Annotated in this window: 112 protein-coding genes, 3 tRNA genes and 1 pseudogene (1 of these 116 running past the window's edge); 44 read left to right on the top strand and 72 right to left on the bottom strand. The window is 65.1% G+C overall.

Annotation, left to right across the window (positions count from 1 at the left end; genetic code table 11):
- Positions 1-76: 76 nt before the first annotated feature.
- From ACFC2Y_RS07200 to ACFC2Y_RS07125, 16 genes are all read right to left on the bottom strand, one after another.
- Positions 77-286: a hypothetical protein gene (locus tag ACFC2Y_RS07200; protein ID WP_375173931.1), complete on the bottom strand. Its 210-nt coding sequence runs from the start codon at positions 284-286 to the stop codon at positions 77-79.
- Positions 283-990, bottom strand: a complete 708-nt coding sequence (locus ACFC2Y_RS07195) for a hypothetical protein (protein WP_375173932.1) — start codon at positions 988-990, stop codon at positions 283-285. The genes ACFC2Y_RS07200 and ACFC2Y_RS07195 overlap by 4 nt, the downstream gene beginning before the upstream one ends.
- Positions 991-1,429: 439 nt before the next feature.
- Entirely contained in the window at positions 1,430-1,936 is a 507-nt protein-coding gene (locus ACFC2Y_RS07190) for a DUF3299 domain-containing protein (protein ID WP_375173933.1), read from the bottom strand.
- Positions 1,927-2,406 carry a DUF3299 domain-containing protein gene (locus tag ACFC2Y_RS07185; protein ID WP_375186119.1) on the bottom strand — a complete coding sequence of 160 codons (480 nt, stop codon included), beginning with the start codon at positions 2,404-2,406 and terminating at the stop codon, positions 1,927-1,929. The genes ACFC2Y_RS07190 and ACFC2Y_RS07185 overlap by 10 nt, the downstream gene beginning before the upstream one ends.
- 26 nt (positions 2,407-2,432) lie before the next feature.
- Positions 2,433-3,683, bottom strand: coding sequence for an ABC transporter permease (locus ACFC2Y_RS07180; RefSeq protein WP_375173935.1), 1,251 nt, complete (start codon positions 3,681-3,683; stop codon positions 2,433-2,435).
- A complete protein-coding gene (locus ACFC2Y_RS07175) occupies positions 3,680-4,372 on the bottom strand; it encodes an ABC transporter ATP-binding protein (RefSeq protein ID WP_375173936.1) in 693 nt (230 codons plus the stop codon). The genes ACFC2Y_RS07180 and ACFC2Y_RS07175 overlap by 4 nt, the downstream gene beginning before the upstream one ends.
- Before the next feature lie 7 nt (positions 4,373-4,379).
- Complete coding sequence (locus ACFC2Y_RS07170) at positions 4,380-5,006, bottom strand: DUF2796 domain-containing protein (protein ID WP_375173937.1); 627 nt, start codon at positions 5,004-5,006, stop codon at positions 4,380-4,382.
- Positions 5,007-5,047: 41 nt separating this feature from the next.
- A complete protein-coding gene (locus ACFC2Y_RS07165) occupies positions 5,048-6,490 on the bottom strand; it encodes an ABC transporter ATP-binding protein (RefSeq protein WP_375173938.1) in 1,443 nt (480 codons plus the stop codon).
- Positions 6,487-7,299, bottom strand: a complete 813-nt coding sequence (locus tag ACFC2Y_RS07160) for an ABC transporter permease subunit (RefSeq protein WP_375173939.1) — start codon at positions 7,297-7,299, stop codon at positions 6,487-6,489. Before ACFC2Y_RS07160 ends, ACFC2Y_RS07165 begins: the two co-directional genes overlap by 4 nt.
- Positions 7,296-8,225, bottom strand: a complete 930-nt coding sequence (locus ACFC2Y_RS07155) for an ABC transporter permease (RefSeq protein WP_375173940.1) — start codon at positions 8,223-8,225, stop codon at positions 7,296-7,298. The genes ACFC2Y_RS07160 and ACFC2Y_RS07155 overlap by 4 nt, the downstream gene beginning before the upstream one ends.
- Positions 8,222-9,721, bottom strand: coding sequence for an ABC transporter substrate-binding protein (locus ACFC2Y_RS07150; protein ID WP_375173941.1), 1,500 nt, complete (start codon positions 9,719-9,721; stop codon positions 8,222-8,224). The genes ACFC2Y_RS07155 and ACFC2Y_RS07150 overlap by 4 nt, the downstream gene beginning before the upstream one ends.
- Entirely contained in the window at positions 9,718-10,011 is a 294-nt protein-coding gene (locus tag ACFC2Y_RS07145) for a DUF6525 family protein (protein WP_375186418.1), read from the bottom strand. The genes ACFC2Y_RS07150 and ACFC2Y_RS07145 overlap by 4 nt, the downstream gene beginning before the upstream one ends.
- Positions 10,008-11,222: a GTP-binding protein gene (locus ACFC2Y_RS07140; protein WP_375173943.1), complete on the bottom strand. Its 1,215-nt coding sequence runs from the start codon at positions 11,220-11,222 to the stop codon at positions 10,008-10,010. The genes ACFC2Y_RS07145 and ACFC2Y_RS07140 overlap by 4 nt, the downstream gene beginning before the upstream one ends.
- A complete protein-coding gene (locus tag ACFC2Y_RS07135) occupies positions 11,219-12,136 on the bottom strand; it encodes an NAD(P)/FAD-dependent oxidoreductase (protein ID WP_375173944.1) in 918 nt (305 codons plus the stop codon). Before ACFC2Y_RS07135 ends, ACFC2Y_RS07140 begins: the two co-directional genes overlap by 4 nt.
- Positions 12,137-13,416: 1,280 nt before the next feature.
- Positions 13,417-15,834 carry a DNA topoisomerase (ATP-hydrolyzing) subunit B gene (gene gyrB / locus ACFC2Y_RS07130; protein WP_375173945.1) on the bottom strand — a complete coding sequence of 806 codons (2,418 nt, stop codon included), beginning with the start codon at positions 15,832-15,834 and terminating at the stop codon, positions 13,417-13,419.
- A 95-nt stretch (positions 15,835-15,929) separates the two neighbouring features.
- The gene (locus ACFC2Y_RS07125) at positions 15,930-16,517 is read right to left on the bottom strand and encodes an NAD(P)H-dependent oxidoreductase (RefSeq protein WP_375173946.1); all 588 of its coding nucleotides are present in this window, start codon (positions 16,515-16,517) and stop codon (positions 15,930-15,932) included.
- Positions 16,518-16,619: 102 nt separating this feature from the next.
- Here ACFC2Y_RS07125 and ACFC2Y_RS07120 point away from each other — a divergent pair, with 102 nt between their 5' ends.
- Positions 16,620-17,210: a TetR/AcrR family transcriptional regulator gene (locus ACFC2Y_RS07120; protein WP_375173947.1), complete on the top strand. Its 591-nt coding sequence runs from the start codon at positions 16,620-16,622 to the stop codon at positions 17,208-17,210.
- Here the strand turns inward: ACFC2Y_RS07120 and ACFC2Y_RS07115 are convergent.
- The 7 genes from ACFC2Y_RS07115 to ACFC2Y_RS07085 form a co-directional block, all read right to left on the bottom strand.
- On the bottom strand, positions 17,203-17,823 hold the full coding sequence (locus ACFC2Y_RS07115; protein ID WP_375173948.1) for a LysE family translocator: 621 nt from the start codon (positions 17,821-17,823) through the stop codon (positions 17,203-17,205). The genes ACFC2Y_RS07120 and ACFC2Y_RS07115 overlap by 8 nt on opposite strands.
- On the bottom strand, positions 17,820-18,251 hold the full coding sequence (locus ACFC2Y_RS07110) for a VOC family protein (RefSeq protein WP_375173949.1): 432 nt from the start codon (positions 18,249-18,251) through the stop codon (positions 17,820-17,822). The genes ACFC2Y_RS07115 and ACFC2Y_RS07110 overlap by 4 nt, the downstream gene beginning before the upstream one ends.
- Positions 18,248-19,357, bottom strand: a complete 1,110-nt coding sequence (gene recF, locus ACFC2Y_RS07105; protein WP_375173950.1) for a DNA replication/repair protein RecF — start codon at positions 19,355-19,357, stop codon at positions 18,248-18,250. The genes ACFC2Y_RS07110 and recF overlap by 4 nt, the downstream gene beginning before the upstream one ends.
- 67 nt (positions 19,358-19,424) lie before the next feature.
- The gene (dnaN, locus tag ACFC2Y_RS07100; protein ID WP_375173951.1) at positions 19,425-20,543 is read right to left on the bottom strand and encodes a DNA polymerase III subunit beta; all 1,119 of its coding nucleotides are present in this window, start codon (positions 20,541-20,543) and stop codon (positions 19,425-19,427) included.
- 186 nt (positions 20,544-20,729) lie between these two features.
- Complete coding sequence (dnaA, locus tag ACFC2Y_RS07095; RefSeq protein ID WP_375173952.1) at positions 20,730-22,148, bottom strand: chromosomal replication initiator protein DnaA; 1,419 nt, start codon at positions 22,146-22,148, stop codon at positions 20,730-20,732.
- Between the two features lie 488 nt (positions 22,149-22,636).
- A complete protein-coding gene (rpsT, locus tag ACFC2Y_RS07090; protein ID WP_375173953.1) occupies positions 22,637-22,900 on the bottom strand; it encodes a 30S ribosomal protein S20 in 264 nt (87 codons plus the stop codon).
- A 69-nt stretch (positions 22,901-22,969) separates the two neighbouring features.
- Entirely contained in the window at positions 22,970-23,575 is a 606-nt protein-coding gene (locus ACFC2Y_RS07085) for a helix-turn-helix domain-containing protein (protein WP_375173954.1), read from the bottom strand.
- A gap of 136 nt (positions 23,576-23,711) precedes the next feature.
- On the opposite strand from ACFC2Y_RS07085, the gene ACFC2Y_RS07080 reads away from it, so the two are divergent.
- Genes ACFC2Y_RS07080 through ACFC2Y_RS07060 form a run of 5 tightly spaced genes read left to right on the top strand, consistent with a single transcriptional unit; the run spans position 23,712 to position 29,511 of the window.
- Positions 23,712-24,878, top strand: a complete 1,167-nt coding sequence (locus ACFC2Y_RS07080; protein ID WP_375173955.1) for an NAD(P)/FAD-dependent oxidoreductase — start codon at positions 23,712-23,714, stop codon at positions 24,876-24,878.
- A gap of 15 nt (positions 24,879-24,893) precedes the next feature.
- Positions 24,894-25,832, top strand: a complete 939-nt coding sequence (locus ACFC2Y_RS07075; protein ID WP_375173956.1) for a tripartite tricarboxylate transporter substrate binding protein — start codon at positions 24,894-24,896, stop codon at positions 25,830-25,832.
- Positions 25,833-25,880: 48 nt separating this feature from the next.
- Positions 25,881-26,309, top strand: a complete 429-nt coding sequence (locus tag ACFC2Y_RS07070; protein WP_375173957.1) for a tripartite tricarboxylate transporter TctB family protein — start codon at positions 25,881-25,883, stop codon at positions 26,307-26,309.
- A gap of 7 nt (positions 26,310-26,316) precedes the next feature.
- Complete coding sequence (locus ACFC2Y_RS07065) at positions 26,317-27,846, top strand: tripartite tricarboxylate transporter permease (RefSeq protein ID WP_375173958.1); 1,530 nt, start codon at positions 26,317-26,319, stop codon at positions 27,844-27,846.
- A 21-nt stretch (positions 27,847-27,867) separates the two neighbouring features.
- Positions 27,868-29,511, top strand: a complete 1,644-nt coding sequence (locus ACFC2Y_RS07060) for an alkaline phosphatase family protein (RefSeq protein WP_375173959.1) — start codon at positions 27,868-27,870, stop codon at positions 29,509-29,511.
- A 120-nt stretch (positions 29,512-29,631) separates the two neighbouring features.
- Here ACFC2Y_RS07060 and ACFC2Y_RS07055 read toward each other — a convergent pair whose 3' ends face one another.
- A complete protein-coding gene (locus tag ACFC2Y_RS07055) occupies positions 29,632-30,417 on the bottom strand; it encodes an SDR family oxidoreductase (protein ID WP_375173960.1) in 786 nt (261 codons plus the stop codon).
- A gap of 90 nt (positions 30,418-30,507) precedes the next feature.
- Between ACFC2Y_RS07055 and ACFC2Y_RS07050 the strand changes: the two genes are divergently transcribed.
- Entirely contained in the window at positions 30,508-31,323 is an 816-nt protein-coding gene (locus tag ACFC2Y_RS07050; RefSeq protein ID WP_375173961.1) for an alpha/beta fold hydrolase, read from the top strand.
- A gap of 66 nt (positions 31,324-31,389) precedes the next feature.
- Here the strand turns inward: ACFC2Y_RS07050 and ACFC2Y_RS07045 are convergent, their stop codons facing one another.
- The 3 genes from ACFC2Y_RS07045 to ACFC2Y_RS07035 all read right to left on the bottom strand — a co-directional run bounded on the left by ACFC2Y_RS07045 (position 31,390) and on the right by ACFC2Y_RS07035 (position 33,589).
- Entirely contained in the window at positions 31,390-32,166 is a 777-nt protein-coding gene (locus tag ACFC2Y_RS07045) for an enoyl-CoA hydratase (protein WP_375173962.1), read from the bottom strand.
- Positions 32,167-32,232: 66 nt separating this feature from the next.
- Positions 32,233-33,084: a bifunctional DNA-formamidopyrimidine glycosylase/DNA-(apurinic or apyrimidinic site) lyase gene (gene mutM, locus ACFC2Y_RS07040; RefSeq protein WP_375173963.1), complete on the bottom strand. Its 852-nt coding sequence runs from the start codon at positions 33,082-33,084 to the stop codon at positions 32,233-32,235.
- Between the two features lie 7 nt (positions 33,085-33,091).
- Positions 33,092-33,589, bottom strand: coding sequence for a hypothetical protein (locus tag ACFC2Y_RS07035; protein ID WP_375173964.1), 498 nt, complete (start codon positions 33,587-33,589; stop codon positions 33,092-33,094).
- A 100-nt stretch (positions 33,590-33,689) separates the two neighbouring features.
- On the opposite strand from ACFC2Y_RS07035, the gene ubiE reads away from it, so the two are divergent.
- Together ubiE and ubiB are read left to right on the top strand one after the other, a co-directional pair.
- A complete protein-coding gene (gene ubiE, locus ACFC2Y_RS07030) occupies positions 33,690-34,433 on the top strand; it encodes a bifunctional demethylmenaquinone methyltransferase/2-methoxy-6-polyprenyl-1,4-benzoquinol methylase UbiE (RefSeq protein WP_375173965.1) in 744 nt (247 codons plus the stop codon).
- The gene (gene ubiB, locus ACFC2Y_RS07025) at positions 34,434-35,969 is read left to right on the top strand and encodes a 2-polyprenylphenol 6-hydroxylase (RefSeq protein WP_375173966.1); all 1,536 of its coding nucleotides are present in this window, start codon (positions 34,434-34,436) and stop codon (positions 35,967-35,969) included.
- Between the two features lie 12 nt (positions 35,970-35,981).
- Here ubiB and ACFC2Y_RS07020 read toward each other — a convergent pair whose 3' ends face one another.
- The 3 genes from ACFC2Y_RS07020 to ACFC2Y_RS07010 all read right to left on the bottom strand — a co-directional run bounded on the left by ACFC2Y_RS07020 (position 35,982) and on the right by ACFC2Y_RS07010 (position 38,099).
- Complete coding sequence (locus tag ACFC2Y_RS07020; RefSeq protein ID WP_375173967.1) at positions 35,982-36,872, bottom strand: phosphotransferase; 891 nt, start codon at positions 36,870-36,872, stop codon at positions 35,982-35,984.
- 81 nt (positions 36,873-36,953) lie between these two features.
- Complete coding sequence (locus tag ACFC2Y_RS07015) at positions 36,954-37,610, bottom strand: flagellar hook capping FlgD N-terminal domain-containing protein (protein ID WP_375173968.1); 657 nt, start codon at positions 37,608-37,610, stop codon at positions 36,954-36,956.
- A 3-nt stretch (positions 37,611-37,613) separates the two neighbouring features.
- A complete protein-coding gene (locus tag ACFC2Y_RS07010; protein ID WP_375173969.1) occupies positions 37,614-38,099 on the bottom strand; it encodes a flagellar hook-length control protein FliK in 486 nt (161 codons plus the stop codon).
- Positions 38,100-39,443: 1,344 nt separating this feature from the next.
- Between ACFC2Y_RS07010 and ACFC2Y_RS07005 the strand changes: the two genes are divergently transcribed.
- From ACFC2Y_RS07005 to ACFC2Y_RS06995, 3 genes are all read left to right on the top strand, one after another.
- The gene (locus tag ACFC2Y_RS07005; protein WP_375173970.1) at positions 39,444-39,734 is read left to right on the top strand and encodes a rod-binding protein; all 291 of its coding nucleotides are present in this window, start codon (positions 39,444-39,446) and stop codon (positions 39,732-39,734) included.
- The gene (locus ACFC2Y_RS07000; RefSeq protein ID WP_375173971.1) at positions 39,727-40,083 is read left to right on the top strand and encodes a flagellar biosynthesis protein FlgN; all 357 of its coding nucleotides are present in this window, start codon (positions 39,727-39,729) and stop codon (positions 40,081-40,083) included. Before ACFC2Y_RS07005 ends, ACFC2Y_RS07000 begins: the two co-directional genes overlap by 8 nt.
- Before the next feature lie 213 nt (positions 40,084-40,296).
- Entirely contained in the window at positions 40,297-40,461 is a 165-nt protein-coding gene (locus ACFC2Y_RS06995) for a hypothetical protein (RefSeq protein WP_375186417.1), read from the top strand.
- Here the strand turns inward: ACFC2Y_RS06995 and ACFC2Y_RS06990 are convergent.
- The 6 genes and pseudogenes from ACFC2Y_RS06990 to dgcN form a co-directional block, all read right to left on the bottom strand.
- Positions 40,398-41,690 (bottom strand): annotated as a pseudogene (locus ACFC2Y_RS06990) (flagellar hook protein FlgE); the annotation flags it as partial. The gene ACFC2Y_RS06995 and the pseudogene ACFC2Y_RS06990 overlap by 64 nt on opposite strands.
- Positions 41,691-41,789: 99 nt before the next feature.
- On the bottom strand, positions 41,790-42,638 hold the full coding sequence (locus ACFC2Y_RS06985; RefSeq protein ID WP_375173972.1) for a flagellar motor protein MotB: 849 nt from the start codon (positions 42,636-42,638) through the stop codon (positions 41,790-41,792).
- Positions 42,639-42,738: 100 nt separating this feature from the next.
- Positions 42,739-43,758, bottom strand: coding sequence for an amidohydrolase family protein (locus ACFC2Y_RS06980; RefSeq protein ID WP_375173973.1), 1,020 nt, complete (start codon positions 43,756-43,758; stop codon positions 42,739-42,741).
- Positions 43,759-43,886: 128 nt separating this feature from the next.
- Positions 43,887-44,747, bottom strand: a complete 861-nt coding sequence (locus ACFC2Y_RS06975) for a D-amino-acid transaminase (protein ID WP_375173974.1) — start codon at positions 44,745-44,747, stop codon at positions 43,887-43,889.
- Between the two features lie 21 nt (positions 44,748-44,768).
- Positions 44,769-45,749 carry an N-acetyl-D-Glu racemase DgcA gene (gene dgcA, locus ACFC2Y_RS06970; RefSeq protein WP_375173975.1) on the bottom strand — a complete coding sequence of 327 codons (981 nt, stop codon included), beginning with the start codon at positions 45,747-45,749 and terminating at the stop codon, positions 44,769-44,771.
- A gap of 53 nt (positions 45,750-45,802) precedes the next feature.
- On the bottom strand, positions 45,803-46,807 hold the full coding sequence (gene dgcN, locus ACFC2Y_RS06965; protein ID WP_375173976.1) for an N-acetyltransferase DgcN: 1,005 nt from the start codon (positions 46,805-46,807) through the stop codon (positions 45,803-45,805).
- 264 nt (positions 46,808-47,071) lie between these two features.
- On the opposite strand from dgcN, the gene ACFC2Y_RS06960 reads away from it, so the two are divergent.
- Together ACFC2Y_RS06960 and ACFC2Y_RS06955 are read left to right on the top strand one after the other, a co-directional pair.
- Complete coding sequence (locus tag ACFC2Y_RS06960; protein WP_375173977.1) at positions 47,072-48,034, top strand: L-malyl-CoA/beta-methylmalyl-CoA lyase; 963 nt, start codon at positions 47,072-47,074, stop codon at positions 48,032-48,034.
- Between the two features lie 161 nt (positions 48,035-48,195).
- The gene (locus tag ACFC2Y_RS06955; RefSeq protein WP_375173978.1) at positions 48,196-48,693 is read left to right on the top strand and encodes a hypothetical protein; all 498 of its coding nucleotides are present in this window, start codon (positions 48,196-48,198) and stop codon (positions 48,691-48,693) included.
- Here ACFC2Y_RS06955 and ACFC2Y_RS06950 read toward each other — a convergent pair whose 3' ends face one another.
- Entirely contained in the window at positions 48,694-49,146 is a 453-nt protein-coding gene (locus tag ACFC2Y_RS06950; RefSeq protein WP_375173979.1) for an Lrp/AsnC family transcriptional regulator, read from the bottom strand.
- A 91-nt stretch (positions 49,147-49,237) separates the two neighbouring features.
- On the opposite strand from ACFC2Y_RS06950, the gene ACFC2Y_RS06945 reads away from it, so the two are divergent.
- Positions 49,238-49,834 (top strand): LysE family translocator, encoded by a 597-nt coding sequence (locus ACFC2Y_RS06945; RefSeq protein ID WP_375173980.1) that lies wholly within the window; start codon positions 49,238-49,240, stop codon positions 49,832-49,834.
- 3 nt (positions 49,835-49,837) lie between these two features.
- Positions 49,838-50,446, top strand: coding sequence for a hypothetical protein (locus tag ACFC2Y_RS06940; RefSeq protein ID WP_375173981.1), 609 nt, complete (start codon positions 49,838-49,840; stop codon positions 50,444-50,446).
- On the opposite strand, the gene ACFC2Y_RS06935 is transcribed toward ACFC2Y_RS06940, so the two are convergent.
- On the bottom strand, positions 50,443-51,054 hold the full coding sequence (locus ACFC2Y_RS06935) for a GyrI-like domain-containing protein (protein ID WP_375173982.1): 612 nt from the start codon (positions 51,052-51,054) through the stop codon (positions 50,443-50,445). The genes ACFC2Y_RS06940 and ACFC2Y_RS06935 overlap by 4 nt on opposite strands.
- A 3-nt stretch (positions 51,055-51,057) precedes the next feature.
- A complete protein-coding gene (locus ACFC2Y_RS06930; RefSeq protein ID WP_375173983.1) occupies positions 51,058-51,891 on the bottom strand; it encodes a GyrI-like domain-containing protein in 834 nt (277 codons plus the stop codon).
- Positions 51,892-52,039: 148 nt separating this feature from the next.
- Here ACFC2Y_RS06930 and ACFC2Y_RS06925 point away from each other — a divergent pair, with 148 nt between their 5' ends.
- Positions 52,040-53,002 (top strand): acetyl-CoA carboxylase carboxyltransferase subunit alpha, encoded by a 963-nt coding sequence (locus ACFC2Y_RS06925; protein WP_375174416.1) that lies wholly within the window; start codon positions 52,040-52,042, stop codon positions 53,000-53,002.
- A 16-nt stretch (positions 53,003-53,018) separates the two neighbouring features.
- Here ACFC2Y_RS06925 and ACFC2Y_RS06920 read toward each other — a convergent pair whose 3' ends face one another.
- Genes ACFC2Y_RS06920 through ACFC2Y_RS06910 form a run of 3 tightly spaced genes read right to left on the bottom strand, consistent with a single transcriptional unit; the run spans position 53,019 to position 55,044 of the window.
- The gene (locus ACFC2Y_RS06920) at positions 53,019-53,648 is read right to left on the bottom strand and encodes a glutathione S-transferase family protein (protein WP_375173984.1); all 630 of its coding nucleotides are present in this window, start codon (positions 53,646-53,648) and stop codon (positions 53,019-53,021) included.
- Positions 53,645-54,292, bottom strand: coding sequence for a GntR family transcriptional regulator (locus ACFC2Y_RS06915; RefSeq protein ID WP_375173985.1), 648 nt, complete (start codon positions 54,290-54,292; stop codon positions 53,645-53,647). The genes ACFC2Y_RS06920 and ACFC2Y_RS06915 overlap by 4 nt, the downstream gene beginning before the upstream one ends.
- Before the next feature lie 53 nt (positions 54,293-54,345).
- Positions 54,346-55,044, bottom strand: a complete 699-nt coding sequence (locus tag ACFC2Y_RS06910) for a M48 family metallopeptidase (RefSeq protein ID WP_375173986.1) — start codon at positions 55,042-55,044, stop codon at positions 54,346-54,348.
- Positions 55,045-55,158: 114 nt separating this feature from the next.
- On the opposite strand from ACFC2Y_RS06910, the gene ACFC2Y_RS06905 reads away from it, so the two are divergent.
- The 3 genes from ACFC2Y_RS06905 (at position 55,159) to ACFC2Y_RS06895 (ending at position 56,116) form a co-directional block, all read left to right on the top strand.
- Positions 55,159-55,476 (top strand): TIGR02300 family protein, encoded by a 318-nt coding sequence (locus tag ACFC2Y_RS06905; protein WP_375173987.1) that lies wholly within the window; start codon positions 55,159-55,161, stop codon positions 55,474-55,476.
- A 93-nt stretch (positions 55,477-55,569) separates the two neighbouring features.
- A tRNA-Ala gene (locus ACFC2Y_RS06900) sits at positions 55,570-55,645 on the top strand.
- Between the two features lie 252 nt (positions 55,646-55,897).
- Entirely contained in the window at positions 55,898-56,116 is a 219-nt protein-coding gene (locus ACFC2Y_RS06895; RefSeq protein WP_375173988.1) for a 4-oxalocrotonate tautomerase family protein, read from the top strand.
- Between the two features lie 119 nt (positions 56,117-56,235).
- Here the strand turns inward: ACFC2Y_RS06895 and ACFC2Y_RS06890 are convergent, their stop codons facing one another.
- The 6 genes from ACFC2Y_RS06890 to ACFC2Y_RS06865 all read right to left on the bottom strand — a co-directional run bounded on the left by ACFC2Y_RS06890 (position 56,236) and on the right by ACFC2Y_RS06865 (position 63,733).
- Positions 56,236-57,015 carry an IclR family transcriptional regulator gene (locus tag ACFC2Y_RS06890; protein ID WP_375173989.1) on the bottom strand — a complete coding sequence of 260 codons (780 nt, stop codon included), beginning with the start codon at positions 57,013-57,015 and terminating at the stop codon, positions 56,236-56,238.
- A gap of 80 nt (positions 57,016-57,095) precedes the next feature.
- Positions 57,096-59,228 carry an acetate--CoA ligase family protein gene (locus ACFC2Y_RS06885; protein ID WP_375173990.1) on the bottom strand — a complete coding sequence of 711 codons (2,133 nt, stop codon included), beginning with the start codon at positions 59,226-59,228 and terminating at the stop codon, positions 57,096-57,098.
- 33 nt (positions 59,229-59,261) lie between these two features.
- Complete coding sequence (locus ACFC2Y_RS06880; RefSeq protein ID WP_375173991.1) at positions 59,262-60,872, bottom strand: AMP-binding protein; 1,611 nt, start codon at positions 60,870-60,872, stop codon at positions 59,262-59,264.
- Complete coding sequence (locus tag ACFC2Y_RS06875; RefSeq protein ID WP_375173992.1) at positions 60,869-61,663, bottom strand: enoyl-CoA hydratase/isomerase family protein; 795 nt, start codon at positions 61,661-61,663, stop codon at positions 60,869-60,871. Before ACFC2Y_RS06875 ends, ACFC2Y_RS06880 begins: the two co-directional genes overlap by 4 nt.
- Positions 61,663-62,580 (bottom strand): acyl-CoA dehydrogenase family protein, encoded by a 918-nt coding sequence (locus ACFC2Y_RS06870; protein ID WP_375173993.1) that lies wholly within the window; start codon positions 62,578-62,580, stop codon positions 61,663-61,665. Before ACFC2Y_RS06870 ends, ACFC2Y_RS06875 begins: the two co-directional genes overlap by 1 nt.
- Before the next feature lies 1 nt (position 62,581).
- Entirely contained in the window at positions 62,582-63,733 is a 1,152-nt protein-coding gene (locus tag ACFC2Y_RS06865; RefSeq protein ID WP_375173994.1) for an acyl-CoA dehydrogenase family protein, read from the bottom strand.
- Positions 63,734-63,956: 223 nt separating this feature from the next.
- On the opposite strand from ACFC2Y_RS06865, the gene ACFC2Y_RS06860 reads away from it, so the two are divergent.
- Genes ACFC2Y_RS06860 through ACFC2Y_RS06845 form a run of 4 tightly spaced genes read left to right on the top strand, consistent with a single transcriptional unit; the run spans position 63,957 to position 68,048 of the window.
- Positions 63,957-65,087, top strand: coding sequence for an acyl-CoA dehydrogenase family protein (locus ACFC2Y_RS06860; protein WP_375173995.1), 1,131 nt, complete (start codon positions 63,957-63,959; stop codon positions 65,085-65,087).
- Entirely contained in the window at positions 65,084-66,070 is a 987-nt protein-coding gene (locus ACFC2Y_RS06855) for an acyl-CoA dehydrogenase family protein (RefSeq protein WP_375173996.1), read from the top strand. Before ACFC2Y_RS06860 ends, ACFC2Y_RS06855 begins: the two co-directional genes overlap by 4 nt.
- On the top strand, positions 66,067-66,909 hold the full coding sequence (locus ACFC2Y_RS06850; RefSeq protein ID WP_375173997.1) for an SDR family NAD(P)-dependent oxidoreductase: 843 nt from the start codon (positions 66,067-66,069) through the stop codon (positions 66,907-66,909). The genes ACFC2Y_RS06855 and ACFC2Y_RS06850 overlap by 4 nt, the downstream gene beginning before the upstream one ends.
- Positions 66,910-66,935: 26 nt before the next feature.
- A complete protein-coding gene (locus ACFC2Y_RS06845; protein ID WP_375173998.1) occupies positions 66,936-68,048 on the top strand; it encodes a class I SAM-dependent RNA methyltransferase in 1,113 nt (370 codons plus the stop codon).
- A 10-nt stretch (positions 68,049-68,058) separates the two neighbouring features.
- On the opposite strand, the gene ACFC2Y_RS06840 is transcribed toward ACFC2Y_RS06845, so the two are convergent.
- Positions 68,059-69,612 (bottom strand): gamma-glutamyltransferase family protein, encoded by a 1,554-nt coding sequence (locus tag ACFC2Y_RS06840; protein ID WP_375173999.1) that lies wholly within the window; start codon positions 69,610-69,612, stop codon positions 68,059-68,061.
- Positions 69,612-71,024 carry an FAD-binding oxidoreductase gene (locus tag ACFC2Y_RS06835; RefSeq protein ID WP_375174000.1) on the bottom strand — a complete coding sequence of 471 codons (1,413 nt, stop codon included), beginning with the start codon at positions 71,022-71,024 and terminating at the stop codon, positions 69,612-69,614. The genes ACFC2Y_RS06840 and ACFC2Y_RS06835 overlap by 1 nt, the downstream gene beginning before the upstream one ends.
- A gap of 128 nt (positions 71,025-71,152) precedes the next feature.
- Here ACFC2Y_RS06835 and ACFC2Y_RS06830 point away from each other — a divergent pair.
- A tRNA-Met gene (locus ACFC2Y_RS06830) sits at positions 71,153-71,229 on the top strand.
- Between the two features lie 29 nt (positions 71,230-71,258).
- On the opposite strand, the gene pepT is transcribed toward ACFC2Y_RS06830, so the two are convergent.
- From pepT to ACFC2Y_RS06805, 5 genes are all read right to left on the bottom strand, one after another.
- Complete coding sequence (gene pepT / locus ACFC2Y_RS06825; protein WP_375174001.1) at positions 71,259-72,500, bottom strand: peptidase T; 1,242 nt, start codon at positions 72,498-72,500, stop codon at positions 71,259-71,261.
- Positions 72,501-72,509: 9 nt separating this feature from the next.
- Positions 72,510-73,988, bottom strand: coding sequence for an aldehyde dehydrogenase family protein (locus ACFC2Y_RS06820; RefSeq protein WP_375174417.1), 1,479 nt, complete (start codon positions 73,986-73,988; stop codon positions 72,510-72,512).
- 128 nt (positions 73,989-74,116) lie between these two features.
- Entirely contained in the window at positions 74,117-75,394 is a 1,278-nt protein-coding gene (locus ACFC2Y_RS06815) for an NAD(P)/FAD-dependent oxidoreductase (RefSeq protein ID WP_375174002.1), read from the bottom strand.
- An 89-nt stretch (positions 75,395-75,483) separates the two neighbouring features.
- Positions 75,484-75,651 (bottom strand): hemin uptake protein HemP, encoded by a 168-nt coding sequence (hemP, locus tag ACFC2Y_RS06810; protein WP_375174003.1) that lies wholly within the window; start codon positions 75,649-75,651, stop codon positions 75,484-75,486.
- Positions 75,639-75,923 (bottom strand): DUF2218 domain-containing protein, encoded by a 285-nt coding sequence (locus tag ACFC2Y_RS06805; RefSeq protein WP_375174004.1) that lies wholly within the window; start codon positions 75,921-75,923, stop codon positions 75,639-75,641. The genes hemP and ACFC2Y_RS06805 overlap by 13 nt, the downstream gene beginning before the upstream one ends.
- A gap of 126 nt (positions 75,924-76,049) precedes the next feature.
- Here ACFC2Y_RS06805 and ACFC2Y_RS06800 point away from each other — a divergent pair, with 126 nt between their 5' ends.
- From ACFC2Y_RS06800 to ACFC2Y_RS06780, 5 genes are all read left to right on the top strand, one after another.
- A complete protein-coding gene (locus ACFC2Y_RS06800) occupies positions 76,050-76,955 on the top strand; it encodes a siderophore ABC transporter substrate-binding protein (protein ID WP_375174005.1) in 906 nt (301 codons plus the stop codon).
- A 4-nt stretch (positions 76,956-76,959) separates the two neighbouring features.
- Positions 76,960-77,904, top strand: a complete 945-nt coding sequence (locus tag ACFC2Y_RS06795) for an iron chelate uptake ABC transporter family permease subunit (protein WP_375174006.1) — start codon at positions 76,960-76,962, stop codon at positions 77,902-77,904.
- Complete coding sequence (locus ACFC2Y_RS06790; protein ID WP_375174007.1) at positions 77,897-78,874, top strand: iron chelate uptake ABC transporter family permease subunit; 978 nt, start codon at positions 77,897-77,899, stop codon at positions 78,872-78,874. Before ACFC2Y_RS06795 ends, ACFC2Y_RS06790 begins: the two co-directional genes overlap by 8 nt.
- On the top strand, positions 78,871-79,623 hold the full coding sequence (locus tag ACFC2Y_RS06785; RefSeq protein WP_375174008.1) for an ABC transporter ATP-binding protein: 753 nt from the start codon (positions 78,871-78,873) through the stop codon (positions 79,621-79,623). The genes ACFC2Y_RS06790 and ACFC2Y_RS06785 overlap by 4 nt, the downstream gene beginning before the upstream one ends.
- 118 nt (positions 79,624-79,741) lie before the next feature.
- On the top strand, positions 79,742-81,715 hold the full coding sequence (locus tag ACFC2Y_RS06780; protein ID WP_375174009.1) for a TonB-dependent receptor domain-containing protein: 1,974 nt from the start codon (positions 79,742-79,744) through the stop codon (positions 81,713-81,715).
- A 118-nt stretch (positions 81,716-81,833) separates the two neighbouring features.
- On the opposite strand, the gene ACFC2Y_RS06775 is transcribed toward ACFC2Y_RS06780, so the two are convergent.
- The 5 genes from ACFC2Y_RS06775 to ACFC2Y_RS06755 are packed head-to-tail and all read right to left on the bottom strand — an operon-like array spanning position 81,834 to position 84,720.
- Positions 81,834-82,874: a TonB family protein gene (locus ACFC2Y_RS06775; protein WP_375174010.1), complete on the bottom strand. Its 1,041-nt coding sequence runs from the start codon at positions 82,872-82,874 to the stop codon at positions 81,834-81,836.
- A complete protein-coding gene (locus ACFC2Y_RS06770) occupies positions 82,871-83,263 on the bottom strand; it encodes an ExbD/TolR family protein (RefSeq protein WP_375174011.1) in 393 nt (130 codons plus the stop codon). The genes ACFC2Y_RS06775 and ACFC2Y_RS06770 overlap by 4 nt, the downstream gene beginning before the upstream one ends.
- Positions 83,260-83,613 (bottom strand): biopolymer transporter ExbD, encoded by a 354-nt coding sequence (locus ACFC2Y_RS06765; protein ID WP_375174418.1) that lies wholly within the window; start codon positions 83,611-83,613, stop codon positions 83,260-83,262. The genes ACFC2Y_RS06770 and ACFC2Y_RS06765 overlap by 4 nt, the downstream gene beginning before the upstream one ends.
- A gap of 25 nt (positions 83,614-83,638) precedes the next feature.
- The gene (locus tag ACFC2Y_RS06760) at positions 83,639-84,295 is read right to left on the bottom strand and encodes a MotA/TolQ/ExbB proton channel family protein (protein ID WP_375174012.1); all 657 of its coding nucleotides are present in this window, start codon (positions 84,293-84,295) and stop codon (positions 83,639-83,641) included.
- Positions 84,292-84,720: a hypothetical protein gene (locus ACFC2Y_RS06755; RefSeq protein WP_375174013.1), complete on the bottom strand. Its 429-nt coding sequence runs from the start codon at positions 84,718-84,720 to the stop codon at positions 84,292-84,294. The genes ACFC2Y_RS06760 and ACFC2Y_RS06755 overlap by 4 nt, the downstream gene beginning before the upstream one ends.
- A gap of 366 nt (positions 84,721-85,086) precedes the next feature.
- On the opposite strand from ACFC2Y_RS06755, the gene ACFC2Y_RS06750 reads away from it, so the two are divergent.
- On the top strand, positions 85,087-86,583 hold the full coding sequence (locus ACFC2Y_RS06750) for a calcium-binding protein (RefSeq protein ID WP_375174014.1): 1,497 nt from the start codon (positions 85,087-85,089) through the stop codon (positions 86,581-86,583).
- A 128-nt stretch (positions 86,584-86,711) separates the two neighbouring features.
- Here ACFC2Y_RS06750 and ACFC2Y_RS06745 read toward each other — a convergent pair whose 3' ends face one another.
- From ACFC2Y_RS06745 to ACFC2Y_RS06720, 6 genes are all read right to left on the bottom strand, one after another.
- Entirely contained in the window at positions 86,712-87,434 is a 723-nt protein-coding gene (locus tag ACFC2Y_RS06745) for a response regulator (protein WP_375174015.1), read from the bottom strand.
- Positions 87,434-90,061, bottom strand: coding sequence for a PAS-domain containing protein (locus ACFC2Y_RS06740; protein WP_375174016.1), 2,628 nt, complete (start codon positions 90,059-90,061; stop codon positions 87,434-87,436). Before ACFC2Y_RS06740 ends, ACFC2Y_RS06745 begins: the two co-directional genes overlap by 1 nt.
- 247 nt (positions 90,062-90,308) lie before the next feature.
- Positions 90,309-90,384: transfer RNA gene (locus ACFC2Y_RS06735), tRNA-Thr, on the bottom strand.
- A gap of 45 nt (positions 90,385-90,429) precedes the next feature.
- The gene (locus ACFC2Y_RS06730; protein ID WP_375174017.1) at positions 90,430-91,932 is read right to left on the bottom strand and encodes a heme biosynthesis protein HemY; all 1,503 of its coding nucleotides are present in this window, start codon (positions 91,930-91,932) and stop codon (positions 90,430-90,432) included.
- A gap of 12 nt (positions 91,933-91,944) precedes the next feature.
- Complete coding sequence (locus ACFC2Y_RS06725) at positions 91,945-93,228, bottom strand: mitofilin family membrane protein (protein WP_375174018.1); 1,284 nt, start codon at positions 93,226-93,228, stop codon at positions 91,945-91,947.
- A 48-nt stretch (positions 93,229-93,276) separates the two neighbouring features.
- Positions 93,277-93,993 (bottom strand): uroporphyrinogen-III synthase, encoded by a 717-nt coding sequence (locus ACFC2Y_RS06720; RefSeq protein ID WP_375174019.1) that lies wholly within the window; start codon positions 93,991-93,993, stop codon positions 93,277-93,279.
- A gap of 73 nt (positions 93,994-94,066) precedes the next feature.
- On the opposite strand from ACFC2Y_RS06720, the gene tsaD reads away from it, so the two are divergent.
- The 5 genes from tsaD (at position 94,067) to ACFC2Y_RS06695 (ending at position 97,282) form a co-directional block, all read left to right on the top strand.
- Positions 94,067-95,155, top strand: coding sequence for a tRNA (adenosine(37)-N6)-threonylcarbamoyltransferase complex transferase subunit TsaD (gene tsaD / locus ACFC2Y_RS06715; RefSeq protein WP_375174020.1), 1,089 nt, complete (start codon positions 94,067-94,069; stop codon positions 95,153-95,155).
- Positions 95,152-96,108: an NAD(P)H-dependent glycerol-3-phosphate dehydrogenase gene (locus ACFC2Y_RS06710; RefSeq protein WP_375174021.1), complete on the top strand. Its 957-nt coding sequence runs from the start codon at positions 95,152-95,154 to the stop codon at positions 96,106-96,108. The genes tsaD and ACFC2Y_RS06710 overlap by 4 nt, the downstream gene beginning before the upstream one ends.
- A gap of 2 nt (positions 96,109-96,110) precedes the next feature.
- Positions 96,111-96,383 (top strand): YciI family protein, encoded by a 273-nt coding sequence (locus tag ACFC2Y_RS06705; RefSeq protein WP_375174022.1) that lies wholly within the window; start codon positions 96,111-96,113, stop codon positions 96,381-96,383.
- The gene (locus tag ACFC2Y_RS06700; RefSeq protein ID WP_375174419.1) at positions 96,383-96,796 is read left to right on the top strand and encodes an EVE domain-containing protein; all 414 of its coding nucleotides are present in this window, start codon (positions 96,383-96,385) and stop codon (positions 96,794-96,796) included. Before ACFC2Y_RS06705 ends, ACFC2Y_RS06700 begins: the two co-directional genes overlap by 1 nt.
- A 90-nt stretch (positions 96,797-96,886) precedes the next feature.
- The gene (locus ACFC2Y_RS06695) at positions 96,887-97,282 is read left to right on the top strand and encodes a DUF1761 domain-containing protein (protein WP_375174023.1); all 396 of its coding nucleotides are present in this window, start codon (positions 96,887-96,889) and stop codon (positions 97,280-97,282) included.
- A gap of 136 nt (positions 97,283-97,418) precedes the next feature.
- Here ACFC2Y_RS06695 and ACFC2Y_RS06690 read toward each other — a convergent pair whose 3' ends face one another.
- From ACFC2Y_RS06690 to ahcY, 3 genes are all read right to left on the bottom strand, one after another.
- Positions 97,419-97,760, bottom strand: a complete 342-nt coding sequence (locus tag ACFC2Y_RS06690; protein ID WP_375174024.1) for a DUF2853 family protein — start codon at positions 97,758-97,760, stop codon at positions 97,419-97,421.
- Positions 97,761-97,894: 134 nt separating this feature from the next.
- Entirely contained in the window at positions 97,895-99,004 is a 1,110-nt protein-coding gene (locus tag ACFC2Y_RS06685) for an NADH:flavin oxidoreductase (protein WP_375174025.1), read from the bottom strand.
- A 159-nt stretch (positions 99,005-99,163) separates the two neighbouring features.
- On the bottom strand, positions 99,164-100,552 hold the full coding sequence (gene ahcY, locus ACFC2Y_RS06680; RefSeq protein ID WP_375174026.1) for an adenosylhomocysteinase: 1,389 nt from the start codon (positions 100,550-100,552) through the stop codon (positions 99,164-99,166).
- Between the two features lie 246 nt (positions 100,553-100,798).
- On the opposite strand from ahcY, the gene ACFC2Y_RS06675 reads away from it, so the two are divergent.
- Both ACFC2Y_RS06675 and ACFC2Y_RS06670 read left to right on the top strand, forming a co-directional pair.
- Positions 100,799-101,395 carry a hypothetical protein gene (locus ACFC2Y_RS06675; RefSeq protein ID WP_375174027.1) on the top strand — a complete coding sequence of 199 codons (597 nt, stop codon included), beginning with the start codon at positions 100,799-100,801 and terminating at the stop codon, positions 101,393-101,395.
- A complete protein-coding gene (locus tag ACFC2Y_RS06670; RefSeq protein WP_375174028.1) occupies positions 101,392-101,874 on the top strand; it encodes a GNAT family N-acetyltransferase in 483 nt (160 codons plus the stop codon). The genes ACFC2Y_RS06675 and ACFC2Y_RS06670 overlap by 4 nt, the downstream gene beginning before the upstream one ends.
- Positions 101,875-101,879: 5 nt before the next feature.
- On the opposite strand, the gene ACFC2Y_RS06665 is transcribed toward ACFC2Y_RS06670, so the two are convergent.
- From ACFC2Y_RS06665 to ACFC2Y_RS06655, 3 genes are all read right to left on the bottom strand, one after another.
- Positions 101,880-102,284: a hypothetical protein gene (locus tag ACFC2Y_RS06665; protein WP_375186121.1), complete on the bottom strand. Its 405-nt coding sequence runs from the start codon at positions 102,282-102,284 to the stop codon at positions 101,880-101,882.
- 119 nt (positions 102,285-102,403) lie between these two features.
- Positions 102,404-102,952, bottom strand: coding sequence for an ActR/PrrA/RegA family redox response regulator transcription factor (locus tag ACFC2Y_RS06660; protein ID WP_375174030.1), 549 nt, complete (start codon positions 102,950-102,952; stop codon positions 102,404-102,406).
- Positions 102,953-103,037: 85 nt separating this feature from the next.
- On the bottom strand, positions 103,038-103,667 hold the full coding sequence (locus tag ACFC2Y_RS06655) for an SCO family protein (protein ID WP_375174031.1): 630 nt from the start codon (positions 103,665-103,667) through the stop codon (positions 103,038-103,040).
- A gap of 131 nt (positions 103,668-103,798) precedes the next feature.
- Here ACFC2Y_RS06655 and regB point away from each other — a divergent pair, with 131 nt between their 5' ends.
- From regB to addB, 6 genes are all read left to right on the top strand, one after another.
- Positions 103,799-105,196 carry a sensor histidine kinase RegB gene (gene regB, locus ACFC2Y_RS06650; protein WP_375174032.1) on the top strand — a complete coding sequence of 466 codons (1,398 nt, stop codon included), beginning with the start codon at positions 103,799-103,801 and terminating at the stop codon, positions 105,194-105,196.
- 86 nt (positions 105,197-105,282) lie between these two features.
- Positions 105,283-106,809 carry a PAS-domain containing protein gene (locus ACFC2Y_RS06645; RefSeq protein ID WP_375174033.1) on the top strand — a complete coding sequence of 509 codons (1,527 nt, stop codon included), beginning with the start codon at positions 105,283-105,285 and terminating at the stop codon, positions 106,807-106,809.
- A 47-nt stretch (positions 106,810-106,856) separates the two neighbouring features.
- Complete coding sequence (gene tsaE / locus ACFC2Y_RS06640; RefSeq protein WP_375174034.1) at positions 106,857-107,339, top strand: tRNA (adenosine(37)-N6)-threonylcarbamoyltransferase complex ATPase subunit type 1 TsaE; 483 nt, start codon at positions 106,857-106,859, stop codon at positions 107,337-107,339.
- Positions 107,332-108,330: an aminoglycoside phosphotransferase family protein gene (locus tag ACFC2Y_RS06635; RefSeq protein WP_375174035.1), complete on the top strand. Its 999-nt coding sequence runs from the start codon at positions 107,332-107,334 to the stop codon at positions 108,328-108,330. The genes tsaE and ACFC2Y_RS06635 overlap by 8 nt, the downstream gene beginning before the upstream one ends.
- Positions 108,327-109,001: a nucleotidyltransferase family protein gene (locus ACFC2Y_RS06630; protein WP_375174036.1), complete on the top strand. Its 675-nt coding sequence runs from the start codon at positions 108,327-108,329 to the stop codon at positions 108,999-109,001. The genes ACFC2Y_RS06635 and ACFC2Y_RS06630 overlap by 4 nt, the downstream gene beginning before the upstream one ends.
- Positions 108,994-109,633, top strand: the start of a protein-coding gene (addB, locus tag ACFC2Y_RS06625) for a double-strand break repair protein AddB (protein ID WP_375174037.1). 2,303 nt of this gene lie beyond the right edge of the window; only the first 640 of its 2,943 coding nucleotides appear in the window; it begins with the start codon at positions 108,994-108,996; the stop codon falls past the right edge of the window. The genes ACFC2Y_RS06630 and addB overlap by 8 nt, the downstream gene beginning before the upstream one ends.

The following is a 109,633-nucleotide window of genomic DNA, read 5'->3' as shown; positions in this document are numbered from 1 at the left end:
ATGCGATGAAACCGCCAGTCCAAGGCCGGGTCCGTTGCGCGACTACGCGGGAGGAGCGGTTCGAGAAGCGGGAACTCTACCCCCAGCGCCACGGCCAGATTTTCTGCGTTCTCCACCAACGGCCGCCCGTATGGACAGCCTCGTGAAACTCCTCCAGGGTGATTTGGGACTGGACGCCATTGAGCTCGATGCGCACCGCAGACATGCCGGGCATCCGGCCAATCACCGTATAGACCTCGTCATCTTTACGAAGATGGCGGCCGTCAACCTTCTGAACAATCGTCACAGCGGAAGGACCTCAAGATAGGAGGTGTCGCCACCCGTCGGTGAAAGAACCGTCTGGTCGTTGAACGGAGCTCGCTCGAGAGGCGCACAGAGATAACCGTCACGAATGGCTGCGTGAACACTGTTGCGGTCAAAGCCAAGGCCTTCGATTTCCCGGAAGGTCAGACAAGATGGGCAATCGTCCAGGAGCCACGCGCGCTGGTCGTCGTTCAGATAACCCCTGGGGGCAGTCTTCAGGGTGCGCAGGTTGCGTTCGAACGCACGAGAGAAAAACCGCTCCGTCACGACTGTGTGCCGGTGTCCCAGTGCGACCATCGCAACCGGGACCTTTCTGAAGTCTGGATCCTTTTCGATGAGCCTCGTGTGCTTCCCCTCAACGAAGATCCTGGAGCCATCGACGAGCTCAAAAAGGAAGTCAGGCGTATATTTCCAAGGCTTGTAGTCCGAACCGCCTACGGCGTCATTCAAAGCCTTCTGCGTGGGAAAGGACTCGCCTGTATTCAGCTCAAATGTGCAGGGTTGTGGATACACCCGACACACTCGGGGATCGAGATCTGCTGCGATCAGGATAATCGACTCGAGCGCACTTTCCGTATCGACAAGCGCATTGGCCTTGAGGCTAAGCTGCCTGTTGACCTTTTTCTGATATCCTCGCCTATGGATTGTCCGAGATGGGCCGTGGGACATGTCATCGTCATCGAGCATCTTGCGCACTCCGTTTTCTGCTTTCCGTTGTTTTCGGAGACGAATGAGGCACTGGATTGACGAGCGTGAAAATCTGATGCTATTTGCTAAATATTATTTGCAATACGCTGTTATATATAGATTTTTTAACTCTTCTGGCGCTATTATCGGCCGCGAAGTATTTTTTGTTAAACTGAAATGTGGAAGAGCTGCCTTATTCACATAGACCTATAGGACTATCTTTTTGTCAGTCGGCGATCTCCCCACCCCAAGGTGATTCCAAGGAAGCCACTAAACACAACCTATGCGAGTGCTGTCATTGTCGGCTCTCGGGCACGATCGGGCTTACACTGCTGGCCGGACGCCCGCTGAGATGGTATTATGAACCCCCTCCGAAAAATGCGCCAACCCAACGTATTCAGCGCCTTTTCGCGCTTGAGCGAAGGTCCGGTATTGGCCGCTACGCGCGGTAAGGCCGGATCTCTTCAGCTGACAGCGCATATCCGATCTCAGCCAGTTGTGTCGATGTCGACGCAGTGCCGAACATCCCGGTCACGGTCACGGCTTCGAACATCCCGGAGCTTTCATAGGGCGTGCCCGTTGTTACAAAGACCAGCTGGTTCGCCGGCGGTGGCGGCACGTGCACGCAGGCGCCGACATAGGGCACAAGGATGAACGCCGTGACACCAGTTCCCTTGTGGTCGATCGGGACGATGAACCCGGAAAGCCGAACGATCTGACCGTTCCAGTCCATTCGGATACCGGTCGACATCGGCTGCTGCGCGGCCAGGTCGCTTTCATCATGCGGCACGATCCCGGCCAGGTTCCCGGGCAGAGAATGGTCGTCCTCAGGCAACAGGTCTCGCCATTCGAGGTCGACCACAGTCTCTGCGACAGCTCGGCCCGCGAGCCCCGCTGCCGCAAGGCCGAGCAACACGGCACGACGCGATGTGAAGGTCATTGCCATTCGTATACCTCGATCTTTTCGGCCGCGATCTGGTAGCCGACCTCGGCGATCTGGGTCGTCATCGCTTTGGCCGACAAGCGGCCAAAAACCCAGACCGGATCCCACATGGACTCGCTCGGCCAAGGTTTTTCGGTGGTCACGAAGACCAGCTGATTGGGGGGCGGTGGCGGCGTGTGGATGCAGGCTCCGACATACGGCACGAGCATGAAGCTGGTCACGCCGTCGGATGTCACATCGAAGGGGATGATGTAGCCCGGCAGTTTCACAGGTTTGCCGTCCAGCCCGGTATTAACCTTGCTGGCATTTTCATCGAACTGCGGCACCCAGGTATCGTTCACCGCGTCGATCTGACCGGGGCCGATGATCTCTCCATAGGGCACGCCCTTTGGGATCAGGTCCTCCCAGGTGATTTCGCGGAACGGACTGGCCATTGCGCGCCCCGGCAGAAGGGTCGCTGCGGCGAGGGCCATGAAGGCGCGTCTGGACGGATGCCTGCTCATATCCTCACCATCATGCCATCGGCGAGCGACAGGCGGTAGGCCCGGAGTGCGGGCAAAAGGCTCGCGAGTGCCGCCGCGGCGATCACACCTGCGAGAACGGAGATCTCCCGAGCTGTCGGCGGGTCGATCGGCAGCCAGAGGCCAAAGGCGCTGTCGACCAGCGGCTGTGCGATCGCCAGACCGGCATAGAGCAGCGCCAGCCCAAACACCGCGCCTATAGTCGCCATCAGCGCCGCTTCCAGAACCAGCAGGCCAAGGATCGTCGCGGGCCGCGCACCCATGGCGCGCCAGATCGCCATTTCCCGCCGCCGTTCGTTCAACGACGAGAAGATCATCGCCATCATCCCAAGAAGCGCTGTGACCACCACCATGGCGGAGACTCCGATCAGCGCGGTTTCGGCTACGCCGACGATCTGCCATAGTTCCTGAAGCGCGACGCCGGGCAGGATCGCCAGCAGCGGCTCCTCCGGGTATTCGTTGATCGCCCGTTGCAGGCCGAAGATCTGGAGACGCGATTTCACCCCGACCAGCGCCGCCGTGACCGCCGAGGGTGTCAGGTCCATTTGCCTGATACGGTCGACCGGCGTGGTCTGACCCGGGATCTGCGCGCCGGACCGCCAGTCGACATGGATCGCCTCGATTGCCTCAAGGCTGACGATTACTGTGCGGTCGACTGGTGTGCCGGTGCGCTCTATTATCCCGGCAACGCGGAAGGGCTGGTCGTCATGTTCGGTGAAGCTGGCCAGCCCATGGGACACGACGATCGGATCACCGACCTTATATCCGAGCGTCGCGGCAACCTCTGCCCCGATCACGGTATCATAGAGGTCTTCGAGTCCGTTGCCCTGTCCGACGACGAGCGACCGACCGCCGCGATACTTGTAGTGTTCAAAAAATGCCTGCGTCGTGCCCATCACCCGGAACTGCCGGTGGCTGTCCCCAAGCGAAATCGGGACAATCCAGTCGACCTCGGGCCGCGCCGCGATGTCCTGATAGCTCTCCCATGTCACGTTGTTCGTGGCATTGCCGATCCGGAAAACGGAATAGAGCAGGAGCTGAACTGAACCCGACCGCGCCCCGACGATCAGGTCGGTTCCCGAGATCGTGTCGGCAAAGCTGGCCCGCGCGCCTGTGCGCACCTTTTCCACGCCGAGGAACAGCGCGACGGACAGGGCGATGGCAAGGATCGTCATGCCCACGGTCAGGGCCCGCGCCAGCAGCGAGCGATAGGCAAGGCGCAGGATCATGCGGCCAGCCTTTCGGTCCGCGCGATCTCGGACAGGTGCACGACACGATCGAACCGCGCGCCCAGCCGTTCGTCATGGCTGACCATCATCAGCGATGATCCGGTCGCGGCGATCCGGTCGAAGAGCAGGCCGAGGAACGTGTCCTGCGTCGCCGCATCCAAGGCCGAGGTCGGCTCGTCCGCGACGATCAACGGTGGTTGTCCAATCAGGGCGCGGGCCACGGCGACCCGCTGCTGCTGACCGACCGACAGACGCCCGGCGGTGGTGCCGGTGATCCCCCCGGGCAGACCGAGTGCCGTGCACAGTGTTGCGGCCTCGTCAGGGGCCGCACGCTTGCGTCGTTCGGGCGCAAAGCGCAACGGCAGCAGGATGTTGTCCGACACGCTGGCGTAGGGCAGCAGATTGAACTGCTGGAAGATCACTCCGATCCGTTCCGCGCGAAACCGATCCCGCGCCCCGGCGCGCAGGGTCGACAGATCGGTGCCCCCGACCTCCACCCGACCGGTATCGGCGGTGACGATCCCGCAGATCAGCGACAACAGGGTCGACTTGCCCGACCCGCTTTCGCCCAGAAGCAGGACGCTCTCGCCCCGCTCGATTTGGAAGCCCGGCACCGAAAGCCCGAAGGACGCCCGCCCCGGCCAGCGGAAGCGGACATCGTTCAGAGTTAGAGCCGGGCTTACCGTCATGCCAGGATCATTCCAGCGTCAGTTCGGGCTCGTCACGGGTGATCTCGGCCTGACCGGCACCGGTTTCAGTGACGTATTGCGCCTCGATTTCTTGCGCGTTTGCGAACTGGGTAAAGAACGGGAAGCTGATCGTGGTCAGCGCGTCTTCATCTTCGCAGGCAAAGGCATAGCTGACGTGGAACTCGCTATGTCGAGCTTCGTCGCTGTGGTCATGATCGTCGGCCGCATGATCCTCGTGATCATGGTCATCGCCTTCAGCATGATCTTCGTGATCATGATCGCCATCCATATGCGCGTCGGAGTCATCGTGGTCACGATCGCCGCCATGCAAGTGCGCCAGCACTTCCGTCAGGCGACAGCCAGCGGCCTCAGGTAGGGCCACCACGTTTTCGGGCATCAGCATGGTGCGGATGGCGGCCTCGACGGCGTCCTTGTCCTCGGCCGATGTCGCTTCGTATTCGAAGCCGACGATGTCCATGCCGGGCGCGTGGATGTTGATCTCGACCTTGCCGTGTTCAACCGCGATCTCCGCAGTCGAGACACCGTGCACATGGGCGTCCATTTCACGGGTGTCCTGTGCGAACACCGGCGTGGCGAGGGTCGAGGCGGCAAGGGCCAGGTGGATCGGTTTCATGATGGGTCCTTTCGAGGTTGATTGATGAAGAGTTGAACCGGTCATTGCAACGCCCCCGCGACACGCGTCGGGGTCAAATCCACGTTTGCCGCATCCGGATCCAGCGACAGCACGTGGTCCGCCGTCCGCGCCACCAGCGCCGGGTCATGGCTGACCAGCATGATGGCGCAGCCCTCGGTCGCGGCCATTTCGCAGAGCAAATCAATGACTTGTTTCTGAGTGATCGGGTCGAGGCGAGAGGTCGGCTCATCGGCAAAGATGAGCTTCGGCCGGACCAGCAGCAGGCGCAGCAGGGCCAGTCGCTGGAGCTCTCCGCCCGATACGGCATCGGGCTTTCGCGTCAACAGCGCCGGGGCGAGGCCGAGGCGCGGCATCAGCGCGTCGATCCGCGCCTGCGATTGCCCATGGCGGCGAGCGACGTCGGCGAGCGTTTGCCCCAGGATACGACGGCGGGGAAAGGCCGCGACCGGATCCTGGTAGAGTTTCTGGAGCGCTGTGGCTGTCAGACCTGCGGCCTTCTCCACACGCCCTGTGGAGCAACGGACCAGCCCCAGCATCACGTCGCCAAGTGTGGACTTGCCACAGCCGGATGGCCCGGTCACACCAAGGATGCGGCCTTCGGTCAGGTCGAAGGACAGGTCCGAGAAGAGGCGCGTCCCGCCCCGCTCTGCCGCCAGCCCGGTCGCGGTCAGCACAGGTGCCCCCGCCGCCGCTGGTTTTCGCCGGGGCCAGTTTTCCGGATCGGCGGCGATCAGATCCCGCGTATAGGCCTGCGTCGGCGCGCCCATCACGGACGCGGTCGCGCCCGTCTCGACCACGCGGCCTTCGCACAGAACGATCATCCTCCCGCCAACACGTCGCGCCAGCGCCAGATCGTGGGTGATGACCAGCAGCCCGCCGCCGCGCGCCAGTTCGGCGAGCAGCAGGTCAGCCACCTCATCCCGACGCGCGGCGTCCAGACCCTTGGTCGGTTCATCCGCGATGACGATCCTTGCGCCCCCGGCCCGCGCGGCGGCAATGGCCACGCGCTGCGCCATGCCACCCGAGAGCTCGTGCGGATAGCGCTGCCCTGCCCCGCTCAGGCCAAGGTGGCTCAGGTCGCTGGCCGCCTGTGCCTGCGCGTAAGCCGCCCCCAGACCGCGCACCAGATGATGCGCCTCGGCAACCTGCCGTTCCGCACGCATCAGCGGATCGAGCGACAGCCAGGGCTCCTGCGGCAGCACTGCGATCTGACGCCCCCAGAGCGCCCGGAACCCATTGGGCCGTGCCGCATCCAACAGGTGATCGCCCAGGGCCACCCGGCCCCGCGCGGTCAGGTCCCGCGGCAGGGTGCCCATGATGGCCTGCGCCAACAGGGACTTGCCGGACCCGGTTTCGCCCAGAATAACCAGCGGCTCGCCTGGTTCCAGATGCAGCGATACGGGATGCAGGATCGGCGTGTCGCCCTGCGATACTGTGATGTCTTCAGCTTTCAGAAGGGTCATGTCTCGCGACTCCCCGCCAGTAGGGTAAGGCCCAGAAGCAGGGCGAAGGTGGCGATGACGGGCGACAGCAGCGCCATGGGGGCCTCGCGCCAGTAGGGCAGCAGTTCCACCATCATCAGGCCCAGTTCCGGTGTCGGAGCGCGCATGCCGACGTGCACGAAGCCCAGCGCGGCGATGGCCATGATCGCGGTTGCGGTGCCGAAGGCGGCTGCGGTCAGCATCATCGGCGCGATTTCCGGCCAGATGTGGGTGCGGAAAACGTAAGTTGGACCGAAGCCCAGCAGCCGCGTCGCCTGCACGGCGGGCGAGGCAAGCACCTCACGCGTTGCCGCACGGGTCAGGCGGAAGAACTCGACCCAGAGCACCAGCGACAGTCCGGCCCAGAAGCCAAGCGCCGTGCCGGGAACGATGGCCAGCACGATCAGGACCAGCAACAGCCCCGGCAGCGCCAGCAGTGCGTCAGCCAGAGTGGTCAGGATCCGGTCGGTCCAACCGCCACGCGCAGCCGCCAGCGTGCCAAGGGCCAGCCCCCCAAGCCCGGCGGTCAGCACAGCCGCGATGGCGATAGCGGGCGACAGGCGCAGGGCATGGGCCAGCCGGTGAAAAATCGACCGGCCAAGGTGGTCATAGCCAAGCGGTGCCCCGGGCTCCGGCCCAGACAGCGCCTTCATCAGCGACTGCGCGAAGGGATCGCCGGGGACGGCGAGCGGCCCGATCAGGGAAAAGATCAGCACGGCGGCGACCAGAACGGCCCCCGTCCAGCGTGTCGCATGGCCCACAGGGCGCGGGATCATCACGGCGTCGGTCATGCGGCTCTCCTCGGATCAATGCGCTGCGTGACAAGGTCGATGACGGCGTTGATGAGAACAAAGCTCAGCCCCAGGCACAGCGCCGTGCCCTGCACCATCGGCACATCGCGGGAAAAGATCGCGTGCACCAGCGCATGACCGATGCCGGGCCAGCCAAAGACCGCCTCGACCACCACGACGCCTTCGACGAGCGTCACGAACTGAAGCCCGAGATAGGTTAGCAGCGGGACCGAGACGTTGCGCAGCCCATGCCGCCAGAGCGTTTGACGCGGGCTCAGCCCCTTCCATTGGCCAAAGCTGTAGAAGGGCATTGCCGCGATCCGCGCCATGGCGTCCCGCGCGATCCGCGCATTGACGGCGGCCAGCCCGAGTGCCAGCGCCAGAGCGGGCAGAATGAAGTGCCGTGCCTCGCCATACCCGGCGGCGGGCAGCAGGCGGAACTGCACCGAAAGGATCAGGATGAGGATCAGGGCCATCAGGAACTGCGGCACGGCCTTCAGCCCCGTCGAGACGACCAGAAGCACGCGGTCGAGCGCGCCACCGGGCCGGAGCCCGGCAAGGATACCCAGGGGTGGCCCGAGGATCAGCGACAAGAGCACCGCGACCCCGGCCAGCGCCATCGACGCGCCCAGTTGATGCCCGATCTCTTCGATCACCGGCTGGCCGGTGACCAGCGACGTGCCAAAATCCAGCCGCAGCAGATCGCCCAACCAGTTGAGGAACGCGGGCAGCGCCGGACCGCCCAGCCCCAGTTCATCGCGCACCGCGTCGGCGGCAGCGGTATCGACATTGTCGTAGCCATAGCGCCCGGCGGCGATCCGATAGGCCGCATCACCCGGCAGGGCGCGCATCATGGCAAACGTGGCGGCCCCGATCAGGACCGCCACCATCAGGGCCTGGATGCCACGTGTGATCAACGTGTTCATTGCGTGAGCTTCAGATCTTGCAGGCCAAACGTCCGTTCCCACGGGTCGATCATCGTGCCTTCGACGCCCTTGGCCACGGCCAGCGTCTGGCGATACCAGGCGATTGGGATAATCGGCAGTTCGGTTTGCAGGATCTCGGCAATCCGCTTCCGCGCATCGTCACCGCCATCGCCGCGTCCGACGGCTCGTGCCAAGTCCACGATCTCGACGTTCTGCCAGCCCATGGCCCCCCAGTCGCCGGTCGGAGCGTAGTCGGACAGAACCGTGCCGACAGGGTTCGGGATCAGACCAAAGTTCCGCGCGATCAGGCCAAGGTCGAGCGAGCCGTCCTGATGGCCCGAGCTAATCTCGGACGAGTTGGTGGTATTGATCGTCAGCTCCACCCCGATGGCACGGAATTGTTGCTCCAGCACCGCCGCGACCAGAGGCAGCTCGGGCCGGTCTGGATAGGTCGTCAGGGTCAGGGCAAAGCGTTCTCCATCCCGGGTCAGAATGCCGTCGCTGCCAGCGGTCCAGCCCAGGCCAAGCAACAGTTCCTTTGATTCTTCCGGGTCGTAGGCCAGCGGTGCAAGGCTGTCGTCATGCCAGTCCCCAACCGACGGCGGAAACAGCTGTGTTGCCCCTTCGGGATAGCGCAGAGCGGCCTTGGCGATGCCCTCGCGGTCGATGGCAAGGGACAGAGCCTTGCGGGCCTCGGGCTCGGACAGGGCGGGATGGCTGGCGTTCACCTTCATGAGCAGCGTGCGCGGTATCGCGACGGAATGCACGGTGGCCGTATCCGACATAGCCAGTCGCGCGACCGAGGCCGGGTCGAGGCCAAAGACGAAGTCCGCGTCCCCGGATTCGGCCATCAGCGCACGGGTCTCCACCCGGCTGACGGCGGCGTAGCTGACGTTCGGCACATGCGGTGCGCTGCCCCAGTAGTCAGCGAAGGCTTCGGCCTTCAGGCTCAACGGCGGGGCAAGATCAGTCACCTTGTAGGGGCCGGTGCCAATGATCTCGATCCCCGCGCCATCCGCCCCGTAGGCGGCGGGTGCGAGGATCTGCGCGCTGTAGTGGGCGAGGTAAGCCGGGAGCGCAGCAAAGGGTTCGGACAGAGTGATAACGACGGCGCCGTCGCCCGCTTCGATCGCGGTCACAGGGGTCTTCGCCAGCGGACCGGGCTTGGCACGGGCGATGGTCAGAGCGTTCGCGACCGCATCCGCCGTCATCGCGGCGCCATCATGGAACAGCACCCCGTCTCGCAGGGTGAAGGTCCAGGTCTGGCCGTCCTCGGACGTCACCCATTCGGTCGCGAGACCGGGCGTCAACGCGCCCTCGGGATCGGCATTGGTCAGCGTTTCGGCCACGCCCATGCGGGTGAAGATATAGCCGGAGGTCGAGGGCTCGGGCGACTGGATTTCGAACTGCGCGACAACGTCCAGCGTGTCGTCGGCCAGGACGGGCGGCGCGAATGAGATCAAGGCGGCGGCAAGGACTGCCAAGGAATGCTTCATTGTCTTTGATCCTGTTGATCGGTGAGGGACGCGCGGCTCATGGCGGGTAGCGAGAACCGGTCGCGGGAAAGGGTCTTCTGTTCGGCCCGGTCGAGCCGGTCGAGGATGTCGTCAGGGCTTGCGCCCGCGGCCCGGGCTTTGGCCCAGATCCGACGGCAGCAGGCGGGCGACCACGGCAGCGCGGCCTTTGCCAACCAGGCGCGCAAGGGTCGCGGCAGGGCATCATAGGCCTGCATCGGATCGGCAGGTCTGCGGCGGCGACGGAGCGAGGTGGAGACGTTGCGCCTCATGCTGCTGCCCGCCGCCAAACCGGGAATGGATCCGGCAGGTCCGGCAGGGCATCCGGGCCGGGCGCGATGTGCGCTGGCACCAGCGCCGCATCAAGCCGGGCCTTCAGCGACGGCCAGTCAATCCCCGCCCCGATGAACACGATCTCCTGTCGCCGGTCGCCCCAGGGCTCCTGCCAATGCTGGGCGAGATAGGCCCGGGCGCCGTCGTGATCGGGGTGCCGGTCGCGTGGGATTGTGGCCCACCACTGACCAAGCGGCGCCACAGATGAAAGCGCTCCGGCCAGCGAAAACTCCGCCACCCAGTCAGGCCGGGTCGCGATCCAGAAATGCCCCTTGGCGCGGATCACACCGGGCAAGTCTCCGTTCAGGACCTCCATGACCTTGGATGGGTCGAACGGCTGACGCGCGCGATAGACGTAGGAGGTGACGCCGTATTCCTCGGTCTCGGGCACGTGGTCGGCGAAACCGTAGAGCTCCTTCGCCCACATCGGATGCTCATGTGCCTTTTCGAAATCGAAAAGACCGGTATTTAGGATCGCGCGCGGCTCAACGTTGGATTGGTCAGTTTCAATGATCCACGCGTCGGCATTGAGGCTGCGAATAATCTTGCGCGCCGCATCCACTTTCTGCGGCCCGGCGTCAGAGACCTTGTTCAGGATGACCACATCGGCGAACTCAATCTGATCGGTCAGCAGGTGGACCAGCGTGCGCTCGTCCTCCTCACCCAGTGTCTCGCCCCGGTCGCTCAGGAAATCGTGGCTGGCATAGTCGTTGAGCAGGTTCACCGCGTCGACAACGGTCACCATGGTATCAAGCCGCGCGACATCAGACAGGCTTTCGCCCAGCTCATCCCGGAAATCGAAGGTGGCTGCGACGGGCAGCGGCTCGGATATCCCGGTGGATTCGATCAGCAGGTAGTCGAACCGTCGTTCCCCGGCCAGCTTGCGGACCTCTTGCAACAGGTCATCGCGCAGGGTGCAGCAGATGCAGCCGTTCGACATCTCGACCAGTGTTTCGTCGGTGCGCGACAGTTCGGTATCTGCGCGGACGAGGTCGGCATCGATGTTCACCTCGGACATGTCATTGACGATGACGGCGACGCGGCGTCCGTCGCGATTGTTGAGAACACGGTTCAGCAGGGTTGTCTTGCCCGCGCCCAGAAAACCGGACAGGACGGTCACGGGAAGGCGGGGATCAGCGGCGGTCGTCATGCTGCCTCCTTTTCAAGAGCTGGAATGAAATCGGGGAAGAGAAGCGACTGGTGGCAGCCCGCACCGGCGCGAGCTCCGTCACCGACGGCGAAGTTGACGTTCCACATCGGTGTGGCGAGGTCGCCGGCGGCGAAGACACCTGGGATATCGGTCTGCTGCATCGGTCCGGTGCGGACGTAGGGGCCCATTGGACCATCGGACATTCCCACCCCCAGACGCACCGCCGGAGAACCTGCAAGGTCGACCTTCGGGGCGATGAAGATGGCCGCGAAATCAGCTGCCGGTCCGTCCTGAAAGGTGACCCGGATACCGTCGCCGGACTCGAGCCGCAGGAATGTTCGCGCGTCGACCCTGATGCGGGCCGCACTCAGTGCTTGTTGATCGAGGCCGTCGACACCATTCACCAGAACGGTGACATCCTCGCTCCAGTCGGCGCGGAGCATATGCGCCTGATGGGCGGCCATCGGGCCTGTCGCGAGCACAGCCAGCGGACGACCCTTCACCTCATAACCGTGGCAGTAGGGACAATGCAGGACGGTGAGCCCCCATGCATCGCCCACGCCCGGCAAGTCGGGCAGGATGTCCCGCACGCCATGCGTCAGGATGATCCGGCGTGCTCGGATGCACTCTCCACTCTGAGTAGTCACCTCGAAAGCATCGACAGCGCCCGAGATGTCGTCTGTCCTGTCGTTCAGAAAGCTGACGGTCGGATAACCCGCAAGATCTGCCCGAAACCGTATGAGGATCTCTGCTGGGGGCACACCGTCCCAGCCTGGCACGCCATGAGCAGCCGGAGACATGCGGTTTCGCGGATGGCCGTCATCCATGATCAGAACGGATCGGCTTGCCCGGGCAAGTTGGAGGGCGGCGCTAAGGCCCGCGAAGCTTCCTCCAACGATCACTACATCAAACATGGCATTAAATCTCCGGTCCCGGACACGTGCGCGCCGGGGTCATGGTTCTTGAGGATCGGAAGACGCGGTCGAGGGACGACCGTGAGCCCCAGTCAAGATATGTTATAACGTATCGAGATAGTTATCTTGTAACACGTGAGGTGTTCAAGCATGTTTTTGCCCCAAAGCAGGAGCTCGTATGCAGAGCAGCTAATGTCCCACTGGGCACGGTAGTTTTGCGTCACCTTGGCAACGAGAAACGCTCAGGTGAGCTTCTGACCCGCACCCATCCGACAGGCTGATGAAACCGTCGGGAAAGACCATAGCTCAGCCGGACACCCGATCCTCGGCTACGCAGCGACAGATCGAGACGGGAATAGCCATTATGTGAAACACAGCATTCCTGAGGTTTCGCACCATTCCCTATATGTGGTGTCCAAACGAAAGGTGATTCTCCGGTCGTCAATGAGAAATATGCCTGATGGTATTTTTTCGGGCGTATCGAACGACTAACCACAGTCTAAAGTGCTATGCCGAACCTTTCGCGCAGCGAAGTTAAATCATTAAAAGCATTGGACATTTTTCGACTCCCTCAGCATCTTTTGGAAGCTGATTCTGGGCAGAACCACGTCAAGCGAATTTAGTCTGAAAATGGCGTTGACGATTGCAACCCGGAAACCGGATTATAACCATAAGCAGGGTATGACCCGGGGTTCAACACCACATCTCGCCCCGGGCCATATGGTTCGAAGAAACGCGAAGCGTGTCCTCCTGCTGGGCAGCTTGCCCGCCAAAAAATCTGCGGTCAAGCACGCGCTTTGCGACAATCCGCCCCGAGGAGGGGCATCAGCTATGTCGCATATGGACGACCATAAGCACGAACAGCCACTTACACCGGAGATGGTTCCGGTCATCAAGCTCGCGCGTGAGCGCGGGTATCACTACGGTCCTATCGCTGCCTACTACAGGATAAATCAGGGTCGTATCGCAGACGTCATGAAAGGGCGCCGTTACCCGGAGATTCCGGCCGGCTCAGAACTCCCTACGGATTTCCCCATCCCCTAAAGAACTGCGAAACGCAAGCGGGGGGCGATCTTCGCCCCTCGCTGAATAAGATCAGGGAGCGAAAGGTCGGCCATCGTCATTCGCCAAATAGAGGTTTCAAACGCCACGGTCGCGTTCACCTCATTCTTCGGTGCAATGAAACTCAACCTAATCATGCAGCGCATAAACGCAAACCTTTGCGCCAATCGCGCAAACTTATGCTCACCGCGCACGATTATGCGCGATCCTACACCGCCTCAGATATCCAGGTTTTCCACGTTCAGCGCATTGGCCTGGATGAACTCCCGGCGCGGTTCGACGACGTCGCCCATCAGCTTGGTGAAGATGTCGTCGGCCTCGGCCATGTCATCGACCTTGACCTGCAGGAAGGTGCGGGCCTCCGGGTCCAGGGTGGTTTCCCAGAGCTGTTCGGGGTTCATCTCGCCCAGGCCCTTGTAGCGCTGCAGTTGCAACCCGCGTTCGCCCTCCTGCAGGATTGCCTCCAGCAGGTCGAGCGGGCCGTAGATCGGCTGGTTGCGGTCGCGGCGGACGAGGGTGGCGCGGGTGCCGTAGATTTCCTGCAGGTGCTGGGTCATCTGTCCCAGGCGGCGGGCCTCGCCAGAGCGGAGGGCGGCGCCGTCGAGGGTGCGGACCTCCTCCACCCCGCGCAGCACGCGGGAGAGGCGGATGCCCTTGTCCTGTGTCTGGCGGCCCGTCCAGCCGCGTTCGTATTCCACCGCGATCGCATCCAGGCGGGCGGCGACATTGTCGGCCACGCCCTGAAGGTCCGCGTCTACCTCGCCCGCCACAAAGGCGCCGGCGATCGCCGCCTGTTCGAGGATGTGGCGGGGGTAATGAGTCGGGAAACTGTCGAGGTAACGGCGGATGGTCCGCGCCTCCGTCACCACACGCACGAGATCGGGGCCGGCGATTTCGTCGCCACCGCCCAGGCGCAGCACGGCGCCCTCGGTACCCTGGTCGATCAGATAGTCCTCAAGCGCCGCCTGATCTTTCAGGTAAACCTCTGATTTACCGCGTGAAACCTTGTAGAGCGGTGGCTGCGCGATGTAGAGGTAGCCGCCCTCGATCAGCTCCGGCATCTGGCGGTAGAAGAAGGTCAGCAGCAGGGTCCGGATGTGCGCGCCGTCGACGTCGGCGTCGGTCATCAGGACGATCTTGTGATAGCGCAGCTTCTCGATGTTGAACTCGTCCCGGCCGATCCCGGTGCCGAGCGCCATGACGAGGTTGCCGATTTCCTGGCTCGACAGCATCCGGTCAAAGCGGGCGCGTTCGACGTTCAGGATCTTACCCTTCAACGGCAGGATCGCCTGCGTCCCCCGGTCCCGCCCGGTCTGGGCGGAACCGCCGGCCGAGTCACCCTCGACGATGAAAAGTTCGGTCTTGGAGGGGTCTTTTTCGGAGCAATCCTTGAGCTTCCCGGCCAGGTAGTTCACGTCCAGCGCGGTCTTGCGCCGGGTCAGTTCGCGGGCCTTGCGGGCGGCCTCGCGGGCCAGCGCCGCTTCGATGATCTTGCCGACGATCATCCGCGCCTCGTTCGGGTTTTCCTCGAACCATTCCGACAGCTTTTCGCCAACCAGGTTCTCGACCGCCGGGCGCACCTCGGACGAGACCAGCTTGTCCTTGGTCTGGGAGGAGAATTTCGGATCCGGCACCTTGACCGAGAGGACACAGGTCAGCCCCTCGCGCGCGTCGTCCCCGGTGAAGGAAACCTTCTCCTTCTTGGCGATGCCCGACTCCTGCGCGTATTTGGTCAGGGTGCGGGTCAGCGCGCCACGGAAACCCGCCAGGTGCGTGCCGCCGTCGCGCTGCGGGATGTTGTTGGTGAAGGGCAGAACCGTCTCGTGGTAGCTGTCGTTCCACCACATCGCGACCTCGACGCCGATGCCATCGCGTTCGCCGGTCACGAAGATCGGCTCCTCCATCATGCCCTGCTTGGACCGGTCGAGGTATTTGACGAATTCCTTCACCCCGCCTTCGTAGAACAGCTCTGTATGGATCGCCTCCGCCGGGCGCTCGTCCTCCAGCACGATGCGCACGCCGGAGTTCAGGAAGGCCAGCTCGCGCAGGCGCTTTTCCAGAGTGGCGTAATCGTAATCGAGGTTGGAGAAAGTGTTGGTGGAGGAGAGGAAGCGCACCTCCGTCCCCTTCTCGCCGTTCGAGTCGCCCACGACCTCCAGCGGCTTCACCGTCTCGGAATTCTCGAAACGGACGTAGTGTTCCTTGCCGTCGCGCCAGATGCGCAGTTCCAGCCAGTCGGACAGAGCGTTCACCACCGAAATCCCCACGCCGTGCAGACCGCCGGAGACCTTGTAGGAGTTCTGGTCGAACTTCCCGCCGGCGTGCAGCTGGGTCATGATAACCTCGGCGGCGGAGATGCCTTCTTCGGCATGCATGGAAACCGGAATACCCCGCCCGTTGTCGCGCACGGAGACCGAGTTGTCGGCGTGAATCTTCACCTTCACGAAGTCCGCGTGACCCGCCAGCGCCTCGTCGATGCCGTTGTCTACGGCCTCGTAGATCATGTGGTGCAGACCGGAGCCATCGTCCGTGTCGCCGATGTACATGCCCGGCCGCTTGCGAACGGCATCCAAGCCTTTGAGAACCTTAATAGAATCCGCGTCGTAGGATTGCTCGGTATTCTGGGCTTCAGCCATGCGGAAAACGCTCCTCGTAAGTTGTCCAGTTTATATCCCTGGCTGGGGGCAATGTCACGTCAAAGACACAAGATTTGGTGGTTTCGGACGCCCCGTCAGCGGCCCTCCGCGCCCAGGCTTCCGGCACGGGAAATCCAAGTGGCGATCCGGCGCTCATCGGCGTGTTCCACGGGCGAAAAATGGGTGAAGGATACAGGGTTGAGCCCCACAAAACCCAGGATCTGCCGCTTGAGTTGCACTTGCATCGCGCGCCGGTAGAGAAGCCGCAGCGCCCAGTCCGGAGTGTCGGAGGTCATGATCACCCGGGCCGTCCGCCCCTTGAGCAGCGACTTCGGCAGGCCGAGGCGCTTTTGACGCGGATCAAAGCTGTTGCCGGGCAGCAGGGCCCGGTCGAAGACGCCCTTCAACCGCGCGGGCAGGCCGCCCCACCATAGCGGTGTGACGAGGACGAAATGCTCCGCCCAGGTGAGGTTGTCCATGAAGCGCTCCAGATCCGGTTCCAGCGGCTTGGCGTTGCGGAGCCCCGCCTGGCCGAAATCGGCGTCAAACGTCATCTCGCGCAGGTTTATGCGGCGCAGGTCGTGACCGACGGCATTTGCCTTGGCCTCGTAGGCATCCGACAGCGCGTGGTTGAGCGAGGTTTCGGCGGGGTGACCGTTGAGCAGTAGTATCTTCCGCGGCATGTGGTTCTCCATATTTGACCGTGGTCATATTTGAATCCACAAAACCTGACCGTGGTCAATTACAGAATTTGACCACGGTCACTCCGACTGGCAGAAAGGGGCATGGCCCAGCCCGTGCAAACCCGATCCCGCAAGACCCGCGCCGCCCTTGTCGAGGCGGCCCAAAGCCTTGTGGCAAAGGGCGGCTATGAGGCGCTGCGGGTGGAGGAGGTCGTGGCGCGGGCCGGGGTCGCCAAGGGCACCTTCTTTGCCCATTTCACCGACAAGGACGGCATCCTGACCGAGTTGATGGGCGCGGAACTGAGCCAGCGGCTGGATCGGATGGCAGAGGCCCCCGCCCCGACCACCCCCCGCGAAATGGCGGAGCGTATGAGGCCCGCCATCGACTATCTGGCGCGCGAGCGGACGGTCTTTGACATCGTGATGCGCTATTCCGGCGGCATGGGGCCGACGGGCAACCCGGTGGTGGCCGATTGCATCACCCGGCAGATCACGATCCTTTCAGGCTGGATCGCAAGGGCCGGGGCTGCCGGGCAGATGCGGAATGATCAGGACCCGGCCCTGCTGGCCGAGGGGGTGCAGGCCTTCATCGCCCAGGTCGTGGCCCTGCATTTCTGTACCGAAGAGGGCACGCGCCCGCCCCCGACGGAGGCGCTGATCCCTTTCCTCAACGCCTGGCTCGGCGTCAGGTAAAGGGGATCACCAACCCGACCAGGATCATCAGACCGCCCGCCACGGTATTGGTCCGCCGGATCGCCCGGCCGGAGGCCAGCAGCCGCCGCACCCGGTCGATCATTACCGCAAAGACCAGGTTGCCGATGAACGGCACGATCATCGACACGCCCATGATCGCCGCGATATCAGCCACGGTTACCCGGGTCAGGTCGAAGAAGCCCGGCAGCACGCCCATGTAGAACAGGATCGCCTTGGGATTGCCGAGGATCACCACCAGCCCGGCAACAAAGCCCGCCCACATGCCGGGACGCGTCAGGCGGCTGTCGGCGGCGATGGTCTTGTCCGCATTGCGGATCAGCAGAAATCCCATGATCAGGAACATCGCCGCACCGACAAAGCGCAGGATGGTCATGAAGCCCTCGATCTGGGCGACGATCCAGCTGACCCCCAGAACCGCCAGCAGCGGCCAGAGCGCATCACCGATCACCACGCCCATGGCCAGCGGCCAGGCGGCATGGAACCCGCCGGAGAGGGCGCGCGCCGTCAGCGCCAGCCAGACCGGACCGGGAGTGAGGAAGAGGATGAAAAGAGCGCCGGCGTAAAAGGCCAGCTCGGTCAAGCCAAGGGTCATTCGGGATCCGGGATGGTCAGCGTGCCGTCGTCGTTGACGGTCCAGAAGGGGTTATGCGCCAGTTCCCAGACATGCCCGTCCGGATCGGCGTAGTAGCCGGAGTAACCACCCCAGAAGACCTCCTCAGGCCGCTTCAGCGCCGTCGCCCCAGCGGCCAGCGCGGCGGCATAGGCCGTGTCCACGCTCTCGCGATCCGGAAAGTTCTTCGCCAGCGTCATCGCCCCGGTGCCCAGCTCCGCCCCCGGACGCCCCTGATCCTCGGCCAGCGGCGCCTTGCCAAAGAGGCCAAGCGCCATGCCGTGCAGGCGGTAGAACACGACGCCCGGCTGTTCCTCCACCGGCTGCCAGCCGAGGGCGGCGTAGAACGCCTTGGCCCGGTCCAGATCCTCGACACCCAGGGTGATCAGGCTCACACGTTGCGGGGTCATATCGGCTCCTCCTCGATCCGGCTTTCGCCATTGTCGTCGGTCACGCGCAGATGCTGCGCCCGGTCCCCCAGTTCGGCAAACAATTCCGCCCCGGTGCCGGTCATCCAAGCCTGGGCCCCGAGGGCACAGACCTCGTCATAGAGGGCGGCACGGCGGTCGGCGTCAAGATGGGCGGCGACCTCATCCAGCAGCAAGACCGGGGGTGCACCAAAGTCCTCCGCCAGGGCGCGGGCATTGGCGAGGATGAGCGAGATCAGCAGCGCCTTCTGTTCGCCGGTCGAGGCCTCCCTGGCGGCGATCCCCTTGGCCGCCCAATGCGCGTCAAGGTCGATGCGGTGCGGGCCGATCAGGGTGCGGCCGGCCTGAAGGTCGCGACGGCGGCCGTCGGCCAGGGCCTGACGCAGGTCCTCGGCCTCTTCCGGCAGCTCACCCTCGGCATGGCGCAGCGCCAGGTCAGGGGCGGGGAAGGCCGTCGCGGCCCCCTCGGTCGCCTGCGCCAACTGCTGCAGTGCGGCACGGCGGTTCGCCATGATCAGCGCCCCGGCCTCGGCCATCTGCGCCTCGAGTGCGACATACCAGTGATCGTCGCGCACCATGTCCTTGAGCAGACGGTTGCGTTCGCGCATCGCTTTTTCATAGGCCAGCGCGGCATCCGCATGGCCGGGGGTAAAGCTCAGTGTCATGCGATCCAGGAACCGCCGCCGCCCCTCTGCCCCTTCGATCCAGAGCCGGTCCATCGAGGGCACCAGCCAGAGCACCCGCGCCACGCGGCCAAGCGCCGCCTGTGCCGCGACCTTTCCGTCGATACGCACCGTGCGGGTCACGCCCGGCTCTGCCATGGTGTCGAGCTCGTGCATCTGGTGCAGCGATTGCAGCAGCACGGTCAGCTTCCAGCCCAGGGCCTCGGGCCGCCGGATGAGATCCTCGGCCCCCGCCCGGCGCAGCCCGCGCCCCGGCGAAAACATCGACACAGCCTCCAGCAGAGAGGTCTTGCCCGCACCGTTCGGCCCGTGAATCGCAACGGGCCGTCCATCGGTTTCCACCACGCCCTGCCGGTAGGACCGGAAGTGCGACAGGGTCAGCCGGGTCAGACAAAGCCGTCCCATGCACCCCCCATTTTCTTTTTGCTAAAAATATCTCCGCCGGAGGCAAGGCCGCGCCAGCGGCCTCCCCTCACACGCGCATCGGCATGACGACGTAGACGGCAGAGGTATCGTTGCCCTCGCGCATCAGCGTCGGATCCCCGGCGGAGTTGAACAGGAACACGGCATTCTCGCGATCCACCTGGCTGGCGATCTCCAGCAGGTATTTCGCGTTGAAGCCGATCTCCAGCCGGTCGTCGCCATAGGCCACGGCCAGCTCTTCCTCGGCGGCGCCGCTGTCGGGGGCGTTGACCGACAGGACCAGCCGGTCCTCGTCCAGCGCCAGTTTCACCGCGCGGGAGCGTTCCGAGGACACGGTCGCAACCCGGTCCACCGCCTTGGCGAAGTCGGAGGCGTCCACTTCCATCTTCTTGGTGTTGCCCTGTGGGATGACGCGGGAATAATCCGGGAAGGTGCCGTCGATCACCTTGGAGGTCAGGGTGATGTCGGGGGTGGCGAAGCGCACCTTGGTCTCGCTGACGGAGACGGCGATCTTCATCTCGTCGTCTTCCAGCAGCTTGCGCAGCTCGCCCACGGTCTTGCGGGGGACGATCACGCCGGGCATGTCTTCGGCCCCCTCGGGCAGGTCGGCGTCGATGCGGGCCAGGCGGTGGCCGTCGGTGGCGACACAGCGCAGCACCCGGCCGCCCTCACCCTCGGCGATGTGCATGTAGACGCCGTTCAGGTAATAGCGCGTCTCTTCGGTCGAGATGGCGAATTTCGACTTGTCGAACAGCCGCCGCAGCACCGGGGCGGGGGCGGAGAAGTTCGAGTGATATTCCGACGAGGCCATGACCGGGAAGTCTTCTTTCGGCAGGGTCGCCAGGTTGAAGTTGGACCGGCCAGCAGCCACGGTCAGGCGTCCGGCGGCGCTGTCCTCGGACAGGGTGACCTGGGCGCCATCGGGCAGCTTGCGGACAATCTCATGCAGGGTCACGGCGCTGACGGTGGTGGCCCCGGCGCGTTCGACCATGGCTGGGGCCTTGTCGACCACCTCGATATCCAGGTCGGTGGCGCGGAACTGCACGTCGTTGCCTTCAGCCTCGATCAGGACGTTGGCGAGGATCGGGATCGTGTTGCGGCGTTCCACAACCGATTGCGCCTGGGCAACCGCCTTGAGCAGTGCCGCGCGTTCGATGCTGAATTTCATGAGCCCTCACTCCTGTCCCAGATTGGCCTGTACGATGCCGGGACCGGAAAGCTACCCGTTTCCGGCCCCCATACAAGTGGTTTCTTGGCTTTTTCGGATGGTTTCCGGGGGCCGTCAAGGCGCGGGGGGCCGTTTACACGGCCCCTTGGCGGTTGGAACGGGTGTGATTGGCGTGTCGCCCCCGGATCAGGCTTCGAGCGCGCGGCGCAGAAGTTCGATATCCTCGGCGATCTGGCTGTCCTGGACCTTTAGCTCCTCAACCCGGCGCACACCGTGAATCACGGTGGTGTGGTCGCGTCCGCCGAAGCGACGCCCAATCTCGGGCAGCGAGCGGGAGGTCAGGGTCTTGGCCAGATACATGGCGATCTGGCGCGGACGGGCGAAGGTACGCACGCGCTTGGGCCCGATCAGGTCGGACATGCGGATGTTGAAATGCTCCGCCACCTTGCGCTGGATTTCCTCCACCGTGATCTTCTTGTCGGAGGCGCGGAGGATATCGGCCAGGCACTCCTGCGTCAGATCCAGGGTGATTTCGCGCCCCACGAGCGAGGAGAAGGCGAAGAGCCGGGTCAGCGCGCCTTCCAGCACGCGGACGTTGGTGGAAATGCGGTGCGCGAGGAATTCCAGCACGCCGGGCGCCATTTTCAGATCGGGATACTGGGCGCGATGCGTGTCCAGCTTGCTTTGCAGGATGCCGAGGCGCAGTTCGTAATCGGTCGGGTGCAGGTCGACGATCAAGCCGCACTGCATACGGGAGCGGATGCGCTCCTCCATATCGGTCATCTCGCCCGGGGCGCGGTCGCCGGAGAGGATGATCTGCTTGTTCTGGTCGACCAGTGCGTTGAAGGTGTGGAAGAACTCTTCCTGCGTGCTGTCCTTGCCGGCGATGAACTGGATGTCGTCGACCATCAGCACGTCGACTGTGCGGAAGAGCGATTTGAAATCCATCGTGCGGCGTTCGCGGATCGCCTGGACGAAGCGGTACATGAACTGTTCGGCGGAGAGGTAGACGACCGTGAGCTCTGGGCGCTGCGTCTGCAGTTCCCAGGCGATGGCGTGCATCAGGTGCGTCTTACCCAGGCCGACGCCGCCATAGAGGAACAGCGGATTGAAGGTGACCGGCCCGCCCTCGGCAACACGGCGGGCTGCGGCATGGGCCAGTTCGTTCGGCTTGCCGACGACAAACCGGTCAAAGGTGAAGCGCGGGTCCAGCGGGGCCGGTTGCAGCATGGTGTCCAGCACGGTCCGGGCAGGTTTGGCAGCAGCAGGTTCAGCCTTGGCAGCAGGCTGAGCCTCTGGCGCGGAGGCGGGTTCGATTTCCATCGCGGCGGGGCGGGCGGGCTGACCGGCGTTCCTGTTGGCAGGCTTTTTCACGACGAATTCCACCCGACGCACCTTGGCATCAATCGCGGAGACCTCGCCCAGGATAAGATCGCCAAAGTTGCGGGCGACATAGGTCGCGGCATAGGTGTTCGGCGCCCCGATGATCGCCACGCCCTCTTCGAGGCGGTCGTGGATCAGCGGCTCTATCCAGTTGCGGTAGTTATTCTGCCCGACATTCTGCAGTAGTTTTTCTTTGACTGCGCCCCATTGTTCTTGCGTCATCTTTTGTCTGTTGCCCCCAGATTTTTTTGCACCGACTCGATCATACCGGCCCATTGGACCGACCACTCACGCTTCCTTCAGGCAACAGGGCACCCCCACGGTTCCCGCAGCGGGAACGCGTTTCCAGCATCCTGACTTTCCCGGAATTCGCAGCTAGCAGAGTAGTGTTTTGTCCCCGACCACTCAACCTATAGCTGCGAAATCCGCCTACACCATGTCTTTACCCGATACGAACCGAAACCAGCTGTCAGCCTTTGTATTTTGACTGTTCTGGCGGTTCATGCAGGCCCAGATTAACGGTGCCCCCCAAAAGGCGACGTGAATCGCATGAGTGAACCTAGCAACTGCGAGGCGAGACTGGCAACGGGAAGAAAAGCTTGACTCGCACTTGTCCGAAATCGAATCTGACAGTGGTGGCAGAAGCGCCACAACGAGAAAGGGCGCCGCTATTGCGACGCCCTTTGTTCTTCAATCACTTGGCTGTGAGGTCAGGCAATCGCCTTCACCCGGGCCGAGAGCCGCGACATTTTGCGAGCGGCCGTGTTTTTGTGCATGGTGCCCTTGGTCACGCCGCGCATCAGCTCGGGCTGTGCGGCCTGGAGGGCAGCGGATGCTGCAGTCTTGTCACCCGACGCGATCGCCTCTTCCACCTTGCGAAGGAAGGTGCGGATGCGCGAGCGGCGCGCCTTGTTGACCGTCGTGCGGGCAACCATCTGACGAGCGCGCTTCTTGGATTGAGGCGTATTGGCCATAGTGTTCCGTCCCGTGGTTAGGGTTCGTGTGTTCTGAAGCCGCGCTCTTAGGCCCGACTCGCAGCAAAGTCAACCGGGTTGCGCCCCTTGTTCGGGGAACTGTGTGCAAACGACGAGGATCCGCGCGTCCTCCACCCCTTCGGCCGCATAAAGATGGCCGCGGCCACTGTCGAAATAGATCGAGTGGCCGGTGGAGAGGGTCACGTCCTCCCGGCCTTCGAGCTGCACGACCACAGTGCCTTTCAACACCATCAGGAACTCTTCGCCCGGGTGGCTGACCATCCGGTCGAACTCCATCTTTTCCAGGGGTTTGAGCGTGCCCAGCATCGGCGTCATCGTCTTGCCGCGCACATCGGTGAACAGCATTTCATAGGTGTAATTCTCGGTTTCGAGATAGGCGAATTCATCCGACCGCGCGACATCGACCGTGCCGGCCTCGAACAGGTCGCCGCGGGCGGAGAACAGCTCCGAAACATCGACGCCGAGGCCTTTGGCAAGGCCGGAGAACCGGTCATAGGTCGGGGCCATGAGGCCGCGTTCGATCTTGGAGATCGTGGAGATGGCAAGGCCGCTGCGATCCGACAGGGCCTGCAGGGTAAGACCGCGCGACTCGCGCAGGGCCTTGACCCGTTGGCCCATTTCGGTGCGGCTCTGATCTGCGTCTGGACGGGTCATTCCGGTCTCCTGTCGCGTGGCGACGTGCTGCGGTTGGCCTTGATCCTGGAGTTTTTTCCGATTGGAAAAAATTAACTTCCCGGATCAGCCCCGGCCTGCTATCCTGTGGGCAGCATAGTTTAGACAGGTTAACAGCGTGACGCAAAGCGCAGCTTTCGACATTGCCGTCCTCGGGGCGGGCATGGCGGGCGTTTCCGCGGCAGCGGAGATGGCACCCTTTGCGCGGGTTCTGTTGATCGAAGGGGAGAGCCAGCCGGGCTATCATGCCACTGGCCGGTCCGCCGCCATCCTCGCCCAGACTTATGGAAATGACGTGGTGCGCGCGCTGACGCGGGCCTCCAGCCCCTTTCTGACCGCCCCGCCCGAGGGGTTCAGCGACGCCCCGCTGTTGACGCCGCGCGGGCTGATCCGCATAGCCCGGGCCGATCAGGTCGAGGCGCTGCGGGCCATGTTCGACGATCTGGAGGATACGGGGTTCCTCGAATGGGTCGATGCGGCGGATATCGAACGGCTCGTGCCTCTGCTGCGGCCCGGTTATGCGGCGGGCGGATTTCTGAACGCGGAGGCGCAGGATCTGGATGTCCATGCTCTGCTGCAGGGCTATCTGCGACGGTTCCGGGCGCGGGGTGGCACGCTGGTCTGCAATGCGCCGGTGCAGGGGTTAGAGCGCGACGGCGCGGGTTGGACAATCCGGGCCGGGGGCGAGACATATCTGGCGGGGCAGGTGGTGAATGCCACCGGGGCCTGGGCCGATCAGACGGCAGAGATGGCGGGCGGTGCCGGGATCGGGCTGCAGCCCCTGCGGCGCAGCGCGCTGACCTTCCGGCCGCCAAGCGATGTGGATGTGGCCGCCATGCCGATGGTCGTGGACGCGGCCGAAGAGTTCTACGTGAAGCCGGAGGCGGGCAAGCTGATGGCCTCTCCCGCCAACGAGACACCGTCCGACCCCTGCGACTCGCGCCCCGAGGAGATCGAGGTCGCCGTGGCCATCGACCGGGTGCTCAAGGCCTTTGCGCTGGATGTGAAGCGGATCGAGGCGCAGTGGTCCGGTCTGCGGACCTTTTCCCCCGACCGCGCGCCGATCTGCGGCCATGATGCGGAGCTTGACGGCTTCTTCTGGCTGGCGGCGCAGGGTGGCTACGGCATCCAGACGGCCCCGGCGCTGGCGCGGCTGACCGCGCATCTGGTGGCGGGCGCGCCGCTGGACGAGGAATTGACCAAGACCGGCCTCAGCCCTGACCGGCTGTCGCCGCAACGATTTCAAACAGGCAAGACAAACGAGGCAGTGAATACTGCACGATAAAACAGGGAGTCTGATATGAAACTCAAGAGTTTACTGGCGGCCGTGGCCGCAACGGCGATCTCTGCCAGCGCGGCGGTCGCAGACTGGGCCCCGTCGGGACCGATCAAGATGTGGATCGGGTTCGGCGCGGGGGGTGAGACCGACACCCTCGGTCGCCTGATCGCGAAGGAAGTGTCGGAGGCCACCGGCTGGAACCTGGTGGTGGAGAACAAGCCGGGCGGTGGTGGCATCGCCATGTTCACCCAGCTTGCCACCGTCCCCGCCGATGGCCAGACCATCGGCATGGGGGTGACGATGCCGGTGCTGGTGAACCTGACGATCCGGCCCGACGAAATCCCGTTCGACCTCGACAGCTTCGACTATCTGAACACGGTCGCGCTGGCGCAGCTGGCCATCGTCGCCAAGGCGGATGCGCCCTTTGACGATCTCGAAGGGTTCCTCGCCTACTCCAAGGAGCAGGGCGGCGCGCTCATGGCCTTTGACGCCAAGCCGCAGGAACTGCTCATGAATTTCGTGAACGGCAAATCCGATGCCGGGGTCAAGCTTGTCTCGACCAAGTCCTCCGCCGAGGCGCTGCAGCAGGTTCTGGGCGGCCATGTCGCGGCGGCGTTCAACGCCGGGGTGCATATCCCGTATCTGGAAAGCGGCGAGTTGAAGATGATCGCCTCCGCCAATGCCTCGCGCCACAGCTACGCGCAGGATGTCGCGACGGTGCAGGAACAGGGCTATGACATCTATGTCGACCCGTGGTTCTATATCGCAGCGCCCGCGGGCGTGCCGGACGACGCGAAGATGGCGCTGAGCAAGGCGATCTCGGATGCGCTGGCCTCGGACGCCGCGAAAGAGGCGATCATGAACGCCATGCATACCGAACCGTCGATGGCCGGACCGGATGAGACCAAGGCGATGCTGGAGGCGGGTTTGACAAACGTCGGCACGCTTTTCGGTAAGTAGGACAGGCGGGGCGTCGCAGGCGGCGCCCCTCTGACAAAGGGGACGAGATTGGGCGGCATTCAGGCGAACAGGGTGGCGGGACTGGCGGTCGCGCTGTTTGGCGTGGCGTTGCTGCTCTGGCTGATCCCGGCGCATACGGAAACCGTTGATTACGGCTGGATGCGGCCCGACACCCTGCCCCGGGCCTGCGCCTGGGGACTGCTGGTTCTGGGCCTGGTGCAGGCGGGGGTGCCCCGCGGCGCCGTGGCGCTGGATTCGGGCGAAGTGGCCCTGGTCGCCGTGCTTGTCGCGTTGTCGGGCGTCGCCATCTGGGCCATGGGCCGGGTCGGGTTTCTGATGGTCGCACCAGTCTTTGCCGCGCTGCTGGTCGCGCTGATCCGCGAACGGCGCTGGCCCTGGATTGCGGCGGCGGTGGCGGGGGCCCCGGCCCTCACCTGGATGGTGGTCAGCGTCCTGCTCAACCGCCCCCTGCCCTGAGGTCGCGATGCCGGAGCTTGCCATAATTCTTGCTGGGCTGGGGGATGCCTTCACCCTGGCAAACCTCGTTTTCGTGGCGCTTGGTGTGGCGGCGGGGCAAATGGTCGGGGCGATTCCGGGGATCGGACCGATCATGGCTATGGCCATCGCCATCCCCTTTACCTTCGCGCTCGATCCGTTGGTGGCGATTTCATTCCTCGTCGGCATCAACAAGGGCGGGCTTTTCGGCGGGGCGATCCCTGCGGTGCTGATCAACACGCCCGGCACGCCGGATGCCGCCGCCACAACGCTGGACGGATATCCGCTGGCGCGGTCCGGCAAGCCGGTGAAGGCGGCGCGCATGGCGCTCTATGCCTCGGTCACGGGCGATACGGTGTCGGATATCGTTCTGATAACATTGGCCGCCCCCCTGGCCGGGATGGCCCTGATGATGGGCCCGGTGGAGATCCTCGCGCTGATGATCTTTGCCTTTTCCATCATCGCGGGGCTGATCGGGGACAGCCTGGTAAAAGGGTTGATCGCGGCGGTGGCGGGGCTGCTGCTGGCGACCGTGGGGCTCGACCCGGAGCATGGGACGCCGCGCTTCTACTTCGGCTACTTCGAACTCTACGACGGGGCCTCTCTGGTGGCGGTGGCCATCGGAATGCTGGCGGTGGCGGAGATTTTCCGCCGGATCGTGGCAGCGCGGCGCGCCGGGCCGCAGCCGACCATTGCGCTGGAGGGTGACGGCGCGGCGCAACGGCTGCGGTTCGGGGAATACTGGGGATGCCGGGCAGCCATGGCGCGGGGGGCTGCGATCGGCACGCTTCTGGGGGCGATACCCGGGGTCGGGTCCACGGCGGCGGCCTTCATGTCCTATGCGGCGACCAAGAAGGCCGGGCGCGGTGACGGGCCGGACTTCGGCGCGGGCAACCTGCGTGGCATCGCGGCGACGGAATCCGCGAACAGCGCGGTGATGGGGGCCAACCTGATCCCGCTTCTGGGCATCGGGATACCGGGGTCGATCGGGGCGGCACTGCTGATCTCCGCCTTCATGATCCACGGGATACAACCGGGGCCGCTGCTGTTCCGGACGCAGGCGCAGCTGATCTACGGCCTCTTTGGCGCGATGCTGATGGCCAACCTGATGAACCTGCTAATCGGGCAGCTGTCCTTGCGGCTCTGGGTGCGGGTGATCCGGGCGCCGGAATCGGTGATCTTCCCCTCTGCGCTGCTGTTCTGTTTCGTCGGCGTCTACCTCTCGACCGGCGGGTTGTTCGGGGTGGCGCTGATGCTGATCGCGGCCTGTGTGGGCTATGTCATGACCGCGCTCGGCTATCCCGTGATCGTCTTCATCATCGCGTTCTTCCTGGGCGGCGGCTTTGAAAGCGCGCTGTCGCAATCGCTGGTGATCCTGGACGGAAATCCACTGGGCGTGGTGGGGCATCCCGTGGCGCTCGGCCTGCTGGCACTGGCCGGAGTGACGGTGATCTGGTTGGGACGCGGACAGCGGGACAAGGTGGATGACAAGACGGCCGGAGATGGCCAGAGTGACTGAGGGGCGCGCGGAGGAGGCCAAATGAACATCCTGTTCGTGATGTATGACCAGCTCAGGTTCGATTATCTGTCTTGCGCCGGGCACCCGACGCTGGAGACGCCGAATTTCGACCGCGTGGCCAAGATGGGCGTCCGATTTACCCAGGCGCATGTGCAGTCGCCCATCTGCGGGTCCTCGCGCATGTCTTTCTACACCGGGCGCTATGCCTCCTCCCATGGCGCGCAGTGGAACGGGTTTCCCCTGCGGGTTGGCGAGGTCACGCTCGGCGATCACCTGCGCAAGCTCGGCATGGGCTGCTACCTGATCGGCAAGACGCATATGGTGGCGGATGCAGAGGGCATGACGCGACTCGGCCTTGCGCCGGACACGGTGATCGGCGCAAGGCAATCGGAATGCGGTTTTGACGCCGTGGTGCGGGATGACGGGCTCTGGGGCGAGGGGCCGGACGGGTTCTATGACCGCAAGCGCAGCCCCTATAATGAATACCTGAAGTCAAAGGGATACGACTCCGAAAACCCCTGGGCCGACTTTGCCAACGCAGGTGTGTCGGGAGATGACATCGCCTCCGGCTGGTTCTTCCGCAACGCCGACAAACCCGCGAATATCCGGGAGGAGGACAGCGAGACGCCCTGGCTGACCGACCGGGCGTTGGAGTTTCTGGAGACGGCGGAGGGGCCGTGGTGCGCGCATGTCTCCTACATCAAGCCGCACTGGCCCTATATCGTGCCGGCCCCCTATCACGACATGTACGGCCCGGACGATGTGCCGGAGGCCGTGCGGAGCGAGCTGGAGCGGCAGGATCCGCATCCGGTCTACCGGGCTTTCATGTCCAACAACATCGGCAAGAGCTTTTCGCGCGACGAGGTGCGGGCAAAAGTCATCCCGGCCTATATGGGGCTGATCAAGCAGTGTGACGATCAGTTGGGCCGCCTGCTCGACCGGCTGGAGGAGACAGGGGAGATCGCAAATACGATGATCGTCCTGACCTCGGATCACGGGGATTACCTGGGCGATCACTGGCTGGGGGAGAAGGACCTTTTCCACCAGCAGTCGGTCAAGATCCCGCTGATCGTCTACGACCCCCGGGCAGAGGCGGAGGCGACGCGCGGCACCACCTGCGATGCGCTGGTCGAGGCGATCGACCTGGCGGCGACGTTCGTCGAAGTCGCGGGCGGCGAGGTGCAGGACCATATCATCGAGGGGCGATCCCTGATGCCGTTCCTGCGGGGCGAGGCGGTGGAAGATTGGCGGGAGGTGGTGATCTCTGAATACGATTATTCGGTTACGCCGATGCGGGCGGAGCTGGGGGTGAGCAGCCGGGACGCGCGGCTTTTCATGGTGTTCGACGGGCGGTGGAAGATGATCCACGCCGAGGGCGGCTTTCGCCCGATGCTGTTCGATCTGGAGACGGATCCGCAGGAGTTCCGTGATCTGGGCGGCGATTCTGAGTGTGCTGCCGAAGTGGCGCGGCTTTACGGGCATCTGCACGCCTGGGGGCTGCGGCTGTCGCAGCGCGTGACCCGGTCGGAGGCGGACCTGGAGGCGATGCGCGGGCGGGGCGCCAGGGTGGGGATCCTGCCCTTCCTCTACGACGGGTCGGAGGTGCCGGAGGCGCTGACCGAAAAGTACCGTGGGACGGTCAAGCGGGACTATACCAAGGGGTGAGTTGCGGCTGACCGTTCGTCGTCCTCGGACCTGATCCAGGGGCGGAGCGACTGCCCCCTCTCCCTAGCCCTCTCCCCCAAGGGGAGAGGGGACGGTTGTGCGGGATCCCAAGCCCTGGCCCTACTGCCGGAAGCTGCGCTGGAACTTGGCCATGCCGCCGATCCAGCGGCCGTAGTTGCCGACCTTGGCCTCCATGTAGCCCTGCACCTGCGGATGCGGCAGGATCAGGAACGCCTCGTTCCGGATGCCGTGGAGGGCGCAGTCGGCCACGGCCTCGGCAGTGAGGACACCGTCGCCGGACTGCGGGCCATCGCCGCCGATCTCCGACAGCATGGGCGTCGCGACCCCCTGCGGGCAGAGGATGGAGACGCGGATGCCCTCGTCCCGATGCGAGATCGCGAGGTTTTCGGCAAAACCGACGGCTGCATGCTTGGTCGTGGAATAGGTGGCGCTGCCGATCTGCGACAGCAGGCCCGCAGCGCTGACGCTGTGCAGGAAATAGCCGCCGCCCCGGACGATCATCCGCGGCACCAACACCCGGGCAGCGTGGACATGGGCCATGACGTTGACCTCCCAGGCGGCCTGCCAGTCGGCGTCGGAGGCCCCGGCGGCGTTGACCACCGCCGGGTCGAACCCGTTGGCGATCCCGGCGTTGGAGACCATGATGTCAACCGGCCCGACTTCGGCCTCCACCCGGTCGATCATCGCCTCGATCTGCGCGCGATCCCGCACGTCGACGGCCAGGCCGGTGCCGCCGACCTCCGCCGCGACCGCCCTGGCATTGTCGCCGTTCAGGTCGCAGACGCAGACATGTTTCGCCCCCGCCGCATGCAAAGAACGGGCCAGCGCCGCGCCGATCCCCTGCCCGCCCCCGGTGACGATTGCGACCTTGCCTGTGATCTCCATCGGTATCCTCTCGAAATGGTGTGACCAATCATTGCCATTGCCCGGACTGCCTTTTACAAGCACCGGGCTGCCATAACCGAAAGGCCTGACATGATCCCGACCCTGCCGCAATGGATCTCCGACCTCGATGCCCGCGCCACGCGCGTAAGCAGCGAAAAGGACGGGGTGCGGATGGCCTGGCGGATCTGGGGCGAGGGTGAGCCGCTGTTGCTGCTGCACGGCGGCAGCGGGTCCTGGATGCACTGGGCGCGGAATATCGACGCGCTGACAGAGCGGTACAGGATCATCGCGCCCGATCTGCCGGGCTATGGCGAGTCGGACCACTTTCAGACGATGAGCCTGGAAGAGTATTCTGGCATGATTGCCCATGGATTGCGCCAGATCGAAACCGGGCCGGTTCGGATCGCGGGGTTTTCCTTTGGCAGCGTCATCGGGCTGGGCCTGCGGGGGCATGGGATCATTGGGCCGGATTACGTGATGATCGGGTCACCCGGGCTGGGCCATGTCCACCCTGTCACGGATCAGCTGATGAAGTGGCGCGGGCTCGAGCCTGCCGCGCGCTTTGCCGCGCATCGCAACAATGTCGAGGTGCTGATGCTGGGCGATCCGGCCCATGTCACGGAGGAGGCGGCGGCGATCCAGATGGCCCACGCGGAACAGGCGACGGGGCGCTACCGGGGGATCTTCCACGGGCTACGCTGGCGTGACCTAGTGGAGCATGAAGACGGCAAGCTCACCGTGATGTATGGTGACCGGGATGCGCTGTGCTGGCGGTATATTCCGGACCGCGAGGCCTTTGTCGCGTCGCTGCGGCGGGAGGCGGAGTTCACGGTGATCCCCGGCATGGGCCATTGGCTGGCCTATGAGGCGGCGGAGGAGGTCAACGCGCGGCTTCTGGCGTTGTGAGGGGGCGGCGGGCCCGCGGCCCGCGCTACCCGGGTGATGCGGGGCGGGACAATGCCCGCCGCGGCCTCACTTGTCGCGGAACTGCGGCTGACGCTTTTCGAGGAAGGCGTTCATGCCCTCGGTCTGGTCGTCCGTCGCAAAGAGCGAGTTGAAGACCCGGCGTTCAAACAGAAGGCCCTCGGCCAGCGGGGTTTCGTAGGCGCGATTCACCGCCTCCTTCACCGCCATGACGGAAATCATCGACTTTTCAGCGATCTTGGAGGCCGCACCCATGGCTTCCTCCATCAGCTTCTTGGCGGGCACCACGCGGGACACGAGGCCCGCGCGCTCCGCCTCTTCGGCATCCATGAAGCGACCGGTCAGGTTCATGTCCATCGCCTTGGATTTGCCAATGAACCGGGTCAGGCGCTGTGTGCCGCCGATCCCGGCGATGACGCCGAGGTTGATTTCGGGCTGGCCGAACTTGGCATTGTCGGCGGCGATGATGAAATCACACATCATGGCCAGTTCGCAGCCGCCCCCCAGGGCATAGCCCGCGACGGCGGCGATGATCGGTTTGCGCACCCGCAGGATGGCACCGGTATCCTCGGTAAAGAGATCCCCGGCAAAGACATCGACGAAGCTTTTCTCGGCCATCATCTTGATGTCTGCCCCGGCGGCGAAGAACTTCTCCGACCCCGTCAGAACGATGCAGCGCACCTTTTCGTTTGCCTGTGCGGCGGTCAGCGCATCCGCCAATTCGCCAAGCAGATCGTTGTTCAGGGCGTTCATTGCGTCGGGGCGGTTCAGTTTGACTGTCGCCACGCCGTCTTCGATCTCGACGATAATCGTCTCGTAAGCCATGGGATCGGGGCCATCTGTTGTGAGTGTTAGGGGCGATTCACTAGCAGTTTACCCCTTGGGATCAAGTTATCTTTGGCATTGCGGACAGTAGAAGGACGACCTGCCGGACTGCACGACCCGCCGAATCGCCGTCGCGCAACCGGGGGTTCTGCAGGGCTCCCCCTCGCGGCCGTAGACGTCGAAATTGTGCTGGAAATACCCCAGTTCCCCGTCCGCTTGGCGGTAGTCTTTCAGCGAAGACCCCCCGGCCGCGATTGCCTCTGTCAGGACATCGCGGATGATCGGGACCAAAGCGGCGAGGCGCGGTGTCGAGATACGGTCGGCCCGGCGGGTCGGCGCGATGCCCGCGCGGAAAAGCGCCTCGCAGACGTAGATATTGCCCAGACCGGCGACCAGCTTCTGATCCAGCAACGCGGTCTTGATCGGTGTGCGGCGGGGTTTGACGGCAGCGAGGAAATACCCCTCGTTGAAGGCATTGCCTAGCGGCTCGGGGCCGATTGAGGCCAGCAGGGGGTGGCTGTCGGCCTCCAGCGTGGGCAGCAGGTCCATCGCGCCGAAGCGGCGGGGGTCGTTGAACGTCACCCGCGCGCCGTTTTCCATGTCGAACACCACGTGATCATGTTTCTCCGGCATCGGGTGGTCATGCACGAACCGGCCCAGGGGATCGCCGGAGACGGTCATCCGCCCCGACATACCAAGGTGGATCAGCAACGTCTCGCCCCGGTCGAGATCGGCCAGGATATACTTCGACCGCCGCCGCAGTCGGTCGATCCGCGCGCCGGTCAGCCGCTCTGCCATCCGTTCCGGGAAGGGCCAGCGCAGGTCGGGGCGGTTGACGGTCGCGCGGGCGATCACCTGCCCCTCCATCACGGGCGCAAGACCGGTGCGGACGGTTTCAACCTCGGGCAATTCGGGCATGGGCGGCCTAGTAGTGGGGCTGCGCCTCCGTCAGGGCCCGGCGCAGGGTGTTGCGACCACTGAGGTATTTCAGAAGCCAGCAACCTTCGCCACCCTGAAACCGCAGATGCCAGGTGACGATCAGGTCATCCTCCAGGCCGATGAGCCGGGTCAGATCGTGGGTCCGCTCGCGAAAACCCGGGGTCATCACGGTCAGGTCGGTGCCGCTGAGGGTGGCCTTGAACTGCCAGACATAGGCGTTGAGCCAGGCCAGCATGGGCACCAGCACCAGCCCCATTCCAAGGCTGAAGAGATCGGCCTGGGCGCGCTCGGCGGCGCGCAGCAGAATGGCAAGGGTGATGACCGACATGGCGACACGGACCGGAATGGCGACCTGGTGCACGGAATGACTGGTGTCGCCATCGGGATCGAACCCGATGTCGGCCAGGCGGCTGTGCATCCGCATCAATACCGCCAGAAGCGCGATGGCCAGAGCGAGCATCGCGAGGGAAAGGACCTGCTCCATACCGTTTCAGCCTCTCATGCGCCGATTTGACGGTTTGTGTCTTTTCCCCACATATGGCAGGGAACTGAGGCTTTTATTTGGCAGGGTTAACGCACCTCCGATGGACGAGAAAACCACGCATTTCGGGTTCGAAACGATCCCCGAAGATCAGAAGGCCGGGAAGGTTCAGGGGGTCTTCTCCTCTGTCGCGTCGCGCTATGACGTGATGAACGACGCGATGAGCCTGGGCATCCACCGTATCTGGAAGGATGCGATGATGGACTGGCTGGCGCCGCGTCCCGGGCAGCGCCTGCTGGATGTGGCCGGCGGGACGGGCGACATCTCCTTCCGGTTTCTCAAGCGTGCCGGATCGGGTCATGCCACCGTCTGCGACCTGACCGAACCGATGCTAGTCGAGGGCCGCAAGCGGGCGGAGGCATCGCGGATGGCCGAGAGCCTCGACTGGGTGGTGGGCGATGCCATGGCCCTGCCCTTCGCCGACAACAGCTTTGACGTCTATACGATCAGCTTTGGCATCCGGAACGTGACCCGGCCGCAGGAGGCGCTGGCGGAGGCTTATCGTGTGCTGAAACCGGGCGGGCGTCTGATGGTTCTGGAATTTTCGAAAATACCGACACCGGCGCTGCAATGGGCCTATGACCGCTATTCCTTCAACATGATCCCGGCCATGGGGCAAGTGATCGCCAACGACCGGGACAGCTATCAGTACCTCGTCGAATCCATCCGCCGCTTCCCGGATCAGGAGACTTTTCTGGGCATGGTCCGCACCGCCGGTTTCGAACAGGCCAAGTACCGCAACCTGACCCTGGGGATTGCGGCGCTACACTCGGGGTGGAAGATCTAAATGCGCGGGCCGCACAATATCTGGCGGCTGGTCCGCACCGGGGCCACGCTGGAGCGTACGGGCGCGATGAAGGTCATCCTGGATGCCTATGACGCGCCGCCGTTGCTCCGTTTCGCCGCGCGGGTTGCCGGCTGGCCGTTCCAATGGCTGGGCCACCGGGGCGATCCAGCCATGCCCGCCGCGACACGGGCGCTGACCGCGCTTGGCCCGGCCTATATCAAGTTTGGCCAGATCCTGTCGACGCGGCCGGACCTCGTGGGCGAGGACCTGGCACGGCACCTGCGGGTGCTGCAGGATCGGTTGCCGCCGTTTTCCCGCGACATCGCCAAGGCCACGGTCGAACATGAACTCGACAAGCCGATCGAGTCGATCTTTTCAGAATTTTCAGAACCGATTGCAGCGGCCTCCATCGCGCAGGTGCACAAGGCGCGTCTCGTTGAAACCGGCGAGGAGGTCGCGGTCAAGGTTCTGCGCCCGGGGATCGAGAAGGCCTTCCGCAAGGATGTGGACGCCTTCTACCTCGCCGCGACGATCATCGAATTCCTCTCGCCCGCCTCGCGCCGGTTGCGCCCCTCGGATGTCGTCGAACATTTCGACGGTGTCGTGCGTGGGGAGTTGGATTTGCGGCTGGAGGCGGCTTCGGCCTCGACCTTCGCGGCCAATACCGAAGGCGACGACGGCTTCCGCCTGCCCGCGGTGCGCTGGCAGGAAAGCGGCCGCCGGGTGATGACCATGACCTGGGCCGAGGGCGTATCGCTTGGCGATAATGACGCGCTGGATGCGGCGGGGCACGACCGCGTGAAGCTGGGCGAGGAGGTGCTGACCCTTTTCCTCAACCATGCGCTGCGGGACGGGTTCTTTCACGCAGACATGCATCAGGGCAACCTGAAAGTCGCTGCGGACGGGGCGATTATTGCCTATGATTTCGGGATCATGGGCCATATCGACGAATACACCCGCCGGGTCTATGCCGAGATCCTCTATGGCTTCATCAAGCGCGATTACATGCGCGTGGCTCTGGTACATTTCGAGGCAGGCTATGTGCCCGCCGACCAGGATGTGGACGAATTCGCCCGCGCCTTGCGCGCCGTGGGCGAGCCGATATTTGGCATGGACGCGACGCGGATCTCCATGGGGCGGTTGCTGTCCTATCTATTCGACGTGACTGAACGTTTCGGAATGGAGACGCGGACCGAACTGATCCTGCTGCAGCGGACCATGGTCGTGGTCGAGGGGGTCGCGCGGTCGCTTTCGCCACAGATCAATATCTGGGAAGTCGCCCGGCCCGTGGTGGAGGATTACATCCGCAACAGCCTGGGCCCCCGCGCCCTGGCCCGCGATCTTCGCAAGACGGCGGAGGTCCTGTCCCGCTTTGGCCCGCGCCTGCCGATGCTGGTTGAGCGTAGCCTGATGCAACAGATGACATCGCTGGACCCGAAACGCACGGCCCCTCGCGGACGACGGCTGCTGTGGCTGGGGTTGGGCGCGATCGGCGGGGCGGCCGTGGCCTCCGCCGCAGCTCTAATGCTGGGCTAGGCGAAGGATCCGTTAGGCGCCGTCCGTCAGCGCCTTGCGGGCCGCATCGAGATCTTCCTCGACCCCCTCGGCCCCTGTTGCGCGTCCGTTTTCCAGCGACCACTGGGCATAGGCTGCCATTCTGACGTGATAGAAGGGCGCCAGACGCTGATAGCGCCTGCAACTCTCCGCATCCGGGTAGGCGGACAAAAGCTCCGCCGCCTGCGCCGGGTCCAGCAGAGCGCCATAGGCGCGCTGCATGGAAGGGGACAGTATGATCGCCAGATCCTCGCAGGGGTCGCCAAGCGCGGGGCATTGCCAATCAATCAGCATCGGGCCCGGGTCAGTGGTGACGATATTGGCAGAGACGGGATCGGCGTGGATCAGCACACTCGGCCCCGGCGCGATCTCATCTCGAGTGTTCAGGCGCTTTCGCAGCTCTGCGAGGCCGGCGTGGGGCTTCGGCAGCAAGGTCATCAGCGCATCGGTCTGAGCCAGAATCTCCCGGGAGCCACCGGGCAGGCGCCGGAGGCCGGGCGGAGGCGGCGCGCTGTGAACCCGGTGCAGCATTCTCGCCAGGGCCGCCATGTCTCCGTGCCCTGTTGCGCCCTGAAGGTAGTGATAAATCAGCGCGACGCCGAACTCTCCGGTGATGCGCGCCACCGGCCGGGGCGCCAACCCTGCGTCGCAAAGCGTTGTCATCGCGGAAAACTCCGCGCCCGGATCATTGGGAAAGAGCGGCGTTTCCTGCGCCGGATCGTAGAGCTTCACCACCTTCTGGCCAACCTGCCAGAGCCGGTTCGTCCGCCCCCCGGTCAGGGGTTGCCAAAGGGGCCCGTCGTCTGGCTGCTCCTCTGCCAAATACGCCTCGGCCGCGCGGACGAGGTCGGCGGGCGGACGGGCGGAGGGCATGTCATGGCGCATCGGTCGGCCCCGGATCGGATCAACCGGGCTGGAATAGGGCAGCGCGGCAGATGGCGCAAGCGCGGGGCCAAGGTTGACAGGCTAGAGGCGCAGCCCGAGCACATCCGCCGATGCCACGGCGCCACCGCCGGAAAGGATCAGCATGGTTCCTTCACTGGACCACCGCGCCTCCACCACGCGGGCATAGCTGGCGACCGGCTCGGTCGACAGGGGCTCCCCCCCGGCGGAGGTTTCAAGCTCGAAACTGTAGGTCCCCACGGGGGCCGTTGCCCCAGTCATCATCCGCCCGTCCCAGTCATAGGCGCCTGTCGACAGGTCCGTATCCTCGCGATGCACGACCGTTCCGCTGTCGTCTCGCACGACCAATACCGCGCGATCCGCATTGGGCGGAGGATCGAGGTGGAGGCTGACGGGTGTACCGTCAAAGCGGGATCCGGCCGGAGTCAGCGCCTCCATCCCGACCCAATTGGCCAGATCGCTCATCCCGGATAGCTGGATCCGGTTGGTCAGCTCCGCCAGATGCGTATTGGTCAGCACCTGCTGTTCGACGGAGGAAAAGGTGGCGAGTTGCACGGCGTAATCCGCCGAATCGACCGGGTTGAGCGGGTCCTGGTTCTGCAACTGGGTCGACAACATCTTGAGGAACGTCTCGAAATCGGAGCTGAGCACCGCCTTGGTGTCCCGTTTGGCGGCGGCGGCCTGAGAAGGGGCCGTGGCAGTGGCTGACGGTGTTTCCATGCCTCAGATCCTGATGTCCAATCCGGTCGTCGTCACGGGCATCGCCGCAGCCGGTATCGCAATTAATTCCGCGACTTGCCCGCCGGTTTCTCCAACAGGTTGTGCGGAGCCCTGTTGCGGGTCCTCCTCCTGCTGCGGATGGCCCTGCTGGCCGAATGCAAACTCCAGCGAAGCATAGCCGAGGGCGCGATATTCCTGAGCCAGCGTATCGATGTGGCGCCGCATCAGCTCCAGCGTCTCGGAACGCTCGGCGGTGACGACCAGGGTCAGGCCCGCATCCCCGGGGGAGAGGTGCATGCGGACGCGCCCCAGCTCCTCGGGGTTAAGAGTGATATCGACGGGCCCGCCGGACAGCTGGCGTGCGGCCTGCGCCAGCTGATCCGCGACGCGCCCTGCGAGGTCGGAATGCGGAAGCGGGGTTGCGCGGGTCGGGGTCGCGGGCTGCGGCAGTGGCAGGTCCCGCATCTGATCGGCCCGGCTATCGGTCATCCCTGCAGGTTCGGCCGCCTGGGGCGCCGGCACGAGTCTGGACGGGTCGGTGCGGGTTGTCGCGGGTGCATCCGTGGCAGGGTCTGCAACGACCGTGTCAGCCGCCATTGTCGGCGAGGATGATCGAGGCGTTTCGGACTTTGTCGGGCCGCGACTACCGGCCGCGATCCGAATGTCCGAAGGCACCGAATGAGACTGAGAATACTCCTTCTTGGTCTGGATCGCCCTGATAGAGGACGGGGGGGCATCCGGACCACCTGCCACTTTACCGGAGGCATCGGACGCGGCCCCATTCTGGCCGATCCCAAGGCCATCCCGGGGCCGATCAGGGGTAAGTTTGCCTATGTTTTGGGGGGCATTCCGCGATGCGCCCATCTTACGATCCTCCTCGCCGCGACGGAACACGGCGCCGGCACCGGACGCCGAACTCTGCTCAGGCTTTCTGTCGAACGAATCCGCTTGGGTCGGTGTCTGGGTCGCCGAAGACCCCTTTTGTCGGCGCGTTTGCAGGTCGGCCTCTTGCACAGGGTTTGCCTGCTGCATTGAGAGAGGTCGGTCGACCTGGGTCTGCGACATGTCAGCTCGGCCTTGCTGCCGTCCCGGGCGTTGATCCGACACAGGATCGCCTTGCACCTCCGACATCAAGGAGGCCATGTTTTTGCCTGATGGCACGCCCTGCCTCAGGCTGGCCGCGGGTAATTCCCCACCCACACCCACAACTGCGGTTCGTGGAGAGCTTGTGTCGCCCGATCTTGCTGCGTTCATCTCCGCGCCAGGATGTCCATCGCGTCTCGAAACCGGGGCGGGCCCCTCGGTCTGTGGCTCAGCGAGCGCTATCGCTTCTGGCGAGACCCTTGCGTTGCGAGTCCCCACACCCCTGTCCGTCGGCTCGGCCGCCGACGCATCGCGCAAACCCACGGCCGGTTCGGCCGGTAATTCCGCCGCGAGGGGGCTCCCGGCCACACCCTCCTCTCGCGTTTTATCACCCTCCTTCCCCGATCCGGTGGCATCGCGGCGCTCTACCGACGCCTCCGCCCTGTCGTCGGTCCCACGGCTGTTTTCACCCCGCGCGGCTGCCTTGCCTTCACGCGCTTGCGCGTCCGAAAAGGCCCGTTCAAACCCCCTGTTTTCATACGACCGAGGGTCCCGGCCGCTGCACCCATCCGGCGGCGCGGCACCGGTCGTGCGCGGTCTGGCGGGCGGGGGCGCGGCAATAGGAAAGGGATGTAGCGTCATCTCAACCTCGGGAATTCTTCCGGTCAGGGACGTTATTGCAGAGGACGATTACCAATCCTTTACCGCTACGCGCCAAAATCCCGAAAGTGAGAAGAATTGGAGCTATCGATGTTGAATGGACCAATCGGCCCGCCGAACCCGGTCTTCCCGGGCGGACAATCCGCGCCGGAGGAGATGAAACTGCGCAAGGCGGCGGAGGAGCTGGAGGCCAGCTTCCTGTCGGAAATGCTCAAGGCGGCGGGTCTGGATGGCGCCCCGCCCTCCTTTGGCGGCGGCATGGGCGAGGCACAGTTCGCGTCATTCCTGCGCGACGAACAGGCCCGCCAGATGGTGCAGGCCGGGGGAATCGGCCTCTCGGAAACTCTTTTTCAAGCCTTGAAGGAACGGAATCATGACTGACGCCGACTCAGACCTCTTTGCCTCGCTCGACGACCTGCTGGACCGGGAACGCGCGGCGCTGGTCGCGGGCGATCTGAAACACTTGGCGGAACTTCTGACAGAAAAGGAACTGCTGCTGGAACGGATCGCGGACGTGGACGAACCGGGCCGCGCAAGGTTGGAAACCCTGCAGGGCAAGGCGATCCGAAACCAGGCGCTATTAGACAGCGCTTTGCGCGGAATTCGCAATGTTGCCAACCGCTTCGCCACGCTCAGGAGAATCCGCAAGACGCTGGAAACCTATGACGAGTTCGGTCAGAAATCCGTCCTGCCCGCTGTTCCGGACTCGAAGGTGGAAAGACGGGCATGATCGGGATTGATTCAAATCCACGGCAACTCCGACCGGCGGTTTAGGTTTCCGTTAGGGACTGACCGTCATGGTGCCCCTGCATCCGAACGGATGGCGCGGCACCGGGTCAGTCCCGGTTCCTGCACGAGTCAGAACGACAGTCTCAGCCGCCCTCATTGACCCGGGGGCGGGACGTGCAACGGGCGCAAAGCGTCCAAGACTCAAGGAACCAATATGTCCAGCATTCTCACGAACAACAGCGCCATGGTCGCGCTTCAGACGTTGAAGATGGTCAACAAGTCGATGACCGATACCCAGAGCCAGATTTCCACCGGCAAACGGGTCGCCAGCGCCAAGGACAACTCGACGGTCTGGAAAACCTTGGCGTTGCTGGAATAGGCCCGTTGCGTACGGATCATGTCGGTCAATTCCGCTGCCACATCGGTCGCCGATTCCTCCCGCGCGAAGGAGACGATATCGCCGGTCGGACCACTGCCGGCATCCCAGAGGAAGAAGGCGCCGCTTTCGGGGGTTGGCATGTAGGTCTGATAGTCCATCGCGACCATACCATTGGTATTGGGCATATCGGCCAGCGGGATCTGATAGATGGTCCGGGTGATGCCGGTATCGAAATAGGCGTGGACGAAACCGTTGGCGTCGACCTCCACCTCGGTCATGTTGCCCACGGCCGAGCCGTCCTTGGTGATGGCGAGCGGGGCAAAGACGTTGGACAACTGGCTCAGCCCGCCGGTGCCGCCGATCAGGCCCAGGTCAATCTCCATCGGGCCGCCGAGGACGTTGACGATCACCGTGCCGGTCGCGGGGTCATAGGCCCCGCCGGTGGTGTCAGACACGGAGGCCAGCGTCCCGCCCGCGACCCGGGCGTCCGAGAAGGTCAGGTCGTAATCCCCGATCACCGCCCCGGCGGCGGCGCTGTCGGTGATTATCATCTGCCAGGCGTTGGAGGAGCCGGTGGCGGGAACCGTCGGGATGAATTCCACTGTCAGGCTTTCCGATTTCCCGAGGTTGTCGAAATATTCGATGGAGAGCTGCTGACTGTCGCCGGCCGACCCGGCCTCGGTATCCGTGGCGGGCAGGTTGACGCCAAGCTGGATGTTGGTCGTCGGTTCGCCCTGAAACAGGTTCGGGTTGATCTGCACCGGTTCCAACCCTTCGGAGGTGTCGCGTGGAACGAGCGGGAACTGGCCCGTATCGGTGGCAGGCCAGCCAAGCAGCACGAGGCCTGCGTCGGAGCGTAGATACCCCTTGCTGTCAGAGCGGAAGGACCCGGTGGTGGTCAGCATCATGCTGTCGAAGGTGCCCGTGGCGTCGACTTCCGACCCCGCTGCGACGGGGATCATGCCGCGCCCCCGCACGGCCAGATCCGTGGCGTTGTTGGTCGACACCAGCGCACCGCGTTCGTCGATCATGCGCATGGTGGTCGCCCGGACCCCGCCGGCGGAGTAGGTTCCGGCGTTCGCCCCGATCACCATGGAGTGAAAGTCCGCCTCCACCCGTTTGTATCCGTAGGTGGCTGAATTCGCGATATTATCCGCAATCGTCCCCAGGCGGGTGGCATTGGTATGTAGCCCGTTGACGCCCGCATTGAGAGAGGAGGAAATGGTCATGGATACGCCTTTCTGCTGCACAGACTTTCCGTCCTGACCAGTCATAGGCGCCGGGGTTTAATATGCGGCTAATGGCTAAAATCTTCTGCTTATTCGCCGCTACCTCCGGTCCCGCAGAAGGATGACTTCCAGCCGATTGTTGCGCGCCGCCATGGGGTTGCGCACGACCGGTTCGCGGTCCGCATGGCCCGTCATCCGCGTAATCCGGGTGCGGGTCAGCCCCGCCTCCCCCAGCATCTTGCGGAAGGTATTCGCCCGGGCGGCGGAGGTTTCCCAGATCGCGCTGTTGGACAGAACCACCGGCTGTGCGGCGAGATGCCCCTCGATCGCGATGTCATTGCTGACGATGCCGGTCACGCGGGTGATGATGCTGGCGATTTCCTCTAGCAGAACCGTCGGTTCAGCGCCCGACCCGTCGAACAGCGGCTCGCCCGGCAGATCGAAGAGTTCGATCACCAGCCCCTCGTCTGTCACGCGGGTGACGATGTGTTTCATCACATCCGGGGCCACCTCGCTTTCGCCGGTCCGACCCTTCAGCATCTCCTCGATGCTTTCCAGACGCTGCTGCTCCGCCTCGGCGTCGGTGCCGCCCTCGGTCGACAGCCCGCTTTGTCCGCGCGACCGATCGCGTTCGGTCGCGGACATGGATGTCGCGCCGACACCGTTGCGGGTCAGGACCTCCTCGGAAAAGACGCTGTCCCCGCCAAAGGCGCCATCGCCCCCGCCCGAGACCCGGTTCACCGGAATCGTCGGAGAGAAGAAATCCGCAATCCCCTTGCGTTGCTTTTCTGTCGTCGCGTTCAGCAGCCACATCAGCAGGAAAAAGGCCATCATCGCCGTCACGAAGTCGGCATAGGCAACCTTCCATGCGCCGCCATGGTGTCCACCACCTGCGACGACCTTTTTCCGCTTGATGATGACTGGCGCCGCGTTAGGTCGCGCGCTCATCACTCACCTCGTTTCTCACCCGGGATCAGGGATAGGGCGGAGGCGTTATCGCGGTGTTAAATGCCGGATTTGAAAGACTGAAACTTTCCGAAAGACCGCATCAAAGTCGGTAGACCCGCTTGGCCGTGTCGTGGAAGAGTTTGGCCTTTTCCTCGTCACTGGCGCCCGCCGCGATCCGCTTGAAGGCGTTCCAGACAACGGGGTAGGAGACCGCGCCCTTGTCGACCGGGAAATTGCTTTCGAACATGCAGCGGTCCGGGCCGAAGAGTTCGATCGCCGTCTCGAAATAGGGCCGCCAAAGCCGGGCACATTCGCCGGAGGAGGGCGGCAGCGGTTCCTTGTGCAGATCGAAGCCGTTCACATCCATCGCAAGACCGCCCAGCTTGATATGCGCATTCTCGCATTTGGCCAGTTCGATCATGTAGCCCTTCCATTCGGCAAAGACCTCGTCCCCTTTGCCACGATAGGGCCCGATGCCGAGGGGGCCACCGAAGTGATCCAGCACCATGGTCGTCTCTGGGAAGGCGCGGGCGAGATCGGTGAAATCCGGGATCTGCGGATGATAGAGCCAGCCGTCATAGGTCAGGTCGTTCTCCGCGAGCTTGGCGAACCCGGCGCGGAAGTCCTCCTGATACATCACCCGCAGAGGAGAGTTCGGGACCGCGCCGGAAAAGGCATCGCCACCGGAGGCGGTGATATGCCGGATGCCGCGCAACCGGCCCTTGGCGGCCTCCTTCTGCGCGTCGAGCACCGGTTGAACATCCGCGCCCAGCAACAGGTTCGCATGGGCGACGATCCCGTTGCAGGCGCCGATGTCGGGGCGTTTCCGCGCGGCTTCTTCGGCGATGCCGACGACGAATTCTGTCTCGCCCACGGGCATCATCTCGGTCGGGCCATCGGTGCGATAGCCATAGCGGCACTGAATGAAGACCGACTGGCGGATGTTGTGGCCGGAGGTCAGGTCGGCCAGCAGTTCATCAGTGAAATAAGGGCCGAGACGATCCCAGAGGTGATGATGCGGGTCGATGATGGGGAGGTCGGGTTCGAGGATCTCCTCGGTCAGCTTGCCGAGCCAGTCTTCGTTCGTATGGATATGCGTGGTCTGTTCAAACTTGGTCATGGTATCCTCCCTTGTGCGGGAAGATACCGAAATGACCCGTCAGTGGAAGAGTATTCCTACATGCGGAAATCTACGAAACGGATATGCGGCTCGGATCGCAGACCCCGGTGTTGGGCCGGGGCCCTCGCTCAGATCGCCTTCTTGCGGGCTTCGTCGATGTAAATCTCGCGCAGACGCAGGGCGATGCGGCCCGGCTTGCCCTCGCCGACCTCGGCCTCGTCGATCCTGACCACGGGCTGAACAAAGGTGGTCGCCGAGGTGACAAAAGCCTCGTCCGACTCTTTCGCCTCTTCGATGGTGAAGCCGCGCTCCTCGACCTCCATCTGCGCTTCCTTGGCCAGGCGCAGCACGGCGGCGCGGGTGATCCCGTGCAGGATGTCGTTGGACAGCTGCCGGGTGATGATCTTGCCGCCCTTGACGATATAGGCGTTGTTGCTGGTGCCCTCAGTCACCAGGCCATCCTCGACCATCCAGGCATCGTCGGCCCCGGCCTTCTTGGCCATCATCTTGCCCATGGAGGGGTAGAGCAGCTGCACGGTCTTGATGTCGCGGCGGGCCCAGCGCAGGTCGTCGATTGAGATCACGCTGATGCCGGTTTGTGCGGCAGGCGCGTTGGCCAGGTTCTTCTCCTGCGTGAAAAGCACGATGGAGGAGGGCGTTTCAGCCGGATCGGGGAAGGCGAAATCGCGGTCTGCCGGGGCGCCGCGCGTGATCTGCAGATAGATGCCGCCCTCCTTGAGGTCGTTCTTCAGGATCAGCTCGCGATGGATCGCCAGCAGGTCGTCCATCGTCACGGGGTTGGCCATGTCGAGCTCGGTCAGCGAGCGGTCCAGACGTTTGGCATGGCCGTCAAAGTCCACCAGCTTGCCATCCAGGACGGAGGTCACCTCGTAGACGCCATCCGCCATGAGGAAGCCCCGGTCAAAGACCGAGATCTTGGCTTCGGCTTCCGGCAGATATTCCCCGTTCACGTAAACGATGCGGGACATGGTGAACTCCTTTTCGGCGGATCAGCCCCAGAGGGCCGGGTCAGACGGGTGCACGCCCTTGTCGTCAAAGCGCAGGGCGTGGTCGCGGTCTTGGGCCAGCAGGAGCGGCCCGTCAAGATCCGTGATCATCGCCCCCTGTGCCACCAGCACCGCCGGCGCCATGGCCAGCGAGGATCCCACCATGCAGCCGACCATGATGTCATAGCCCTCGGCCAGGGCGGCCTCGCGCAGGGCCAGCGCCTCGGTCAGGCCGCCGGTCTTGTCGAGCTTGATGTTCACCACATCGTATTTGCCCTTCAGCCCGGGCAGGCTCTCGCGGTCGTGGCAGCTTTCGTCGGCACAGACGGGCACCGGACGCTCCATCCCGATAAGGGCCTCGTCCTCACCGGCGGGCAGCGGCTGTTCCACCAGCGCCACGCCCAGGCGGACCAGATGCGGGGCGAGGTCGGCATAGACTTCCGCCGACCAGCCCTCGTTGGCATCGACGATGATCCGCGCCTCGGGGGCGCCGCGCCGCACGGCCTCCAGCCGGGGCATGTCATCCGGCGTCCCCAGCTTGATCTTGAGCAGCGGGCGATGTGCGTTCTTGCGGGCCGAGGCCTCCATGACCTCGGGATCGGCCAGCGACAGGGTGTAGGCGGTGATCTCCGGCCCCGGCGTGGGCACCCCCGCCAGTTCAAATGCCCGCCTGCCCGCGCGCTTCGCCTCCAGATCCCACAGGGCACAGTCGACGGCATTGCGCGCGGCCCCGGCGGGCAGGACCTCTTGCAGCACCGCGCGGTCCAGCGGCAGGGACAGACCCTCGATCTCGGCGGTCACGCTGTCCAGCGTCTCGCCGTAGCGCGCGTAGGGGACGCATTCGCCCCATCCCGTCCAGGTGCCATCCGTCACCTTGACGGTCAGCACATGTGCCTCCGTCCGGCTGCCGCGACTGATGGTAAAGACCTCTGCCAGCGGAAAGGTGTCCGCCGTCACCGAAAGTTGCACGCGCCGCTCCTTCATCTTGCCGAAAATATTCCCGCCGGAGGCATCCAACGGACGCCCCCGGAACAGGGTTACCCGAGCGCGATCAGCGCATCCACCAGCTTGTCGGCCCCGAACCTGTAGGGATCGGTGGCGGGCAGGCCCATGCGGTCTTCGAGCTCGGCGAGATAGGCTCTTGCCTCGTCCTCGCCCATGTTCTGCGTGTTGACGGAGATGCCGACAACCTCGCAGGCCGGGTTGGCGACCCGGGCCAGCGGCAGGGCGGTGTCGCGCAGGGCCTCCAGCGACGGCAGGGCGTAGCCGGGCAGGCCCCGCATATGCTCCCGCGTGGGTTCATGCGCCAGGATCAAGGCATCGGGCTGGCCGCCGTGGATCAGCGCCATGGTCACGCCGGAGTAGGAGACGTGGAACAGGCTTCCCTGCCCTTCGATGTGATCCCAGTGGTCGGCGTCATTGTCCGGTGTCAGCCATTCGACGGAGCCGGCCATGAAATCCGCGATCACCGCATCCAACGGCACACCTTCGCCGGTGATCAGGATGCCGGTCTGGCCGGTGGCCCGGAACGAGGACTTCAACCCCCGCGCTTTCATCTCGCGATCCATACAAAGGGCGGTGTACATCTTGCCGACCGAACAGTCGGTGCCCACGGCAAGGCAGCGTTTGCCGCGGCGCGGCTCGCCATTGGCGATCGGGTATTTCACCGTCGGAATGCGCACGTCGTGCAGCTGTTGGCCCGTCGCCTCGGCCACGGCCTTCAGGTCCGGTTCGTCGCGCAGCAGGTTGTGCAGGCCCGAAGCCAGGTCGAACCCCTCCTCAAGCGCCTGCACCAGAACCTTTTTCCAGGCGGCAGAGATCACGCCGCCCCGATTGGCGACGCCGATAACGAGGGTCTTGGCCCCGGCAGCACGGGCTTCGGCCAGGGTCATGTCGGGCAGGCCCATGTCGGCCTTGCAGCCCTCCATGCGGAATTGGCCGACGGCATTGTCGGGACGCCAGTCGCGAATACCCTGGGCCACCTTGGCGGCCAGTTTGTCAGGGGCGTCGCCCAGGAAGAGGAGATAGGGTGTTTCGATCATCGGGGCAGCTCCGTTGTTTCGCTCAGAGTGTACGATTCCCAGGGGGAGGTGGTTGCTTTTTCGCAGGTGCGAAACCGGATATTGGGACGATATCCCGATATTTTCCGAGAAACCGCTGAATTCTTGCGCAATGATCTCTCCAGCCGCTGCTTTCCACCTCACCATAGCAGTTTCGCCGCAGCGCAATATGCAGTTGCCCCCGGCAAAGTAATTTAATACCCATCTACCCAGCAAAAACGAAATATCCTTACCCAGGGAGCCGCCATGTCCTTCCGTCTTCAGCCGACCCCGCCCGCCCGTCCGAACCGTTGCCAGCTCTTCGGCCCCGGCTCCAACACCAAGCTGCCGCCGAAAATGGCGGCCTCGGCTGCGGATGTGATCAACCTCGATCTCGAAGATGCCGTGGCCCCCGATGACAAACCGCAGGCGCGCAAGCTGGTGATCGAGGCGATCGGCGATATCGACTGGGGCAACAAGACCCTCTCGGTGCGGATCAACGGTCTGGATACGCCTTACTGGTACCGCGACGTGGTGGACATCGTCGAACAGGCGGGCGAGCGGCTCGACATGATCATGATCCCCAAGGTGGGCTGCGCGGCCGATATTTACGCGGTGGATGCGCTGATTTCCTCGATTGAGGCCGCGAAGGGGCGGAAGAAGAAGCTGAAGCTCGAGGTCATCATCGAATCCGCAGCCGGGATCGCCCATGTCGAGGAAATCGCGGCGGCCTCGCCCCGGCTGGAGGCGATGAGCCTCGGCGCGGCGGATTTCGCGGCCTCCATGGGAATGCAGACCACCGGGATCGGTGGCACCCAGGAGGATTACTACATGCTGCGTGAGGGTCAGAAGTACTGGTCCGATCCCTGGCATTGGGCGCAGACCGCCATCGTCGCCGCCTGCCGCACCCATGGGGTGCTGCCGGTCGACGGGCCGTTTGGCGATTTCTCCGACCCCGACGGGTTCCGCGCGCAAGCGCTGCGCTCCGCCACGCTTGGCATGGTCGGAAAGTGGGCGATCCACCCGAACCAGATTGCCCTGGCGAACGAGGTCTTCACCCCGCCGGAGGCCAAGGTGACCGAGGCGAAGGAAATCCTCGCCGCCATGGAAGAGGCACAGCGCACAGGCGCCGGCGCCGTCGTCTACAACGGCCGCCTGGTCGATATCGCCTCGATCAAACAGGCCGAAGTGATCGTGAAACAGGCGGAGCTGATCGCCAGCATGGCCTGATTTTCCACCGGATCAAAACAAGGCCCGTCGCCCCCGCGGCGGGCCTTGTCATGTCCGCAGGATCCAACGGCTGTCACGGGATTCTGATCGCCTTTCGTCCCTGCCCCCTTGGCAGAACCGGGAGAGGTCCTAAAAAGAGACCAAGCCAACCGGAGTATCCCATGCGCAAGATTGCCCCCGTTCTTCTGACCTGCCTGGCCGCCCTGCCCCTGCGAGCCGAGGTGATCGAGAATGACGCAATGAAGGTCTTTGAGGGAAAATGGGTTCAGTCCAAGGATCCAAGCCAGAACGGCATCTTGATGTATCTGACGCAGGAACGGTCGGCGGTCGGCGAGTATTTCTCCATTCGCTGCGATGAGGGCGCCCCTTCGGTGCGGCTGGCCTATCCGCGCCGGATGTCCGCCAAGGATGTCGGGCTGACCGTGGACGGCACGCAACAGCGCGTCGCGTGGGAGTTCACCGGCAAGACCCGGGACCCGCATTTCGTCAAGGGCAACGTCTTTGGCTATGCACTCACCTTTGCGGATGAGGCCGAAAAAGAGGCCTTTCTGGCAAGACTGCAGGGGGGACGGATGCTGACCGTCGAGGGCCAGACCCTGCCGGTGGAGCTGAAGGGCTCCGGCCAGGCGATCCGGGAACAGGCCAGATACTGCAACTGATCAGGCGCGCTCGTCCTTGGGCGAGGCCATCACCACGTAGGAGGTGATCGCGCTGACCTGCGGCACGGTGCCCAGGACCTCGGTGTGAAAGGCCTTGTAGGCGGTCAGATCGGCCGCCTCGATCCGCAGCAGATACTCCCAGGCTCCGGTGATGTTGTGACATTCCCGAACCTCGGGCGCGTCGGCGATGGCGCGTTCAAAAGCCTCCTGCGCGGATTTGGTGTGGCTGTTCAGGCCCACAGTGACATAGGCAGTGAACCCCACGCCGGTCTTGATCGGATCCAGTACGGCACGATAGCCGCGGATCACCCCGCTGCGCTCCAGCTCCTGCACCCGGCGCAGACAGGCGGAGGGGGAGAGGCCGACACGGTCCGCCAGATCGAGGTTGGAGACGCGGCCGTCGCGGGACAGTTCGCGCAATATCTTTTGGTTGATCTGGTCCAGATTTGACATTTATTGCTCCTGCCGGGCTCCCACTGGCCAATTATGCAATTTCATACGGCAGATCGCCACCTATTGTTGCGCCAAACCAAGGATTGCCGTGATGAGCCCCGATCTGCTGTTCGCCCTGTTTGCCTTCTGCCTTGTCTCCACGGTCACGCCGGGGCCGAACAACCTGATGGTCATGGCCTCGGGAGCCAATTTCGGCTATCGGCGGACCCTGCCGCATATGCTGGGGATCGCCATCGGATTTGCGGTGATGACCCTGCTGGTCGGGGTCGGGCTGATCCAGGTATTTGACCGGTTTCCCGTTGTGCATCAGATCCTTACCGTGGTCAGCGTCGCCTATCTGCTGTTCCTGGCCTGGAAGATCGCCCATGCCGCCCCGCCCGATGGTGACGCCGCCGCGCGGGGTCGTCCGTTCAGCTTTCTGCAGGCAGCGGCGTTCCAATGGGTCAACCCCAAGGCCTGGACCATGGCGCTGACCGCGATCACCGTCTATGCGGCGGACCGCAGCGTTCTGGCGATCCTGCTGGTGGCGGTGATGTTCGCGGCGGTCTGCGTGCCCTGCCTGTCGGTCTGGACCCTCCTCGGGCAGGAAATGCGGCGGCTGCTGACCAATCCGGCGCGGCTGCGGGCATTCAACTGGACGATGGCCGCGCTTCTGGTCGCGTCGCTGGTGCCGGTGGTCTACCATTAGGGCATGGCCCTGACCCTCCTGCATACCGCCGCTGTCCATGTGGCGACCTTCGACCACCTGCGCGACCGGATCGCGCCGGGGGCGGAGCTGCGACATCTGGTGTGCGAAGACTGGCTGGCGGAGGCGCGGTCGGGCGGGGTCAGCGTGGATCTGGAGGCGCGGTTGGCCGATGTGATCGCGGATGCGGAGGGGCCGGTTCTGTGCAGTTGCACGACGCTTGGCCCTGCGGCGGCGCGATTGGGGGCTGTGCGGATCGACCAGCCCATGATGCAGGCGGCGGTGCGGATCGGTGGTGTCGCCGTCATGGCTTATGCGCTGGACAGCACTCGGGAGGCGAGCCGCGATCTGTTCCTGGCCGAGGGTGGAGAGGCCGGGGCGCTGCGCATGCTGGACCTGACCGGGCTGTGGCGGCTGTTTGAAACCGGTGAGGTCGGCGTGTTTCCCTGGGCGGTGGCGCGCGCGGTGCGCGATGACTGGATGGCCCATGGCGGAGATGTGGTGATCCTCGCGCAGGCCTCCATGGCCGGGGCGGCGGCGGGGTTGGCAGAACTGGCGGTGCCGGTGCTCAGCAGCCCGGAACTGGCCCTGCGGCACGCGCTGTCGCTAACTTAGCCAATGGGCACAACCGGCTGACGTAGCAGGGTGCGAAGTTTCTCCGGCGCGGTGCGGCGGGGGTCGCCCAGGTAGATCTCGTGGTGCGGCTGGCCGAAGGTGAGGCCCCTGGACGGCATAATCTCGTCGTGCAGGCGGGCAAGGACCGGGGCTTCGTCGGCATAGGGGCCGACATGCAGGCATTGCAGGCACAGCCCCTCGTCGATCTCCTCCAGTCGCACTTCAGGCGCGGCATCGCCCAGCTTCTTCGCCGCCTTGGCGCGGGCGGCGGACAGCATCGCCTCGGTCACCGGCACCGGCACCCGCACCATCGCCTTCCATTGCCATCGCGCACGATTCCCCGCAACGAAATCCGCCGGATCATCGGCCCACCACAGCGCCTCCAGCGGGGGGACGACATAGTCCTGACCGGCAGCCTTACTCTCGAATTTCAGGGGATAGGCATGGGAATAAAGCGCCTCCACCGCCGCGGCAAAGACCTCGCCCCCCGGATCGCCCTGTCCGGTGGCGGTCAGATAGGTCATTGGCGGCACGGTGATCTCCTCCCAGGTGCCGTTTCGACCCGAATACAGGGGTTTTTCGGTTTTTTTCACATCCAGCTTGGTCATCGGTCACTCCAGCGGCAGGTGGATTTCGGTCACGAGGTCCTCTGGCGCGGTGTCCATCGGCGTGTTGAGATAGCACTCGTAGGCCGGGGTTTCGCCCGGATCGCGGCCAGAGGCAGGCAGCCAGGTGCCGAAGAGGTACTCATAGGCGGCGGGCAGGTTCATATAGGGCCCGCGATAGGTGAGCACGGCCTGCGGACCGGCGGCGATGCTGCGTTCCTCCAGCGTCTCGGGACAGGTCAGATCGGAGCCGACCTCGAAGGCGGCGAAGCTTTGCAGATCCTCCTCCGGCACGAGGGAGATGTCGTTGTAGAAGACCGCAACCATGCCGCGCGTCTGCGGGAAAAGGCCCCTGGCGGCGATGATGACATCAAGGCGGGAAAAAGCCTCCGATATCCTGAAATAGGCGCCTTTGTGCGGCAGCCCGATCAGGCGGCGGGCGGGAAGATCGCGGATTTCGACGGGGAACACCTGGCCTGTCTCCTTTGTCTTGCGGATGAAGGGAAAGGGCACGCCACGCGACCGGAAGACGACCGGTGACATGCCATATTGCACCTGAAAAGCCCGGTCGAAACTGTCCCGGTCGGTATAGCCGACCTCCGCCGCGATGGATGCGACGGGGCGGTCACTGCGGGTCAACTCGCTTGCCGCCACATGCAGCCGGACCCGGCGCACCGTCTGGGCGCAGGTTTCGCCGGTCATGGCGTGATAGACACGGTGCCAGTGAAAGCGGCTCATCGCCGCGACATCGGCGAGGGCGTCGAGGGACAGATCGCCCGCCAGATTGGCAAAGATGTGGTCGATCACCCGCAGCAGCCGGGCCTCGTATCGGTTGGACATGCGTTTCCTCAGATTGCGACCCGGTCTTGCCACGACATGGTCCGGCAAATCTTGCGGAGTTGCAAAGCCCGGCGCCCATATGCATATACGCCCTTAGTCCGGAGGTACCTTGATGGCCGATACGAAGACCGACCGACCCGCGCATGAGCTGACCAGCTATCTCGATTTCGAGAAGCCCCTGGCCGAGATCGAAGGCAAGGCGCGCGAGTTGCGCGCCATGGCGCGGCAGAACGAGGGCATGGATATCGAAAACGAGGCCAAGGCGCTGGACGCCAAGGCCGAAACCATGATGCGCGATCTCTACAAGTCGCTGACACCATGGCGAAAATGTCAGGTCGCGCGGCACCCGGATCGGCCGCATTGCCGCGATTACATCGAAGAGCTGTTCCAGGAATACACGCCGCTGGCCGGCGACCGGAACTTTGCCGATGATCATGCGGTAATGGGCGGGCTGGCGCGGTTCAACGACCAGCCAGTGATGGTGATCGGCCATGAAAAGGGCAATGACACCAAAAGCCGGATCGAACGCAATTTCGGCATGGCCCGCCCCGAGGGTTACCGCAAGGCGATCCGGCTGATGGAGATGGCGGACAAGTTCAACCTGCCCGTCGTCTCGCTGGTCGATACCCCCGGCGCCTACCCCGGCAAAGGCGCGGAGGAGCGCGGCCAGTCCGAGGCGATTGCCCGGTCGACGGAAAAGTGTCTGCAGATCGGCGTGCCCTTCGTCTCTGTCGTCATCGGCGAAGGCGGGTCCGGCGGGGCGGTGGCCTTTGCCACGGCAAACCGCGTCGCGATGCTGGAACATTCGGTCTATTCGGTGATCACGCCGGAGGGCTGCGCCTCCATCCTGTGGAAGGACGCCGAAAAGATGCGCGAAGCGGCCGAGGCGATGCGCATCACTGCCCAGAACCTGCTGGAATTGGCCGTGATCGACCGGGTGATCCCCGAACCCCTGGGCGGCGCGCACCGCGACCGTGACGCGACGGTGCAGGCGGTCGGCAAAGCGATCGGTCAGATGCTGGGCGAGTTGAAGGGGCAGAGCCGCGACAAGCTGCTGAAGGACCGGCGGGCGAAATTCATGGCCATCGGGTCCAAGGGTCTGGCGGCCTGAGGCGTTTTCGCCCTGATCAGAGACTGTTTTCCGGCAGGCCCGGTTGCGTGTCCAGATAGCTGGGGCGCTGCCGGATTTGCGAAAACCATGCCGACAGACAGGGTCGTTCGCCCAGTAGCTCCGCCGCGGGTGGATGGGCGGCGAAATAGCCCACCATCGGGGCCAGGTGCAGATCGGCCCGGGTCAGGGCACCGTTAAGCACCACCCCTTCGGCCGCGATCTCCTCCAGTGCATCCAGAACGGGGAGGCTGTCGCGCAGGCCTCCGTCGATCCGTTCTTGATCGGGCGCGCGGCCGGTCGCCGGGGCAAAGACCGCCGGACCGAAGACATCCCGCACCATCGGCCAATAGCCGTAGCTGTCCACCATGCCGATCACCTGGGTGACCCGGGACCGGGAAAGCGGCGCGTCGGGCGTCCAACTGTCGCCCGGGAATGCTTCGTCGAGATAAGTGGTGATGGCGGCGGTTTCGAAGATCCGGGCGCCGTCGTGGTCGAGCAGGGGCACGCGACCGAAGGGATGGGGGTTCTCGGCCTCGGGATCAAAGGGGTTCACCTCGGACCAGTCGTAGGCCAGCCCCCGCTCCGCCAGCGCCATCCGGGCGATCCAGGTATAGACGCTGTAGCGGAAGCCCCAGAGGCGGATCACGTCTGCAGCATCCTCAGCCCCTGGGTCACATCCGACCGCACCGCCAGCCTCAGTCCCGGTTCATCCCCGGCCTTCAGCGCGGCGATGATGAGACGGTGGAAATGAGGCGATTCCTTGCGGTGCAGTCGCCCGTAAAGCTTGCGCATCGTCGGGCCGAGCTGGAGCCAGACGGTTTCCGCCATGGCCAGCATCGCGGGCGCCTGCGCGCGCAGATAGAGGGTGCGGTGAAACTCCAGGTTGGTCCGGATATAGCCCACGGCATCATGCCGGGCGACCACGTCGGAGATGGTCGAATTGATCGTCTGAAGCCGGTCAATCAGCGCGATATGGGCGCGCGGCAAAGCGCGGGAAGCCAGCTCGACCTCTAGCAGGGCGCGCAGGGCGGCCAGTTCCTCGATCCGTTCGTTGGTGATCTCGGGGGTGGAGACGCGCCCGGAGGAGGAGAGCGTCAACGCCCCCTCGGCCACCAGCCGCCGGATGGATTCCCGCGCCGGGGTCATCGACACGCCGAATTCCTTGCCGATGCCGCGCAGGGTGAGGGATTCGCCGGGCGGGATCTCTCCGTGCATGATGCGGGTACGCAGCCCGCGATACACGCGTTCATGGGCAGCAGGAGACGGGTCGGGGCGGGTTTGCATCAACATGACTGATTTGTGATCACAGGCGAACCGGAGGTCAAGAGCGGCCCGCCGGAATTTCAGACCGGACGGTCGAAACGGATGCGATGCAGGGCCGGGCCATCGGTGCGCAGCCAGCTGCGTTCGACCCGGTAGGGGCCGTGAATCGCCTCGACCTTGGCCCAGAAGCGGTCGGAATGGTTCATCTCCGCCAGATGCGCGACCTCATGCGCGGCGACGTAGGACAACACGGCGGGCGGGGCCATGATCAGCCGCCAGGAATAGCTTAGGGCTCCTTCCGCAGAGCAGGAGCCCCACCTCGACCTGGTATCCCGCAGGGTCAGGCGGGCGTAGCCCCGCCCCAGACGGGCGGCATAGTGATCGGAGGCGGCGGCCAGCCGGTCCCGCGCCAGGGTCTTGAGATAGCCGGAGAGCCGCGCGCCCAGACGGTCAGGATCATCCGGCACGATGATCCGGTCCCCCTCGATCCGCACCGACCGTCCGCTGCCCGGGATGACGGCCAGGTCGCGCCCCTCGACAGGCAGGGTCATGCCGAAGGCGACCTGCGTGACATCGCCATGGCGGGTGGCGTTCCGGCGCAGCCAGTCGGCCTTTTCCTCGGCGAAGGCAAGGCCCGCCTTTTCCGACACGCCGCGCGGCAGGGTCAGCGTCACGCGGCCGTCCAGCGCCGAAACACGCAGCGTCAGACGCCGCGCACGACCCGACCGTTTCAGGTTGATTTCCACCGGGGGGTTGCCCGGCAGCACATACTGACCCATATCTGCCCCGTTATTCGCCCGCCGCGTCATGCCGGAAAGCCTTTGACACCCAAAGTCGCTTATGGCAGTGGACGCGGATCGTCGGCAAGAGATGTCATCTGAAAGGGAACACATATGCCCAAGGAAGAATGGGGTACGAAACGCCTTTGCCCCACCACCGGCAAGCGGTTCTACGACCTGAACAAGTCCCCGATCGTCAGCCCCTACACGGGTGAAGTCGTCGAATTCGACGAGACGAAGAACCGCATGATCGCCGCCGATGCAGAGGATGCGGCGACCAAGAAGGCCAAAGAGGCCGAAGACGAGGATGTCGTCCTGGACGACGATGATGTCGATGTCGATATCGACGACGATCTGCTGGACGACGATGACGATGACGACAACGTCTCTCTCGACGAACTGGCGGATGTTCCGGACGACAGCGACGACTGATTTCCGGCGGCGCGGGGCGGGCGGATTTTTCGCTTGATCAGCCCCACGCCTTCCCATAGAGAACGCCGCACGGGTGAACACACCCGTGCAAATGGGGCCTTAGCTCAGCTGGGAGAGCGCTTGCATGGCATGCAAGAGGTCAGGGGTTCGATCCCCCTAGGCTCCACCAAACTTCCCTTCTGGATTGCTCTACGTAGGTCTGCCCCTTCGGGCAGGCGCGGTTGTTTTGACCGTACAAATCGAGCGGTTGCGGCAGCGCTCAAGACATCACCAGCGTTAACCAGTATTGAGCCTATGATCGCCTCATCCTTGCAGAATTGAACCGTACGACCTGCAACGTCTTTCAAAGGCGCGGCGGCTATGACTGCGATCCTGGTGTTTTCTGGTAAGCTGCTGGCATTTCGAATCTTCAGGAGATGGCATGCCCCTTATTGATATTCACGTCCTGGAAGGTGTTTTCTCGGACGAAGAAAAAGCGCAAATGATTTCGGAGACAGCACGAGCCTTTGGAAAGGTGGCTGGCAAATCGATGCAGGATGCGACCTCGGTGCGCGTTCATGAGGTCCGGAGTGGTTCCTGGGGCGGTGCAGACAGCGTCTGGACAACTGAACGAGCACTGGACCTGAAGCGCGGGGAGTAGTGACTTTCTGTCTCCGGCCGCGTTCCAGCGACAAAGCCTTCAGAGCAGCGTGCGACACCAGAGGTGCCCCATGCCAAAAGTCCGATCCAAATACCGAAACTAAGACGGCCCCTACCCCATCACTGCGCCGCCGCCCGCGCCTTGATCGCGGCGTGAGTCGCGGCGATTTCCTCGTCGATGATGGATTTCCATTCGGCGATGCGGGCCTTGTCGACCTCTGGCGCGTGGGCGGCGATGGAGATGGCGATGTCGGGCTCTTCGGAATGGGCCTTCACCCCGATCCCCAGCCCGTAGATGGAACTGTAGGCGCGGCCCTCGCTTTCGGCATAGCCGGTGCGGCGGGCCTGGGCGACGGCGTCGCGGATGCGCTCGGGAGTGAGATCGGCGAAGGCGTCGAGGTCGGGGGCGACGGCGGCGATCACCCGGTTCACCGTCTCGTCCGGCAGCCCGGCCAGAAGGGCAGTGGCCCCGGCGCCGACGCCAAGGTAGCGGCGCTGTCCGACCTCCACGGGGATCACGCGGATCACGGTCCGCCCCTCGGCCTTGTGGACGCAGACAGCCTCCATCCCCGAGCGGCGCATCAGGTAGGTCGTGACATTGGCCCTGGCGGCAACACGGTCGACAGCGGTGGTCCAGGGCACTAGCTGCAGCACGCGGTCGGTCACGGCGAGGCCTAATTCATAGCTGAGCATGCCGATTTCATAGCGCCGCGATTTGGGATCGTAATGGGCCAGCCCCTCGTCGGTGAGGCATTTCAGGATGCGATGCACGGTCGACCGCGGCAGATCGACCGCCTGGGAGATGCCGCGCAGGGTCGGCGGCTCCTGTTCGGTGACATGGGCGATGCGTTGCAGGATGGCGGCGGCCCGCCGTATTGCCTGTGTTCCGTCCTGGCTCACCCTTCACCTCCACTTGCGCTCTTGACCTGTAACATATTGAGAATTGGCGGGGATCACATCCCCAATCGCAGCCCCTGCACCTATCCGCCAGAAAGAATCGCCAGCCCGTCCACCGCGACGCAGCGGTCGGGCAGGCAAATGAGCGGGTTGATATCGAACTCTGCCAGCCGGTCGGGAAAGTCCGTGGCGAGGCGTGACAGGGCAGCGATGGCCTCTGCCACGGCGGGAAGATCGGCGGGGGCCGCCCCTCGGTACCCGTCGAAAAGCGCCGCGCCACGCAACCCGCGCAGCATATCCAGCGCCTCGTCCCCGGTGACCGGGGCCAGGGTGGTGACCGTGTCCGACAGCAGCTCCGTCAACAGGCCACCCATACCGACGGTCAGGACGGGGCCGAAGCCTTCGGCATTGCGGAACCCGGCGATGACCTCCAGACCCCGGGGGATCATCTCCTGCACCAGAGCACCGTCGATGCGGGCCTCTGGATGGGCCCTGCGGCAGGCCGTCATGATATCGTCGAAGGCCGCGGCGGCCGCAGCTGACCCGCGGATGTTCAGCGCCACGCCCCCAACATCGCTCTTGTGCAGGATATCGGGGCTGTCGACCTTCATCGCCAGATCCACCCGCATCTCCTGCGCCACCTCGGCGGCCATGGCGCGATCGGTCACCAGGCGTTCGGCCGGGATGGCGATCCCGTAGGCCGAGAGTATCGCTTTCGACGCGCTTTCCCCGAGCGCCCGACCGGAGGCGGTGGCGATCAGCGCGCTGGCGCGTTCCCGGGCCTCGGCGGTGGAGGACAGAACGGGGGATGCAGGGCGGTTGCGGCGCGCCTCCCGCTCCGTCCAGGCCTTCATGACGGTGAAAGCCCGTCGCATGGAGCTGAAGACCACGACATTGGGGTCCTGCTCGACCTCGCGGCGGCCCTCGCCCTCCATCAGCTGTGTCATCCAGACATAGACGATCGGCTTGCCGTGTTTGGCGGCCAGGGCACTGAGCCGGGGCTGGCGGGCGGTGGCGATCGGATAGGCGTAGGTATAGCCGAAGACCAGCGCGCCATAGGCCGGATCGCCCAACAGGGCATCTGCGCAGGCCATCAGGGTATCGGGGTCGTTGATGACCCCGGCGGTGACATCGCAGGGATTGCGGGCGGGCACGAAGGAGGGCAGTAGATCCTTCAGGCGGGCCAGCACCTCTGGCTGGGGCTGCGGCATGGGCACATCGGCGATTTCGGCAAAGTCCGACGACATGATCGCCGCCCCGCCAGAGCCCGACAGCATCGCCGCGCCGTCGGCCTTTGGCGCGGGGGCCTTGGCAAAGAACCATGCGGTTTCGACCAGCGCGTCAAAGTCATGAACCGCAATCGCCCCGCCCTTGTCGAACAGCGCCTCCCACAGCTCCGCCGATCCGGCGAGCGAGGCGGTGTGCGACATGGCCGCCGCCGCCCCCTCTTCTCCCACGGCCATCTTGTAGACCACCAATGGCTTGTTCCGGTCCCAGGCGATCTGCGCGGCGCGCAGGAATTTCTGCGGGTCGGCCAGCCCTTCGAAGGCGCAGGCGATGGCGGTGCAGGTCGGCTCGTCGGCCAGGGCGGCGACCCAGTCCGCCACGTCCACATCCGAGGAATTGCCGCAGCTGGCGACATGGCTGATGCCGACGCCGCGATCCATCGCCTGGGCCAGGGCAAAGCCTAGCGCGCCGGACTGGCAGACGACGCCGATGGCGGGCCCGCCCGCCTGTCGGCCCTGCGGGCAGCCGGCAAAGCTGACCCGCGCACCGGAGGTGTAGTTCAGCATGCCGACGCAATTCGGGCCAAGCAGGCGAACCCCGGCCTCTGCCGCGCGGGCGGCGATGCGGGTCTGGGTCGCGCGGGCCTCCTCCGTCCCGATTTCGGAAAAGCCGGAGGCATAGACCATGACGGCGGGTACACCGGCGGCAATGCAATCCTCCAGCAGCCCTTCGACAGAGGCGGCGGGGGTGGTCAGCACCGCCAGGTCCGGCACCTCTGGCAGGGCGGCGAGGCTGGGGTAGCAGCGGACACCGGCGATTTCGTCGTATTTTTCGTTGACCGGATAGAGCGCGCCGTCATAGCCCACCAGGTTTTCCACCGTGCGACCCCCGAAGGACCCCGGGCGGGTGGATGCGCCGATGACCGCGATGCTTTTGGGATCATAGAGGGGCAGAAGCTCTGCCCGCGAATATGGCTCTGTCCGGGTCATCTGGGTTCGGTCCTCAGTTCGGGGCGGCGCGGGTCATGATGTATTCGGCCCCATATCCTGTGCGACCAGCCTGGCCGCGATCTGGCGCAATTCGGGTTTCTGGACCTTGCCGACGGTATTCATCGGCAGGGCCTCCACGATTTCCAGCCGCTCGGGGAACTTCTGCCGGGCGAAGCCGCAGCCGGACAGATGCGCCGTCATCTCCGCCATGCCGAAGGTAGCACCCGGCGCAGGGACGAGGAAGGCGACGACCATTTCGCCCCGTTCCGGCTCCGGCGCGCCGACAAGGGCGACGGCCGCGACATCGGGGTGGGACATCAGGGCGTTCTCGATCTCCAGCGGGCTGATGTTTTCGCCCTTGCGGATGATGATGTCCTTCTTGCGGCCGGTGATGGTGATGAACCGATCGTCGATCACCCGCCCCATGTCCCCCATCAGGAAGAAGCCGTCGGGGGTGAAATTGCCCGCGTCGTGCTCGGGGTCAAGGTAGCCGATGAACATGTTCGGCCCGCGAAAGGCGATCTCGCCTTCGCCGCCCGTTTCCTCCAGCAACCGGACCTCGACCTCCACTTCGCCGTCGGTGTCCGTGCGGGCCATGGCGCTGGCCCGGTCGCGAATACCCGGGCAGGCCAGCGGCACCTCGGTCGAGCCATAGGCGCGGGAAACGACGGCATTGGGAAACCGCTCCAACGCCTGCTGCACCAGATCGGGCGGCACGCTGGCGCCGCCGCAGATGAACCGACGCAGACCGGTCAGGCGCGTTCCGGCTTGTGCGGAGGCCGCCAGCAACCCCTTGAGGAAGGGCGTGGCGCCGGCCATGAAAGTGACCCCTTCGGCGTCGATCCGGGCGACCGCGCGGTCCGGGTCCCAGTGATCTTCGAGGATCGTTCGGCAGCCGGAAATCCACGGAAACTCAAAGGCGTATATCGACCCGCCGATATGGCTGATCGGCGAGGGGACATACATGACATCGCTACTGTCCAGATCCCAGAAAGCCGCCGTATCCCGCACCACAGCATCCAGCGAGGCATGGGTGTGGATCACCCCCTTGGGCCGCCCGGTGCTGCCGGAGGTGAAGATGATCATCTTGGCATCCTCGGGCGCGGGCAGGCGCGGCGCGGCAGGATCATGGGCCAGCAGCGGGTCAAAGGCCGGGCCGTCCGATCCGTCGCCCCGCACGGTAAAGACATGCTCCGGCGCGCCGTCTATGCCGGAGATCAGGGCGCGGTAATCCACCCGCTTGTCCGCCGGGGGGACAAAGACCGCCCTGACACCACATTCGGGCAGGATCACCCCCAGTTCGGCGGCGCGGTAGATCGGCAGCAGCGGCAGGATGCGATAGCCGAAAAGCGCCGCTGTCATGTTGATGACGCAGGCTTCCCACCAGTTGGGCAGTTGAAAGGCGATAACGGCGCCGGGGGCGATCCCCCGGTCCAGCAGGGCGCCGCCCAGACGGCGGGCCATGTCGACCATCTGCGCCCGGGTCACGTCGCGTCTGGCGTCGCTGATGACGATGCGCTGCGGGTCCTCTTCGGCCAGGTGCAGCGCGATCTCCCCCAGGCCGGGGCGCGCGGGGGCGCGGTGGCGGCCCGCCTCTTTCAGCGTGGCGAGCCGGGTCTGCAGCCGATCCTGCGCGGCGGTCATGACTTGTCCTTGTCGCCGATTTTCCGGGTCAGCTCCTCGACCAGGCGTCGGTGATCGTCGCTGCGCACTGACAGCGCCTCATAGGCGATGCCGGGGTCCAGCAGGGCGTGGGCGATGCGTTTCAGTTCCAGATTCATCGTGACCTTGGTCCAGCGGATGGCCTTGGTCGCCCCGGCGATGAGTTTGTCGCACAGCGCATCCACCGCCGCGTCCAGCTCTGCCTCGGGCAGGACGTGGTTCACCAGCCCGATCTCGGCGGCCTTCTGTGCGGTCAGGATCTCGCCAGTCAGCAGGAATTCCTTCGCCCGGTGCATCCCGACCAGCTGCGGCCAGATCACCGCGCCGCCGTCCCCGGCCACCAGACCGATGGCGACATGCGGATCGCCGATCTTGGCGCGGTCGGAGGCAAAGGTGATGTCGCAGAACAGCGCAATCGTCGCGCCAAGGCCGACGGCGGGGCCGTTGATCCGGGCGATGACGGGTTTCTCGATCTCCAGCAGGGTGAAGATCAACCTCTTGGCATTTACCGCCTCGCGATCAAAGAGGTCGGGGTTGTCCATCACCTGCCGCATCTCGCCCAGGTCTCCCCCGGCGGAGAAGGCGCGCCCTGCGCCGGTGATGACGATGACGTCGGAGTCAGGGTCACTGGCAGCAAAGCTCAGCGCCTCGATAATCTCGCCGTGCATGGGACCACCGACTGCGTTCAGGGCGTCGGGCCTGTTCATGGTAATGGTCAGCCGCCGTCCGTCGCGAACCAGCAGAATCGTCTCTAAATCAGGCAAATCACGCATCAATCCCCCCATCTTTCGCGGGCATAGTCGAGGTAGGCCGCAGAGGATCCCCCCATCTCCGCCCGCAGCAGACGGGCGCGATAGGTCCAGCGATGCAACGGATGCTCCAGCGTCAGACCCATGGCGCCCATGAACTGATGCAGATCATAGCCGATACGGGTCGCCATGCCTTGCGCAAATCCCAGGGCGCAGGCGGCATCGCGGGCCGAGCGGCTGTGCGTGGCGCGCAGCATCTGCCATTTGGCCCCCTCGATCTCCACCGCGGCGCCCGCCAGCCGGTGCTGGACCCCCTGAAAGGCACCCAGGGGCTGGCCGAACTGCTTGCGCTCCGACACGTACTGGATGACGGCATCCATCCCGGCCTTGAGCACGCCGGTCAGCTCTGCTGCGGTGGCGATCTGCCACAACACGCGCATCTCGCCGGGGTCACAGTCCAGGCTCTCCCACGTCAGCGCGTCATGATCGACGGTGCCCATGGGATAGGCGTAGAGGCTTTCGACCGTCTGCGCCGCGCCCTGCGGGACGGCGGCATAGGAGACGCCCGCGCCGCTGATCGACACAAGGCCGCGGGCATTGGGCAGATACCGCACCGGGCCGGGGGCGTCGTCGACGACAACCGCCAGCGGGCGCGGCACCTCACGGCTGAGAAAGGGGCGGATCAGCGCGGAGGCACCGCATTCCAGGCAGACGGGGGCCTGAGCGGTTTCATAGACCATGAGCGCGGCGGCGACGGTGCCCAGGTCCGGCTCGCGGGCGGCCTCGAAAAACCCGTTTTCCTCCAGCTGCGCATCGAGGGCTGTGCCGTAATCGTAACGGCCCCAGCCCTCCACGGTGCGGAACTCCGCCTCGGGCGCGCTGAGCATCTGTTCCAGCACGGTGGTGAAGGTTGCCTGATCCTCGTTCAGATCGAACCGCATCTCAGGCCCCCTTTGGAAGGTTCAGGTGACGGCGCGCCACCAGGTTCAGCTGGATTTCCGTCGCGCCGGCGGCGATCCCGGTGACGATGGCCCGTTCGTGATGCGACAGCATCGGCATGTGACTTAGCCCGGAGAAGCAATCGGGCAGGAAATCCATCCCAAAATCCGTCACCTTGTGTTCGGCGGTCACCACGGCGACCCGGGCGAGGTTGGATTCATTGCCAGGCGGCTCGCCCCGCGAGCGGCCATCGACGACCCGGTAGACCTGCAGGCGCGCGGCTTCGCAGGCGGCGGCGGCCTCGGCAGCGCGTGTGCGGACCACGCTGTCGCTGAACTGGCTTCGACGCTTCAGCTCCTCGACCATGGCGTCCAGCTCGGCGGCGCCCATTTCATAGCGCGGAATACCGACCCGTTCGTTGGCCAGCGCGTAGGAGATGATCGACCACCCCTCGCCCTCCTCGCCCAGACGGGCGGCGGCCGGGACGCGGACATCGGTGAAGAAGACCTCGTGAATGTCGCCGTGTCCGATCAGGCTGGGGATCGCGCGCACCTCGATCCCCGGGGTGTCCATCGGCACCAGGAAGATCGCGATGCCGGAACGCCCGCCCTCTGCCCCGCCGGTCTGCGCCAGAAGGAAACAGGTGGAGGCAAGCCCGGCATAGGAGGTCCAGATCTTCTGCCCGTTGATCACATAGTCGTCGCCCTCACGCACCGCCCGGGTGCGCAGCGAGGCGAGGTCGGAGCCGGCATTGGGTTCGGAAAAGCCCTGACACCAGATCGCCTGCCCGGAAGCCATTTGCGGAATGTACTGGGCCTTCTGCGCGTCGGAGCCGTATTTCATCAGGACCGGGCCGATCCAGTTGACGTTCATGTACTGCGCGCCTCGCGGCTCGCCCGCGCGCCACATCTCCTCGCCCAGGATGAAGTGCTCCCACGGCGGACGCGCGGCGCCGCCCCATTCCTCGGGCCAATGCGGAATCAGCAGGCCCTCGGCGGCCAGCTTGGGACAGAAGTCGAGGCTGAAATCCGTCTGCTCCTTCGATCCCGGCCCGTGGCGTGCAATTTCATCCCAGTTGTCGGGAAGCTCACGCTCGAGAAAGGCACGGATACGGGCCCGGTAGGCCGCATCTTCTTCTGTCCAGTTGAAATCCACTCGCCTGATCTCCCATTATATGGGACAATTGTCCTCCTCAAGGCAGACCCGACCATGACGATACGTCCCGGAACTGTCAACCTTCGGACGCTTGACCTTATGGTTTTTTCACGGATACCCTTGTTTTGACAGAGCGGCATCTCGAAAGGGGGATGTTCGGCACACTACCCGGTTTGTCCCATCTTGCGGAACAAACGACGGTCCGACATCAGGGAACGACAGCATGAAGCTCGACGAAACGGAAGAGATGCGCGACTTTCGGATGACCGCGCGCACCTGGCTGGACACCCACGTCCCGGAGGAAAGACCTCCGGCGGAGGGCGCGGCGTCGAGAGAGTTCGCGACGGCCTGGCTGGGCGCGCTGCACGAGGGCGGCTGGGCCGGGCTGGCCTGGCCGGAAGATTACGGCGGCAAGGGGCTTTCGCCCGAGACGCTGCTGATCTGGTACGAGGAATATGTACGCGCGCGGGCACCGTCGACGCTGGACTGCACCTTTGTTGCGCTGAACCACGCGGGGCCGACGCTGATCGCCTGCGGCAGCGACGCGCAGAAGGCCTTTCACCTGCCCCGCATCCTCGATGGCCGGGCGATCTGGTGCCAGGGCTTTTCCGAACCGGGCAGCGGCTCCGACCTCGCCTCGCTCAAGACCACCGGACGGGTGGAGGGCGACCACCTTGTGGTGAACGGTCAGAAGATCTGGTCCAGCTTTGCAGATATCGCGCAGTACCAGGAGCTGCTGATAAGGACGGAGCCAGGCTCCAAACGCCACAAGGGGCTCAGCTGGGTGATTTGCGACATGAGCCTGCCGGGCATCACCGTGCGGCCGATCAAGAATATGGCCGGGGTCAGCCATTTTGCCGAGGTCTTCTATGACGATGTGCGCATTCCCCTGACCGAAGTCGTGGGCGGGCTGCACAATGGCTGGGCTACGGCGATGACCACGCTTGGCTTTGAGCGGCGCACGGCGGCGATGGCGCTACAGCTGGAACTGTCGGTGAAGATCGAAGAGCTGATCGAGATGGCCGGGGCAGCGCCGAGGTCGGCCGTATCAGAGACCCTGTGCGATCTGAGGGCAGAGGCCGCCGCGATCCGCGCCATGACCTATCGCACCGTTCTGCGCGAACCGGAGACGCCCTTTGACGGGTCGCTCGTCCGCCTGGCCTTTGCCGAACTGGCACAGCGCATCCACCGGGCTGCCGCGGATATCCTGGGGCCCGAGGCGCTGACCGACGGGCCGTGGACGCATGATTATCTGGAGAGCTATTCCGAAACCATCGCCGGGGGCACGGCGGAGATCCAGCGCAACATCATCGGGGAACGCATCCTCGGTCTGCCGCGGGAGGCACGGGCATGAGCTTTGACCTGACACCGGGCGAGGACCAGCGCCAGATCCTGGACGCCGCGCAATCCATGCTGGAGATGCACTACCCCGTGGCGCGGCTGCGCGAGGCGGGGCATCAGGAGGATCTGGGCGCGATTGCGGAGTTCGGGACCTATCTGCTGTCCCTGCCCGAAGAGGCGGGCGGCGCGGGGTTTACCTTCGTCGAGGAAGCGCAGCTCCATGCGCTACTGGGGCAACACTTGGTGTCACCGGGGAGCATTGCCGCGGCGGTGGCCGTCCGTATCGCCCTGGCCTCCGGGGACAATGATCTGGCAGAGGCCATGGTTGGCGGGGCACAGACCGTCTGCGCCGGGGTGGCGCGGCCGGACGATCTGCTGTTGATCGAGCCATTTCAGGCGGTACAGGGTCTGATTCTGGCGGGCGACACCCTGCATCTCGTCCCTTTGGCCGGGGTTGATCTGGTCGCGGTCCCGTCCCTCGGACATGGGCGGCCCATGGCGCGCGCCGCGCTGACTCTCGATGGCAGCAATGCGGCGCGGGCCGATGCCGCGACCCGTCATTACCACGCCCTGCTGACCTCCGCCCGGTTGCTCGGCGTGGCGACCTTGGCGCGGGATCTGGCGGTGGACTATGCCAAGACGCGCGAACAGTTCGGCCAGCCGATCGGAGCATTTCAGGCGGTCAAGCATCACTGCGCCAACATGGCCATCGGGGTGGAGATGCTGTCGGCGCAGCTCGACATGGCCGCCATCGCCCTGCGCGACGGGCGGGAGGATGCGGCGTTTCAGGTCGCCGCGATGGCCCGACTGGCCCCGCGCATCGCGCTGGAGAATGCCCGAACCGGCATCCAGGTGCATGGTGGCATCGGGTTTTCGGCCGAGGCGGATGCGCAACTTTGCCTGAAACAGGCTCACATTCTGCGGCAATTCCTTGGCGCGCCGGACCTCATGTCCGAAGATGCGCCCATGGCCCCCCTGCGAAAGGCGAACCCATGACAGACAGCACGCAAACTGTCGCCCTCATCACCGGTGCCTCCAGCGGCATCGGGCTGGTGACGGCACAGACCTTTCTGAAAAACGGTATCGCGGTGGTCGGTGTCGGGCGCGACGAGGGCAAGCTGGCGGAGGCGGCGGAGGCCTGCGCGGGGCTGGCTGCGTTCTTCTCTCCCGTCGCGGTGGATATCACCGCCGATGACGGTCCTGCCCGCGCGGTGGCCCATGCGGTGGCGACATTCGGGCGGCTCGACCATCTGGTAAACAACGCAGGCGCGGGCAGTCCGGAGCCGGTGCATACGACCGACGACGACACCCTCGACGCCTTCCTCGGGTTAATGCTGCGCGCGCCCTTCCGCCTGGCGCGGGAGGCGCTGACGGCCTTTGGAGACACCGCGACCATCGTCAACGTTTCCTCCACCTATGCCATTCTCGGCGGGCTGCGCGGCGGCGCCTATTCCGCCGCCAAGGCCGGGCTGCACGGGCTGACGCAGCATATGGCGGCGCAGTATGGCTCCGCCGGGATCCGCTCCAATGCGGTGGCCCCGGGCGTGATCCCCACGCCCATGACCTTTCACCGGCTGGAGGTCGAGGCCTTTCGCCGGATGAACTACGACATGACCCCGGCGGCCAGGTGGGGTCGGCCGGAGGATGTGGCCGAGGCGATCTGGTTCCTCTCCTCCCCCGCCTCGGGCTGGATCAACGGGCAGGTGCTGGCCGTCGATGGCGGCTGGACCACGACCAAGTACCTCTCCGAGGCCGCGCTGGATGCGGAGCGGGAGCTGAAGCCGACAGACTGGAGCCATTCGGGCCGTCCGCCGGTGATCCTCGGCAAGGGCTAGGCGGGTCCCGCATTTGCCGCTAGTGAATGCGGATGACCGACAGTTTCGACCTTTTCTTCGTCTGCAATCCGGGGCTGGAGCCTGTCCTTTGCGAGGAGGCGCGCGCGGCCGGGTTTGCCGGGACGCGCGTTGTGCCCGGGGGCGTCGAGGCGACGGGCGGCTGGTCAGAGATCTGGCGCGCCAATCTGGAGCTGCGCGGTGCGACGCGAGTACTGGTGCGGGTTGGCGAATTCCGTGCCTTTCATCTGGCACAGCTGGACAAACGCTCGCGCAAGTTCCCCTGGGGCGAGGTGCTGCGCCCGGATGTGCCGGTGAGCGTGGAGGCCACCTGCAAGGCGTCGAAGATCTATCATGACCGCGCGGCGGCACAGCGGGTCGCAAAGGCAATCACCGAAGAGCTGGGCGCGCCGGTGACCAAGGACGCCCCCGTCCGCGTGATGGTACGGATCGAGGACAACCTCGTCACGATCAGCCTCGATACCACGGGGGAGTCCTTGCACAAGCGGGGCCACAAAGCGGCCGTTGGCAAGGCGCCTATGCGCGAAACCCTGGCCGCGCTCTTCCTGCGGCGCTGTGGATATAGCGGGACGGAGACTGTGGTGGACCCGATGTGCGGGTCGGGCACCTTTGTCATTGAGGCGGCGGAGATTGCCCTGGGGATGCAGCCGGGTCGAACGCGCAGCTTTGCCTTCGAACAACTGGCGAACTTTGACGAGGCGGCGGTCGGTACCCTGCGACGGGAGGGGAAAACAGAGACTAACTTGCGCTTTTTCGGCTCTGACAGGGATGCGGGCGCGGTCAAGAATGCGCAGGCCAATGCGGAGCGGGCGGGCGTTTCGGAGGTCACGCAATTTCGCCAGGCCCCGATCAGCGATCTCACCCCGCCCGAGGGCAAACCGGGCCTCGTCATGATCAACCCGCCCTATGGCGGGCGGATCGGCAATCGCAAGATGCTCTTCTCGCTCTATGGTTCCATGGGCGAGGTGCTGAAGACCCGGTTTCGCGGCTGGCGCGTCGGGATTATCACCGACGATGGCGGGCTGGCCAAAGCGACCGACCTGCCCTTCCTGCCCGTGGATCGCGCGGTGGATCATGGCGGGCTGAAGGTGAAGCTCTACCGTACGGATCCCCTGCCCTGATACTCAGAACCTAGACGTCATCTTCGCTCAGCGCGTCGGCCCAGGGGGACATGACCTCTGTGCAGCCGGAATTTGTCGTGCCGGACCGGCGCACCGCCGAGGGACAGGCCCAGGCGAAGGGGTAGACCGCATCGGGCCGGACGCTGATGTCGCGGCCCTTGCGGAGCGTCTCCAGCGTCGCATCTGGCAGGGCCGCATTCGCCAGAAGCGTCTCGCCGGAAATGTCGATTCGAGGATGATGGAAGGCCTGTTCCAGCGTCATGCCCGCGTCGGTCATCAGGGTCGACAGCTGCGCAACAGCGCCCAGGATCTTGCGCCCGCCGGACGCGCCGATGGCAAAACCGCCGGTTTCGTCCCGCACAATGGCTGGGCAGATGTTCATCAGGCAGGGCTGGCCGGGGGCAAGGGAGTTCGGTTTCCCCGGCTCCGGATCGAACCACATGATGCCATTGTTCATCGGGATGCCGGTGGATTGCGACAGGACCCGGGACCCGAAGATCGACAGCAGTGTCTGGGTCACGGCGACCATGTTGCCCTCCCGGTCGACGACGGAGAAATGGCTGGTGCATCCCGGGCTGTCATGGGTTTCGCCGTCGTGGCCCATGGTCGCAAGGCGGTGGTCATAGGCGGCCTTGAGCGCGTCGGCCATGGCAGGCACATCCGGGGTCGCGTTTTCAGGCAGGCGGCGGAAGTAATCGGCCAGGTTCGGACCGGCGGTGAGGCCGGGCATGGCGTGGACCGTGGCCCCGCCGCGCGCAAAACTGAGCGGTTCGTGGAAGGTCGCGCGGTAATCGAGGAGATCCTGCATCGACAGGCTGCCGCCCTTGCCCTGCACATCGGCGACCATGGCGCGCCCGATGTCGCCCTCGTAGAAATCCCGCGCCCCGGCTTCGGCCAGACGCTCCAGCGTGACGGCCATGCCGGAAAAGTCGAGATGCTCCTGCCCCGTGGCGGTCCAGCCGCCGATGCGCGGCCATGTGCCGTCTTCGAGGAAGATCGCGGCAAGGTCCGGGTCCTTGGCGATCAGCCGGGCGGAGGAGGTGGTGAGCAGGGCGGAATACCAGTCGGCCAGCGGGCCTTCCTTTGCGATTGCGGTCGCGGGGGACAGCAGATCGGCCCAGGGCATGGTGGCAAAGCGGCCATGCGCCGCCTCCATCCCTGCGACCATTCCGGGGACGGCGATGGCTGTCGCGCCATGGACGTTGCGATCGTCCTTGACCGCGGGCCAGGGGAAGAGGTCGGAGACACGGCCCTGCCCTGTCAGCGGATAGTCCGCGACATCCAGCGCGGCGGGCGAGCGCATACCGAAGTTCAGCGCATAGGCGCGCTGTTCCTTTTCCCGCCAGATCACCATGGCCCCGCCGCCGCCCGGCCCGCTCATCCACGGCTCCACCACGCCCAGGACGAACCCGGTGGCGATGGCCGCGTCGATCGCGTCGCCTCCCGCGCTCAGCACCTCTGCCCCCGCCCGGGCGGCGCGGGTGTGCTGCGAGGCGACGACACCGGATTCAGTCTCAATTACGGCCTTTTTCACACTTTGCGTGATGGAGAAGTTGGACAGCATCAGTTCGCTCCTTCCGGCGGCAGCAGCTTGCCGGGGTTCATGATGTTCATCGGGTCCAGCGCCGCCTTGATCGCCCTCATGGCGGCCAGGGCGGCCTTGTCCTTGCGCCGCGCCATCGACGACAGTTTGGCAGTGCCGATCCCGTGTTCCGCGCTGAAGGAGCCGCCGAGGTCGAGCACGATATCCTCGACCCGCTCCATGATCTCTTCCTTGCGCGCGGCATCGTCCGAACTGGGCCAGACGGTGTAATGCACATTGCCGTCGCCCAAGTGCGCCACCACGGTGGTCTCGGCACCGGGATCGACATCCTGCAACACGGCATCGGCGCGGCTCAGGAAGACCTCCACCTTGTCGAGCGGCACGGCCACGTCGTTGGTCAGCCGGTTCGGACGCAGCGAGGCGACCTCTGCCGCGGCCTCGCGCCGGGCCCAGAGCTCCTGCCGCTGCGCCTCGTTCCTTGCGACCACGGCGTCGTCGATGCGGCCTTCCTCCAGGTAGCGGGCCAGGATCTCCTCCAGATAACCGACCACGGGGATTTCGCCGGTGTCATCCGGCGTGCAGTCGCGCGGGGTGAGGGCGCCGATCTCCATCAGGATGTTCACCGGATGCGGCTGGTCAAAGGGCAGCCGATGCGCCGGGTTCAGCTTCACATAGTCCTCGACATAGCTGTGCGGCATGTACTCAAAGGCCTCGACCAACCCGCCGGTTTCCTTCTGCACCTCGTTCAGCAAGGGCAGCGCGGCGGAAAGCTCCTTCATGCCGATCATCGCGGTGGCATAAGCGCGGGGCTTCGGTTTCAGCTTCAGCGTCGCGGCGGTGATGACGCCAAGCGTGCCTTCGGCCCCGATCAGCAGGTGGCGGAGGTCATAGCCGGAGTTGTTCTTGTGCAGCCCGCTCATCAGGTCGACGATCTCTCCGGTCGGCAGTACCGCTTCGATCCCCAGGACCAGATCGCGGGTATTGCCATAGCGCAGCACGTTGGACCCGCCAGCATTGGTGCCCAGGAACCCGCCGACACGGGCGGATCCCTTGGCTCCGAAGGTCAGCGGAAAGACCAAGTCCTGCGCCTCGGCCGCGGCGTGGATGTCCGACAGGATCGCGCCCGCTTCCACCACGGCCAGCTGAGCCTCGGGCCGGATTTCGCGGATCGCGGCCATGCGTTCGAAGGAGAGGATCACCGCCTCGCCAATGCCGCCACCGCAGAGGCCGGAGCGCCCCCCGACGGGAATCACCGGGAAGGGGGTCGCATTGGCCAGCTTGACGACAGCCGCGACCTCCTGTGTCGTGGCGGGGCGGACGACGGCCAGCGGCTCCGCATGACGCATGGCCGAAATATCGGTGGCATAGGGCGCCGCATCGGCCCCGGTCAGCACGTTTTTTGCGCCGACAATGGCGGCGAGGTCTTCGATCATCAGGCTCTCCTCCCAAGCCGTGCGATGATGCGCCGGAGGCGGGAGAGTGACAAGGGTATGCCCACGCCGCAAAACCGGGGTTTTCCCGCTTGACCTGTCTGCGGCCTTGGCCTAAACGGCCCCGGTCTGGCGGAGTAGCTCAGTTGGTTAGAGCAGCGGAATCATAATCCGCGTGTCGGGGGTTCAAGTCCCTCCTCCGCTACCATCACCCCCTCAATGCATGCACGACAGCGGTCAGCCCCTGGCCTGTTCACTTGCCCTTTGCAGCAAAGTGAGGCCCAGCTCGGTCGCCTTGGCCATGTCCTGCACCGAGACCCATTCCAGCGGGCCGTGAATCATCTGCATGCCGGTAAAGAGGTTCGGCGTGGGCACGCCCATTTCCGTAAGGCGGGAGCCGTCGGTGCCGCCGCGGATCGGGACGGAGACCGGATCAAGCCCGATTGCGGCGGCGGCGTCGCGCGCCAGGTCGACCGGGGTCATGTCCTTTTCCAGCCAGTAGCGCATGTTGCGATACTGGGGAGCGATGGTGCAGGTGATCTCCGCCCGCGGTTCCGTCGCCTGGACGGCGTCGCAGACCTTGCGCAGGATCTCTCCCTTCTCGGCCAGACCGTCGAGTTCGAAATCGCGCAGGATCAGCTTGATCCGCATCTCGGACGATCCGCCCTCCATGTCGGTGACATGGATGAAGCCCTCGCGGCCCTCGGTCAGTTCCGGGACCATGGTGGATTGCGGCAGCATGGAGACGATGCGCGCGGCCAGATGCGCGGCGTTCACCATCTTGTCCTTGGCATAGCCGGGGTGGATGGAGACGCCTTTTACGATGACTTCCGCCCCGTCGGCGGAGAAGCTTTCATATTCGATCTCGCCCACGCGGCCGCCATCGAAGGTATAGGCAAAATCGGCGCCGAGGTCCTTTGGCAGCTCCGGCCCGACACCGCGGCCGATTTCCTCGTCCGGGGTGAAGGCGACGCGCACCGGGCCATGGGGAATGTCCGGATTCTGCAGCAGATGGTTCATCGCGGTCATGATGATCGCCACGCCCGCCTTGTCGTCGGCGCCAAGCAGGGTCAGACCTGAGGCGGTGACGATGTCATGGCCCTGTTTCGAGCCTAAATAAGGCGAATTACCGGGGGAGAGCACTAGATCGGGATTGTCGGGATAGGTGATGTCGCCGCCGTTGTAGCCCCGGATCACCCGCGGTTTGACACCGGTTGCGTTGAACTGCGGGGCCGTGTCGACATGGGCCAGCAGCCCGATGGTCGGCCCCGGGGCGGTGCCGGGAATGGTGGCCAGAACCACGCCGTAGTCGGTGAGGGTCACATCCTGTGCGCCGATCTCCGTAAGTTCGGCCTGCAGCGTCCGCAGCAGGTCATACTGGATCACCGTGGAGGGTGCGGTCGGGCTGTCGTCGTCTGACTGGGTGTCGACGGCGCAGTAGCGGACCAGCCGCTCCTCGAGTTCGCGATCAAAGCTCATTGTCGTGCCTCAGATGTCAAAGACCACGCCCTGCGCCAGCGGCAGTTCGGTGGAATAGTTGATCGTATTGGTCGCCCGCCGCATATAGGCCCGCCAGGCGTCGGAGCCGCTTTCACGGCCGCCACCGGTTTCCTTTTCGCCGCCGAAAGCGCCCCCGATTTCCGCGCCGGAGGTGCCGATATTGACATTGGCGATGCCACAGTCGGAGCCGCGGGCAGAGAGGAAGGTCTCCATCTCGCGCAGGTCGGTGGTGAAAATCGACGAGGACAACCCGCCGCCGACCGCGTTGTGATCGTCCAGCACCGCGTCGAAATCGGTGTATTTCATCACATAGAGGATCGGCGCGAAGGTTTCGCGCAGGACCGGACCGTCGTGCACCGGCATTTCCACGATGGCGGGGTAGACGTAATACCCGTCCCCCACCACATCGGCCCGGGCGCCGCCCTGCACCGTGCCACCCATGGCCTGCGCTTCTTCCAGCGCCGCGCCCATGCTGTCATAGGCCGCCTTGTCGATCAGCGGGCCGACCAGGGCGTCGGTTTCCAGCGGGTTGCCGACGGTGACGCTGGCATAGGCCTTTTTCAGCGCGGGGACGATCTGGTCATAGATGTCCGCGTGCACGAACAGCCGCCGCATCGTGGTGCAGCGCTGCCCGGCCGTGCCCATGGCGCCAAAGGCGATGGCCCGCAGCGCCATGTCCAGATCGGCGGAGGGGCAGACGATGCCCGCGTTGTTGCCGCCCAGCTCGAGGATGCATTTGCCAAAACGTGCGGCGACCTTGGGCCCGACGATGCGGCCCATGCGGGTCGACCCGGTGGCGGAGACGAGGGCGACTTTTTCGTTCTCGACTAGGGCGTTGCCAACCTCCGGCCCGCCGATCAGGACCTGGCTCAATCCCTCCGGCGCGTCGCTGCCGAACCGGGCCAGGGCCCGGTCCAGCACCGCCTGACAGGCCAGCGCGGTCAGGGGCGTCTTTTCCGACGGTTTCCACAGCACCGGGTCGCCACAGACCAGCGCCAGGGCCGAATTCCAGCACCAGGGGGCGCAGGGGAAGTTGAAGGCGGTGATGATACCGACGACGCCCAGGGGGTGCCAGGTCTCCATCATGCGGTGGCCGGGGCGTTCGGTGGCGATGGTCAGCCCGTAGAGCTGGCGGGAGAGGCCGACGGCGAAATCGCAGATGTCGATCATCTCCTGCACCTCGCCCAGCCCTTCGGAGGGGCTCTTGCCCGCCTCGATCGAAACCATCCGGCCCAGATCCTCCTTGGACCTGCGCAACTCCTCCGCAAAGAGGCGGACCAGTTCGCCGCGGCGCGGGGCGGGCACCATGCGCCAGGTCTTGAAGGCTGCATGTGCGCGGTCGACGGCGGCTTCGGTTGCGGCGACGTCATCTTCGGCCAGGGTCGCCACGACCTCCCCGGTGACGGGGGAGGTGACGGGCATACCGCCGGAATGGGACAGATCCACCGTGGCGCCGCAGGCGGTCATCGTGTCGCGCGTGATCTCGGGAAGGCTCTTGGCGGTCATGGTCGCTCCGTCTGCTGTCAGGTTTGGCGGGTGAATTTGGCGGAACCCTAGCGCCCGGGCCGGGGGAAGGTCTAGCCGGGCGCGGGGCCTTACCGGATTGACCCGAGGGCATGGGCCGCCAAAGCGCCGGTTTCGTACCAAACGCCACGTAGCGCCCTGAACCTTTCTGCATGGTGATCGACCGGGGTCAGCGGCAGATCCCCTTCTTCCCCGGTCAGGGCGGCCTGCGCCAGGGCACGGCCGAACAGCGTACCGGGGCCGATGCCGCGCCCGGAATAGCCGAAGGCGGCGTAACCCCGGGGGCCAAGGCGCTGGATCCGGGGCAGGTGATCGGCGGTGGTGGCGATGCGACCGAACCATTCATGGGTAAAGGGCAGACCGGCAAGCTGGGGGAACAGGCGGCGGAGTTTGCGGCCTGCCCAAAGGCGGTGGACGCCCGACAGCGGATGCCCGAGGCTGCCGATCCCGCCCAGAATGATCCGCCCCGCCGCGTCCCGACGGAAGGAGGACATGACCAGCGCGGTATCCCAGCACCCCTCGCCGCCCGGGAGGATCGTTTCGCCCTGTTCGGGCGGCAGCGGGTCCGTGGCGACCTGAAAGAAGGACAGGGGGGCGAACCTGTTGCGGGCCATGCCATAGGCGTTCGTTGCCTCGATCACCGCATCGGCGCAGATTTCATTGTCGCCGCAGGTGATCCGCCATCCGCCCGGCCCGTGACGGATGGTGTCGGCTCTCATGCCCTCGACAATCTGCGCTCCGGCGGCCCGGGCGGCCCGGGCCAGCCCCCGGGCATAGGCCAGCGGGTTGATCGTCCCCGCGCGCGGGTCAAAGAGCGCGCCATGGACCTGATCGGTACCAACACGCCGACGCGCCTCCTCGGCCGGTAACAGCTGCACCGGCGCGCCGGTGTCGATCAGTTGGCGGTAGCGCCGCTCCAGCTCTGCCATGCCCGACGGCGCATGGGCGCAATGGAGCGTGCCACTGGTGACGGCCTCGCAGTCGATCTGCAGTGTGGAGATCAGATCAAACACCAGCGCCGGACCGGTGGCGAGGACAGAGGTCAGGCGATGCGCGGCCTCCGGCCCCAGTTTCCGGGCCACATCGCCGGGGGGCAGCCACAGCCCTGCGTTGACGAGGCCGACGTTGCGGCCCGATCCGCCGTGGCCAATCTCCCTCGCCTCGAGCAGCAGGGTACTGGCCCCGGTGCGCGCGGCATGCAGCGCGGCGGAGAGGCCGGTGAAACCGCCGCCGATGATGACGAGATCATAGTGGGAGGTGTCAGACAGACCGCCGCCGCCAAACAGCGGAGGGGCGGTGTCGTGCCAGAGGGTTCCGGGCGGAGGAGGTGTGGCAGAGGGATGTGTCATCCCTCTGACCCTAGGCTCTATTCCAGCGAAAAACACCGAAATCCGACATGGGCGTCCGGGCCTTTCGGCGGGGACACCCCGCGCGGGGATTACTTCGTCAGGATCAGTTTGCCCGCCCGCGTGATGCGCAGCGAATAGACCTGGCCGTTCAGTTCGATCTCGGCCCGTGTTCCGTCGCCGGTCAGATCCTGCGCGCGGAATTGCGGCACCCGGTCGGCGACGTGATCGCGTTTGACCTCCCGGACTACTCTTTCCATGTCAGGGCCTCCGGCTCTTCGCGGAAGGCGAAGCGTTTCAGGTGATCCTCGACGATGTACTGCGCCACCTTCAGCCCCTGATCGTCCTCGGCCGTCACCTCGATATCGAGGCCTGATTCGTCGGCTTTCATCTTGGCCGGACCCGGAGGCAGATCGGCGCGCCCTGCCGTGGCGTCGTAGTCCACGGACACCTTGTGGGCAAAGTGTTTGCACAGGGCCTGGAGGTACTTTGAAGCGTTCGGTGTTTCGAACCGCGTCGTGGAGATCAACATGCGGCGTCCCTTTCTGATTCTTTTAGTAAGGTATTTAGTTGACCCATCTTTGGCAAGCCGATAAGCCCTGTGACACCAGCCAGCGTGACATGCGCGAGCCAGAAACATCTTGAGCCGAGGCCTGCCATGTCTCTCTTTCCACGTATTTTTTCCGCTGCAGTTCTGTTTTTTGGCCTGACGGCCGCGGCCCTTGCGCAGCCTGTCACCTTCGACACGGCCCAGGGCAAGATGACGCTGGAGGCCCGGCCGGAAAAGATCGTCGCGCTGGATGTCGCCGCCATTGATACGATCACCGCGCTTGGTGTTCTACCCGCCGGGGTCGTCGCGCCGCTCTATGTCGATTACCTGACCAGTGATCTGGACGCCGCCGCGCCGGTCGGGTCCTTTTTCGAGCCGGACATGGAGGCGATCGCCGCCCTTGCCCCGGACCTGATCGTGGTCGGCCCCCGGTCGGTCGCCATGGCCGATGCCCTGTCGAGGATCGCGCCGGTCGCGGATATGAGCGTCGGCACCGATGCCTTCAAGGACGGCAAGGCACGGCTGATCGCCTTTAGCGAGATGCTGGGCCGCGAGGACGAGGCCAAAGCGCTGGCAGAGGCGCTGGATGCAAAGCTGGCCAGCCTGCGTGCCACGGTCGAGGCCGAGGGCGGGCGCGCGCTGATCCTGATGACTAACGGGCCGAAACTGTCGGTCTTCGGTCCGGACAGCCGCTTTGGCTGGCTGCATACCGAGGTGGGCTTTGCCCCCGCCGTGCCGGACATCGCCGAGAACCGGCATGGCGAGGCCGTGTCCTTTGAATATGTTGCCGAGGCCGATCCCGACACGCTGCTGGTTGTCGACCGGGGCGCCGCCGTCGGAGGCGGGGCAGACGCCGCGCGGGCCACGCTCGACACGCCGCTGATCGCAGGCACCCGGGCGGCGCAATCCGGGCGCGTGATCTATCTGTCACCGGCAGAGTTGTATATCGCGACGGGGGGGATCCTCTCGCTCAACCGCACGATTGACGAGGTCGCGGCAGGGCTGGGAGGTTAGGGCGATGCGCCTGTTCGGCGCGACGCTTCTCTGTGGTCTGATCCTGCTGTCGCTGGCGCTTGGCGCCTCCGACCTGTCATTGCGCGATCTGATCCTGACGCCCGAGGGGCGGGCCATGGCGCTGGAAAGCAGGGTGCCCCGGACCTTGGCCGCACTGCTGGCCGGGGCCGGTCTGGCGATGTCGGGTCAGGTCATGCAGGTGCTGGCCCGCAACCGTTTCATCGAACCCATGACCGCCGGGGCAGGGCAAAGCGCGGCCCTGGGCGTGCTGTTGTGCACCCTGGTCCTGCCGGGCGCGGCCATCGGGGTGAAGATGGGCGCGGCATCCCTGGCCGCGCTGGCGGGCAGCCTGGGGCTGATGGCCCTGATCCGCCCCCTGCCCCCGACACAGCCGCTGCTGGTGCCGCTGGTCGCGCTGGTCTACGGCGGGGTGATCGGCGCGGTGGTCAGCTTTGTCGCCTATCAGGGCGACATGATGCAATTCCTGGGCACCTGGCTGACCGGTGAATTGTCGGGCGTTCTGCGCGGACGGTACGAATTGCTGTGGATCGCCGGACTGGCTTCTGCCGCGACCTATCTGATTGCCGACCGGCTCAGCCTGCTGACCCTGGGCGAAGACAGCGCGCGCGCCCTCGGTCTGAATGTCGGCCTGGTGACTGCGGCGGCGGTTGCGGCGGTGTCGGTGGTCACGGCGATGGTGGTGGTCACGCTCGGCGCCATCCCCTTTGTCGGGCTGGTCGTGCCCAACCTGACCACGCGGCTGACGGGTGACAACCTGCGCCGCGCGCTGCCGCTGACCGCGCTTGGCGGGGCCGTGCTGGTGCTGGCGGCGGATATCCTGGGGCGGGTCATCCGTCAGCCCTACGAAGTGCCGGTGGCGACGACGATTGCGGTGATCGGGGCCGTGGCCTTTGTCATCCTGCTGAACCGCGAGCGGCACCATGTCTGATCCGATGATCCGGCGGCTGGTCGCGCTGTCCGTTGTGTTGGCACTGTCGGCCCTGGCATATGTCTTCGTCGATGCGGCGGGCCCCTGGGATTTCATCCTGCCCTATCGGCTGACCAAGCTGGGAGCGCTGCTGCTGGTCGGCGTGGCCTTGTCGGTGGCGACCGTGCTGTTCCAGACGATCACGGCGAACCGCATCCTCACCCCCTCGCTGATGGGGTTTGACGCGCTCTATGTGCTGATCCTGACCGGGCTGGTCCACTCCATCGGCACGGCGGGTTATGCCGGGCTGTCGCCTGCCCTGCTCTTTGCGCTGAACCTGTCGGCAATGACCGGGCTTGGCCTGCTGCTGTTCGCGGCGCTGATGCGGTTGGCGCGGGGGGATATGGTGCGGCTGGTGCTGACGGGGGTGGTGATCGGCCTGCTGATCCGCGCCCTGACCGAGTTCCTGCAACGGCTGATCGACCCGAGCGAGTTTCAGACCGTGCAATCCATGTCCTACGCGCGGTTCACCCAGATCGACGGGGTCTTGCTGACGGTTTCCTCCGGCACGGTGCTGGTTGGGCTGATCCTGGCCTGGAGAATGCGGTACCGGCTGGATGTGTTGTCCCTGGGCGAGGCCACCGCGACCGGGCTGGGCGAACCCCCGGCGCGGCTGCATCGGCTGGCCCTGCTGACGATCTGCCTGTTGGTGGCCTCGGCGACCGCGCTGGCGGGGCCGCTGGCCTCCGGCAACAGCGGGCCGTCCAGTTTCTTCGGGCTGATCGTGACGGCCTTTGCCCATATCGCCACGCCCACACACAGGCACGCGGTGCTGCTGCCCGCCGCGGCGCTGACCGGCGGGATCATCCTGGTCGGGGGGCAAATGCTGATGGAACGGGTGTTCCATCTGGCCACGCCGCTGACCGTGGTGATCGAATTGATCGGCGGGGCGACCTTCCTTTACCTGCTATTGAAGAGGCGTGCGGCATGATCCGGATTGACGGTGTCGAGCATTCGATCAACGGAACCCCGATCCTGAAAGGGATCGACCTGGAGATCCCGCAGGGCGGGGTCACCGCACTGATCGGGCCGAACGGGGCAGGGAAATCCACCCTGCTGTCGCTGATCGCGCGATTGCAGAAGCTGACCACCGGCCGGATCGAGATCGGCGGGCAGAGGGTCGGGGAGGTCAGCGACCGCGACCTGGCCCGGACCCTGGCCGTGATGGCGCAATCCACCCATGTCAGCGCGCGGTTGAGCGTGGCGGATCTGGTCAGCTTTGGCCGCTATCCCTGGCATCGTGGACGGCCCGGCGCGGCGGATCATGACCATGTCGCAAGGGCGCTGGCGCGGTTCGATCTGACGGGGTTGCAGCACCGGTTCCTCGACGAAATCTCGGGCGGTCAGCGGCAGCGGGCCTTTGTCGCCATGGCCTATGCGCAGGATACGGCTTACCTGCTGCTGGACGAGCCGCTCAACAACCTCGACATCGCGGCGGCGCGCGATCTGATGCGGCTGGTGCGGGAGATGGCGGATCAGGACGGACGCACCGTGGTGATCGTGCTGCATGACATCAACTACGCCACCGCCTTTGCCGACCATTTGGTGGTGATGAAGGAGGGGCGCATCGCCGCCGAAGGCCCCCCGCGGGAGATCGTAACAGAGATGCTGCTGGAGCAGGTCTTCGGCACCCGCGCCACAGTGGAGATCCTAGAGGGACGTCCCGTCGTCCTCGTGTGACGTCATAGTTGACAAAATTACTATGACATCCTAACGCACTCGTGATAGCCAGCCAGACGCCTAACCCTCGTGCGTTCCGCAAGCCTCGAAATTTACATCCTTTTTGGGGAATAGGGTCATGACACGCACCACCCGGGCGATGCTGCTCGCCAGTGTTGCGCTTGTTGCACCACAGGTGCAGGCGCAGGACGTTGTAGAACTGAACACAATCCGCGTCGAAAGCGACGCCGCCCAGGATCTGCTGGGCAACACCGTCGTTTCCGAAGACGAGATCGAGGAGCGCAACGCCGCGTCCACGGACGAGCTCTTCGCCGGGCAGTCCGAGATCATCGCGACAGGCGGGGCGGTTGTCGCCCAGAAGGTGCTGGTGCACGGGATCGAGGAGAGCAACCTTGCCGTGACCATCGACGGCGCGCGTCAGAACAAGGGCGCCTTTCACCACACCGGCAACGTGCCGATCGACCCCTATCTGCTGAAGCGGGTCGAGGTCAGCTCCGGTCTGGCGCCTGCGGATGCGGGGCCCGGGGCCCTGGCCGGGGTGATCGCATACGAGACAAAGGGCGCGCGTGATCTGCTGGACGTGGGCAAGAGTTTTGGCGGCATCACCTCGCTGTCGTTCAATTCCAACGGCAACGGGTTCCGCCGCAACCTGGCGGTCTACGGCATGCAGGGCGGGTTCGAATATCTGCTGGGCTACTCTCGCCAGACCGGCAACGACTACAAGGACGGCAGCGGCGCGGTCATCGGCGGGACCGAGCCGGAGCTGACGGACTACTTCGGCAAGTTCGCCTTCACCTCCGAGTCCGGCAAGCGGGTGGAATTTTCGGCCGAGCATATCTCCGACCGGGGTCTTCGGCCGTTCCAGCTGGGCTATGCGCGGCCGGACTTTGCCAATGTGCCCGGGCGGTCGACGGTCTATGAGGTCGCCACGACCGAGCGGACCAGCTATGTGCTGACCTACACCGATGAAAACCCCGACGGGGCGATCGCGCCGACGATCCAGCTGGCCTACAACCGGCAATATGTCGACCCGGGCCTCGCCAAGGGCGAAAACACCAGCCTCTCCGGCAAGGTCGAGAATGACTTCCTGCTTGGCAATGGCGTGCTGACCGCAGGTGTCGATTTCTTCATCGACGAGGCCACGCCGATCGGGCCGCTTGGGGCCGTGGACGGGACCTATGCCTCGCTCAACAGCGAAAAGGTCGAAAGCATCGGGGTCTATGCCCAGATGCGTCAGGACGTGGGCGACCGGCTGTCCCTGTCCTACGGGATCCGCGCCGATGCGCAGCGGTTCACCGGGGCCAACGGGCAAACCTGGACCGACAGCGGGCTCAGCGCCAATGCCTCTGCCGATGTGATCCTGAACGATGCGCTGACGCTGAACATCGGCGCGGCCTCCGTCTGGGGCGGGTACGAGCTGAACGAAGCAGCGCTGATCAACTTCCAGCAGTTGCGGGGCGGCGTTCTGACCAATGCCTTCGCCACCTATGGCCAGCCCAGCACCAGCCGCGCCACCAACGCGCGGATCGGTCTGCGCTATGAACAGGGGCCGCTGTCGCTGGCCGGTGCGATCTTCCATACGGAGATCAAGGGCGCTGACGATCCCTTCACCGCCGCGACCAGCACCAATGACATCAAGTCCCAGGGGATCGACCTTTCGGCCCGCTATACCGGCGGCCGGGGCTACTTCGAGGCCAACTGGACCTACGCGGATGTGACCACCAACGGCAATACGACCGCCTCCACCGACTATTACATCGGGCGGCCGGTCGGGCATGTCATCGGGCTGTCCGGTGCCTTTGACGTGACGGACGAGATCCGCATCGGCGGCACGGCGGAAATTGCCCTGCGCAATGACGATCCGGCGTCGCTTGGCGCGCTCTATTCCGCGCTGCCGGGCTATGAGGTCGTCAACCTCTGGGCCACCTACAAGCCCCGGTCGATCAAGAACCTCGAGGTCCGTTTCGACGTGAAAAACCTGTTTGACGAGACCTATTCCGGGCGCGGCAACGACGGCGTGGGCTTTTCCCGCGTGACGCCGCTGACCGATCCGGGCCGGTCCTTCGGCGTCACGGCGACCGTCCGGTTCTGACCGGGCTGGCGGTCGGCCCCGACGGGTCGATCGCCCCTCGCGACAAGGCAAAACCGCGTCCCCCGGGGGGCGCGGTTTTCATTTGCGGGTCTGAGGCTGAGGCCGAAGGGTCCGCTGCTTACCGGAACTGGATCGGAACCGAGAAATTGCGCTGCGCCCCTGCGGGCGGGCGCGGGAAGGGCGCGGCGCGGCGCACCATGGACAGGGCCGCCTTGTCGATCTGCGGCGATCCGGACGAGCGGGCCAAGGATACGGAGCCGAGACCGCCGGACGGCGTGACGGAAAAGGCGACATAGGCGGTGCCACGACGCCCGACCGAGGGCTTGCGCACCCGTGCCAGTTTGCGGCTGACCAGACCGGGGTAGTTGCTGGCGGCGGCATTTCCGGCCTCTGTCCCGCGGGCATTGTCGACGCCCTGGCTTTTGGCCCGGGCGTTTTCGGAGCCGGAGACAGAGCCCGCCTTCGCCGTCTGCTCCGCATTGCCCTGAGGCGCCTGTTTCGGCTTGGGCTTGGGTTTAGGCTTGGGCTTCTCCGCGCGTTTGATCGGCGTTTCCATGGCCGGGTCGCGCATCACCGGGCGCTTCGACATCTCGGTGATCGGGCCATCGGTCTGGGCGGTGATGGTTTCCGCCGGCTCCGGGACGGGGGCGGTTTCGACGGGTTCGGGCTTTGCGGCCTGCAGCGCCTCCGGTTCCGCCGGGATCGGGTCCGGCTGTTCGGGGACGGCGGCCAGGGTGCCCTCCGGCGTGACCGGGACAAGGGCCGCCATCTGCTCCGCCTGCGGGGTCTCTACCGGTTCGGCATGTTCGGTATTCTCCACCGGCTCCGCCTGTTCGGCCGTCTCCACCGCTTCGGCTTCAGTCTCGACAGGTTCGGCGGTCTCGACTTCGGTGATTTCCGTTTCCGGCTCGATTTCTTCGGCCTCGGGGGTCTCCACCGGGTCGGGATCGACCTCTTCGGTGATGTCCTCGGCCGGTTCAGGTGACATCGTCCCGGCGCTCATGTCGGTGAAGCTCGACCCGATCTGGGCGGTCTGCCCGCCTGCGGCCCCTTCGACCAGGATCGGCTCGTCGCGGTAAAGGGCCAGGGCCACAGCCGCATGAAGAGCCCCCGCCGTCGCCAGGGCCAGCAGTTTGCCAGTGCGGGATCCGGCGATCATTCGAGCCCCCGTTCCGTCACGATGATGACCCCCGTCGCGCCTGCCTGACGCAGATCCCGGGCCAGCGCGACCAGTTGATCGGCAGGCAGATTGCGATCGGGGACCAGACGCACGGGGCCCGCCTCCGCCACCTCGGCCCGTTGCGCAGTGACATAGCCCGCCGCATCCGCCACATCCTCGCCGCGATAGCTGAGCCGCCCGTCCGGGTGCACGACCAGCGCGTCGGGCGGCGAAACACCGTCGAGGTCCTTGGTGTCCACCAACTGCAGATCCTTGTCGAGCGGCGCGGCCAACGTGCCCGCGACCATGAAGAAGACCAGCATCAGAAAGACGATGTTGATCAGCGCGATGGTCGGTTCGCGGCGTTGCCTGCGGCGCGCGGGTTTCATGATCCGCTCCCCAGAACCGTGGCGGAGACCCCGCTGATCCCCCGCAGGCTCACCATCAGGTCGGTCAGGCGCTGCGCCGTGACCTCCGGCGCCAGGGCGACGATCAGCTGGCGCGGGGTTTCGCTGTCCGCTTCGGGCGCCAGGGCCTCCGACAGGCCGTCCAGCGCCAGGGTTTTGCCATTCAGGCTGAGCGTTTCGGGCGCAAGTCGCAGAAAGAGTGGCGGTCTGGCGGCCACCCCGCCCGCAGAGGCGCCGGCGGCGGTCAGTTCGACCTCCGCGAATTTCGAGAAGGTCGAGGTGAGCATGAAGAAGAGCAGCAGCAGAAAGATCACGTCGATCAGAGACGTCATCGACATGCGCGTTGCCCGGCGCGCCTTACGCATGGGCGAGCGCGCCCTCGGCCTCTTGGCTGGTCGTGTGGCCAAGCGGGGAGAGGATCGTCTGGATCGCGCGGCCCGCGATCACCCGTTCCGCATCCATCCGCCCCTCCAGCCAGCTGAGCACGACCGCCGTCGGCATGGCGACGACAAGGCCGACCGCCGTTGTCAGCAGCGCGACCCAGATCCCGCCCGCCAGGATCGAGGGATCGACCTGCGAGCCCGCATCCTGAAGCGCCTGAAACGCCTCGATCATCCCCAGAACCGTGCCGAACAGACCTAGAAGCGGGGCCAGTTGCGCCACGCTGTCCAGATACCGCAACCCGCGTTCCAGCCCGGCAAAGCGGATCTCCGCCTCGGCCTCCAGCCGTTCGGAGGTGCCGGAGCCGACACCGGCGGTAAAGGCCATGTCGACCACCGGGGCCAGGTAGCTGGTGGATTTGCCGAGCGCCTCCCGCGCGGCGGCGCGATCCCCCCGGTCCCAGGCGTTCACCGCCTGTGTCAGCGCCTTGTGCCGCCCGACACCCGCGGCGGCAAACTGCCAGATCTTGTAAAGGACCACGGCCAGCGTCACCACGGAAACGGCGATCAGGATCATCACGACCGGACCGCCGATATCGGCGATGCGGGCCAGGGCGTTCAGCAGATCGGTCATCCCACGACCTCGATCTCGGTTCGGCTGGTCAGTCCGAGGTCGCGCGTGCAGGCATCGGGGCCGAGCCCGCCAGACTCGCAGGTCTGCGCCCCGTTGAAGAGGATCTGCCCGATCGCATCACAGGGGGTTCCCGGGATCACGAACTGACGTACCCGCGGACGGCCCTGGGGCAGCACCCCGAAATCGAACAGGGTCAGCCGGTTCACCTGGCCGGATGCGTCGAAGATCACGGTTTCGAAGACGGCCTTGCCGATATCCTCGTCATGGGAATTGACCACCACGAAGGACAGTTTGCAGGCCTCCTCCTGCGGTTGGGCGGCGTTCAGCTCCACCGACAGGCGGTGTGTCGTGTCCTGCGCCAATGACCCTGTCGCCGCCGCCGCCACGACCAGTCCCGTGCAAAGTGCCCTTGTCAGAATTGTCATCTCAACCGCCTTTCGTTCCATTTTTCCATGGCGGGAGGCCCACCCCGTCATGCCCGTTTTCGATTACTTGACTAAAAAGGTCAATAGTTCGGTCCCCCCGTTTGTGACCGATACCGGCACCCGGGCGGACGCGGGGCCACTTGTCAGCCCCGGCCCTTTCGTACCGAGATTGTCTCGGTCTGTTTCAATTGTGTCCGGTCGCGAACTCCAACGCCTCCGCCCGCTACAAAACTTACAAAAAGGCCGCGCCCAGACGTCAGACGGATACATCGCAGGTCCATTACCCGACCCAGACCCAAGACGCTTTGCCCGCTTCCGAATGCCGTGGCGAAGGTCTTGGGCAGTCATTTGTAAAGGACCAGAGACATGGCATCCAAACTGTTCAAGTCATTCTACACCACCACCGCGTGGAAACCCAAAGCCGACAAGACCCGGATCGACGAGACGGGCGAAGAGGACAGCCTTCCGCCGCTGACCACGGCGACCCGCCTGCCCACGGTGAACCCTGTCGATCCGGTGGACGACCCCCGGGACCACGACGGCGGCCGCCCCCCGTCGGACGACCAGGACCCTGCCCGCGAAGGCCTGGCGAAAGGACCTTTCCTGTCCGAGACCGCCAACATCTTTGCCCGTTTCCAGACGAAAATCATCGAACCCGGCTTCCTGGCCCAGACATTCGCCAACGGGTTGATTGTCACACCAGGCAATAACTGGGTCGACTGGGCCGGAACGGATGAGTTTCAGGGCTCCAACACCGTCGACAAGGCCTGGGGCCTGTGGGGGGATGACGATATCTTCCTCTACGATGGCAATGACGTCGCCTATGGCGGCGCGGGTAACGACCTGCTCCACGGCGGCCGTGGCGACGACGACCTGTACGGCGGTATCGGCAACGATGTCATCGCAGGCGACACCGGCAACGATATGCTCGACGGCGGAGACGGCAATGATGTCCTGGAGGCCGGTCGCGGCGACGACTTCGTTTACGGCGGTGCAGGCAATGACGACATCGAATGTGGCGACGGTCGCGATGTCGTGCTCGCGGGTGACGGCGACGACTGGATCGAAGGGCAGGACGGCAAGGATCTGATCTGGGGCGAAGACGGCAACGATACGATCCTCGGCGGCGACGGTGACGACAAGACCTTTGGCGGCCTTGGCAACGACCTGCTGCAGGGCGGCCTGGGCGATGACCACATGGAAGGCGGCGGCGGCAATGACGTGTTGGTCGGCGATCTGGGCAACGACCGTATGAACGGCGGCGCCGGCAACGACATGATGAACGGAGACGCCGGCAACGACCAGATGGAGGGATACGACGGTGACGATATCATGTCCGGCGGCCTAGGTAACGACGAGATGTATGGCGGCAACGGCAACGACCAGTTGGAAGGTGGCGCGGGCGATGACACGCTTCTTGGCGACAGCGGGGCCGATGTGATCTACGGCAACGCCGGAAACGACTACATCAATGGCGGCGCCGGCAATGACGTCATCCATGGCGGCACGAACAGCGCAGGCGACATCGGGGACTACCTGAACGGCGCGTCCGGGTATGATGTCTTCCACTTCAATATCGGCGACAGCGGCGGCGCGACGGACCCGATGGATGTGGTCGGCGATTTCGTCTCGGACGGTGACCTGCTGCTCTTCGAGGGGTTCGGCGTGACCTCCTACCTTGGCGAGCAGAACGGTTTCTCCGGCGCGCCGGGGGCCGAGGCCTATTTCGAACACACGCAGAGCGATATCTACGGCGATGTCACGAATGTCTATCTGCGTGACGCAAACGGGCTGGAGGCGGATCTGTCCCTTTGTCTGCTCGGCCATATCGATCTGACGGCAAACGATCTGTTCATCGTCTAAGAGGTTGAGGCGGGGGCCCTGCGGCCCCTGTCACCGCGCCAGGGCGTGGCAAGGATGCGCGGGGGGGGATCCCCGCGCATTTTTCATGGCATATCTGGGGGTCTGGCCGCCCGTGGCTGCATGGCGCGTCAGTCGAAGATATAGCCGATCCCCCGGACGGTCCGGATCGCTTCGGGTTTTGTCGGGTGTTTCTCGATCTTGCGGCGCAGGCGCGAGATCCTCAGGTCGATGGACCGGTCGTAGTGTTCCCACCCCCTGTCGTGCGCCTGCTCCAGCAGCTGGTCGCGGTTCAGGACACGCCCCCGATTGCGGGCAAAGACGCGGAGCAGCTGAAACTCCATCGCGGTGATCATGATCTCTTCGCCATCCGGGCCGAAGAGCTTCGCACCGTCGAGATCAAGCTTGCAGCATCCGAAAGGCACCGTCCCGGCAGCCGGTTTTTCGACCGATGTGTCCGCGGGAGGGTCAAGGAAGTCCTGCCTGCGCAGGGCGGCCTTGACCCGAGCCTCGAGCTCCCGCAGGTCCACCGGCTTCGTGACGTAGTCGTCGGCGCCCATTTCCAGCCCGATAATGCGGTCGACCACGTCCGCAGCAGCAGACAGCATGATCACCGGGACCCTGGAGGTGACGCGCAGATTGCGCAGCGCCGTCAGGCCATCCGTGCCCGGCATGTTGATGTCGAGGATGATCGCATCGGGCGGCTCCTGCTCCAGAAGCGCGGCGAGTTCATCTGCGTTCGCCGCTTCGATTACGCCGTACCCGCGTTCGCCGAAATATTCGGAGAGCATCTCCCGCAGGTGAGCTTCGTCATCGCAGACGAGGATCGTCTTCTTGCCCTGCTCTGTCGTCACTACCTCTGTCCTTTCCCAAGAAGCCGGTCCAGCAAGGCCGCCAGATCATCCTGCGCGATCGGCTTTTCCAGGTACGGCCGGTCCGTTTCGGACAGGAACTGCTGCACCTTCTCGCCCATGGTATCGCCGGTGATGAAGGCGACCCGCGTGGCATAGTCCGGCATGTCCCGCCGAAGCGTTTCATAGAATTCGTCGCCCCGCATGCCCGCCATCGTGAAATCGCTCAGCACGACATCGAAGGGCTCGCGCTCCAGCAGGCGGAGCGCCTCGCGGGCATCCTCCACCAGGACCGGCTCGCAGCGGAGTTCTTCGAGCATGTCGCAAATCAGCTCTCCGACGGTGAGTTCGTCGTCCAGGACAAGGACTTTGGTGCCCGCGATCTCGATGGTGTCGGCGGTTTGATCGGGACCTGACGTCGCCGGGCGGTCATGCACATCGAGCCGGACGAAAAAGCTGGTGCAGTCCCCCTCGCGGGACGTGACCTCCAGTTTGCCGCCGTGGGCATCCACCACCCGATGACTGAAGGCGAGCCCGATTCCGGTTCCGTCCCCGACGCCCTTGGTCGTGAAGAAGGGCTCGAAGATCCGCGCCAGGATGTCCTCGGGGATGCCGGGCCCGTTGTCCCTGACCTCCACCACACAATGCTGATTGGCCTCGTCCAGGAAGGACCGGATGAGCAGATGCGCCTGATTGCCGATCGGGGCGAGCGCATGTTCCGAATTCACGATCAGGTTGGAAAAGACCTGCACCAACTGATCGGCGTCGCCAAGGACCGGCGGCAGGGCGGGGTCCAGCTCGGTCTCGATGCAGGCGCCGTTGGCGCGCAAGCCGTAGCCTGCCACCTCCAGCGCCGTCGTCGCAATCTCGTTCAGCGAACAGGGTTCGAGCTTGGCGGGCCGCTGCCGCGCCATGGCCAGGAAGGCCCGGACGATCCGCGCGCTGCGGTTGGCCGCCTCGGCGATCCGGTCCACCCGTTTGGACAGGACCGGATCAGCGATCTGGCCCTCCAGCATCTGGGCATATCCGACGATGATCGAGAGCGGATTGTTAAGCTCGTGCGCGACACCGGCCAGCAATTCCCCCAAGGCCGAGAGCTTCTCCGCCTGATGGGCCATGTCGCGCTGCCGCTGCAGTTCTTCCTGCATGGCCAGCAACTCGGAAATGTCGCGGGTCGAGGAGACGATGACCTGTTCGCCTTTGTACTCCGTCACCCGCGCCGCGGTCAGACCCTGCATGATCGACCCGTCGCCGCGACGGAACTGGACCCGGTAATCATCGAGCGAGCCGGTCGGCAGAAGCGCGTCGAGATAGTGCTGCCGGTCCTGCGGATTGAGGAAAAAGCTCAGCGTCGAGTCGATATCGCCAAAACGCTCCCGCGAGGGTGGCGGGCAGTAGATGACCTTGCCGTCGTCAATTCTGGACACCAGGAAATTCGCCGGACAGGCCTCGACGATCTTGCGCAGCAACAGATCCGCCTCGCGCTGCTCCTCCTCCGCCCGGCGCTGCTCCGTCACGTCCATGAAGGAAATCAGGTAGCCCTCCGTCTCGGTCCGGTGCGCCGAGATCAGCAGGATGCGCCCGTCTGCCAGATGGGCCGTCTGCTTCTTGCCAAATCCCCTGACGAAGCGCACCAGAGCGTCGCCCAGACCGTCGCCCGACAACCCTTCAAGCGCCACGATCGCGCCCTCGCGGACAAGCCGATGCAGACTGTCGTCGATCGTTTCGCCCAATATCGGCGCGGGTATTCCGGCGAAGAGGACGCTGTTCCAGGCCCGGTTGCTCAGCACGAACCGGCCCGCGCGGTCGAACATGGCGAGCCCCTCGTCCAGGGACTGCACAGTGTCGTTCAGGGTCTGAAGGCTCCTTGCCTCCGCCTCCTTCAGCGCGGTGGTTTCGGTCACGACGACCACACGACCGTTGTCGGCGGTGACCGCGCGCTCGACCAGGAAATGGCGTTCACTGTGGAACCTGACTTCCATCGGTTCCAGCGACGCGCGCTGCCGCCTGATCGCCTCGGCAAAGACCTGCGGTCCCCGGTGGCCGACGTCTTCGCCCGAAATGGCCGCGATCTGCGGGGCAAGCACCATGAACCGCTCCTCATCGGACAGGTGGAGGATTTCGGCCGCTGTCAGACCGAAGGGGGCCGCGAAGGCGTCGTTGCAATGGGTGAACTGACCGTCCGGCCCCTCGATCGCCACGCCGACCGGCAGCCTGGCCACGGCATCGGTGAACAGCCGTTCGGCCCGGAACTGTTCGGTCACGTCAACGAGGGTTCCCGCGATGCCGCCATCGCGCAGACGCGACAGCCTGATCTTCTTGCGCGCACCACCGGGCAGCTCCACGTCCAGCTCCAGCGTACCGGCGTCCGGTATCTCCGCGATGGCCTGCGTGAACCCGTCGACCGTCGCCAGTTTGCCCTTGATCTGCCCGCTGCTCAGGGCGGTGGCAACAATGTCACGCAGGTGCGCGCCCGGGACGAGCACATGGGCCTGCGGTCCCAGCACCTCGGCGAAACGCCGGTTGGCCAGTACGAGACGCTGGTCGCAATCAAAGACAATCAGCGCTTCGTCCAGGACATCTGCCGCGTCGAGAAACATGGCGCTCGCGTTGCGCGGTTGGTTGTTCATATCCGTCGGCATCCCCTTTGGCATGGCAATCGGACCTGCGCGCCGGTCGCGCCGCAATAGAACACTGATACCACCCTGCGGTCACCTTACCCCGACACTTTGTCAGTTCATGCTCGCCAATTGTTTCAATTGTATCAAGCACAGGCTGCAAGGACCGCAGACGTTCTGCGTCCAACCGTTCGAAGGCTTGATCATCTGGAGCAGGGATCACACACAACAGCTCCGGAATTGCTGTCGCTGTTTGAAGTGGTGCCGCTGAAGGGACTCGAACCCCCGACCCCATCATTACGAATGACGTGCTCTACCAGCTGAGCTACAGCGGCCCCGTGAGGCGGCGCTATAGCATTCCGCCCGGGCAAGGGAAAGTCCTATTCTTTCGGCTTTTCCGGCTCTTCCGGGGGGGTGGTTTCGGATGCGGGGTCCTCGACGATCTCGGCGTCTTCCGGCGTCGGCCCGGTGGCGGGGTCGCGGGGGGATGCGGGGCGCTGGTCCTCGATTTCTCCGACGATGAGGGGCAGCATCGCGGTGCCGACCGGGCTCTGGTAGTCGGTGGCGGGCCCCTCTTTCCAGGCCAGGGTGTCGAAGGCGCCGCAGTTGTCGCAGATGGGCGCCCAGTGGGCATGGATGTGGTGGCAGTTCTCGCAGGTCCATTGCGGGCCGCGCGGGGCGGTGACGGCGCGGGCCAGCCAGCCTTTGACAATCGCATCAGCCGCACCTTCGCCGCGTTCGATGGCGGCCATGATGGTCAGCGTGCGGGCGTCGGGCCTTTCGGCCGCCAGATCGCCGAGGGCACGGCGGGCTTCGGGGAAATCCTCGGCGGCGATGTACAGCTCGGCCATCAGCAGGCGGGATTCGCGATGGTCGGGGGCGGTTTTGACCAGCTGCTGGAACCGCTTGAGCCGCGCTTCGGGGGTTTCCTCGGGTTCGATGCGGGCAAAGGCGGCGGCGAGGTCGGGGTGCGGCGCGGCCTCCCAGGCTTTCTTGAGGACCCGGGTCGCATTTCGCTTCTGATCCTTGGCGATATAGCCCTCGGCCGCGAGGACGGCGGCAGGGATCAGATCGGGCGACAGCTTGTTGGCCTCGATGGCCGCCTCCCGGCTCTCGATCGTTGCCGTGTCATCCAGCACGCCCTTGGCCTCCGACAGGGCCAGGACCGCATCGCGGCGGCGGTGGACGTCGCGCGGCAGGGTGCCGTGGCGCAGTTTCGCTTTCAGGGTGGCGCGGGCGGCCTTCCAGTCGCCGTTCTGCGCCTGCAGACGCAGCAGGGTGTCCTGCACCTCCTCATGGCCGGGCTTCAGGGCAAAGGCCTTTTCCGCAAGCGCCATGGCAGTGGCCGTGTCGCCCTCCGCCAGCTTCTGTTTCATGATGCCGCGCACGCCGACAAAGCGGGTCTTTTCGTTGTCCAGCAGCTTGCGATAGGCCTGATCGGCCTTGGCCTTGTCGCCGACCTGCTCCGCCGCCTGGGCGGTCAGCAGGGTGGTGAGTTCCGGACGGTCGAGATAGCGATCCGCCTTGGCCGCCTTAGACAGGGCCTTGCGCCCCTCGCCGGAGGCCAGGGCCATCATCCCCTCGCTCAGCGCGTCAAAGCCCTTCTTCTCGCGGTTGCGGTCGAAATACCGCGACAGCGCCGTTTCATCGCCGTTGATGAACCGCAGCAGGGCGATCAGAAGGCCGAAGAGTTTCAGGAACAGCCAGACGCCCAGGATCAGCACGACGGCCGCGATGACGGCCTTGATCGGGGTCAGGTTGATCTCGATCCCGCCCATGGCGATGAGGACCCCGCCCTCCATGTCCAGCAGGTAGGAGGCGCCGAGGGTCGCGGCAGCCACCAGCGCGACGAAAACCAAAATCTTGACGAGAGACCAGAGCATCGGTGGCGTTCCTTAGTTCGTATTCAGTTCGGCCATCAGGCCCTGGGCCGCACCGGTCGCGGCGAGACGGGTTTCGGCGGCGGCCACCCAGGCCGAGAGCGCCTGCTGCGCCTCGGGCGGCAGGGTTTCGATTTCCTGCAGTGCGGTCTCCAGATCGCCGTCGGCCAGGGCCGCTTCGGCGCGGGAGAGGATGGCATCGGGGTCGTCGCCGTCCTTCGGTTCCAGCGACCGGATGCCAAGCTGCGTCTTGAAGAAATCCCCGACGGAGGAGGTGCCACCGCCGCGGGTCACGGCCAGGGCTTCGCGGGCTGCGGCGGGGAACTCGCTGCGCAGGCGCGTCAGGGTCGGGGTGCTGTCCGCATTGTCGGTCAGCGCCTGCGGCACGGCGACGCCTGTCGCCTGAAGCTCGGCCAGGGGTTCGCCGTAGCTCTGCCCGCTGTCCATGGCAGAAAGGATCCGGGTCAGGGCGGCGCGCGCCTGGGTCTGGCTGGATTCCTCGTCGGCGGCGGCGCGCATGTCCTGGGCATTGGCCAGCATGGTTTCGACCTCTTCGCGCTGCGCCCGCATCGCATCCTGCAGGCGGGTCAGCTCATCCTCGTAGGCCTGCATGGCGGTCTCGGAGACGGCATTTTCCAGCGGGGCTTTCTCCAGCTCCGTCATGCGGCCAGTCATGGCCTCCAGATCGGCGGAGAGCGCGTCGACCCGCGCGCTCAGATCGGCGATGGCGCTGGCATTGTCCTGCGCCGCTGTCTCCAGGGCGGAGGTATCCGCCGGGGCTGGGATGGCGGATTTGAGATCGGCGATCGCGCGCTCCTGCGCCTCGATCCGGGGGGTCAGGTCCTGCCCCTGGGGCAGTTGCATGGCGGCGATGAAGCCGACGGCGGCGGCGACGACCCCGCCCAGAACCATGGGGATCACCCCGCCGCGTCGCTCGGTTTCGGTCGTCGCTACGGGGGCGGCCTCCCTGGGTTGCTCCTGCGGATCGCTTGGCGGACTATCGCTTGGCTCCGGCTCCCCGGTGGATTTGTCCTCAGCCGCGTCGTCTGGCGCCACGGTATCTTCTGCGGGGTCGTCCGCCCGGGGGTCGGGCAACTCTGCTCCGCTCTTGGGCGGTTCCGGCAGGGTGATGCTGTCGGCATCCTCCGCACTATCAAAGGTCTCGAGCCGGGCATCGGCCGTGGGGTCCTCCGCCGTGTCCACAAGGGTGTCCTCACCCGAAACGGAGAGCGCCGTATCCTCCTTCGGAGCGGCGGCGGTTTCGTCCGTGGGCTTTGCTGGTTTCTTCCCGGAGGCCAAGAATGAGTCCTTTCGAATCCCTACTTTCGCAAATGCAGCAATCTCAACTTAGTGCGGGCCTGCCATCCCCTCAACCCGCCGCAGGGTCGCAAGCACCGCACGGATCATGGACGGGGCGTCCGGCGTATCCGCGATGATCCTGTTTTCCGCGTCCACATCCCCTGCCGCGCGGTCGACCGCAGCGCTGATTGCGACCAGGTGAAGCGGCGCGCGGGGGCTGGCGCAGGCGGCAAGTCGGGCGGCGGTCCGGGCGGAATAGAGTGGCACGATCACATGTCGACGATCCGCCAGCAGCGCCTGCGCCTCGGCCGTCAGCTCCAACAGGGTCTGGCGATAGATCACCGCCTCTTGCGCCTGTATCCCCGCCTCGGCCAGCCGGGGGGCGATGTCGGTGTGCACGACCTCCCCCCGCAGGTGCAGCAGGGGGGCATCAGGCGGGTCGCGCAGCAGGGCGGCGATCAGCGCCTCGGCATCCCCGCCGACGGCGCGGGCCTCCAGCCCGGAGTCCCGGGCCGCCTTGGCGGTGGCGCTGCCGATACAGACGGCCGGGCGGGGCGGGCCGCCCAGATCGGCATAGGCGCGCACGCCATTGCGCGAGGTGAACAGCAGCGTGCTGGTATCGGCCATGTCAGGCAGGGGGCCTGTGGTCGCAATCTCGACCAGCGGGCTTTGCACGACCGGCAGACCGGTCGCCTTGGTCAGTGCCGCCGCTGTTGCCGCGCCGTCGGGCGCGGGCCTTGTCACGAGGATCGTCGGACGGCGCATCTGGGCCTCGCCATTGTTTCAGCCACCTCGCGGTGTTACCTGCGGACGATGGCAACTGCAATCGGAACCCACGGTGCGGATACATACCCTTCTCGGCCTGGAAAGCTCCTGTGACGATACCGCTGCCGCGGTGGTGCGCGGCACCCCGGGGCGGGCCGAGGTTCTGTCGTCGGTGGTCGAGGGGCAGACGGGACTGCATGCGCAATTCGGCGGGGTCGTTCCGGAAATCGCCGCCCGCGCCCACGCGGAACGGATGGATATCGTCGTCCGGCGGGCGCTGGACGAGGCCGGGCTGGATCTGGGCGGGATCGACGCGGTGGCCGTCACCGCCGGACCGGGCCTGATCGGCGGGGTCATGTCCGGCGTGATGTGCGCCAAGGGGATCGCCGCGGGGGCCGGTCTGCCGCTGATCGGGGTCAATCACCTGGCCGGTCACGCGCTGACCCCCCGGCTGACCGATGGCGTGGCCTACCCCTATCTGATGCTGCTGGTCTCCGGCGGGCATTGCCAGTTTCTGCTGGTCCGCGGGCCGGAGGATTTCACCCGCCTGGGCGGCACGATCGACGACGCACCGGGCGAGGCGTTCGACAAGACCGCGCGCCTGCTGGCCCTGCCGCAGCCCGGCGGCCCCTCGGTCGAGGCGGAGGCGTCCAGGGGCGATGCCGCCCGCCTGCGCTTCCCCCGCCCGCTGCTGGATCGGGAGGGGTGCGACATGTCCTTCTCCGGCCTCAAGACGGCGCTGCTGCGGACCCGTGACAGCCTGATGGACAACGGGCAGTTGCGGGCGCAGGACCGGTCCGACCTCTGCGCCGGGTTCCAGCAGGCGGTGGTCGACGTCCTGGTCGAGAAAACGCGCCGCGCCCTGGCGCTCTACCTGGCCGAAGGGCCGGAGGTGCCGATGGTGGCCGTGGCGGGCGGTGTCGCCGCCAACAAGGCCATTCGGGCCGGATTAGAGACTGTTTCTGCGGAAATGGGCGTCGGTTTCGTCGCCCCGCCGCTCGCGCTTTGCACCGACAACGGGGCGATGATCGCCTATGCGGGGCTGGAGCGGTTCGCGGGTGGCGCACGGGATGACATGACACTGGCGGCCCGGCCGCGCTGGCCGCTGGACAGGGCGGCGGCGGGAATGCTGGGCGGCGGCAAGAAGGGGCCGAAAGCATGATTTCCGTGATTGGCGCCGGGGCCTTCGGGACCGCCCTGGCCATCTCCATGGCGCGTGGCGGGGCGCAGGTGACGCTCTGGGCCCGGGATGCCGCGCAGGTTGCCGCGATGCGCGATGGTCGGGAAAACGCGACCCGCCTGCCCGGCATGACCTTTCCCGAAACCCTGCACGTGACCGAGGATGCGACGGACCTGCCCGATGGCCCGGTCCTGCTGTCCGTGCCCATGCAGATGCTGCGCACCGCCCTGCGCGACCTGCCCGATTTCGGTCCCCGCCCGCTGGTTGCCTGCTGCAAGGGGATCGAGCTGAGCACAAGGCTGTCCCCGACGCAGGTGATTGCCGACATGCGGCCGGATGCGCCGTCCGCCATCCTCACCGGCCCCTCCTTCGCGCAGGATATCGCCCGTGGGCTGCCCACGGCGCTGACCCTCGCCTGTGCCGAGGATGGCATCGGGCGGAGCCTTCAGAAAACGCTGACAACCCAGAACATCCGCATCTATCGCACCACCGACGTCCCGGGGGCGGAGATCGGCGGCGCGGTGAAGAACGTCATGGCGATTGCCTGTGGCGCGGCCATCGGAGCCGGGCTGGGCGAAAGCGCCCGCGCCGCCCTGATGACCCGCGGCTATGCAGAGATGCAGCGGATGGCGCTGGCCCTGGGCGCGCGGGCGGACACGCTGGCCGGTCTGTCGGGTTTCGGCGACCTCACCCTGACCTGCACGTCGGAGCTGTCGCGGAACTATCGATACGGCCTCTCCATCGGCAATAGCGCCGAGTTTGACCCTGATATCACCGTCGAAGGCGCCGCAACTGCGCGGGCGCTGCAGGCGCGGGCGCAGGCCATGACGCTTGACATGCCCATCACCGATGCTGTGGTTGGCCTGATCGACGGAACGCTAGGGGTGCGGGATGCGATGACCCTGCTGCTGTCGCGCCCGCTGAAGGAGGAATAGCGATGTTTTACGCCCTGATGGCCCATGACAAACCCGGCGCGCTGGAGGTTCGCAAGGCCAATCGCGACGCGCATCTGGCCTATATCAAGGAGACCGGCGTCGTGACCCAGGCCGGGCCTCTGCTGGATGATGCGGGGCAGATGTGCGGATCGCTGGTGATCCTCGACCTGCCCGATCAGGCGGCGGCGGAGGCCTGGGCGGCCAGTGACCCCTATGCCAAGGCGGGCCTCTTCGAGCGCGTCACCCTCACCGCCTGGAACCGGGTGATCGGATGATGCGCTACTGGCTGTTCAAATCCGAACCGGACACCTGGTCCTGGGATCAGCAGGTGGCGCGCGGCGACAAGGGCGAGGAATGGGACGGGGTGCGGAACTACCAGGCCCGGAACTTCATGCGCGAGATGAAGCTGGGGGACCGGGGCTTCTTCTACCATTCGCAAAAAACGCGGGAGATCGTCGGCATCGTCGAGGTCTGCGCCGAGGCCCATCCCGACAGCACCACGGATGACGACCGTTGGGACTGCGTCGACATCCGCGCGGTGCAGGCGCTGCCCACCCCGGTGTCGCTGGACCAGATCAAGCAGACCCCGGAACTGGCCGAGATGGTGCTGGTGCGGAACTCGCGCCTGTCGGTGCAGCCCGTCTCGCAGGAGGAATGGACGCTGATCTGCCGGATGGCCGGCCTTTGACGCGCGGATCGGACAGGCGCATCGAAACGCTAGGCAAAATAGTTGAACTGCGCCTAGACTGCTGCTGAAACGCGCAGCAGGGAGAGTGAGATGGGCGTAGTTGCAGTATTGGTGGCGGCCCTTGCGGGCTTTGCCGTGGGGGCCGTCTGGTACATGACCCTGGCCAGGCCCTGGATGAAAGCGGCGGGCATCCCGGTCGATGAGAACGGTAAGCCGGTGAACGGCGCATCCCCCCTGCCCTTCGTGATTTCCGGCATCTGCATGATCCTCGTGGCCGGCATGATGCGGCATATCTTTGCCATGGCCGGGATCGAAAGCCCCGGCGGCGGTCTGGTCGCGGGCCTCGGGGTCGGCGCCTTCTTCATCACACCCTGGGTAGCGATGAATTATGCCTATGCGATGCGGCCGCGGAACCTGACGCTGCTGGATGGCGGCTATTCGATCCTCGGGCCGGGGGTGATCGGGCTGGTTCTGGGCCTCTTCTGAAACGGAAAGGACCCGGCGCATCGGCCGGGTCCCTCACTTACCCCTCGGGTCACTCCCACCTTCGGAATGGCCCGAGTTTATCTCAATCGGGACGAAGCGCCAAACGCCCCTTTCTTAAAAGATCAGTCAAAACCCGTCAGCCGTAGACGGATTCCTTTTTAAAGTGCTTCACCAGCATGTAGTAGACCACCGCGCGATACTTGTTGCGGTTGGACTGGCCATAGGTGTCCAGAACACTCTTGATACCCGCCATCAGATCGGGGCTGTCGGCGAGGCCCAGCTTTTTCATCAGGAAGTTCTCCTTGACGGTCTCAAGCTCGCTTTCCTGGCTGCCCGCGACGGTCGAGGCATCGTCGTTGTAGATCGCCGGACCGCAGCCGATCGTCACCTTGGTCAGCAGGTCCATATCCGGGGTCATCCCGCATTTTTCTTTCAGGTCCTCGGCATATTTCGCAATCAGCTCATCGCGCTTGCCCATGGTCGTCTCCCTCATGTCCACTTAACACACTGTAATTAGATGTGTTTTTCACAACACTCTCGATTCTATACCGGGCGGAGCGCGAAATGCGAAAATTTTTCTGAAAATTTTGTCCGCCGCGGATATGCGCCGCCTCAGTAGAGGGTCTCCAGCATTTTCTTTTCGTAGGCGGCGAGGCTGTCGAACTGGCCCGCGGCGACCTGATTGGCCCAGTCCGGATTGGCGATCAGGGCCCGGCCGACGGCGACCAGATCGAACTCGTCCCGCGCGACCCGCTCCAGCAGGTTGTCGATGCTGGCGGTTTCGGCAGCGCGGAAGCCCTTGGTCCCGTCGTCGGGCAGGAAATCGGCGTTCAGCCCGACGCTGCCCACGGTGATCGCCGCCTTGCCGGTCAGCTTTCGGGTCCAGCCGGCCAGGTTCAGATCGCTCCCCTCGAATTCCGGTTCCCAGAACCGGCGGGTGGAGCAGTGGAAGATATCGACCCCCGCCTCGGCCAGCGGTTGCAGGAAAGCGCCCAGCTCCTCCGGCGTTTCGCAGAGGCGCGCGGCGTAGTTCTGCTGTTTCCATTGGGAATAGCGGAAGATGATGGGAAACTCCGGCCCGACGGCGGCACGGACAGCGCGGACAATCTCCAGCGCGAAGCGGGAGCGGGCGGCGAGATCGCCGTTATAGGTATCGTCCCGCTGGTTGGTGCCGTCCCAGAAGAACTGGTCGATCAGATAGCCATGCGCGCCGTGGATCTCGACCGCGTCAAAGCCAATGGCCTGGGCATCCGCCGCGGCCCTGGCAAAGGCGGCGACGACATCGTCGATATCCGTCTGAGTCATGGCATGGCCCACGACCTTGCCGGGGACGGCCATGCCACTGGGACTGTAGCCGGGGGTGTCGCCGCCGGGGGTCACGCCCGGACGGCGTATCGCACCGACATGCCAGAGCTGCGGGGCGATCTTGCCACCCGCCTCATGGACGGCATCGACGACCTTTTTCCATCCGGCCAGGGCGTCGTCGCCATGGATGTTGGGCACGTTCGGATAGCCATGGGCGGCGATGTGATCGACGCAGGTGCCCTCGGTAATGATCAGGCCGACGCCGCCTTCGGCCCGGCGGCGGTAGTATTCTACAACCTTGTCGTTCGGGACATTGCCGGGCGAATAGGTGCGCGTCATCGGGGCCATGACGATCCGGTTCTTCAGGCTGAGCTTGTCCAGCTCCACCGGTTGGAAAAGGGCGTCTGCTTGGGTCATGTCACGCGGTCCTCTGAATCCTGACGTTTGTCCGTCTGGGCATTGATAGGGACCCGGCCCAAAGGTGCAACCGGATTCCGGCCGTGTGATCGCACGGGAAAGGGAGCCGCCCCGCAGGTGGCAGCGGGACGCTTGTTCCCTGACTCAGACAGGCCGGGATCAGTAGCGGTAGTGTTCCGGCTTGAACGGGCCTTCGGGTTTCACGCCGATGTAGTCGGCCTGTTCCTTGGCCAGGGTCGACAGCTTGACCCCGATGCGGTCGAGATGCAGGCGCGCGACCTTTTCATCCAGATGCTTGGGCAGGATGTAGACCTTGTTCTCGTACTCACCGCCCTTGGTGAACAGCTCGATCTGCGCCAGCACCTGATTGGTGAAAGACGCGGACATCACGAAGGAGGGGTGCCCGGTGGCGTTGCCGAGGTTCAACAGGCGGCCCTCGGAGAGCAGGATGATGCGATTGCCGTTCGGCATCTCGATCATGTCGACCTGTTCCTTGATGTTGGTCCACTTGTGGTTCTTGAGGCTGGCGACCTGGATTTCGTTGTCGAAGTGGCCGATGTTGCCGACGATCGCCATGTCCTTCATCGCGCGCATATGCTCGATCCGGATGACGTCCTTGTTGCCGGTGGTGGTGACAAAGATGTCGGCGGTTTCGACCACATCTTCCAGCGTTGTCACCTGAAAGCCGTCCATGGCGGCCTGAAGGGCGCAGATGGGGTCAATCTCGGTCACGATGACACGGGCGCCGGCGCCCTTGAGCGAGGCGGCGGAGCCCTTGCCCACGTCGCCGTAGCCGCAGACCACGGCGACCTTGCCGGCCATCATGGTGTCGGTGGCGCGGCGGATGCCGTCGACCAGCGATTCCTTGCAGCCATACTTGTTGTCGAACTTCGACTTGGTGACGGAGTCGTTCACGTTGATCGCCGGGAAGGGCAGCTGACCGTCGCGCACCAGCTGGTACAGGCGGTTGACGCCGGTGGTGGTTTCCTCGGACACGCCCTTGATCTGGTCGCGGGTCTTGGTGAACCAGCCGGGGGAGGCCTTCATCCGCTTGGCGATCTGTTTCTTGATCACCTCTTCCTCCTCGGAGGAGGGGACGGGGATGATATCCTCACCCGCTTCGGCACGGGCGCCGAGCAGGACGTAGAGCGTGGCGTCGCCGCCATCGTCGAGGATCATGTTGGGGCCGTCGTCGAAGAGGAAGGACTTGTCGAGGTAATCCCAATGCTCTTCCAGCGTCTGGCCCTTGATGGCGAAGACGGGCACACCGGCCTCGGCAATGGCCGCCGCGGCGTGGTCCTGGGTGGAGAAGATGTTGCAGGAGGCCCAGCGCACGTCGGCGCCAAGCGCGACCAGCGTTTCGATCAGGACGGCGGTCTGGATCGTCATGTGGAGCGAACCGACAATGCGCGCGCCCTTGAGCGGTTTGGCTTGCCCGTACTCCTCGCGCAGGGCCATCAGGCCGGGCATTTCGGTTTCGGCAATGTCGAGTTCCTTGCGACCAAAGGCGGCCAGAGAAATGTCCTTGACGATGTAGTCCTGTGCCATTGGGGCGCTCCGCTTCTTACAATGTCGGTTGGGCACTAGCATTCGCCCCGCAAGAGGGCAAGCTGACGGCCATGTGGCAAAGGTTTAAGCGGCACTGGTTAATAAATTGCGACACCACCGCGCGGTGTTTCTGGGCGACCTTGTTCACAATGGTTAACCCGGGGCCGTCTTGACGAAGGCCGGCGGCACGCATGGCGGTGACTTCCGGGAGCATCATGTTTATGCCTGCGCAAAACGGAGAGTGTGATGGTGAAACAGGCGCGCGCTTGGCAACGGATGCTTTCGGGTCGCAGGCTGGACCTGCTGGACCCGACGCCGGTGGATATCGAGATTGAGGATATTGCCCATGGCCTGGCCTTCGTGGCGCGGTGGAACGGGCAGACGCATGGGGATTTCGCCTATTCGGTGGCCGAGCATTCCCTGCTGGTCGAGGCGCTTTTCGCCAGGTTAGAGCCTAAAGCGGGTGCTGCGGCCCGGCTGACCGCGTTGCTGCACGACGCGCCGGAATACGTGATCGGCGACATGATTTCGCCGGTGAAGGCGGCGGTGGGGCCGGGCTACGGCGCGCTGGACGACCGGCTGACGGCGGCGATCCATATCCGGTTTGGCCTGCCCGCGGTGACGCCCGCGGCGCTGAAGAAGAAGATCAAGAAGGCCGACCGGATCAGCGCCTGGATGGAGGCAGTGCAGATCGCCGGGTTTTCCATCGGCGAGGCGGACAAGTTCTTTGGCCGTCCCGATCCTGCACTGACCGAGGGGCTGGATATCCACCTGCGCCCGCCGGTGGAGGTGCGCAACGACTTCACCGCGCGGCATGACGCGCTGCTGGGGGCCATGGCATGAGTCATGTGCGACGCGCCGGGGCGCTGGACGCCGCCCCGATGGCAGACCTGCTGAACGAGATTATTGCGGAGGGCGGAACGACCGCGATCACGGAGCCTGTCGACCGGGCCTATTTTCTGGATCGGTTCCGGACCCCGCAGTCGATCTGGATCGTGGCGGAGGATGACGCGGGCGAGTTGCTGGGCTTTCAGTGGGTGACTCCGCTGGAAGGCGAGCCAGGGCTGGTGGCGGAGATCGCCACCTTTGCGCGCATCGGGCGGACGGGGCTGGGCATCGGCTCCGCGCTGTTCGAGGCAACGCGCGCGGCGTGCATCGCGGAAGGCTACGACTGGATCCGCGCCAACATCCGCGCCGACAACACCGGCGGGCTGGCCTATTACCAGTCCCGCGGGTTCGAGGATTACGGGCGGATTGAGGGCTACCGGATGGCTAATGGCGAGGTCGTGGACAAGGTGCTGAAGCGGTACGAGCTTCGGTGAGCCGGTTATTTCTGTGCTCTCAGTACGGTTTTTGTTGCCGGTCGATCGGTCATCGGTTCCGCCGGTTTCGTCTCTGATTGAAGAGAAGCATCAGGTATCTCGGGCTCCCGGCTGAGGCTGACCTGACGCACGGCGGGGCGCGGGACGGCCTTGAGCACGGGCGAGGAGGGAGCGGCGGCCCCGGGGCGCCCGGCGAGCCTCTTTTCGATGGAGACAAGCGTTCTGCGCATGTCGGAGACGATCAGCACCGGCGCGATGAAGAGGACGGCAAAGACGAAACAGGCCGCCAGCGCGACCAGGGCGCCCACAGCCCCATTCCACAGGTATCCCGCACCACCGGCCCCGAGGAACAAAAGCCAGAGTGCGCCTGCCATGAGTTTTTCAAAAGACGATACGATCAGCCTGATCACCGGAGACTCCCTGATTGCGCGGCCCTATTTGCACGGGACGTCACCCGCCCGGGTCTTCCAATCACCGGGGGGCCGCCAAGTCCATTCAACTGGACGAGATCAGGGCGTGACGGCGGTAATCAGCGCGGGCTGCGTTTCGCCAGGATGCGCTGCAAGGTACGACGGTGCATGTTCAGGCGGCGGGCCGTTTCGCTGACGTTGCGGTCGCAGAGTTCATAGACCCGCTGGATATGTTCCCAACGGACGCGATCCGCGCTCATCGGGTTTTCGGGGGGCGGGGGCAGTTCGTCGCCCCGGGCCAGAAGGGCGTTGGTGATGTCGGTGGCGTCGGCGGGTTTGGCGAGGTAATCGGTCGCGCCGATCTTGACCGCGGCGACGGCGGTGGCAATGGCGCCATAGCCGGTCAGCACGACGATGCGGCTGTCGGGCCGTTTCTCGCGCAGCACCTCGACCACGTCGAGGCCGTTGCCGTCCTCCAGCCGCAGGTCGCAGACCGCATAGGCGGGGGGCCGGGCCGTGGCAATGGCTTTGCCTGCGGCGACGGTTTCAGCGGTTTCCACCTCGAAGCCGCGCTTCTCCATCGCCTTGGCGAGCCGCTTCAGGAACGGTTCGTCGTCATCCAGCAACAGCAGGGACCGGTCTTCGCCGAGGTCGAGCTCTTCCGTCATGCCATGGGTCTCCCACTGGGACGCATTTTGCGCAGTTCACGGGTTGTAGCCCGCCCCTCCGACAGCGTCAAATATTCCTGATCTTCTATCTGGCGTCCATGAAACAGGCGGTGGCTTCTGCCATCTGTTCCGGTGTGGTGTCGCGGCGGAAGAATTCCACAAAGCCCTCTTCGGGGAAGACCAGATAGGTGAAGGTCGAGTGATCGACGAGGTAGTAGTCTTCCTCGCCCTCTTCGGTCGGCTGCTTCTTGAAATAGGTGCGGTAGGCTTTGCTGGCGGCCTGGACCTGCTCCATCGAGCCGGTCAGACCAACCATCCGGGGGTGGATGTAGCTGGTGAAATCGTCCAGTTGCTGGGGCGTGTCCCGTTCCGGATCGACGGTGATGAAGATCGGCTTGACCATATAGCCGTCGTCTTCCAGCAGGGTGACGGCCTGGGCGTTGCGGGCGGCGTCGTAGGGGCAGATGTCGGGGCAGTAGGTGTAGCCGAAATAGACCAGCGAGGGCTGGTCGATCACCTGGGTGTCGGTCACGGTCTGCCCGGTCTCGTCCACCAGGGTGAAGGCCCCGCCGATCTGACCCGCGCCACCGGCGATTTGCGAACTGCGGCAGGCGGCGAATTTATCGGCACCCCCGGTGCCCATGGAGACCAGCCAGATCACGACGGACAGAATGGCGATCGTGGCGGCGGCGGCAATTGCGTAGATGCGGGTCATCAGACACCTTTCCATCAAAGACATCGCCCGGCGGTCGCCCGGGCGATCCTGGCGCGGCGATTGCGGAGCTTTGGGTGCTTATCTATCAATGAGCGGCAGACAATCAATCGGGACAGATGGGCGCATCCGGCATGGCAAGCAATGAATTCGATGTGCTGAAGGGGCAGGAGCGCGGCAACTGGATCCGCCTGCGCACCCTCATCCTGCTCAGATGGGGGGCGATCGGCGGGCAGCTGGCCGCGCTGTTGGTCGCGCGCGAGATCTACGGGCTGTCGCTGGAATACGGGCTGTGTTTCCTCGTCGTCGGCACCTCGGTCATCGGCAACCTCGTGGCGAGCTTCATCTTCCCGGAGAACAAGCGCCTGTCGGAGGTCGAGAACCTGTTGATGGTGCTCTTTGACCTGCTGCAACTCTGCGCGCTACTCTATCTGACGGGGGGGTTGCACAATCCGTTCTCGATCCTTGTCGTGGGGCCGGTGACGGTGTCGGCCATGGCGCTGACCGGACGGTCGACGCTGTTCATCGGTACGGTCGCGATCGTGATGGCCACGCTGTTGACGGAGTTCTATCTGCCGCTGAAGACGGCGCAGGGGTTCCATCTGAAAATCGCCGATCTTTTCGTTTTTGGTCAATGGCTTGCCATTGTCATTGCCATTGTGTTCCTGGGCATCTATTCGCGCTGGATCGCGACGGAACTGCACTCGATGTCGGATGCGCTGCAGGCGACGCAGATGGCCCTGGCGCGGGAACAGAAACTGACCGATCTGGGCGGAGTTGTCGCCGCCGCGGCGCATGAGCTGGGCACGCCGCTGGCCACGATCAAACTCACCTCCTCCGAACTTGCGGATGAACTGGAGGACCGGCCGGATCTGGCCGAAGACGCGCGGCTGATCCGGGAACAGGCGGACCGGTGTCGTGACATCCTTAGGTCCATGGGGCGGGCGGGCAAGGATGACCTGCATCTGCGTCAGGCCCCCTTCACCACCGTGATCGAGGAGGCGGCCGAGCCGCACCGAGACCGCGGCAAGGTGATCCATTTCGATTTCGGGCCGGACACTGACGGGTCGGACATGCCGCCACCGATCCTGCGGATGCCTGAACTGATCCACGGGGTGCGCAACCTGGTGCAGAACGCGGTGGATTTCGCCTCCGCCAACGTCTGGGTCGAAGGACGCTGGTCGGAGGATAAGATTTCCCTGCGGATCATGGATGACGGGCGCGGCTATGCCCCGCAGGTGATGGGCCGGATCGGCGACCCCTTTGTCCGCCGTCGGCGCAGCGCACCGGACAGCAGTCAGAGGCCCGGCTACGAAGGCATGGGCCTGGGCCTGTTCATCGCCAAGACCCTGCTGGAGAGGACCGGGGCGGAGCTGAGCTTTGCCAACGGGGCGGACCATTTCGGCATGGTCGGCGCGAGGTCCGAACGCACGGGCGCGGTCGTCGAAGTGGTCTGGCCCCGCAGCAAGATCGACGCGCGCGATGGTGATATGCCTGTTCCCACTGGGAAAAACCGGCTGATCGCCCCCTGATGCGACTTGGCGTCAAAAAATGATGGCATTAACGGAATGTTTACCTATCATAAGTTGAGTCACGAAAGTACTTTTGGGGAAGTTGCGTGTCGATTGGTCTTGCAGAGATCGGGATTGTTGTTGCGGTCTGTCTTGCCACTGCAGGGGTTGCCCTGGTCGGGCTGGCGATATGGACAAGGGCCGGGTCCTCTGCGGGGCGGGCACGCGGCGACGGGGTCGCAATCCGGTTCCTGGGCGGCCGGGTGGTCGAATCCGACCCGGGTTTTCTGCAGATCCTGACCCACAACGGCTGGGAGGGCAGCCCGGACAGCCTGCGCCGGTTTTTCTCCTTCCGGTTCCGAAACCTGCCCGCCCGCCTGATCAAGGACGAGGATTTCGAGGCGCGGTTCATGGCGCGCGACCCCGACGATACGGTCGTCCTTCAGATATCGCGGACCCAGGATGCGTTGCGGTTCGCCCTGACCCGCCCCGATGGACCCGCCGATATTGCCGATCACGTCCTGCGCTTTCGCAAACATGCCTCATGGCTTGCGGGGTGGGTGACCCGCTCTTCGCCGAACCCGGTCTGGGTCACGGATGATGAGGGGCAGGTGCTGTGGTCCAACCACGCCTATCGGGATCTGGCAAAGGATCTGGGGCGCGACGACGGCGGCGAGACCTGCCTGCTGGAGGGGCTCGACCCCATGCGCAGCCGTCCGGACCGCGAACAGCGGCGGTACCGGCTGCAATTCGATGCGGGTCAGCCGGACCGTTGGATCGATGTCTCGGAAAGCCGGGAAAACGGGATGCGGATGCAATATGCGGTGGATGTGACCGCCGTCGTCCAGGCCGAGGTCGCGCAGCAGACCTTTGTCCAGACGCTGACCAAGACCTTTGCCCAGCTGTCGACCGGGCTGGCGATCTTTGACCGCAACCGTCAGCTGGCCCTGTTCAATCCCGCGCTGGTCGATCTGACCGGGCTGAACGCGGAATATCTGTCTGGTCGGCCGGGTTACCTGTCCTTCTTCGACAAGCTGCGCGACGCCCATATGATGCCGGAACCGCGCAGCTATGCGAACTGGCGCGAGAGGATATTCGATCTGATCGCCGCGGCAGAGGACGGGCGCTATGAGGAAACCTGGACCCTGTCTTCGGGCGAGACATACCGGATCACCGGACGGCCGCATCCCAACGGCGCCGTTGCCTTCCTGGTCGAAGATATCAGCGCCGAGGTCACCCTCACCCGCCGGTTCCGTGAACAGCTGGACATGTCGCACGCGGTGATCGATTCACTGGACGAGGCGATCGCGGTCTTCTCGCCGCAGGGGGTGCTGAGTTATACGAACGCCGCCTACCGCGACCTCTGGGACATGGCCGAGGAGGACGGGAGACTGGATCAGACGGTCAGCGATGTGTCCCGCCTGTGGCAGTCGCATTGCGAGGCCAGCCCGGTCTGGGGCGACTTCCGGGACTTTGCCGTGGGGTTCGAGGAACGGGCGGATTGGGATGCCACGGTCGAAATGCGCGACGGCACAAGTCTGGATTGCCGGTTCCGTCCCTTGAACGGGGGGGCGACATTGGCCACCTTCCGGCCCAGGGCAAAGGTCCACGAGATGAAATTTCGGACCGCGTGACGGGCGGTTGATCTTGCGGGCGGGAACCGGCGCGGTAATGTCGGCCCATGACAGAGACCCGCCGCAGCTATCGTTCCACCTCGCCCGACAGCACTGGTGAGCTGGCGCGACGTATCGGGGCGGGGCTGACACCCGGATCCACGCTTCTGTTGGAGGGGCCGGTCGGGGCGGGCAAGACGCATTTCGCCCGCGCGCTGATCCAGTCCCTGCTGCTGACGCCGGAGGATGTGCCCTCGCCCACCTTCACGCTGGTTCAGACCTATGACGGGCGCGACGGCGAGATCTGGCACGCCGATCTCTACCGGCTGACCTCACCGGACGAGGTGATCGAACTGGGGCTGGAGGAGGCCTTTGACACCGCGATCTGTCTTGTGGAATGGCCCGACCGTCTGGGCCCTTTGGCCCCGCCCGGCGCGCTGACCCTGCGGTTCGCGGCAGAGGGCGAAGCGGTGCGCCGGATCGACGCCATTGGCCCTGCGGCGTGGGACCGCGTGCTGCCCAAGGATTGCCCGGGAGAGTGCGATGCGTGATCATGACCGGGCCGAGCTTGCGCGGCGCTTCATCGCGACGACGGACTGGGCCGCCGCCGACCTGCGCCCGCTGGCCGGGGATGCGTCGAACCGCAAGTATCTGCGGCTGCACCTGAACGGGGAAACCGCCGTGCTGATGGATGCCGCCCCCGAGCTGGGGGAGGACGTTCGCCCCTTTGTCGCCGTCGCCCGATGGCTGACCGATCTGGGTCTGTCCGCACCCCGGATCCTTGCGGAGGATCGGGCGCGGGGGTTCCTGCTGATCGAAGATCTGGGCGATGCCCTTTTTGCCCGGGTCGTGGAGCGTGAGGCGGGGCTGGAAGCGGCGATGTACGAGGCGGCGGTAGACGTGCTGCTGCAACTGCATGCGGCGACGCCGATGGCCGGGCTGGTGCCCTATGATCCGGCCACCATGGCACCGCTCGCCGCGCTGGCCTATGACTGGTATCTGGCGGGAAGCCTGGGGCGGGACGACACCGCCAAATCCGCGTTTTTGGCTGAAATAGAGCCTGTTCTGGCGACCTATACCGACTGCTCCGTCACCATCCTGCGTGACTATCATGCGGAGAACCTGTTGTGGCTGCCGGACCGCGACGGCACCGCCCGGGTCGGTCTGCTCGATTTTCAGGATGCGATGCTGGGGGACCCGGGATATGATCTCGTCTCCTTGCTGATGGATGCGCGGCGCGATGTCAGTGCTGCGGTCGAAGCGCGGATGATCGCCCGCTATGCAGAGGCGCGCGGGCTGTCGCCCGAGGCCGTCGAGGCCCGCTATCACGTCGTCGGCGCGCAGCGGAACCTGCGTATCATGGGCGTCTTTGCCCGGCTGTCGCGGCGCGATGGCAAGGCGCATTATGTCGATCTGATCCCGCGGGTCTGGGGCCATCTGATGCGCAACCTGGCCCATCCGGCGCTGGCTGGTGTGGCCGCGCGCGTCATGGCGGACCTGCCCGAGCCGACGCCAGAGGTGCTGGAGCGGTTGCGCCGATGACACCGCGCGCGCTGATGCTGTTTGCCGCCGGGTTCGGCACGCGGATGGGGGCGCTGACCGCCGACCGGCCGAAACCGCTGGTCGAGGTGGCGGGACGTCCGCTGATCGACCATGCGCTGGATCTGATTACCCCGGTGGTCGCAGGGCCGGTGATCGCCAACCTGCATTACCGTGCCGATCAATTGGAGGCGCATCTGGCGGGTAGCCCGGTCCAGACCGTGCGGGAAGAACCGGAGATCCTGGAAACCGGGGGCGGGCTGAAGAACGCCCTGCCCCTGCTGGGGTCCGGTCCGGTTTTCACGATGAATTCCGATGCGGTGTGGAAGGGGCCGAACCCGCTGGCGCTGCTGGCCGAGGCCTGGCGCGAGGATATGGAGGCGCTGCTTCTGTGTATTCCGCCGGATCAGGCGCGGGGCCATTCCGGCGCGGGTGACTTCACCTCGGGGCCGCCGGTGACGCGCGGGCCGGGGCTGATCTATTCCGGGGCGCAGATCATCCGGACAGACGGCCTGTCGGCGATCAAGGAGCAGGCGTTTTCCCTCAACCTGCTGTGGAACGAGATGCTGGAGCGGGGCACGCTGCATGTTTTGCCCTACCCCGGCGCGTGGTGCGATGTGGGTCGGCCCGAGGGGATCGCCCTGGCCGAAGACATGTTGGCCCACGATGTTTGAGCCGCGCGACAAGCCCCGGGTCTTTGGCCTGCCCCCCGGCGCGGATTTTCCCCGACTTCTGGTCGAGGGGCTGATCGACCGGACCACCCATCTGCCGCCCGAGGCCCTGGGCCGCATCACGCTGATCGTCAACACGCGGCGCATGGCGCGCCGCATCCGGTCGCTGTTCGACGCGGGGCCCGCGCGGCTTTTGCCCCGTATCCTGCTGGTGACGGATATTGGCGAAAGCTTCGCCCTGGGCACGATCCCTGCGCCCGTTTCACCCCTGCGGCGGCGGCTGGGACTGGTACAGCTGGTCTCCGCCCTGTTGGAGCAGGAGCCGGACCTGGCCCCGCGCGCCGCGCTGTATGATCTGGCGGACAGTCTGGCGCGGGTGTTCGAGGAGATGCGCGGCGAGGGCGTGAGCTTTGACGACATCCGCAACATCGACGTGTCGCAGCATTCCGATCACTGGGCTCGGGCGCTGAAATTCCTGACCATCGTCGAGGCGGTGGAGGAGGATGGCGAGGCGCCGGATGCCGCCGCCCGGCTGCGGATGGTGGCGGAATATCTGGCCGAAACCTGGCAGCAGAGCCCGCCTGCCGGTCCCGTCATTCTGGCCGGTTCTACCGGATCGCGCGGGGCGACGAATG

This window comes from Pseudooceanicola sp. (assembly GCF_041987405.1).
Lineage (GTDB): Bacteria > Pseudomonadota > Alphaproteobacteria > Rhodobacterales > Rhodobacteraceae > Pseudooceanicola.
The sequence above is the reverse complement of the archived record's forward strand: the minus strand, read 5'-3'. Positions and strand labels throughout refer to the sequence as shown.

Bases quoted from the DNA above. Each gene is read 5' to 3' on its own strand.
- ACFC2Y_RS07195 (WP_375173932.1), bottom strand. From the start codon at position 990: ATGCTCGATGACGATGACATGTCCCACGGCCCATCTCGGACAATCCAT.
- ACFC2Y_RS07190 (WP_375173933.1), bottom strand. From the start codon at position 1,936: ATGGCAATGACCTTCACATCGCGTCGTGCCGTGTTGCTCGGCCTTGCG.
- ACFC2Y_RS07185 (WP_375186119.1), bottom strand. From the start codon at position 2,406: ATGGCCCTCGCCGCAGCGACCCTTCTGCCGGGGCGCGCAATGGCCAGT.
- ACFC2Y_RS07180 (WP_375173935.1), bottom strand. From the start codon at position 3,683: ATGATCCTGCGCCTTGCCTATCGCTCGCTGCTGGCGCGGGCCCTGACC.
- ACFC2Y_RS07175 (WP_375173936.1), bottom strand. From the start codon at position 4,372: ATGACGGTAAGCCCGGCTCTAACTCTGAACGATGTCCGCTTCCGCTGG.
- ACFC2Y_RS07170 (WP_375173937.1), bottom strand. From the start codon at position 5,006: ATGAAACCGATCCACCTGGCCCTTGCCGCCTCGACCCTCGCCACGCCG.
- ACFC2Y_RS07165 (WP_375173938.1), bottom strand. From the start codon at position 6,490: ATGACCCTTCTGAAAGCTGAAGACATCACAGTATCGCAGGGCGACACG.
- ACFC2Y_RS07160 (WP_375173939.1), bottom strand. From the start codon at position 7,299: ATGACCGACGCCGTGATGATCCCGCGCCCTGTGGGCCATGCGACACGC.
- ACFC2Y_RS07155 (WP_375173940.1), bottom strand. From the start codon at position 8,225: ATGAACACGTTGATCACACGTGGCATCCAGGCCCTGATGGTGGCGGTC.
- ACFC2Y_RS07150 (WP_375173941.1), bottom strand. From the start codon at position 9,721: ATGAAGCATTCCTTGGCAGTCCTTGCCGCCGCCTTGATCTCATTCGCG.
- ACFC2Y_RS07145 (WP_375186418.1), bottom strand. From the start codon at position 10,011: ATGAGGCGCAACGTCTCCACCTCGCTCCGTCGCCGCCGCAGACCTGCC.
- ACFC2Y_RS07140 (WP_375173943.1), bottom strand. From the start codon at position 11,222: ATGACGACCGCCGCTGATCCCCGCCTTCCCGTGACCGTCCTGTCCGGT.
- ACFC2Y_RS07135 (WP_375173944.1), bottom strand. From the start codon at position 12,136: ATGTTTGATGTAGTGATCGTTGGAGGAAGCTTCGCGGGCCTTAGCGCC.
- gyrB (WP_375173945.1), bottom strand. From the start codon at position 15,834: ATGGCTGAAGCCCAGAATACCGAGCAATCCTACGACGCGGATTCTATT.
- ACFC2Y_RS07125 (WP_375173946.1), bottom strand. From the start codon at position 16,517: ATGCCGCGGAAGATACTACTGCTCAACGGTCACCCCGCCGAAACCTCG.
- ACFC2Y_RS07120 (WP_375173947.1), top strand. From the start codon at position 16,620: ATGGCCCAGCCCGTGCAAACCCGATCCCGCAAGACCCGCGCCGCCCTT.
- ACFC2Y_RS07115 (WP_375173948.1), bottom strand. From the start codon at position 17,823: ATGACCCTTGGCTTGACCGAGCTGGCCTTTTACGCCGGCGCTCTTTTC.
- ACFC2Y_RS07110 (WP_375173949.1), bottom strand. From the start codon at position 18,251: ATGACCCCGCAACGTGTGAGCCTGATCACCCTGGGTGTCGAGGATCTG.
- recF (WP_375173950.1), bottom strand. From the start codon at position 19,357: ATGGGACGGCTTTGTCTGACCCGGCTGACCCTGTCGCACTTCCGGTCC.
- dnaN (WP_375173951.1), bottom strand. From the start codon at position 20,543: ATGAAATTCAGCATCGAACGCGCGGCACTGCTCAAGGCGGTTGCCCAG.
- dnaA (WP_375173952.1), bottom strand. From the start codon at position 22,148: ATGACGCAAGAACAATGGGGCGCAGTCAAAGAAAAACTACTGCAGAAT.
- rpsT (WP_375173953.1), bottom strand. From the start codon at position 22,900: ATGGCCAATACGCCTCAATCCAAGAAGCGCGCTCGTCAGATGGTTGCC.
- ACFC2Y_RS07085 (WP_375173954.1), bottom strand. From the start codon at position 23,575: ATGACCCGTCCAGACGCAGATCAGAGCCGCACCGAAATGGGCCAACGG.
- ACFC2Y_RS07075 (WP_375173956.1), top strand. From the start codon at position 24,894: ATGAAACTCAAGAGTTTACTGGCGGCCGTGGCCGCAACGGCGATCTCT.
- ACFC2Y_RS07065 (WP_375173958.1), top strand. From the start codon at position 26,317: ATGCCGGAGCTTGCCATAATTCTTGCTGGGCTGGGGGATGCCTTCACC.
- ACFC2Y_RS07060 (WP_375173959.1), top strand. From the start codon at position 27,868: ATGAACATCCTGTTCGTGATGTATGACCAGCTCAGGTTCGATTATCTG.
- ACFC2Y_RS07055 (WP_375173960.1), bottom strand. From the start codon at position 30,417: ATGGAGATCACAGGCAAGGTCGCAATCGTCACCGGGGGCGGGCAGGGG.
- ACFC2Y_RS07050 (WP_375173961.1), top strand. From the start codon at position 30,508: ATGATCCCGACCCTGCCGCAATGGATCTCCGACCTCGATGCCCGCGCC.
- ACFC2Y_RS07045 (WP_375173962.1), bottom strand. From the start codon at position 32,166: ATGGCTTACGAGACGATTATCGTCGAGATCGAAGACGGCGTGGCGACA.
- mutM (WP_375173963.1), bottom strand. From the start codon at position 33,084: ATGCCCGAATTGCCCGAGGTTGAAACCGTCCGCACCGGTCTTGCGCCC.
- ACFC2Y_RS07035 (WP_375173964.1), bottom strand. From the start codon at position 33,589: ATGGAGCAGGTCCTTTCCCTCGCGATGCTCGCTCTGGCCATCGCGCTT.
- ubiE (WP_375173965.1), top strand. From the start codon at position 33,690: ATGGACGAGAAAACCACGCATTTCGGGTTCGAAACGATCCCCGAAGAT.
- ubiB (WP_375173966.1), top strand. From the start codon at position 34,434: ATGCGCGGGCCGCACAATATCTGGCGGCTGGTCCGCACCGGGGCCACG.
- ACFC2Y_RS07020 (WP_375173967.1), bottom strand. From the start codon at position 36,872: ATGCGCCATGACATGCCCTCCGCCCGTCCGCCCGCCGACCTCGTCCGC.
- ACFC2Y_RS07015 (WP_375173968.1), bottom strand. From the start codon at position 37,610: ATGGAAACACCGTCAGCCACTGCCACGGCCCCTTCTCAGGCCGCCGCC.
- ACFC2Y_RS07010 (WP_375173969.1), bottom strand. From the start codon at position 38,099: ATGACCGATAGCCGGGCCGATCAGATGCGGGACCTGCCACTGCCGCAG.
- ACFC2Y_RS07005 (WP_375173970.1), top strand. From the start codon at position 39,444: ATGTTGAATGGACCAATCGGCCCGCCGAACCCGGTCTTCCCGGGCGGA.
- ACFC2Y_RS07000 (WP_375173971.1), top strand. From the start codon at position 39,727: ATGACTGACGCCGACTCAGACCTCTTTGCCTCGCTCGACGACCTGCTG.
- ACFC2Y_RS06995 (WP_375186417.1), top strand. From the start codon at position 40,297: ATGTCCAGCATTCTCACGAACAACAGCGCCATGGTCGCGCTTCAGACG.
- ACFC2Y_RS06985 (WP_375173972.1), bottom strand. From the start codon at position 42,638: ATGAGCGCGCGACCTAACGCGGCGCCAGTCATCATCAAGCGGAAAAAG.
- ACFC2Y_RS06980 (WP_375173973.1), bottom strand. From the start codon at position 43,758: ATGACCAAGTTTGAACAGACCACGCATATCCATACGAACGAAGACTGG.
- ACFC2Y_RS06975 (WP_375173974.1), bottom strand. From the start codon at position 44,747: ATGTCCCGCATCGTTTACGTGAACGGGGAATATCTGCCGGAAGCCGAA.
- dgcA (WP_375173975.1), bottom strand. From the start codon at position 45,749: ATGAAGGAGCGGCGCGTGCAACTTTCGGTGACGGCGGACACCTTTCCG.
- dgcN (WP_375173976.1), bottom strand. From the start codon at position 46,807: ATGATCGAAACACCCTATCTCCTCTTCCTGGGCGACGCCCCTGACAAA.
- ACFC2Y_RS06960 (WP_375173977.1), top strand. From the start codon at position 47,072: ATGTCCTTCCGTCTTCAGCCGACCCCGCCCGCCCGTCCGAACCGTTGC.
- ACFC2Y_RS06955 (WP_375173978.1), top strand. From the start codon at position 48,196: ATGCGCAAGATTGCCCCCGTTCTTCTGACCTGCCTGGCCGCCCTGCCC.
- ACFC2Y_RS06950 (WP_375173979.1), bottom strand. From the start codon at position 49,146: ATGTCAAATCTGGACCAGATCAACCAAAAGATATTGCGCGAACTGTCC.
- ACFC2Y_RS06945 (WP_375173980.1), top strand. From the start codon at position 49,238: ATGAGCCCCGATCTGCTGTTCGCCCTGTTTGCCTTCTGCCTTGTCTCC.
- ACFC2Y_RS06940 (WP_375173981.1), top strand. From the start codon at position 49,838: ATGGCCCTGACCCTCCTGCATACCGCCGCTGTCCATGTGGCGACCTTC.
- ACFC2Y_RS06935 (WP_375173982.1), bottom strand. From the start codon at position 51,054: ATGACCAAGCTGGATGTGAAAAAAACCGAAAAACCCCTGTATTCGGGT.
- ACFC2Y_RS06930 (WP_375173983.1), bottom strand. From the start codon at position 51,891: ATGTCCAACCGATACGAGGCCCGGCTGCTGCGGGTGATCGACCACATC.
- ACFC2Y_RS06915 (WP_375173985.1), bottom strand. From the start codon at position 54,292: ATGTTGATGCAAACCCGCCCCGACCCGTCTCCTGCTGCCCATGAACGC.
- ACFC2Y_RS06910 (WP_375173986.1), bottom strand. From the start codon at position 55,044: ATGGGTCAGTATGTGCTGCCGGGCAACCCCCCGGTGGAAATCAACCTG.
- ACFC2Y_RS06905 (WP_375173987.1), top strand. From the start codon at position 55,159: ATGCCCAAGGAAGAATGGGGTACGAAACGCCTTTGCCCCACCACCGGC.
- ACFC2Y_RS06895 (WP_375173988.1), top strand. From the start codon at position 55,898: ATGCCCCTTATTGATATTCACGTCCTGGAAGGTGTTTTCTCGGACGAA.
- ACFC2Y_RS06885 (WP_375173990.1), bottom strand. From the start codon at position 59,228: ATGACCCGGACAGAGCCATATTCGCGGGCAGAGCTTCTGCCCCTCTAT.
- ACFC2Y_RS06880 (WP_375173991.1), bottom strand. From the start codon at position 60,872: ATGACCGCCGCGCAGGATCGGCTGCAGACCCGGCTCGCCACGCTGAAA.
- ACFC2Y_RS06875 (WP_375173992.1), bottom strand. From the start codon at position 61,663: ATGCGTGATTTGCCTGATTTAGAGACGATTCTGCTGGTTCGCGACGGA.
- ACFC2Y_RS06870 (WP_375173993.1), bottom strand. From the start codon at position 62,580: ATGCGGTTCGATCTGAACGAGGATCAGGCAACCTTCACCACCGTGCTG.
- ACFC2Y_RS06860 (WP_375173995.1), top strand. From the start codon at position 63,957: ATGAAGCTCGACGAAACGGAAGAGATGCGCGACTTTCGGATGACCGCG.
- ACFC2Y_RS06855 (WP_375173996.1), top strand. From the start codon at position 65,084: ATGAGCTTTGACCTGACACCGGGCGAGGACCAGCGCCAGATCCTGGAC.
- ACFC2Y_RS06850 (WP_375173997.1), top strand. From the start codon at position 66,067: ATGACAGACAGCACGCAAACTGTCGCCCTCATCACCGGTGCCTCCAGC.
- ACFC2Y_RS06845 (WP_375173998.1), top strand. From the start codon at position 66,936: ATGCGGATGACCGACAGTTTCGACCTTTTCTTCGTCTGCAATCCGGGG.
- ACFC2Y_RS06840 (WP_375173999.1), bottom strand. From the start codon at position 69,612: ATGCTGTCCAACTTCTCCATCACGCAAAGTGTGAAAAAGGCCGTAATT.
- ACFC2Y_RS06835 (WP_375174000.1), bottom strand. From the start codon at position 71,024: ATGATCGAAGACCTCGCCGCCATTGTCGGCGCAAAAAACGTGCTGACC.
- pepT (WP_375174001.1), bottom strand. From the start codon at position 72,500: ATGAGCTTTGATCGCGAACTCGAGGAGCGGCTGGTCCGCTACTGCGCC.
- ACFC2Y_RS06820 (WP_375174417.1), bottom strand. From the start codon at position 73,988: ATGACCGCCTGCGGCGCCACGGTGGATCTGTCCCATTCCGGCGGTATG.
- ACFC2Y_RS06815 (WP_375174002.1), bottom strand. From the start codon at position 75,394: ATGACACATCCCTCTGCCACACCTCCTCCGCCCGGAACCCTCTGGCAC.
- hemP (WP_375174003.1), bottom strand. From the start codon at position 75,651: ATGGAAAGAGTAGTCCGGGAGGTCAAACGCGATCACGTCGCCGACCGG.
- ACFC2Y_RS06805 (WP_375174004.1), bottom strand. From the start codon at position 75,923: ATGTTGATCTCCACGACGCGGTTCGAAACACCGAACGCTTCAAAGTAC.
- ACFC2Y_RS06800 (WP_375174005.1), top strand. From the start codon at position 76,050: ATGTCTCTCTTTCCACGTATTTTTTCCGCTGCAGTTCTGTTTTTTGGC.
- ACFC2Y_RS06795 (WP_375174006.1), top strand. From the start codon at position 76,960: ATGCGCCTGTTCGGCGCGACGCTTCTCTGTGGTCTGATCCTGCTGTCG.
- ACFC2Y_RS06790 (WP_375174007.1), top strand. From the start codon at position 77,897: ATGTCTGATCCGATGATCCGGCGGCTGGTCGCGCTGTCCGTTGTGTTG.
- ACFC2Y_RS06785 (WP_375174008.1), top strand. From the start codon at position 78,871: ATGATCCGGATTGACGGTGTCGAGCATTCGATCAACGGAACCCCGATC.
- ACFC2Y_RS06780 (WP_375174009.1), top strand. From the start codon at position 79,742: ATGACACGCACCACCCGGGCGATGCTGCTCGCCAGTGTTGCGCTTGTT.
- ACFC2Y_RS06775 (WP_375174010.1), bottom strand. From the start codon at position 82,874: ATGATCGCCGGATCCCGCACTGGCAAACTGCTGGCCCTGGCGACGGCG.
- ACFC2Y_RS06770 (WP_375174011.1), bottom strand. From the start codon at position 83,263: ATGAAACCCGCGCGCCGCAGGCAACGCCGCGAACCGACCATCGCGCTG.
- ACFC2Y_RS06765 (WP_375174418.1), bottom strand. From the start codon at position 83,613: ATGACGTCTCTGATCGACGTGATCTTTCTGCTGCTGCTCTTCTTCATG.
- ACFC2Y_RS06760 (WP_375174012.1), bottom strand. From the start codon at position 84,295: ATGACCGATCTGCTGAACGCCCTGGCCCGCATCGCCGATATCGGCGGT.
- ACFC2Y_RS06755 (WP_375174013.1), bottom strand. From the start codon at position 84,720: ATGACAATTCTGACAAGGGCACTTTGCACGGGACTGGTCGTGGCGGCG.
- ACFC2Y_RS06750 (WP_375174014.1), top strand. From the start codon at position 85,087: ATGGCATCCAAACTGTTCAAGTCATTCTACACCACCACCGCGTGGAAA.
- ACFC2Y_RS06740 (WP_375174016.1), bottom strand. From the start codon at position 90,061: ATGAACAACCAACCGCGCAACGCGAGCGCCATGTTTCTCGACGCGGCA.
- ACFC2Y_RS06730 (WP_375174017.1), bottom strand. From the start codon at position 91,932: ATGCTCTGGTCTCTCGTCAAGATTTTGGTTTTCGTCGCGCTGGTGGCT.
- ACFC2Y_RS06720 (WP_375174019.1), bottom strand. From the start codon at position 93,993: ATGCGCCGTCCGACGATCCTCGTGACAAGGCCCGCGCCCGACGGCGCG.
- ACFC2Y_RS06710 (WP_375174021.1), top strand. From the start codon at position 95,152: ATGATTTCCGTGATTGGCGCCGGGGCCTTCGGGACCGCCCTGGCCATC.
- ACFC2Y_RS06705 (WP_375174022.1), top strand. From the start codon at position 96,111: ATGTTTTACGCCCTGATGGCCCATGACAAACCCGGCGCGCTGGAGGTT.
- ACFC2Y_RS06700 (WP_375174419.1), top strand. From the start codon at position 96,383: ATGCGCTACTGGCTGTTCAAATCCGAACCGGACACCTGGTCCTGGGAT.
- ACFC2Y_RS06695 (WP_375174023.1), top strand. From the start codon at position 96,887: ATGGGCGTAGTTGCAGTATTGGTGGCGGCCCTTGCGGGCTTTGCCGTG.
- ACFC2Y_RS06690 (WP_375174024.1), bottom strand. From the start codon at position 97,760: ATGGGCAAGCGCGATGAGCTGATTGCGAAATATGCCGAGGACCTGAAA.
- ACFC2Y_RS06685 (WP_375174025.1), bottom strand. From the start codon at position 99,004: ATGACCCAAGCAGACGCCCTTTTCCAACCGGTGGAGCTGGACAAGCTC.
- ahcY (WP_375174026.1), bottom strand. From the start codon at position 100,552: ATGGCACAGGACTACATCGTCAAGGACATTTCTCTGGCCGCCTTTGGT.
- ACFC2Y_RS06675 (WP_375174027.1), top strand. From the start codon at position 100,799: ATGGTGAAACAGGCGCGCGCTTGGCAACGGATGCTTTCGGGTCGCAGG.
- ACFC2Y_RS06670 (WP_375174028.1), top strand. From the start codon at position 101,392: ATGAGTCATGTGCGACGCGCCGGGGCGCTGGACGCCGCCCCGATGGCA.
- ACFC2Y_RS06660 (WP_375174030.1), bottom strand. From the start codon at position 102,952: ATGACGGAAGAGCTCGACCTCGGCGAAGACCGGTCCCTGCTGTTGCTG.
- ACFC2Y_RS06655 (WP_375174031.1), bottom strand. From the start codon at position 103,667: ATGACCCGCATCTACGCAATTGCCGCCGCCGCCACGATCGCCATTCTG.
- regB (WP_375174032.1), top strand. From the start codon at position 103,799: ATGGCAAGCAATGAATTCGATGTGCTGAAGGGGCAGGAGCGCGGCAAC.
- tsaE (WP_375174034.1), top strand. From the start codon at position 106,857: ATGACAGAGACCCGCCGCAGCTATCGTTCCACCTCGCCCGACAGCACT.
- ACFC2Y_RS06635 (WP_375174035.1), top strand. From the start codon at position 107,332: ATGCGTGATCATGACCGGGCCGAGCTTGCGCGGCGCTTCATCGCGACG.
- ACFC2Y_RS06630 (WP_375174036.1), top strand. From the start codon at position 108,327: ATGACACCGCGCGCGCTGATGCTGTTTGCCGCCGGGTTCGGCACGCGG.